The 115343-nt window shown below is 52.3% G+C and carries 108 protein-coding genes and 7 tRNA genes (1 of these 115 only partly in view); 69 read left to right on the top strand and 46 right to left on the bottom strand.

Annotated features, from left to right (window positions below; all coding sequences use genetic code 11):
* Positions 1 to 1864 carry the 5' portion of an acyl-CoA dehydrogenase FadE gene (gene fadE / locus ABNT34_RS05365; RefSeq protein ID WP_348729502.1) on the bottom strand. 599 nt of this gene lie to the left of the window's left edge, so only the first 1864 of its 2463 coding nucleotides appear in the window; it begins with the start codon at positions 1862 to 1864; its stop codon lies off the left edge, out of view.
* A gap of 225 nt (positions 1865 to 2089) precedes the next feature.
* Between fadE and ABNT34_RS05360 the strand changes: the two genes are divergently transcribed.
* Positions 2090 to 2863 carry a class II glutamine amidotransferase gene (locus ABNT34_RS05360; RefSeq protein ID WP_348729500.1) on the top strand — a complete coding sequence of 258 codons (774 nt, stop codon included), beginning with the start codon at positions 2090 to 2092 and terminating at the stop codon, positions 2861 to 2863.
* A gap of 24 nt (positions 2864 to 2887) precedes the next feature.
* Here ABNT34_RS05360 and ABNT34_RS05355 read toward each other — a convergent pair whose 3' ends face one another.
* The 8 genes from ABNT34_RS05355 to ABNT34_RS05320 all read right to left on the bottom strand — a co-directional run bounded on the left by ABNT34_RS05355 (position 2888) and on the right by ABNT34_RS05320 (position 9455).
* Entirely contained in the window at positions 2888 to 3646 is a 759-nt protein-coding gene (locus ABNT34_RS05355; RefSeq protein ID WP_348729498.1) for a DUF3108 domain-containing protein, read from the bottom strand.
* Complete coding sequence (purN, locus tag ABNT34_RS05350) at positions 3633 to 4277, bottom strand: phosphoribosylglycinamide formyltransferase (RefSeq protein WP_348729496.1); 645 nt, start codon at positions 4275 to 4277, stop codon at positions 3633 to 3635. Before purN ends, ABNT34_RS05355 begins: the two co-directional genes overlap by 14 nt.
* 2 nt (positions 4278 to 4279) lie before the next feature.
* Positions 4280 to 5332, bottom strand: a complete 1053-nt coding sequence (gene purM / locus ABNT34_RS05345; RefSeq protein ID WP_348729494.1) for a phosphoribosylformylglycinamidine cyclo-ligase — start codon at positions 5330 to 5332, stop codon at positions 4280 to 4282.
* A gap of 129 nt (positions 5333 to 5461) precedes the next feature.
* The gene (locus ABNT34_RS05340) at positions 5462 to 5869 is read right to left on the bottom strand and encodes a hypothetical protein (protein WP_348729492.1); all 408 of its coding nucleotides are present in this window, start codon (positions 5867 to 5869) and stop codon (positions 5462 to 5464) included.
* 1 nt (position 5870) lies between these two features.
* Entirely contained in the window at positions 5871 to 6773 is a 903-nt protein-coding gene (locus ABNT34_RS05335; RefSeq protein WP_348729490.1) for a LysR family transcriptional regulator, read from the bottom strand.
* Positions 6774 to 6789: 16 nt separating this feature from the next.
* Positions 6790 to 7755, bottom strand: a complete 966-nt coding sequence (cmoB, locus tag ABNT34_RS05330; protein ID WP_348729488.1) for a tRNA 5-methoxyuridine(34)/uridine 5-oxyacetic acid(34) synthase CmoB — start codon at positions 7753 to 7755, stop codon at positions 6790 to 6792.
* Positions 7742 to 8512, bottom strand: a complete 771-nt coding sequence (gene cmoA, locus ABNT34_RS05325; protein WP_348729486.1) for a carboxy-S-adenosyl-L-methionine synthase CmoA — start codon at positions 8510 to 8512, stop codon at positions 7742 to 7744. Before cmoA ends, cmoB begins: the two co-directional genes overlap by 14 nt.
* Before the next feature lie 79 nt (positions 8513 to 8591).
* Complete coding sequence (locus ABNT34_RS05320) at positions 8592 to 9455, bottom strand: DUF72 domain-containing protein (RefSeq protein ID WP_348729485.1); 864 nt, start codon at positions 9453 to 9455, stop codon at positions 8592 to 8594.
* Between the two features lie 45 nt (positions 9456 to 9500).
* Here ABNT34_RS05320 and ABNT34_RS05315 point away from each other — a divergent pair, with 45 nt between their 5' ends.
* The 24 genes from ABNT34_RS05315 (at position 9501) to rlmC (ending at position 32467) form a co-directional block, all read left to right on the top strand.
* Positions 9501 to 12314 carry a transporter substrate-binding domain-containing protein gene (locus ABNT34_RS05315; protein WP_348729483.1) on the top strand — a complete coding sequence of 938 codons (2814 nt, stop codon included), beginning with the start codon at positions 9501 to 9503 and terminating at the stop codon, positions 12312 to 12314.
* 172 nt (positions 12315 to 12486) lie between these two features.
* Complete coding sequence (gene aspS, locus ABNT34_RS05310) at positions 12487 to 14268, top strand: aspartate--tRNA ligase (RefSeq protein ID WP_348729481.1); 1782 nt, start codon at positions 12487 to 12489, stop codon at positions 14266 to 14268.
* A 146-nt stretch (positions 14269 to 14414) separates the two neighbouring features.
* Positions 14415 to 15158 carry a YebC/PmpR family DNA-binding transcriptional regulator gene (locus ABNT34_RS05305; protein WP_348729479.1) on the top strand — a complete coding sequence of 248 codons (744 nt, stop codon included), beginning with the start codon at positions 14415 to 14417 and terminating at the stop codon, positions 15156 to 15158.
* Positions 15158 to 15682: a crossover junction endodeoxyribonuclease RuvC gene (ruvC, locus tag ABNT34_RS05300; protein WP_348729477.1), complete on the top strand. Its 525-nt coding sequence runs from the start codon at positions 15158 to 15160 to the stop codon at positions 15680 to 15682. The genes ABNT34_RS05305 and ruvC overlap by 1 nt, the downstream gene beginning before the upstream one ends.
* A gap of 36 nt (positions 15683 to 15718) precedes the next feature.
* Complete coding sequence (ruvA, locus tag ABNT34_RS05295) at positions 15719 to 16342, top strand: Holliday junction branch migration protein RuvA (RefSeq protein ID WP_348729475.1); 624 nt, start codon at positions 15719 to 15721, stop codon at positions 16340 to 16342.
* 16 nt (positions 16343 to 16358) lie between these two features.
* A complete protein-coding gene (ruvB, locus tag ABNT34_RS05290) occupies positions 16359 to 17372 on the top strand; it encodes a Holliday junction branch migration DNA helicase RuvB (protein WP_348729473.1) in 1014 nt (337 codons plus the stop codon).
* A 686-nt stretch (positions 17373 to 18058) separates the two neighbouring features.
* Complete coding sequence (gene tolQ, locus ABNT34_RS05285; protein WP_348729471.1) at positions 18059 to 18745, top strand: protein TolQ; 687 nt, start codon at positions 18059 to 18061, stop codon at positions 18743 to 18745.
* Positions 18745 to 19176: a protein TolR gene (gene tolR, locus ABNT34_RS05280; protein ID WP_348729470.1), complete on the top strand. Its 432-nt coding sequence runs from the start codon at positions 18745 to 18747 to the stop codon at positions 19174 to 19176. The genes tolQ and tolR overlap by 1 nt, the downstream gene beginning before the upstream one ends.
* 1 nt (position 19177) lies before the next feature.
* Entirely contained in the window at positions 19178 to 20125 is a 948-nt protein-coding gene (gene tolA, locus ABNT34_RS05275) for a cell envelope integrity protein TolA (RefSeq protein WP_348729468.1), read from the top strand.
* A gap of 44 nt (positions 20126 to 20169) precedes the next feature.
* On the top strand, positions 20170 to 21498 hold the full coding sequence (gene tolB, locus ABNT34_RS05270; RefSeq protein WP_348729466.1) for a Tol-Pal system beta propeller repeat protein TolB: 1329 nt from the start codon (positions 20170 to 20172) through the stop codon (positions 21496 to 21498).
* A 42-nt stretch (positions 21499 to 21540) separates the two neighbouring features.
* Positions 21541 to 22047, top strand: a complete 507-nt coding sequence (gene pal / locus ABNT34_RS05265) for a peptidoglycan-associated lipoprotein Pal (RefSeq protein ID WP_348729464.1) — start codon at positions 21541 to 21543, stop codon at positions 22045 to 22047.
* Positions 22048 to 22065: 18 nt separating this feature from the next.
* Positions 22066 to 22932 (top strand): tol-pal system protein YbgF, encoded by an 867-nt coding sequence (ybgF, locus tag ABNT34_RS05260; protein ID WP_348729462.1) that lies wholly within the window; start codon positions 22066 to 22068, stop codon positions 22930 to 22932.
* A 258-nt stretch (positions 22933 to 23190) separates the two neighbouring features.
* A tRNA-Lys gene (locus ABNT34_RS05255) sits at positions 23191 to 23266 on the top strand.
* Positions 23267 to 23289: 23 nt separating this feature from the next.
* Positions 23290 to 23365, top strand: a tRNA-Lys gene (locus ABNT34_RS05250).
* Positions 23366 to 23382: 17 nt separating this feature from the next.
* Positions 23383 to 23458 (top strand) — tRNA-Lys (locus ABNT34_RS05245).
* A 20-nt stretch (positions 23459 to 23478) separates the two neighbouring features.
* A tRNA-Lys gene (locus ABNT34_RS05240) sits at positions 23479 to 23554 on the top strand.
* Positions 23555 to 23648: 94 nt separating this feature from the next.
* On the top strand, positions 23649 to 24707 hold the full coding sequence (nadA, locus tag ABNT34_RS05235) for a quinolinate synthase NadA (RefSeq protein ID WP_348729460.1): 1059 nt from the start codon (positions 23649 to 23651) through the stop codon (positions 24705 to 24707).
* Positions 24708 to 24825: 118 nt separating this feature from the next.
* Positions 24826 to 24915 (top strand) — tRNA-Ser (locus ABNT34_RS05230).
* Between the two features lie 217 nt (positions 24916 to 25132).
* Positions 25133 to 26596, top strand: a complete 1464-nt coding sequence (locus ABNT34_RS05225) for a UbiA family prenyltransferase (RefSeq protein ID WP_348729459.1) — start codon at positions 25133 to 25135, stop codon at positions 26594 to 26596.
* A gap of 86 nt (positions 26597 to 26682) precedes the next feature.
* Complete coding sequence (locus ABNT34_RS05220) at positions 26683 to 27906, top strand: FAD-binding oxidoreductase (protein WP_348729457.1); 1224 nt, start codon at positions 26683 to 26685, stop codon at positions 27904 to 27906.
* A complete protein-coding gene (locus tag ABNT34_RS05215; RefSeq protein ID WP_348729456.1) occupies positions 27903 to 28643 on the top strand; it encodes an SDR family oxidoreductase in 741 nt (246 codons plus the stop codon). The genes ABNT34_RS05220 and ABNT34_RS05215 overlap by 4 nt, the downstream gene beginning before the upstream one ends.
* 23 nt (positions 28644 to 28666) lie before the next feature.
* Positions 28667 to 29605 carry a lysylphosphatidylglycerol synthase transmembrane domain-containing protein gene (locus tag ABNT34_RS05210; RefSeq protein WP_348729722.1) on the top strand — a complete coding sequence of 313 codons (939 nt, stop codon included), beginning with the start codon at positions 28667 to 28669 and terminating at the stop codon, positions 29603 to 29605.
* 57 nt (positions 29606 to 29662) lie between these two features.
* Entirely contained in the window at positions 29663 to 31246 is a 1584-nt protein-coding gene (locus ABNT34_RS05205; RefSeq protein WP_348729454.1) for a hypothetical protein, read from the top strand.
* Positions 31247 to 31273: 27 nt separating this feature from the next.
* A complete protein-coding gene (gene rlmC / locus ABNT34_RS05200; RefSeq protein WP_348729453.1) occupies positions 31274 to 32467 on the top strand; it encodes a 23S rRNA (uracil(747)-C(5))-methyltransferase RlmC in 1194 nt (397 codons plus the stop codon).
* 6 nt (positions 32468 to 32473) lie between these two features.
* On the opposite strand, the gene ABNT34_RS05195 is transcribed toward rlmC, so the two are convergent.
* Positions 32474 to 33001, bottom strand: coding sequence for a histidine phosphatase family protein (locus ABNT34_RS05195; RefSeq protein WP_348729451.1), 528 nt, complete (start codon positions 32999 to 33001; stop codon positions 32474 to 32476).
* 94 nt (positions 33002 to 33095) lie between these two features.
* Between ABNT34_RS05195 and ABNT34_RS05190 the strand changes: the two genes are divergently transcribed.
* The 6 genes from ABNT34_RS05190 to ABNT34_RS05165 all read left to right on the top strand — a co-directional run bounded on the left by ABNT34_RS05190 (position 33096) and on the right by ABNT34_RS05165 (position 37584).
* Entirely contained in the window at positions 33096 to 33794 is a 699-nt protein-coding gene (locus tag ABNT34_RS05190; RefSeq protein WP_348729449.1) for an energy transducer TonB, read from the top strand.
* Positions 33795 to 33858: 64 nt separating this feature from the next.
* A complete protein-coding gene (locus ABNT34_RS05185; protein WP_348729447.1) occupies positions 33859 to 34473 on the top strand; it encodes a sigma-70 family RNA polymerase sigma factor in 615 nt (204 codons plus the stop codon).
* On the top strand, positions 34460 to 35176 hold the full coding sequence (locus ABNT34_RS05180) for a hypothetical protein (RefSeq protein WP_348729445.1): 717 nt from the start codon (positions 34460 to 34462) through the stop codon (positions 35174 to 35176). The genes ABNT34_RS05185 and ABNT34_RS05180 overlap by 14 nt, the downstream gene beginning before the upstream one ends.
* Before the next feature lie 78 nt (positions 35177 to 35254).
* Positions 35255 to 35797, top strand: a complete 543-nt coding sequence (locus ABNT34_RS05175; RefSeq protein WP_348729443.1) for a YgjP-like metallopeptidase domain-containing protein — start codon at positions 35255 to 35257, stop codon at positions 35795 to 35797.
* Entirely contained in the window at positions 35784 to 36242 is a 459-nt protein-coding gene (locus ABNT34_RS05170; RefSeq protein ID WP_348729441.1) for a gamma-glutamylcyclotransferase family protein, read from the top strand. Before ABNT34_RS05175 ends, ABNT34_RS05170 begins: the two co-directional genes overlap by 14 nt.
* A gap of 70 nt (positions 36243 to 36312) precedes the next feature.
* Positions 36313 to 37584 carry a serine hydrolase domain-containing protein gene (locus ABNT34_RS05165; protein WP_348729439.1) on the top strand — a complete coding sequence of 424 codons (1272 nt, stop codon included), beginning with the start codon at positions 36313 to 36315 and terminating at the stop codon, positions 37582 to 37584.
* Between the two features lie 80 nt (positions 37585 to 37664).
* Here the strand turns inward: ABNT34_RS05165 and rlmA are convergent, their stop codons facing one another.
* The 5 genes from rlmA to ABNT34_RS05140 form a co-directional block, all read right to left on the bottom strand.
* The gene (gene rlmA / locus ABNT34_RS05160) at positions 37665 to 38465 is read right to left on the bottom strand and encodes a 23S rRNA (guanine(745)-N(1))-methyltransferase (protein ID WP_348729437.1); all 801 of its coding nucleotides are present in this window, start codon (positions 38463 to 38465) and stop codon (positions 37665 to 37667) included.
* Between the two features lie 61 nt (positions 38466 to 38526).
* Positions 38527 to 39012, bottom strand: a complete 486-nt coding sequence (locus ABNT34_RS05155; RefSeq protein WP_348729435.1) for an SRPBCC domain-containing protein — start codon at positions 39010 to 39012, stop codon at positions 38527 to 38529.
* A 124-nt stretch (positions 39013 to 39136) separates the two neighbouring features.
* Entirely contained in the window at positions 39137 to 39529 is a 393-nt protein-coding gene (locus ABNT34_RS05150) for a VOC family protein (RefSeq protein ID WP_348729434.1), read from the bottom strand.
* 18 nt (positions 39530 to 39547) lie between these two features.
* On the bottom strand, positions 39548 to 40183 hold the full coding sequence (locus tag ABNT34_RS05145; RefSeq protein WP_348729432.1) for a response regulator transcription factor: 636 nt from the start codon (positions 40181 to 40183) through the stop codon (positions 39548 to 39550).
* On the bottom strand, positions 40180 to 41409 hold the full coding sequence (locus ABNT34_RS05140) for a sensor histidine kinase (protein ID WP_348729430.1): 1230 nt from the start codon (positions 41407 to 41409) through the stop codon (positions 40180 to 40182). Before ABNT34_RS05140 ends, ABNT34_RS05145 begins: the two co-directional genes overlap by 4 nt.
* 173 nt (positions 41410 to 41582) lie before the next feature.
* Here ABNT34_RS05140 and ABNT34_RS05135 point away from each other — a divergent pair, with 173 nt between their 5' ends.
* From ABNT34_RS05135 to ABNT34_RS05120, 4 genes are all read left to right on the top strand, one after another.
* Positions 41583 to 42332, top strand: a complete 750-nt coding sequence (locus ABNT34_RS05135) for a hypothetical protein (RefSeq protein ID WP_348729428.1) — start codon at positions 41583 to 41585, stop codon at positions 42330 to 42332.
* 37 nt (positions 42333 to 42369) lie between these two features.
* Entirely contained in the window at positions 42370 to 42696 is a 327-nt protein-coding gene (locus ABNT34_RS05130; protein WP_348729427.1) for a DUF440 family protein, read from the top strand.
* Complete coding sequence (locus tag ABNT34_RS05125) at positions 42697 to 43338, top strand: HutD family protein (RefSeq protein WP_348729425.1); 642 nt, start codon at positions 42697 to 42699, stop codon at positions 43336 to 43338. It begins immediately after the preceding gene.
* Positions 43339 to 43636: 298 nt separating this feature from the next.
* The gene (locus tag ABNT34_RS05120) at positions 43637 to 44704 is read left to right on the top strand and encodes a dienelactone hydrolase family protein (protein ID WP_348729423.1); all 1068 of its coding nucleotides are present in this window, start codon (positions 43637 to 43639) and stop codon (positions 44702 to 44704) included.
* Here the strand turns inward: ABNT34_RS05120 and ABNT34_RS05115 are convergent.
* A complete protein-coding gene (locus ABNT34_RS05115) occupies positions 44674 to 45474 on the bottom strand; it encodes a S1/P1 nuclease (RefSeq protein WP_348729421.1) in 801 nt (266 codons plus the stop codon). The genes ABNT34_RS05120 and ABNT34_RS05115 overlap by 31 nt on opposite strands.
* Positions 45474 to 46310, bottom strand: a complete 837-nt coding sequence (rlmJ, locus tag ABNT34_RS05110; protein WP_348729419.1) for a 23S rRNA (adenine(2030)-N(6))-methyltransferase RlmJ — start codon at positions 46308 to 46310, stop codon at positions 45474 to 45476. The genes ABNT34_RS05115 and rlmJ overlap by 1 nt, the downstream gene beginning before the upstream one ends.
* Between rlmJ and ABNT34_RS05105 the strand changes: the two genes are divergently transcribed.
* Both ABNT34_RS05105 and ABNT34_RS05100 read left to right on the top strand, forming a co-directional pair.
* Positions 46284 to 47402 carry a tRNA/rRNA methyltransferase gene (locus ABNT34_RS05105; RefSeq protein ID WP_348729418.1) on the top strand — a complete coding sequence of 373 codons (1119 nt, stop codon included), beginning with the start codon at positions 46284 to 46286 and terminating at the stop codon, positions 47400 to 47402. The genes rlmJ and ABNT34_RS05105 overlap by 27 nt on opposite strands.
* A 142-nt stretch (positions 47403 to 47544) precedes the next feature.
* On the top strand, positions 47545 to 48072 hold the full coding sequence (locus ABNT34_RS05100) for a GAF domain-containing protein (protein WP_348729416.1): 528 nt from the start codon (positions 47545 to 47547) through the stop codon (positions 48070 to 48072).
* 79 nt (positions 48073 to 48151) lie between these two features.
* Here the strand turns inward: ABNT34_RS05100 and ABNT34_RS05095 are convergent, their stop codons facing one another.
* From ABNT34_RS05095 to ABNT34_RS05085, 3 genes are all read right to left on the bottom strand, one after another.
* Positions 48152 to 48919: a DUF4097 family beta strand repeat-containing protein gene (locus ABNT34_RS05095; RefSeq protein WP_348729414.1), complete on the bottom strand. Its 768-nt coding sequence runs from the start codon at positions 48917 to 48919 to the stop codon at positions 48152 to 48154.
* Between the two features lie 220 nt (positions 48920 to 49139).
* Positions 49140 to 49772, bottom strand: coding sequence for a lytic transglycosylase domain-containing protein (locus tag ABNT34_RS05090; RefSeq protein WP_348729412.1), 633 nt, complete (start codon positions 49770 to 49772; stop codon positions 49140 to 49142).
* 5 nt (positions 49773 to 49777) lie between these two features.
* Positions 49778 to 50347 (bottom strand): YkvA family protein, encoded by a 570-nt coding sequence (locus tag ABNT34_RS05085; protein ID WP_348729410.1) that lies wholly within the window; start codon positions 50345 to 50347, stop codon positions 49778 to 49780.
* Between the two features lie 179 nt (positions 50348 to 50526).
* Between ABNT34_RS05085 and ABNT34_RS05080 the strand changes: the two genes are divergently transcribed.
* On the top strand, positions 50527 to 51201 hold the full coding sequence (locus ABNT34_RS05080; protein WP_348729408.1) for a M24 family metallopeptidase: 675 nt from the start codon (positions 50527 to 50529) through the stop codon (positions 51199 to 51201).
* On the opposite strand, the gene ABNT34_RS05075 is transcribed toward ABNT34_RS05080, so the two are convergent.
* Positions 51198 to 52760, bottom strand: a complete 1563-nt coding sequence (locus ABNT34_RS05075; RefSeq protein ID WP_348729406.1) for a hypothetical protein — start codon at positions 52758 to 52760, stop codon at positions 51198 to 51200. The genes ABNT34_RS05080 and ABNT34_RS05075 overlap by 4 nt on opposite strands.
* 366 nt (positions 52761 to 53126) lie before the next feature.
* Between ABNT34_RS05075 and ahpC the strand changes: the two genes are divergently transcribed.
* Together ahpC and ahpF are read left to right on the top strand one after the other, a co-directional pair.
* Positions 53127 to 53690, top strand: coding sequence for an alkyl hydroperoxide reductase subunit C (ahpC, locus tag ABNT34_RS05070; RefSeq protein ID WP_348729404.1), 564 nt, complete (start codon positions 53127 to 53129; stop codon positions 53688 to 53690).
* 236 nt (positions 53691 to 53926) lie between these two features.
* Positions 53927 to 55471, top strand: coding sequence for an alkyl hydroperoxide reductase subunit F (gene ahpF / locus ABNT34_RS05065; protein WP_348729402.1), 1545 nt, complete (start codon positions 53927 to 53929; stop codon positions 55469 to 55471).
* Between the two features lie 398 nt (positions 55472 to 55869).
* Here ahpF and ABNT34_RS05060 read toward each other — a convergent pair whose 3' ends face one another.
* Positions 55870 to 56934: an MBL fold metallo-hydrolase gene (locus ABNT34_RS05060; protein WP_348729400.1), complete on the bottom strand. Its 1065-nt coding sequence runs from the start codon at positions 56932 to 56934 to the stop codon at positions 55870 to 55872.
* A 161-nt stretch (positions 56935 to 57095) separates the two neighbouring features.
* On the opposite strand from ABNT34_RS05060, the gene ABNT34_RS05055 reads away from it, so the two are divergent.
* Positions 57096 to 57698 (top strand): TetR/AcrR family transcriptional regulator, encoded by a 603-nt coding sequence (locus tag ABNT34_RS05055; RefSeq protein ID WP_348729398.1) that lies wholly within the window; start codon positions 57096 to 57098, stop codon positions 57696 to 57698.
* A 9-nt stretch (positions 57699 to 57707) separates the two neighbouring features.
* On the opposite strand, the gene ABNT34_RS05050 is transcribed toward ABNT34_RS05055, so the two are convergent.
* The 11 genes from ABNT34_RS05050 to hisG form a co-directional block, all read right to left on the bottom strand.
* Positions 57708 to 59609, bottom strand: coding sequence for a hypothetical protein (locus ABNT34_RS05050; protein ID WP_348729396.1), 1902 nt, complete (start codon positions 59607 to 59609; stop codon positions 57708 to 57710).
* Complete coding sequence (locus ABNT34_RS05045; protein WP_348729394.1) at positions 59602 to 61470, bottom strand: hypothetical protein; 1869 nt, start codon at positions 61468 to 61470, stop codon at positions 59602 to 59604. The genes ABNT34_RS05050 and ABNT34_RS05045 overlap by 8 nt, the downstream gene beginning before the upstream one ends.
* Before the next feature lie 75 nt (positions 61471 to 61545).
* Entirely contained in the window at positions 61546 to 62160 is a 615-nt protein-coding gene (locus tag ABNT34_RS05040) for a PH domain-containing protein (protein WP_348729392.1), read from the bottom strand.
* 209 nt (positions 62161 to 62369) lie between these two features.
* Positions 62370 to 63014, bottom strand: coding sequence for a bifunctional phosphoribosyl-AMP cyclohydrolase/phosphoribosyl-ATP diphosphatase HisIE (hisIE, locus tag ABNT34_RS05035; RefSeq protein WP_348729390.1), 645 nt, complete (start codon positions 63012 to 63014; stop codon positions 62370 to 62372).
* Entirely contained in the window at positions 63011 to 63784 is a 774-nt protein-coding gene (gene hisF, locus ABNT34_RS05030; protein ID WP_348729388.1) for an imidazole glycerol phosphate synthase subunit HisF, read from the bottom strand. Before hisF ends, hisIE begins: the two co-directional genes overlap by 4 nt.
* On the bottom strand, positions 63766 to 64518 hold the full coding sequence (locus tag ABNT34_RS05025; protein ID WP_348729386.1) for a 1-(5-phosphoribosyl)-5-[(5-phosphoribosylamino)methylideneamino] imidazole-4-carboxamide isomerase: 753 nt from the start codon (positions 64516 to 64518) through the stop codon (positions 63766 to 63768). The genes hisF and ABNT34_RS05025 overlap by 19 nt, the downstream gene beginning before the upstream one ends.
* Before the next feature lie 14 nt (positions 64519 to 64532).
* A complete protein-coding gene (gene hisH, locus ABNT34_RS05020) occupies positions 64533 to 65171 on the bottom strand; it encodes an imidazole glycerol phosphate synthase subunit HisH (protein WP_348729384.1) in 639 nt (212 codons plus the stop codon).
* A 2-nt stretch (positions 65172 to 65173) separates the two neighbouring features.
* Entirely contained in the window at positions 65174 to 66244 is a 1071-nt protein-coding gene (gene hisB, locus ABNT34_RS05015; RefSeq protein WP_348729383.1) for a bifunctional histidinol-phosphatase/imidazoleglycerol-phosphate dehydratase HisB, read from the bottom strand.
* The gene (gene hisC, locus ABNT34_RS05010; protein WP_348729381.1) at positions 66244 to 67353 is read right to left on the bottom strand and encodes a histidinol-phosphate transaminase; all 1110 of its coding nucleotides are present in this window, start codon (positions 67351 to 67353) and stop codon (positions 66244 to 66246) included. The genes hisB and hisC overlap by 1 nt, the downstream gene beginning before the upstream one ends.
* 12 nt (positions 67354 to 67365) lie before the next feature.
* Positions 67366 to 68730: a histidinol dehydrogenase gene (hisD, locus tag ABNT34_RS05005; protein ID WP_348729379.1), complete on the bottom strand. Its 1365-nt coding sequence runs from the start codon at positions 68728 to 68730 to the stop codon at positions 67366 to 67368.
* Between the two features lie 3 nt (positions 68731 to 68733).
* Positions 68734 to 69642, bottom strand: coding sequence for an ATP phosphoribosyltransferase (gene hisG / locus ABNT34_RS05000; RefSeq protein ID WP_348729378.1), 909 nt, complete (start codon positions 69640 to 69642; stop codon positions 68734 to 68736).
* 525 nt (positions 69643 to 70167) lie between these two features.
* On the opposite strand from hisG, the gene ABNT34_RS04995 reads away from it, so the two are divergent.
* The 7 genes from ABNT34_RS04995 (at position 70168) to ABNT34_RS04965 (ending at position 75734) form a co-directional block, all read left to right on the top strand.
* Positions 70168 to 70479, top strand: a complete 312-nt coding sequence (locus ABNT34_RS04995; protein ID WP_348729376.1) for a hypothetical protein — start codon at positions 70168 to 70170, stop codon at positions 70477 to 70479.
* Between the two features lie 149 nt (positions 70480 to 70628).
* Entirely contained in the window at positions 70629 to 72575 is a 1947-nt protein-coding gene (locus tag ABNT34_RS04990) for an ATP-dependent DNA helicase (protein ID WP_348729374.1), read from the top strand.
* Between the two features lie 12 nt (positions 72576 to 72587).
* The gene (gene tsaB, locus ABNT34_RS04985) at positions 72588 to 73283 is read left to right on the top strand and encodes a tRNA (adenosine(37)-N6)-threonylcarbamoyltransferase complex dimerization subunit type 1 TsaB (RefSeq protein ID WP_348729373.1); all 696 of its coding nucleotides are present in this window, start codon (positions 72588 to 72590) and stop codon (positions 73281 to 73283) included.
* 172 nt (positions 73284 to 73455) lie between these two features.
* Positions 73456 to 73770 (top strand): hypothetical protein, encoded by a 315-nt coding sequence (locus ABNT34_RS04980; protein WP_348729371.1) that lies wholly within the window; start codon positions 73456 to 73458, stop codon positions 73768 to 73770.
* 121 nt (positions 73771 to 73891) lie between these two features.
* A complete protein-coding gene (locus ABNT34_RS04975) occupies positions 73892 to 74674 on the top strand; it encodes an SDR family NAD(P)-dependent oxidoreductase (RefSeq protein WP_348729369.1) in 783 nt (260 codons plus the stop codon).
* Positions 74671 to 75198: a DUF2878 family protein gene (locus ABNT34_RS04970; protein WP_348729367.1), complete on the top strand. Its 528-nt coding sequence runs from the start codon at positions 74671 to 74673 to the stop codon at positions 75196 to 75198. Before ABNT34_RS04975 ends, ABNT34_RS04970 begins: the two co-directional genes overlap by 4 nt.
* On the top strand, positions 75198 to 75734 hold the full coding sequence (locus ABNT34_RS04965) for a chalcone isomerase family protein (RefSeq protein WP_348729365.1): 537 nt from the start codon (positions 75198 to 75200) through the stop codon (positions 75732 to 75734). Before ABNT34_RS04970 ends, ABNT34_RS04965 begins: the two co-directional genes overlap by 1 nt.
* 35 nt (positions 75735 to 75769) lie before the next feature.
* Here the strand turns inward: ABNT34_RS04965 and ABNT34_RS04960 are convergent, their stop codons facing one another.
* Entirely contained in the window at positions 75770 to 77128 is a 1359-nt protein-coding gene (locus tag ABNT34_RS04960) for an alkaline phosphatase (RefSeq protein WP_348729363.1), read from the bottom strand.
* 380 nt (positions 77129 to 77508) lie between these two features.
* Here ABNT34_RS04960 and ABNT34_RS04955 point away from each other — a divergent pair, with 380 nt between their 5' ends.
* The 6 genes from ABNT34_RS04955 (at position 77509) to ABNT34_RS04930 (ending at position 84440) form a co-directional block, all read left to right on the top strand.
* The gene (locus ABNT34_RS04955; RefSeq protein WP_348729361.1) at positions 77509 to 78102 is read left to right on the top strand and encodes a Slp family lipoprotein; all 594 of its coding nucleotides are present in this window, start codon (positions 77509 to 77511) and stop codon (positions 78100 to 78102) included.
* Positions 78071 to 78925, top strand: a complete 855-nt coding sequence (locus ABNT34_RS04950) for a methyltransferase (protein WP_348729359.1) — start codon at positions 78071 to 78073, stop codon at positions 78923 to 78925. The genes ABNT34_RS04955 and ABNT34_RS04950 overlap by 32 nt, the downstream gene beginning before the upstream one ends.
* 87 nt (positions 78926 to 79012) lie before the next feature.
* Complete coding sequence (locus ABNT34_RS04945; protein ID WP_348729357.1) at positions 79013 to 79807, top strand: alpha/beta hydrolase; 795 nt, start codon at positions 79013 to 79015, stop codon at positions 79805 to 79807.
* A gap of 197 nt (positions 79808 to 80004) precedes the next feature.
* The gene (fadD, locus tag ABNT34_RS04940; protein WP_348729355.1) at positions 80005 to 81657 is read left to right on the top strand and encodes a long-chain-fatty-acid--CoA ligase FadD; all 1653 of its coding nucleotides are present in this window, start codon (positions 80005 to 80007) and stop codon (positions 81655 to 81657) included.
* Between the two features lie 111 nt (positions 81658 to 81768).
* The gene (gene rnd / locus ABNT34_RS04935; protein WP_348729353.1) at positions 81769 to 82914 is read left to right on the top strand and encodes a ribonuclease D; all 1146 of its coding nucleotides are present in this window, start codon (positions 81769 to 81771) and stop codon (positions 82912 to 82914) included.
* Between the two features lie 164 nt (positions 82915 to 83078).
* Complete coding sequence (locus tag ABNT34_RS04930) at positions 83079 to 84440, top strand: DUF4397 domain-containing protein (protein ID WP_348729351.1); 1362 nt, start codon at positions 83079 to 83081, stop codon at positions 84438 to 84440.
* 65 nt (positions 84441 to 84505) lie between these two features.
* Here ABNT34_RS04930 and minE read toward each other — a convergent pair whose 3' ends face one another.
* From minE to minC, 3 genes are read right to left on the bottom strand one after another with little or no spacing between them, the layout of a single operon-like run.
* Positions 84506 to 84769 (bottom strand): cell division topological specificity factor MinE, encoded by a 264-nt coding sequence (gene minE, locus ABNT34_RS04925; RefSeq protein WP_031571909.1) that lies wholly within the window; start codon positions 84767 to 84769, stop codon positions 84506 to 84508.
* Positions 84770 to 84771: 2 nt separating this feature from the next.
* Complete coding sequence (gene minD, locus ABNT34_RS04920) at positions 84772 to 85581, bottom strand: septum site-determining protein MinD (protein WP_348729349.1); 810 nt, start codon at positions 85579 to 85581, stop codon at positions 84772 to 84774.
* Between the two features lie 12 nt (positions 85582 to 85593).
* The gene (gene minC / locus ABNT34_RS04915) at positions 85594 to 86304 is read right to left on the bottom strand and encodes a septum site-determining protein MinC (protein ID WP_348729347.1); all 711 of its coding nucleotides are present in this window, start codon (positions 86302 to 86304) and stop codon (positions 85594 to 85596) included.
* Positions 86305 to 86472: 168 nt separating this feature from the next.
* On the opposite strand from minC, the gene ABNT34_RS04910 reads away from it, so the two are divergent.
* From ABNT34_RS04910 to ABNT34_RS04890, 5 genes are read left to right on the top strand one after another with little or no spacing between them, the layout of a single operon-like run.
* Positions 86473 to 86757 carry a YcgL domain-containing protein gene (locus ABNT34_RS04910; RefSeq protein WP_348729345.1) on the top strand — a complete coding sequence of 95 codons (285 nt, stop codon included), beginning with the start codon at positions 86473 to 86475 and terminating at the stop codon, positions 86755 to 86757.
* A gap of 34 nt (positions 86758 to 86791) precedes the next feature.
* Positions 86792 to 87964, top strand: coding sequence for a lytic murein transglycosylase (locus ABNT34_RS04905; protein WP_348729720.1), 1173 nt, complete (start codon positions 86792 to 86794; stop codon positions 87962 to 87964).
* A gap of 10 nt (positions 87965 to 87974) precedes the next feature.
* Entirely contained in the window at positions 87975 to 88670 is a 696-nt protein-coding gene (locus ABNT34_RS04900) for a fumarylacetoacetate hydrolase family protein (protein WP_348729343.1), read from the top strand.
* Positions 88667 to 89167 (top strand): YcgN family cysteine cluster protein, encoded by a 501-nt coding sequence (locus tag ABNT34_RS04895; protein ID WP_348729341.1) that lies wholly within the window; start codon positions 88667 to 88669, stop codon positions 89165 to 89167. The genes ABNT34_RS04900 and ABNT34_RS04895 overlap by 4 nt, the downstream gene beginning before the upstream one ends.
* A gap of 27 nt (positions 89168 to 89194) precedes the next feature.
* A complete protein-coding gene (locus ABNT34_RS04890) occupies positions 89195 to 89839 on the top strand; it encodes a mechanosensitive ion channel domain-containing protein (protein WP_348729339.1) in 645 nt (214 codons plus the stop codon).
* Between the two features lie 90 nt (positions 89840 to 89929).
* Here ABNT34_RS04890 and ABNT34_RS04885 read toward each other — a convergent pair whose 3' ends face one another.
* Positions 89930 to 90889: an L-threonylcarbamoyladenylate synthase gene (locus ABNT34_RS04885; RefSeq protein WP_348729337.1), complete on the bottom strand. Its 960-nt coding sequence runs from the start codon at positions 90887 to 90889 to the stop codon at positions 89930 to 89932.
* Positions 90890 to 91024: 135 nt separating this feature from the next.
* Complete coding sequence (gene cysZ / locus ABNT34_RS04880; RefSeq protein ID WP_348729718.1) at positions 91025 to 91774, bottom strand: sulfate transporter CysZ; 750 nt, start codon at positions 91772 to 91774, stop codon at positions 91025 to 91027.
* 103 nt (positions 91775 to 91877) lie between these two features.
* Here cysZ and smc point away from each other — a divergent pair, with 103 nt between their 5' ends.
* The 6 genes from smc to ABNT34_RS04850 all read left to right on the top strand — a co-directional run bounded on the left by smc (position 91878) and on the right by ABNT34_RS04850 (position 104330).
* Positions 91878 to 95333 (top strand): chromosome segregation protein SMC, encoded by a 3456-nt coding sequence (gene smc, locus ABNT34_RS04875; protein WP_348729335.1) that lies wholly within the window; start codon positions 91878 to 91880, stop codon positions 95331 to 95333.
* Positions 95334 to 95355: 22 nt separating this feature from the next.
* Entirely contained in the window at positions 95356 to 96168 is an 813-nt protein-coding gene (gene zipA, locus ABNT34_RS04870; protein WP_348729333.1) for a cell division protein ZipA, read from the top strand.
* A 293-nt stretch (positions 96169 to 96461) separates the two neighbouring features.
* Entirely contained in the window at positions 96462 to 97979 is a 1518-nt protein-coding gene (locus tag ABNT34_RS04865) for a M20/M25/M40 family metallo-hydrolase (RefSeq protein WP_348729331.1), read from the top strand.
* A 435-nt stretch (positions 97980 to 98414) separates the two neighbouring features.
* A complete protein-coding gene (locus tag ABNT34_RS04860; RefSeq protein ID WP_348729329.1) occupies positions 98415 to 101642 on the top strand; it encodes a TonB-dependent receptor in 3228 nt (1075 codons plus the stop codon).
* 157 nt (positions 101643 to 101799) lie between these two features.
* On the top strand, positions 101800 to 103827 hold the full coding sequence (gene ligA / locus ABNT34_RS04855; RefSeq protein ID WP_348729327.1) for an NAD-dependent DNA ligase LigA: 2028 nt from the start codon (positions 101800 to 101802) through the stop codon (positions 103825 to 103827).
* On the top strand, positions 103827 to 104330 hold the full coding sequence (locus ABNT34_RS04850; protein ID WP_348729325.1) for a DUF2919 family protein: 504 nt from the start codon (positions 103827 to 103829) through the stop codon (positions 104328 to 104330). Before ligA ends, ABNT34_RS04850 begins: the two co-directional genes overlap by 1 nt.
* Positions 104331 to 104369: 39 nt before the next feature.
* Here ABNT34_RS04850 and ABNT34_RS04845 read toward each other — a convergent pair whose 3' ends face one another.
* Positions 104370 to 105989: a response regulator gene (locus tag ABNT34_RS04845; protein WP_348729323.1), complete on the bottom strand. Its 1620-nt coding sequence runs from the start codon at positions 105987 to 105989 to the stop codon at positions 104370 to 104372.
* Positions 105990 to 106175: 186 nt separating this feature from the next.
* Here ABNT34_RS04845 and ABNT34_RS04840 point away from each other — a divergent pair, with 186 nt between their 5' ends.
* Positions 106176 to 106874: a hypothetical protein gene (locus ABNT34_RS04840; protein WP_348729321.1), complete on the top strand. Its 699-nt coding sequence runs from the start codon at positions 106176 to 106178 to the stop codon at positions 106872 to 106874.
* A 126-nt stretch (positions 106875 to 107000) separates the two neighbouring features.
* Here the strand turns inward: ABNT34_RS04840 and ABNT34_RS04835 are convergent.
* Positions 107001 to 107076, bottom strand: a tRNA-Val gene (locus tag ABNT34_RS04835).
* A gap of 24 nt (positions 107077 to 107100) precedes the next feature.
* Positions 107101 to 107176, bottom strand: a tRNA-Val gene (locus tag ABNT34_RS04830).
* Between the two features lie 251 nt (positions 107177 to 107427).
* On the opposite strand from ABNT34_RS04830, the gene gltX reads away from it, so the two are divergent.
* From gltX to ABNT34_RS04815, 3 genes are all read left to right on the top strand, one after another.
* Positions 107428 to 108840, top strand: coding sequence for a glutamate--tRNA ligase (gene gltX, locus ABNT34_RS04825; RefSeq protein WP_348729319.1), 1413 nt, complete (start codon positions 107428 to 107430; stop codon positions 108838 to 108840).
* Between the two features lie 106 nt (positions 108841 to 108946).
* Positions 108947 to 109858 (top strand): DUF481 domain-containing protein, encoded by a 912-nt coding sequence (locus tag ABNT34_RS04820; RefSeq protein WP_348729317.1) that lies wholly within the window; start codon positions 108947 to 108949, stop codon positions 109856 to 109858.
* Entirely contained in the window at positions 109858 to 110394 is a 537-nt protein-coding gene (locus ABNT34_RS04815) for a hypothetical protein (protein ID WP_348729316.1), read from the top strand. The genes ABNT34_RS04820 and ABNT34_RS04815 overlap by 1 nt, the downstream gene beginning before the upstream one ends.
* Positions 110395 to 110460: 66 nt before the next feature.
* Here ABNT34_RS04815 and serA read toward each other — a convergent pair whose 3' ends face one another.
* From serA to ABNT34_RS04795, 4 genes are all read right to left on the bottom strand, one after another.
* Positions 110461 to 111687 carry a phosphoglycerate dehydrogenase gene (gene serA, locus ABNT34_RS04810; protein ID WP_348729314.1) on the bottom strand — a complete coding sequence of 409 codons (1227 nt, stop codon included), beginning with the start codon at positions 111685 to 111687 and terminating at the stop codon, positions 110461 to 110463.
* Between the two features lie 62 nt (positions 111688 to 111749).
* Complete coding sequence (rpiA, locus tag ABNT34_RS04805; protein ID WP_348729716.1) at positions 111750 to 112406, bottom strand: ribose-5-phosphate isomerase RpiA; 657 nt, start codon at positions 112404 to 112406, stop codon at positions 111750 to 111752.
* 193 nt (positions 112407 to 112599) lie between these two features.
* Entirely contained in the window at positions 112600 to 113679 is a 1080-nt protein-coding gene (locus ABNT34_RS04800; RefSeq protein WP_348729312.1) for a calcium/sodium antiporter, read from the bottom strand.
* 189 nt (positions 113680 to 113868) lie between these two features.
* Positions 113869 to 115227, bottom strand: a complete 1359-nt coding sequence (locus ABNT34_RS04795) for a hypothetical protein (RefSeq protein ID WP_348729310.1) — start codon at positions 115225 to 115227, stop codon at positions 113869 to 113871.
* Between the last annotated feature and the right edge of the window lie 116 nt (positions 115228 to 115343).

Below are 115343 nucleotides of genomic sequence, written 5' to 3'. Positions count from 1 at the left end.
TACTTAAGATGTCGCCAAGACGCGCGGAGATGCGCTCACGGCGTTTTAAATCACCGCCCAGCGTCGCCATTGCTATATCTGACATCAACGCCAGGGCGGAGCTGAACCGGTTCATTTGTTTGTAGTACTTCGCCGTTTCGTCCTGCACCGGGGCATGGCTGAAAGCACTGTTGGTCAGAGACAGCCAGAAAGTACGGAAGAAGTTACTGATACTAAAACCGATATGGCCAAATAGTGCCCGATCAAAGGCAGTGACTGCTGCGCGTTCATCATCGAGCTGTGCCGCCTGCAGTTCGGCCAGTACATAAGGATGGCAACGGATTGCACCCTGACCGTAGATGATCATGTTGCGGGTCAGGATGTTCGCACCTTCGACCGTGATGGCAACTGGCGCACCCTGATAACCACGGGCTAAGTAGTTGTTTGGCCCCATACAGATGCCTTTACCGCCGTGTACATCCATCGCATCGATGATGGCCTGCCGCATCCGCTCGGTCATATGGTATTTGGTGATAGCCGAAATCACCGATGGTTTTTCACCAAGGTCGATAGAACCTACCGACATCGTGGTGGAAGCATCGGCCATATAAGCATAACCGCCGATGCGCGCCATGATTTCTTCCACACCTTCCATTTTACCAATCGGCAATTTGAACTGGCGGCGAATGCGGGCATAAGCGCCGGTGGCCAGTGCCACCGACTTGATGCCGCCGGTACTGTTGGATGGCAGGGTAATAGCACGACCGACCGACAAACATTCAACCAACATGCGCCAGCCCTGGCCGGCCATTGATGGACCACCGATGATGTAGTCGAGTGGCACAAACACATCCTGACCCTGAGTCGGACCATTCTGGAACGGTACGTTCAGCGGGAAGTGGCGACGACCAATTTTCACGCCAGGTGTGGTGACCGGGATCAGCGCACAGGTGATGCCTAAATCTTCTTTATCACCGAGTAAATTGTCCGGGTCCTGCAGTTTAAACGCCAGGCCCAATACAGTCGCAATAGGTGCCAGTGTGATATAGCGTTTATTCCAGGTCAGGCGCATACCAACGATTTCTTTGCCTTCCCATTCGCCTTTACAGACCACGCCGTAATCCGGAATAGCACCGGCGTCAGAGCCGGCTTCTGGCGAGGTCAGCGCAAAACAAGGTACTTCTAAACCTTTGGCCAGCCGCGGCAGGTAATAATCCTGTTGCTCTTTGGTGCCATAGTGCTGCAGCAATTCGCCGGGGCCTAACGAGTTTGGCACACCCACAGTGCTCGACAGCACCATGCTTTTGCTGGTCAGTTTCTGCAATACACAAGATTGTGCGTACGCTGAGAACTCCAGGCCGCCATATTGTTTTTTGATGATCATGGCGAAGAAGCCTTGATCTTTTAAGTAGTTATAGACTTCTGGTGATAAGTCAGTGCGTTCGTGCGTGACATGCCAGTCGTCGACCATCTTCAGTACAGTTTCAACCGGACCATCGAGGAAGGCTTGTTCTTCTGCACTTAACCGTGGTTTCGGGAAATTATGTAATTTGTGCCAGTCCGGATTACCGCGGAACAGGTCGCCTTCCCACCAGGTGGTGCCGGCATCAATGGCTTCTTTTTCAGTGCTGGACATTTCCGGCATAATTTTGCGGTACAGCTTCAGCAGCGGTTTGGTGATGTGTTGCTGACGAATACTGGCGATATTCAGCGGCAGCGCGACAGCGGCAAACAGGATCCAGCCAATCAGACCGACAGTGCCAAAGAAGCTGCCAAGTACTAACAAACCGCCAATGGCTGCGGTAAACAAAGTCAGGCTGGCTCTGTGGTAGGCGAGGATGCCGACCAACACCAGTAATAAAACGATAAATACGAGTAATTCCATCTTGTTCTCCTGATAAGAGGTCTGACCACTAACTGCGATAGGGTATAAGCCTTACCGCCAAGATGCAAGCAGTTCCTGAGTCACCACCTAGGGATCAGCCCAAGTGTAGCTGAACAACTGTACAGTTTTGTGGATAGTACTTTGGTTATGCAGTAGAACCATTTGGCACTGTTCAGAGCGGTAACACGCTGATAGTCTGACCGGACTTGGTTTTGGAACTCTGTTATGTGTGAATTGTTAGGCATGTCGGCCAATGTACCGACCGATATTTGTTTTAGTTTTAAAGGCCTGCGGGAACGCGGTGGCAACACCGGACCACACAAAGACGGCTGGGGCATTGCTTTTTATCAAGGCAAAGGCGTGTCGACTTTTAAAGATGCCGCGGCCAGCCACCATTCCCGTGTGGCAGAACTCATCACCGACTACCCGATCAAAAGTAACGTGGTTGTAGCCCATGTACGGCAAGCAAACCGGGGCCGGGTAGCGCTGGAGAACACCCATCCTTTTACCCGTGAATTGTGGGGACGTTACTGGACTTACGCGCACAACGGCCAGCTCAGTGATTATAAACAGTTAACATGTGGCCAGTTTCAGCCAGTCGGCACCACCGACAGTGAGCGGGCTTTTTGTTTTATTTTGTCAGCACTGGCAGAAAAATATCCGCAAGGGCCAAAAAGCCGGCCGCAGCTGTTTGCTTATGTGAAAAAGCTCTGTGATGGCCTGCGTCAGCAAGGCGTGTTTAATTTATTGCTGTCTGATGGCGATTATCTGTTTTGTTATTGCAGCACCAAGCTGCATCACATCACGCGCCGCGCGCCTTTTGGCCTGGCGCGGTTGTCCGATGTGGATGTCGATATCGATTTTGCCCGCGAAACCACCGAGCGTGATGTCGTGACTATTGTGGCTACTATGCCGCTGACCTGTAACGAAGCCTGGCAGCCGATGGCTGTAGGCGACGCGATGTTGTGGAAGGCTGGCGAGATGGTGCGCCGGTTTTAGCCGGTGCACCTGTAATTTCTGCCTTTAGTTAAACTGATAACTTTGCAGCTGGACGTCAAATTGTTCGACTTTGTCTTCTGCCTGCCACAGCTTCACCAATAAATAATCCAGCTCAGGCGCCACCCAGGCCACGACCTGTTTATCCAGATCTTTGCCGACGCGCTCGACCCGAATGGTTTTCAGCTTACCGGCCGGCAGCGACAATAGTTCTTCACCTGTGACTTTGTACTGATAACTGCGTGGATCGCCGTGCCGGGTCAGCACATCAAAACTGAAATCAGTTTTACCGGCTGCCAGTTCCAGTACCAGCTGGCTGTGGTAACTCAGCTGATCGAGCCATTGTTTATCCCATTCCAGCGGTTTCGCGGCTTTTTCTTTGCCGGTTAACAGCTCTTGTTTAGTCCAGTCCAGATTCAGCTCATAGTGCCGGCCCGGGCCTGTGCCCCAACGTTTTAACTGATAAAAAAATGGTTGCAGATGGCCGTCTTTGAGCACAAAGCGCGAGCGCTCGTGGCGTTCGTCTTTGAAAATCAACCAGCTGATTTTACTTTTATAACCGAGTTCATAACCCTGGCCCCAGGGTTTTAAATAACGTTCTGCTTCGCCATGGACTTTACCAGAGCGTAGTACCTGATATTTAGCACTGAATGGCTTGAGTCCGGCGGGAGTTTGACTGATTGCTGCCGCAGGGGCCGTCGCAGCGGTCTGTTGCGCCTGTGCCGGACAAAGCAGGCTCAGGCAAAAAAATGACGCCAGAAGGCGCCATTGTTTATTCATCATCATCGGCATATCCGTGTGGTGAAAGAATGTGGCCGTCTAACAATGCCTTATCAGCTTGTTGTTGTAAACGGTCCTGGCAAAACCAACGCACGACTAAAGGGTAAATGCGGTGTTCCTGTTCATGCACACGGGCGGCCACTGCTGCCGCGTCATCTTCCGGGAATACCGGTACTTTGGCCTGCAACACTACAGGGCCGCCGTCCAGTTCGGCTGTGACAAAATGCACACTGCAGCCATGCACAGTATCGCCGGCCTCAATCGCACGCTGGTGGGTGTTCAGCCCCTGATATTTAGGGAGCAGCGACGGATGGATATTCAGCAGCCGGCCACTGTAATGCGCGACAAATTCTGGCGTCAGAATGCGCATAAAACCGGCCAGCACTACCAAATCCGGTTGATGCCGGTCAATCAGCTGGCACAGCGCTGCGTCATAACTGGCGCGGTCTGCATATTGTTTATGGTCCAGTACCAGCGCCGGTACCCCGGCGTCTGATGCCCGTGTCAGGCCAAACACATCAGCTTTATTGCTGATGACGGCGCTGACACGACCGGCAATAAAGCCGGCCTTGCAGGCATCCAGAATGGCTTGCAGATTCGAGCCGCTGCCCGAAATGAGCACAACGATGGATTTCATCGTTATGCGTTCACACCAGGGATCACCACTTGGGCATCACCGCTGACCGCAGATTGGATTTCGCCAATGTGCCAGGCTTTTTCGCCAGCTTGTTGCAGCAGTTCCAGTGCTTTGCTGAGGTTGTCCTGGCTGACAACGACAATCATGCCCACACCACAGTTAAAGGTGCGGTACATTTCGTAGCGGGTCACGTTGCCTTGCTGTTGTAACCAGTCGAAAATGGCTGGCCACTGATAGCTTTGCTCGTTCACCACGGCTTTGGTGTGCTCTGGTAATACCCGAGGGATGTTTTCCCAGAAACCACCGCCGGTGATATGACACAGTGCGTGCACCGGCAGTTGCTTGATTAAATTCAGCAGGTTTTTCACGTAGATGCGGGTTGGCGCTAACAGATGATCAGCCAGAGTTTTTTCGCCTAATAAAGTATCTGGCGACTGACCACTGACTTCGAGAATTTTGCGTACCAGCGAGAAACCGTTGGAGTGTGGGCCAGAAGAGGCAAGTGCGATCAGCTGATCACCAGGCTTCACCAGACTGCCGTCGATAATGTCGGCTTTTTCCACCACACCGACACAGAAACCGGCGATGTCATAGTCGTCACCGTGATACATGCCCGGCATTTCAGCGGTTTCACCGCCCACCAGCGCACAACCAGACAGTTCACAACCGCGGGCAATGCCTTCAACAACAGTGGCTGCAGTATCAACATTCAGCTTGCCGGTAGCGTAATAATCGAGGAAAAACAGCGGCTCGGCGCCTTGCACTACGATGTCGTTGACACACATTGCCACCAGGTCGATACCGACGCTGTCGTGACGGCCCAAATCCATCGCCAGACGCAGTTTAGTACCAACACCGTCGGTGCCTGAGACTAATACCGGTTCTTTATAACCGGCCGGAATTTGACACATAGCGCCAAAACCACCGAGGCCACCAATCACTTCTTTGCGGGTAGTGCGTTTCACCGCACCTTTGATACGATCAACCAGTGCTTCACCGGCATCAATATCGACCCCTGCGTCTTTGTAACTTAATGAAGTTTTTTGCTCGCTCACGGTTATCCTCGATGGCTTTGAGTTAAAAAGGGGATAAAAAAACGCGCGCATTTTACCTTGTTTGCCGGCAAGACAAAAGGTTTAATCAGCGCGCGGTCACACAGGACTGAGCAGTCGGGCGTCCGGCCCTTATTGCATGGCGTTACTGATCGCCTGTGAAATATATTCTTTGACGCTCAGATCCGGATTTTTGGTCACTTTGTGATACACCAGTGACGCCAGCGGAAATTCTTTGTTGTTGTAGTTCAGACTGACATAAGGCGCTGATTCATCCGCCGTCTGATGGACCCATTCGCCACCAACCACGCTGATAAACACCTGACCTAAATAAGCGCCGAAGATGTTGCACAAGGCAAACATGTGGGCGTCTGACATCCGTTGTTTTTGTTGCTGGTGGAAAATGCTGCTAAGCAGTACATCGACCAGTGGCAGCGATTCCAGCGTTAAATCCAGTTCGACCTGATGTTCATCCCGGGCGTAAGAGACAGCATCCTTCGCACTTTGTTGCATCAGTTCAGTCAGTTCAGTATTGAGCATATTATGTTCCTGCTTTGCCATGAGCGGCGAGGATGATCTGGCGCAGTTGCCGGCCACCCGGGCCTAATTTGTCTTCTTTGGGGATCACCAGCGACAATGGAATTTGCCGTTCGGTGCTTTGCCTGAGTTGCAACCGGACCAGGCTGCCATCCTGTATGGCTTGCTGCACAATAAATTCGGGTAACCAGCAAAACCCGAGGCCACGTTGCAAAATGGTCATGGCTTCATAGAAGTTACCGACAGTCCAGCGCTGTTCGGCTTTGAGCCAGCCAGCATTTTCTGCCGGTTTTTGTCCGGTATCGCGGATCACGATTTGCAGATGTTGAGTCAGCTCATCGGCATCGAGCGCTGCGATGGTTGTCAGTGGATGGTCCGGCGCGCAGACCAGCACCATTTGCGTGATACACAGCGGTTCACTTAAGTAGCCACGCGGCACTATCGGTGTGGCGGCGATGACTAAATCGGCTTTGGCTTCGAGGATCATTTCGGCGCTGCCGGTGATCACTGTGTCGATAATCTGAATGCGGCTGCCGCGGCTCTGCGGATAAAACTGCGACAAGGCCTGATACAGTTTGTCGCGTGGATAGATAATTTCGACGGCCAGGCGCAGCTCCGGCTCCCAACCCATATCGATATTCGCAGCCAATAATTCCAGATCTTCAATTTGCTGGGTCAGCAGGCGGGAGCGGCGCAGCATCACTTCACCGGCTGGCGTTAAAAACGCTTTGCGGCCAATCACCTGCAGCAGTTCCACGCCAAGTTGATTTTGCAACTTCGCCACGGCGTGGTTCAGACTGGACTGGCTTTTATTCAGTAATTCGGCCGCCTGTGCGTAGCCGCCTGCGTCCACCACTGCCTGCAGGATCCGCCATTGTTCCAGCGTCGATTTAGGGCGGTAGCGCATAAATTTCCTCTTGGGATCAGGCAGTTGCCACAATCACCGCACGCAGCGGTGCCGGGTAACCTTCAATGGTCTTACTATGATCAGTCGGGTCGAGAAAATCAACCAGACTTTCATTTTGCATCCACTCAGTGGCGCGCTGTTCTTCCAGACTGGTCTGATTCAGGTCGACGACGCGGACATCAGTAAATCCGATGCGCTGCAGCCACAGTTCCAACGCGGCGGTGCTTGGAATAAACCAGACATTGCGCATTTTGGCGTAGCGGTCAGTCGGCACCAGCACGGTCTGGGCATCACCGGGCACCACCAGCGTTTCCAGCACCAATTGGCCGCCGGGCCGGAGCTGGTTTTTCAGCTGCTGTAAAAAATCCAGTGGCGAACGGCGGTGGTATAGCACACCCATTGAAAATACCGTATCAAAGCTTTTCAGCTCAGGCATGTCATCGATGCCGATCGGCAGTAAATGCACGGCAGGGTCGGGATGGAAATGTTTAATCGCCTGAAACTGGCAGAAAAACAACTGGCTGGGGTCGATGCCCACTACCAGTTCAGCGCCGGCACCGCGCATGCGCCACAGGTGATAACCACTGCCACAGCCAACATCGAGCACAGTGCGATGCTGCAGCGGTGCCAGATGCGGCAGCACCCGGTCCCATTTCCAGTCGCTGCGCCACTCGGTATCAATCTGCAGGCCGTGAATATCAAACGGGCCTTTACGCCACGGCATCAGTTGTTTGAGCAGTACTTCCAGACGCTGACGGGCACCGTCGGATAATTCATCGGCTGCGCCTATCGCCACGGCGCTTTGCAGGTTGACCTGCGTAGTTTGCGTCTTGGGCAAGTGCTCCAGCACCTTTTTCCATTGCTTAAAATCGCCATGCAGCGCTTCTTTATACCAATGGCTGAGCTGTGCTGGCAGCACGTTGAGCCAGGGCGCCAGCTTGGTTTTGGCGACCAGTGCGTAAAAATCATTAAACCACTGCATCTGCGGCTCCTTGCTGTATGGCGACGCCTTGTTTGACCGCCACCATCGAACAGAAATTAAAACACTGGAACCACACGGTCGCGCTGGCAAAACCCGCCGCACTGAATCTTTGTTGATGCTGGGCTATGGTGTCGGGCTTCATCACGTTTTCCAGCGCTGTGCGTTTTTGGCTGATCTCCAGTTCGGAATAGCCGTTGGCCCGTTTAAAATCATGATGCAAATCAATCAGTAATTCGTGCGTCAGTGCATCTTCAAAGATGACTTTTTCTGACAGAATAAAAATCCCACCGGGTTTAAGCCCTTGATAAATGCGCGCCACTAAAGCGTCGCGGTCGGCTTTGGGCAAAAACTGCAGGGTAAAATTGCTGACCACCATCGCTGCATTGTTGATGGCTAATTCGCGGATATCACCGAGTTGTACTTCCAACGGGACTTCACTGCGAAACGCCTGCAAATGCAGCCGGCAGCGCTCGACCATCGCCGGGCTGTTGTCGACTGCGATGACACGGCTTTGGCTGTCGCTGAGCTGACGCCGCATCGCCAGGCTGGCCGCGCCGAGCGAGCAACCTAAATCGTAGTAATTGCTGTGGTTTTGCTGATAACGCTGCGTCAGTTTGCCAATGGTCTGAATGATGGTCTGATAACCGGGTACTGAACGCTGGATCATATCGGGGAAGACTTCAACGACATCGGCGTCGAAGCAGAAATCCTGCACCTGAGCCAAAGGCTCGGCATAAATTGCATCTTTTTGCGTCATGGGCTGCATCACAAAGCGGGATTAAGACTGGCTGAAACAGCGTGCATAGTAGCAAAAACTCCCCGGCTTGGGCAGGCTTTCAGAACAGCGTGTTTTGCGATGGGGCTAAATCGGCTGGCCAGGGTTCTAGCACCGGATGTGAAACACCAGTCAGCGCAGCCAGCTCGCTAGCAAATTGCCGGGCCAATAAAGGTGCGCTTTGGTTATCTTCGGTGTGAAAAAACGCGTAAGGGGTCAGGCCTTCGCCCAGCCACTGCGCCATTTTTTTAAGCCATGGCTGATAAAAGGGCCGGTTGGCGGCCAGATCTGACACGCCAACAAATCGAAACATCGGGTTTGGCCCCAGTGCGCAGACATGCACCGGCAACCTGGGTTTTTTCTGTTGTGCATCTTGTAAGGCTGCGGTGACGGGCGGCTGTGCAAATAAAGCGCGGCTGTCCAGAATGACCCGTTCACAGCCAGTTTGCCGCAATAATTGATGCAGTTGCTGTTCCGCCGGACCTTTATTAAAAAGGGCCGGATGGCGGACTTCTACTGCGACCGGACTAAACTGGCGCAGCTGCTGTAACAAGCCAGTAAAATCAGCATCTGCGGTGACCAAATACTGGCCGCTCAGCTGCAAATGGCACAGGCCAATCTGTGGCTGCAGCGGTGCCATTAAGGCCTGCCACCGGCTTAGTGCGTCCAGGCGATCCACGCCACGTAATTGATGACTGATCAGTTTCGGGATTTTCAGCGTGAAGCGGAAATGGGCTGCCGCCTGGCTTTGCCAGCGCAAAACAGTCGCCGGTGACGGGTCGGCATAGAAAGTGGTATTGCCTTCTACTGCATTGAAATATCTGCTGTATTGGGCTAAAAAGTCAGAAGGGCTGCTGCGGTCATCAAACAGACTGCCACGCCAGTGTTCATGTGCCCACATCGGGCAACCAAGATAATACATCATAATAAGTCTGGTCTGACCGACAGCACCTGATGAGAGTACATTTTGTTGAAGCATATCATATTGCTGTTTTGTGTTTTGTTCAGCGGCTGGCTGCATGCCGCGTCCGACGATCGGGCTCTGCAATCTGGTCGACTGATTGTCGGGACTAACGCTGACATTTACCCCTATGTTTACCTGGATAATCAGCAACAACCTGTTGGGCTGGTGGTCGATTTATGGACGCAGCTGGCGAAAAGTGCTGGCTTAAGCCTAGACTTGCAGATCCTGGACCGGACTGAATTGGCCCGTGCGCTGGAACAGGGCCAAATCGATGTGATTGCCGGCCTCAATCGTAGCGCAGAACGGGAACAGCAGTATTTACTGGGGCCGACCCTGGTGGACGTGTACAGCAACGTCTTTGTGCACCGTGATTTAAATAACGTCAATCAACTGGCACAGCTCAAGCCTTATATCGTCGGTTCCCTGCGTCAGTCTGCCAACGGCACGGCACTGGCACAAGCGGTGCCGGGGGCAACTATGCGCGAATTTGCCTTACAGGACAGCCTGTACGACGCGGCTTTGCAGGGTGAAATAAAAGCCTTTACCGCACAGGACAGGTTAAGCCCGCGTTACGCCCGTTATAAAGAGTTACAGGAACAGTTCCCACTGTTTCGCAAATTACCGCTACAGAAAATGGAATTAACTTATGCCGTTCAACATGACCGGCCTGAGTTAGCAGCGCATCTGCGTCGGGCATTTACCGCGTTGCCAAGCGGTTTTACCGAAAAGCTGGAGCGGCGCTGGCTCAGTGGTATCAGTGACGAAAACACTGTGCTGGTCGCGATGGCGGAAGGCAATCCACCGCTGATGAATGTTACGCCAAATGGTTTGCCGCAAGGCTTGTTGGTTGATTTGTGGCAGTTGTGGTCTGAACAAACTGGTATTCCGATCGCGATGGTGCCTGAGACGACCACACAGGGATTAAAAACGTTACGCCAGGGCCGGGTCGATGCTCACATGGGCTATCCGGTCGGTACTGAAACACCTGCCGACGTGCGGCCGGTCTGGCCCGTGTATCGCCTGATGTCATCTTTTTACTACGGCAACGGTAAGCAGTTGACAGCATTGCAGCAAGTAAAGCAGCCAGTCGGCGTCTTTGCGGCAGCTTCTTACCTTGAGAAACTACAGCAGGATTTCCCGGCGTTGCAAATCCGCCGTTTTGAAAAACTGGAAGAAATGCTGCGTGCTTTTGAGCGCAACGAAATCGCCGGATTTTTTATCTCCGATTTAGTGATGCAACATCGGGTGTTGCAAACCAATGCTAATGCCTATCAAAAACTGGAACAACCGCGTTACCAGACCGAATTACAGGTACTGGTGGCTGAAGACGCCAGCAAATTGGCGGGGCAGTTGAAGCAGGGCTTTCAGGCCATCACACAGGACCAGTTGGAAGCGATTGAAAAACGCTGGCTGACAAGGCCCGAGACCGGTTATTACAACAGTTTTCGCCAGCAGGTGCCGCTCAACGGAGAAACCCAACAATGGTTAAAAGACCATCACGTCATCCGGGTTGGTGTGATGGCCAATTGGCCGCCGATGGAGTTTGTCGACGCGGATGGCTCTTTTAAAGGGGTAACGCAGGACATTCTGACTAAGCTCAATCAGCGCTTGGGGGTAGAACTTACGGCGGTGCCATACACCGACTGGCTGCAGCTGGTCGATGATTTTCTGGCGAACAAACTCGACATGGTTGCCAACATGGCCGACACCGAAGAACGAAAACAACAGGCAGATTTCAGTCTGAATTTCTGGCCTTCGCAGTGGGCCGTGTTAAGTCTCGGCCAGACGGCTGCAATCAGTTCGATGCGTGCGCTGAGCGGCAGTACAGTGGCAGTCGAAAAAGACTACGATATCAATCTGTTACTCGAGCAACAGTTCCCGGATATCAAGTTAGTGCCGACTTCACATTACAACGAAAGTCTGGAGCTGTTGCAGCAGGGCCGCGTCAACTTTGCCATTGATACGCTGATGGTCGCCGGCGGGACTTTGCGCAAACCGGAATACAGTAATCTGCGCATGCATTTGCCACCGGACATGCCAGTTACCCCTTCATTGTTCGCTGTGCGCAAAGACTATCCGTTGCTGTTGCAGGCGATTGATCAGGGCTTACGCACTTTGTCCGAAGCAGATCGCGCTGAGATCCGCAATCGCTGGTTCCTGCTCGATGTTGACCCTGGCCTGGCGCAGGACCGGATTTATACTCTGGTGCTGCAGATTGTCGGTGCGGGTTTGCTGTTGTTTGCAGTGGTGTTTTTCTGGAATATGTCGCTGCGCCGCGAAGTCGGGCTGCGACGTGAAATGGAACAGAAAATGCGTTTTATGGCCACACATGACGACCTGACCCAGCTGGCTAACCGCGCGCTGTTGCAGGAACGCCTGGAACAAGCCGTGATGCAACATGCCCGGCATCAGGAAAAACTGGCGCTGCTGTTTATCGATTTAGATGGTTTTAAAGCGGTTAATGATAATCATGGCCACCATGTCGGCGATGAGTTACTGACCCGTGTTGCGGCTATGCTGAAGCACTGTGTGCGCAAAAGTGACACAGTGGCACGGTTTGGTGGCGATGAATTTGTGGTGTTGTTAACCGGGCTGCTCGATCGCGATGACGCGGCGCTGGTCGCGGAAAAAATCCTGATGCAATTGGCGCAGCCGGTACAATTGTCGGTTTGCCAGGCCAAAATCGGCGCCAGTATTGGCATCGGTATGTACCCGGATGATGGTACAGAACCACAAAGTCTGCTCAAGGCGGCCGATGGCCTGATGTATCTGGCAAAACAACAAGGGAAAGGCCAATACCGCTTTAGCCGTGATGCTTAAAATCAACGGTTCTGGCCGCAGCAGAAGTCAGCACGACGTCAGCACGACGAGCGCAGTCACGCAATTCTGCGATGTTCGCTGCTTGGGGCCGTGACATTAGCAGTCATTTCTATATAATTGGCGCTCATTTTTCCGCTGTCATTTCAGCTCGGCCGGTTTAAAGGATAAGTTCATGCGTAGCCATTATTGCGGTGCCTTGAGTGCACAACACGTAGGTCAACAGGTTTCATTGTGTGGTTGGGTCAATCGTCGCCGCGATTTAGGCGGGTTGATTTTTGTTGATTTACGCGACCGCGAAGGCTTAGTGCAGGTGTTCTTCGATCCGGATTTAACCGACCTTTTTGCTCAGGCCGCTGAATTACGCGCCGAATTTTGCGTGAAAATCGAAGGTTCAGTGCGGGCTCGCCCAGATTCACAAGTGAATGCCGACATGGCAACAGGCGCAGTAGAAGTGTATGCATCCAGTCTGACTATCCTGAACAAATCACCGGCGCTGCCACTGGATTTTAATCAGAACAACTCAGAAGAACAGCGTCTGAAATATCGTTATCTGGACCTGCGTCGTCCGCTGATGAGCGACCGGCTGAAATTCCGCGCCAAAGTCACCAGCTTTGTGCGTAACTTCATGGACAGCCACGGTTTCATGGATATCGAAACCCCGATCCTGACCAAAGCCACGCCAGAAGGTGCGCGTGATTATCTGGTGCCAAGCCGCACGCACAAAGGTCAGTTCTTCGCATTACCACAATCGCCGCAGTTGTTTAAACAACTGCTGATGATGGCTGGCATGGACCGTTATTATCAGATCGTCAAATGTTTCCGTGACGAAGATTTACGTGCTGACCGTCAGCCGGAATTTACCCAAATCGATATCGAAACCAGCTTTATGACGGCAGTTGAAGTGCGTGCTGTCACTGAAAAAATGGCGCGTCAGCTGTTTAATGAAATGCTGCAGGTTGACCTCGGTGAATTCCCGCAAATGACCTACAACGAAGCCATGCGCTTGTATGGTTCAGACAAGCCAGACCTGCGTAACCCGATGTCGTTTGTCGACATCGCTGATTTAGTCAAAGACGTTGAATTTAAAGTGTTCTCTGCACCTGCGAACGACCCGAAAGGCCGGGTGGTTGCGTTGAAAGTGCCTGGTGCTGCAGAAAAAGTGTCACGCAAAGACATTGACGGTTACACCGCTTTTGTCGGCATCTATGGTGCCAAAGGTCTGGCCTGGCTGAAAGTTAACGACATCAATGCCGGCGCCGACGGCATCCAGTCGCCGGTGGCGAAGTTCCTGAGCCCAGAAATTATCACGGAAATCCTGCGCCGTACTGGCGCTCAGAATGGCGACCTGATTTTCTTTGGTGCCGACCGCTATAAAGTCGTATGTGAAGCCATGGGCGCGCTGCGGCTGAAACTCGGTGAAGAACTGGGCCTGACTGTGCCGGGCTGGCGTCCACTGTGGGTCATCGACTTCCCGATGTTTGAAGAAAATGATGATGGCAGCTTCTCTGCTGTGCATCACCCATTTACTTCGCCATTGGATACCGATGCGTTCCTGAATACGCCAATGGCTGAGTTGGATTTAGGCAATTTATTGTCAAATGCCTACGATATGGTGTTAAACGGCACCGAATTAGGCGGTGGTTCCGTGCGGATCCATACCGCGGATGTACAGGCCAAAGTATTCCAGCTGCTGGGTATCAGCGATGAAGAAGCGGCGGAGAAATTTGGCTTCCTGTTAGAAGCGCTGCGTTACGGTGCTCCACCACATGCCGGTCTGGCGTTTGGTCTGGACCGTCTGGTGATGCTGATGACAGGCGCAACGTCCATCCGTGATGTGATGGCGTTCCCGAAAACTGCAACTGCTGCCTGCCCGCTGACCGATGCGCCAGGGTTTGCTAATCCACAGCAGCTGGCTGAGCTCAGTGTGCAGGTTGTGATTAAAGAACAGAAATAATTGTCGGCAGGCCCCGCCTGCTGCAACTGACAGCAACAGCGGCGACATCAGTCGCCGTTTTTTCTCGCGATGAGTTGCTCATCCACTCGTCAACTGACATGAACGGGTAGTGCAGTTTCGCTGCCGTTCGAACCATGGAGTACATGATGGCCGGACATAGTAAATGGGCCAATATGAAGCACCGCAAGGCGCGTCAGGATGCCAAAAAAGTCAAAATCTTCACCAAACTGATCCGCGAGCTGACCGTGGCCGCCAAACAAGGCCCGGATCCGGATGGTAATCCGCGTTTACGCACCGCCATTGCCAAAGCTTTAGTCAACAACTTATCGCGTGATGTGATTGACCGCGCGGTGAAACGCGGCGCCGGTGACAGTGACGGCGAAAACTTCGAAGAACTGGTGTATGAAGGTTATGGCCCGAATGGCGTGGCGATTATCGTCGAAACCCTGACCGATAATCACAAACGTACTGTGCAGGATGTGCGTAGCGCCTTCACCAAATATGGTGGCAATCTTGGCACCAACGGCTCTGTTTCCTATTTATTCAGCCGTCAGGGCATGCTGAATTTCGCACCGGGCGTCAGTGAAGATCAATTAATGGAACTGGCGCTGGATGCGGGTGCCGACGATGTGGTGATGCACGAAGACGGCTCTGCCGAAGTGCTGACGACGCCGGAAGCTTTTGTCGATGTGAAAGAAGCACTGGAGCGGAGCGGTTTGACGGCCGAACATGCAGAAGTCAGTCTGGTGCCGTCGACCAAAGCCGAAATCGGTGCTGACACTGTGGTTAAATTCTTTAAGTTGATTGATATGCTTGAAGATTTCGATGACGTACAAAACGTCTACCACAATGCGGAGATCGCCGACGATGTGCTGGCGCTGGTGGAATAGTGCAGATTATTCTCGGCATTGACCCTGGCAGCCGGCTGACTGGCTATGGCGTGATCCGCCAACAGGGCAGTAAATTCGAATATATCGCCAGTGGTTGTATCCGCATGACGCTGACCGAGATGCCGGACCGCCTGAAGCAGATTTTTGACGGCGTCAGCCAGATTATTCAGCAGACTCAGCCGACCGTCTTTGCTATTGAACAGGTGTTTATGGCGCGTAATCCCGATTCTGCGTTAAAGCTTGGGCAGGCGCGTGGCGCCGCGATAGTGGCGGCCAAGTTCGCCGGCCTGGATGTTTACGAATACTCAGCACGACAAGTAAAACAATCAGTGGTGGGCACCGGTGCGGCGGCAAAAGAGCAGGTACAGCATATGGTGAAATCGCTGCTGAAATTACCGGCAAACCCGCAGGCTGACGCCGCCGACGCCCTTGCCGTAGCCCTCTGCCATGGGCATACTCAGCAAAGTTTATTGCATCTGGCCGGGCAGGCCAGCAAAACAGTGCGGGGCCGTTTGCGCCGCTAGTTTGTTCCGCAGTTTTAGTTCTTCAGGCAGGTATTCATGATTGGGCGTTTACGCGGTGTGGTGCTGGAAAAACAAGCGCCGGAAATTCTGCTGGAAGTCGGTGGTGTTGGCTATGAAGTACAGTTGCCACTGACCAGTTTTTATAGTTTACCGGCCACTGGTCAGGAAGCCATTATTTATACCCATTTTGTCGTGCGCGAAGACGCGCAGCTGTTATACGGCTTCAGTTCAGTTGCCGAGCGTAGTTTGTTTCGCCAGCTGATTAAAGCCAACGGCATAGGCCCAAAAATGGCGCTGACCATTTTGTCAGGCCTGACGGCCAGTCAGTTTGTCCGTTGTGTCCAGGCCAACGACATCAGTACCTTAGTCAAACTACCCGGCGTCGGTAAAAAAACTGCCGAGCGTTTGTTGGTTGAGATGCGTGACCGCTTAAAAGACTGGGGTTTAAATATTGATACGCCGGTGACCGACCATTTGGTGCTTGGCGATGACGAGGTACAGCAGTTTGCCTTGCAGGACAGTCCGGAGCAGGACGCCATCGGTGCATTGCTGAGCCTAGGTTATAGTCAGTCACAAGCCGCTGCAGCGGTGAAAAAAGTGTTTAAAGCGGAACTCAGCAGTGAGCAGTTGATTAAAGCCGCATTAAAATCAATGATTTAACGAGAAGGTCGGTACCATGATTGAAGCTGATCGCTTAGTGGCCCCCACAGCCCGTATTGAAGAGGAAGTGATTGATCGGGCTATCCGGCCGAAATCACTTGCTGACTATACAGGGCAGGACCATGTGCGTGCCCAGATGGCGATTTTTATTGAAGCGGCCCGCGGCAGGGGAGAGCCACTCGATCACTTGTTAATCTTCGGTCCGCCGGGGCTGGGCAAAACCACGTTGGCGATGATTGTTGCCAATGAAATGGGCGTCAACATCAAACAGACCTCAGGCCCGGTGCTGGAAAAAGCCGGCGATTTGGCGGCGCTGCTGACCAATCTCGAACCGAACGATGTGCTGTTTATTGATGAGATCCACCGCTTAAGCCCGGTGGTTGAAGAGATCCTGTATCCGGCGATGGAAGATTATCAGCTGGATATCATGATTGGTGAAGGCCCGGCCGCCCGGTCAATTAAACTGGATCTACCACCATTTACGCTGGTAGGCGCCACCACCCGAGCCGGGGCACTGACATCGCCGCTGCGCGATCGCTTTGGCATCGTACAGCGCCTCGAATTTTATAAAACCGAAGAATTGGCCACTATTGTGCAGCGTTCGGCAGATTTCTTAAACCTGCCGCTGGATCTGGCCGCTGCCACTGAGATTGCCCGCCGTTCGCGCGGTACGCCACGTATTGCAAACCGTCTGCTACGCCGGGTACGCGACTTTGCACAGGTTAAATCGCAGGGCAAAGTAGATGTTGAAATCGCCAATCAGGCCTTGCTGATGGTGGATGTCGATGCTCAGGGCTTTGATTACATGGATCGCAAGTTAATCCTGGCGATTATTGAGAAATTTATGGGCGGCCCGGTGGGGCTGGATAATTTAGCTGCGGCTATCGGTGAAGAAAAAGAAACGATTGAAGATGTCATAGAGCCTTATTTGATTCAGCAAGGTTTTATTCAGCGTACGCCACGCGGGCGAATCGCGTCGCAACATGCTTATCGTCACTTTGGCTTTGATCTGCCGCAATCGCTACCCTGAGCCCGCAGCGGTATGCGATAACACGGCCTGCTACAGCATCTCCGGGCATGTAGCAGTGTTGGCATGGCCGATATTTGTTGTTATTTAGGCAAAAAAAAACCCGCTCAGGGAGCGGGCAATGCAACAAGTTGAAGTAAGACTTCAAAAAATCCAGGGAACATGTTGAGCAACCCGGTCTCTGTCTCCAGACACCCAATCGCTCTGTGATCTTCACTACAATTCAAAACCCTCGGTCTGAATCGTTGCGCTAGTGCAGAACACGCTGCGCATTCTAGGGATTTAGAATATTTACTTCAAACGAGAAAAATTACCGCAATTGATTATTTAAACTAATGCGAATATTCATGCATTATTCATGAATATTAAATTGTAATGTTCTAAATTCATATTTGGCGGCATCTGCAGAAGTTGTTGAAATTGGTCTTACCAATCGTGCCATTAAAAAAAATACTGCTGCGTTTGGCGCGGGTAATCCGCATTTCATCGTTAATCTGCTTCTGTTCATCGCGAATTCAGGAACTTACGGCAAAGCTGGCCTGACTTATTGTTGAATTAACCGACAAAGGCTGTGAAGTTCTGAATTTTTTTTACAAATGCCGAGCAGGTGCTGTTGAGTTAAACACGGGTGTCCAATATCATAGCGCCCAAATTTATAGCCATTTTCAGATGTTCAGAGGTGTTTTCCGGTGGCAGGTCAGCTTTCAGTCCTAAGTCTTATTCTCGAAGCCAGTATTGTGGTCAAAATTGTCATGTTGATCCTGATGTCTGCTTCTATCGTGTCTTGGGCCATGATCATCCAGCGCAATAAAGCTCTGAGTCAGGCGCTCGATGAGAGCCGCAAATTTGAAGACCGCTTCTGGTCTGGTATTGATTTATCCAAGCTTTACAACGAAGTCAGCGCCCGCGCCAACGTCTCTGGCATGGAAGCATTATTTAAAGCTGGCTTTAAAGAATTTGCTCGTCTGCATAAAACTTCTGCGCGCTCACCAGCGGCTGTAATGGAAGGCACGCAACGGGCCATGCGCGTCGGTTTATCCCGTGAAGTTGAGCGCCTGGAAGCACATTTACCGTTTTTAGCGACAGTCGGTTCTATCAGCCCTTATATCGGGCTGTTTGGAACTGTCTGGGGCATCATGAACGCTTTTATGGCGTTAGGTGCAGTGCAGCAAGCTACACTGGCGATGGTTGCACCACCGATTGCCGAAGCCCTGATCGCAACGGCGATTGGTCTGTTTGCCGCCATTCCTGCGGTTATTGCCTACAACAAATTCTCCCATAGTGTTGAGCAGCTGGAAAATTCATACGCCAACTTTGTTGAAGAGTTTTCCAACATCCTGCACCGTCAGGCCGTCAGCAGCGGAGACAATCACTAATGTACGTTCGGAAGAAACGCCGGATGGTGGCGGAAATAAACGTAGTCCCTTACATCGATGTTATGTTGGTACTGATGGTTATTTTTATGGTGACGACGCCAATTATCACGCAAGGCGTGAAGGTTGAACTGCCGAAGTCGAAAGCCGAACCTATCGAACAGATGAAAGACAATAAAACCCCAATCGTCGCAACAGTAGACGAAGCAGGTTTGTATTATTTCGAAAAAGACAGTGTGCAGAAAGGGCCATTTAACGCCGAAGCTTTGCAGGCTGAAGTGATGAGTACTCTGACCATCGAGCCCGGTACTCAGGTTATTATCAAAGCGGACGGCCGGGTTGATTACAACTCAGTGATCCATCTACTTAATATGTTAAAGGAAGCTGGCGCCCCTGCTGTCGGATTGATGACTGAAGACGTGGAGTCTAAGTAAGATGGATCCGGCGTTTAAAAAGGCGCTGCAGATATCAGCGTCTCTGCATCTGGCATTGTTGTTAGCGCTTTTTGTCAATTTCAGTTTTTTTGATAAAAACGAAGTGATAGTGGTGCCGTTGTATTCGGCCTCCAATGCGCCTTTGCAGGCCAGCATGGTGGAAAATCCGAATCTGAAAGAGGCTGATAAGCCAACCCGCAAAAAGCCAGAACCCAAACCTGAACCACCAAAGCCTGAACCGAAGCCTGAGGAGCCGGAAGAGGATCCGCAGGAAGAGTTACAAAAGCTTGAAGAAGAGCGAAAAGTTCAGGAACAAAAAGAGATTCAGGTAAAGAAGAAACAAGAAGAGGCTAAAAAGAAAAAACAAGAAGCAGATCTGGCATTAAAGAAGAAAAAAGAAAAAGAGAAGCTGGATAAGCAGAAAAAAGAAGAAGAACGTAAAAAAGCCGAAGCTGAAAAGAAAAAGAAAGAAGAATTAGCCAAGAAAAAGAAAGAAGAAGAGCTGAAAAAGAAAAAAGATGCTGAAGCCAAGAAAAAAGCGGAAGCATTGAAGAAGAAAAAGGCTGAAGACAAAAAGCGCAAGCAAGAATTAGATAAAGCAGCGGAAGAAATGATGCTGGAGGATGAACTGGCAGAAGAAGCGGACGAAGCCCGCCGTGCCGCCCGTCAGGGGCAACTGCTGACAGAGAAACAACGTTATGTTGCAATGATTGTCGAACGTGTCCGTCAGAGCTGGTTCACCGACGATACGATGAACGGCAAAGAGTGCGTGATCGAGCTGAAACTGGCCAGTAACGGTTTTGTAACCAGCTTGAATGTTGTAGGCGGTGACGCTGGTGTTTGTAATGCCGCGGTCAATGCAATTAACCGGGTTGGTCGTTTCCCGATGCCGGAAGATCCTGATTTAAATCAGGAGTTCCGTGAATTGAAATTACCGTTTAAGAAATAACACAGAGACGAGACTATATGAATTTCAGATGGATAACGAAGTCCATGATTGCTGCTGCGGCATTCATCGCCAGCTGTGCTCAGGCTTCATTGGAAATTATTATTACCGAAGGTGTCGACAGCGCCCGCCCTGTGGCTATTGTACCTTTTGCTTTTGTTGGTGCGACTAAACCCAATCAGGATATCGGTCAAATAGTGTCCGCTGATCTGATGCGCAGTGGCAAATTTAATCCGATCAATGCAATGCGGATGCCGCAGCAGCCTCAAAACAGCAGCCAGTTTAATGCGGCAGTCTGGGATCGGACCGGGGTAGAAGCTGTGGTGATGGGCACCATTAAAGAAGTAGGCATGGACCGTTACAGCATCAGCTATGAGCTGGTGGACGTGGTCAAAGCCAAAGGTGGAGTCGGTCAGCCAATGATGAATGCTGCCGGACGTATTGTCGGTGGTACTAATCATATTCTGCATGCCAGCGAAATTACTATCACCGGAAAACAGTTCCGCCAATATGCCCATCGCATGAGTGATGTTATTTATGAAAAACTGACCGGAGAGCGTGGCGCTTTCTCAACAAAAATTGCCTACGTGTTGGTGCGCGATCGTCAGGAATATCGTTACCAGTTAGTTGTTGCCGACTACGATGGTGAAAATGAGCAGGTTTTATTGCGGGCCAAAGAACCGTTGATGTCGCCAAACTGGTCGCCAGATGGCACTAAATTGGCTTATGTGACATTTGAACGTAAACAATCTCAGATCTATATTCAGGATGTTTATACTGCCCGTCGCAGTATTCTGACATCGTTTAAAGGCATCAATGGTTCTCCGGTGTGGTCACCTGATGGTCGAAAAATGGCGATGACTCTGTCAAAAGACGGCAATTCAGAGATTTACGTGATGGACATCGCGACAAAAGCACTGACTAAAGTTGCTGCGCACCGTGCAATTGATGTAGAACCTACATGGGCACCAGATGGCAAAAGTATTTTATTTTCTTCAGAACGTGGTGGACGGCCGCAACTTTATTCTGTAGAACTGGCTTCAAATCAGGTTACTCGCGTAACTTTTGAGGGTGAAATGAACCTGGCAGGCAAATATACGCCAAATGGTCAAGCAATAGTTATGGTAAACCGGACAAACGGTCAGTATAATATCGCCCGCATGGATAGAACTACAAAGTTTATGCAAGTGCTGACACGGACTTACCTGGACGAGTCACCGAGCATTGCGCCAAATGGCTCAATGATTATCTATAGTACTTTGCATGGTAGTAATACCCAAGTACTGGCACTGGTGTCCATGGATGGTCGCTTTAAAGCAAGGCTGCCAGCTACCAACGGTCGGGTTAAATCGCCGGCTTGGTCGCCGTTTTTATAAAATACAAAAATTTGGTTAAATCGTAATACTAAGGACAACATCATGAACTTAAATAAAGTTTTAAAAGGTTTGTTAGTTGCTGTGCCAGTGCTGACTTTAGCTGCATGTAGCTCTAACAATGAAACTGACGCTGGCGATGCAAACGCAAACGCTAACCAGGCAGTAGTTGCAGATCAAGGTCTGAGCGATGCTGAACAACTGCGTCAGCAGTTAGAAGCTCTGCGTCAGCAAAACACAATCTACTTCGACTTCGACAAGTCTGACATCCGTTCTGAATTCGCTTCAGTTCTGGACGCGCACGCTGCTTTCCTGCGCGCTCGCACTACTATCTCTGTAACTATCGAAGGTCACACTGATGCACGTGGTACTCCAGAGTACAACATCGCACTGGGCGAGCGTCGTGGTCAATCAGTTCAGAAATACCTGGAAAACCTGGGTGTTGCTGCTGGTCAGATGTCAGTAGTGAGCTACGGTGAAGAGAAACCAGTTGACGCTGGCAACACCGAAGAGTCATTCGCTAAAAACCGTCGCGCTGTTCTGGTTTACTAATTTAAGTTGTGAGTTTGCATGACCGTTAAGAAGTCGCTTGTAACTGCATTAACACTGGTCGCGTCTGCTGTGGCCGCAGATCCTGCTCCGGTAGCAGATCTGAGTCGCAGTAGTAGCCAGGGTATTTCTACTCAGACAACTGCACGCAGTGGTTCTGTTTCAGAGCGGCTCGCCGCGCTGGAACGAGTAGTGGATGCTCGGGCTGCCGCACAACTAGAAATGCAGCAACAACTTGAGACTCTGTTAACAGAAGTCAGTGAGTTACGTGGCACGACGGAAGAGCACTCCTACAAATTAGAACAGATATTACAGCAACAGCGGGATATCTATCAGGAAATTGACCGCCGGCTCGGTGGTGCAGCAGCAGGCGCTGTGTCTACTCAGACAACAGCGCCGGCGCAGCAAGAAGCCGTAGTGCCAGCGGGCAATCCTGCAGCCGTTGTAGCAGCCGATGAGGCTGCTGCAGCGGAATCTGCAGCACCGACTCCACAGGTTGCTGCGACTGGTCAGCTCAATGAAGCGCAAGCTTATGAGCAGGCTATCAATTATGTCGTGAAAGACCGCAACTACGCGGCTGCTATCCCGGCATTTGAAGATTTCATTAAGAACTATCCAAATTCTGAATACACTTCAACCTCGCATTATTGGTTGGGGCAGTTGTATTATCAGAAAAACGAATTCGCAAAAGCCAAAACGCATTATGAGCGTGTGGTCAAACAGTTCCCGAACTCGAGTAAAGTTCCTGACGCATTGTTAAAGCTGGGTTTAGTTGCTGACAAGCAGAATGATGCTGCGGCAGCGAAAAAATACTATAACCAGCTGATAAAAAGCTTTCCAAAATCCAAGGCTGCGGCTACCGCAAAAGCCAAACTTGAATCCCGATAAAACCGCGTTTACGCGGTTTTTTCTTATTTGCATTCTGTTCTGAATCCAATTCTAAGCTCCAGGCTTGGTTTGACCGGCCTTATTTTGGGTTTGGGTTTGTACTTAGTTCAAAACATTCAATAAAGTACTTTACGACAGAATCAGTTACTTCTTCGCCATAGTGCCGTTCTTTTAAGCAGTCAGTAGGCTAAAACGATGTTTTTGCCAGATTTTGGTTGCACTGTGCGTGTAAATAAGTAAGATATGCGTCCGCGAGAGGGGTCATTAGCTCAGCTGGTAGAGCAGCGGACTTTTAATCCGTTGGTCGATGGTTCGAATCCATCATGACCCACCACCTTTCGCCGTTTTGTCTGAATTGGGTCATTAGCTCAGCTGGTAGAGCAGCGGACTTTTAATCCGTTGGTCGATGGTTCGAATCCATCATGACCCACCAGTTCAGACGCTCAGATTGGGTCATTAGCTCAGCTGGTAGAGCAGCGGACTTTTAATCCGTTGGTCGATGGTTCGAATCCATCATGACCCACCAATCTGACATTCCTCTTTTGAGGGTCATTAGCTCAGCTGGTAGAGCAGCGGACTTTTAATCCGTTGGTCGATGGTTCGAATCCATCATGACCCACCAATCCCCGAATATCTCAATAGCTTTGTCAGGTTGTGTCTCTCAGCCGTAAAGCTGTGTATAATACGCCACCTTTTTCAGCCCGGAGTTTATCCGCATGAATCAAGCGCTGCATTTTAACGAACTTGACTTCGTCTTCCCGAAAAAGCCTGTGCCACTGTCGTCCGATGACAAACAAGCGTACAAGAGCCGGATTAAAGCCTTATTACAGCAAAAAGATGCTGTCTTAGTCGCGCACTATTACACAGACCCTGAAATCCAGGCCTTAGCCGAAGAGACTGGTGGCTGCGTGTCCGATTCATTGGAGATGGCGCGGTTTGGTAACGCCCACCCGGCGAAAACGCTGATAGTGGCAGGCGTGAAATTCATGGGCGAAACCGCCAAAATCCTCAATCCGGAAAAAACTGTCCTGATGCCAACGCTTGAAGCGACCTGTTCACTGGACCTGGGTTGTCCGGCAGACGCCTTTTCGGCGTTTTGTGATGAGCATCCGGACCGCGTAGTAGTGGTGTATGCCAATACCTCTGCTGCGGTAAAAGCCCGCGCGGATTGGGTGGTCACTTCGTCAATTGCTTTAGATGTAGTGGAACATCTGGACAGCGAAGGCAAAAAGATTCTGTGGGGGCCGGACCGGCATTTAGGCGCTTATGTGCAGAAGCAAACCGGCGCTGACATGATCTTATGGCAAGGTGCCTGTATCGTACATGACGAGTTCAAAGCCAAAGCTTTGGTTGAGCTGAAAAAACAGCATCCGCAAGCCGCTGTGCTGGTGCACCCAGAGTCGCCGGCCAGTGTGGTCGACCTTGCAGATGCGGTTGGCTCGACCAGCCAGCTGATCAAAGCCAGCCAAACGCTGCCAAATGACACTTTTATCGTCGCCACCGACCGCGGTATCTTTTATAAGATGCAGCAGGCGATGCCGGACAAGACCTTTATCGAAGCCCCGACCGGCGGTAACGGCGCCACTTGTCGTAGCTGTGCACATTGCCCATGGATGGCGATGAATGGCCTGCAGGCGATTGAAGCGGCGCTGACAGACGCGCAAGGCCACGAAATTTTTGTCGATGCGGCATTACGTGAGCAGGCCCTGGTGCCACTGAACCGGATGCTTGGTTTTGCCAAGAACAATAAGGTCGCAGTCAAAGGCAATGCCTGAAGAATCAAAGCGCTGCGAAACTGCTGAAAATTACAGCGAATAACGGCGCTTCGGTATTTTCCAGTTGCCAAGGCAACAGAATTTACCTAGTATGTCGGCGCTTGCTAAGGCAAGTCCCGGAGAGATGGCTGAGTGGCTGAAGGCGCACGCCTGGAAAGTGTGTTTAGGTTAACCCCTAACGAGGGTTCGAATCCCTCTCTCTCCGCCATATTCAGCGAAAAGCCCCGCATTAAACCGCGGGGCTTTTTTGTTTTGGCATGATACGCCTGTAATGCGGGCTCTTACGATTTGGACAGCATTGCTCACCTGACACACATGTGTTTGTAGCTGCAGGGTTAAATGAGTTGATGCGGTGTTTGCATTGACAGAAACAGGTTGAGCATTGAAAGTGTTCAATGAAGAAGCTCTGAATGGATTAGACCTAAATGTCAGAAGAATTAACAGGTTGCCTCGGAGATCATCCAGATAGGAGTATCCCTCTTGTGGTTGATCTCGATGGCACTTTGTTGCGATCAGATCTTTTAATTGAGACCGGCTTTTTATGGCTGCGCCAGCAGCCTTTACAGTTTCCGAAACTGGCATTGTGGTTAGCACAGGGGAAAGCGGTATTAAAACAACATCTGGCTGATTCGGTCACACCCGAGGTGACTGAACTTCCTTATGACATCGCGGTTTTGCAGTTTATTCGTGAGCAACGTGCCACTGGTCGTCAAATAATTCTTGCAACAGCATCCCATCAAACGCTGGCTGACAAAATAGCAGTTCATCTTGGAATCTTTGATGAAACATTGGCCACTAACGCGCAGCAGAATCTGTCCGGTGAAACCAAGCTAAAAGTCCTTGTCCAGCGTTTTGGCGAGCGTGGTTTTGACTATATGGGGAACTCGTTGGACGATTTAGTAGTGTTTTCTGGCGCACGTTATGCCTATGTGGTCAACGCATCTGCGACTGTGCGGAAACAAGCAAAACTGCTCGGCAATGTTGCTGCCGTGATGGGACAAGTCGAAGCGGGAGCTGCTGATTGGTGTCAGGCGCTGCGTGTACATCAATGGGTGAAAAATCTGCTGATTTTTGTGCCTCTCTTAGCGGCCCACCGAGCTCATGATTGGCCTTTGCTGTTTACTGCATTGCTCGTCTTTATCTGTTTTAGTCTTTGCGCTTCAAGCGTCTATCTGTTAAACGATCTGTTCGATTTGCCTGACGATCGTCATCATCCGCTAAAGAAACACCGGCCGATCCCTAGTGGACGCGTGTCGTTGCATTCGGCCGTGCTGCTTTGCCCTCTGCTGTTGGTGACGGCGTTTGGGTTGGCATTTGGGTTGCTACCGGCTGTCGCCGTATTAGGGCTTGCCGCATATTACCTGCTGACTTTGTGTTATTCATTGTGGTTAAAGCGATTGGTGATTCTCGACGTCGTCACGCTTGCTGCTCTATATACCAGCCGCCTGATGGTTGGAGCCGTTGCATTGGGTATTGCCCTGTCGTTCTGGCTATTGGCATTTTCCATGTTTATGTTTCTGAGTTTGGCATTGGTTAAACGTTATGCGGAACTGCTGCAGGTCCGGGCAACCCGCCGTAGTCTGAAAGCGCGTGGACGCGGCTATTTTGCGGACGACTTGCATATGATAGCCACATTGGGTGCATCATCTGGTTACATGACCGTGCTGGTTATGGCGTTGTATGTCAATGACAGCCATATTACTCAACTGTATCAGCGGCCTGAATGGATTTGGCTCGCCTGTCCGATCTTATTGATTTGGATTAGCCGGGTTTGGATGCTCGCACATCGCGGGCAAATGAACGAAGACCCAGTTATATTCGCCTTGCACGACAAAGCCAGCCTCTTGATGGCGCTACTGATGGCGGCTGTATTTTGGATGGCAACATGACTGCTCAGTTACTCAGTTGGGGGCTGTATCCTCCTTGTCCACAGCAGGCGCATTCCGTGCATTGGCGTGATCAGCTTTTATGCTCAATGTCTTTCCTACATAACAAGCATGACACTTATCTGCCATTTGGTTTAGGCCGCAGTTATGGTGACAGTTGTCTCGCCCAAAGTGGGCAGGTAATTCAGCTAAGCGGCATGGACAGGTTCATCAGTGCCGACTGGTCACAAGGAATTTTGCAGGCAGAGGCCGGTGTAACGCTGGCGCAGATCCTCAGTGTGGCAATCCCGCATGGCTGGTTTTTGCCGGTGACTCCCGGTACACGTTTTGTCACCTTAGCCGGAGCGATTGCCAACGATGTACACGGCAAAAATCACCACAGGGTCGGTACTTTTGGTCGTTTTGTCCGAAGTCTGGAGCTGTGTCGCAGCGACGGGAGTGTGTCACAGTTATCGGCGGCACAGCACCCAGAACTTTTTAGCGCGACTATTGGTGGCCTGGGGTTGACTGGAGTCATTAGCCGGGCTGAATTGCAGTTGCAGCGCATTGCCGGTACAGATTTACAGGTACGCACTGAAAGATTTGGTCATTTACAGGATTTTTTTTCACTGTCAGCCTTCTCTGAACGCCAACATGAATTCTGTGTTGCTTGGATTGATTGCACGGCCAGAGACAATCAATTAGGTCGCGGAGTGATGTACTCCGCAGATTTTGCACCGCAAAGTGGTCTGAAGATTGCTGCGGCTGGTCAGGTAAAACTGCCATTCACGCCACCGGTCTCGCTGGTCAATTCCTTGTCATTAAAGTTATTTAACGAGTTGTACTGGCGAAAAACGCCTGTTGTTGCGCATATGGCCGTCCAAAGTTATCAGCATTTTTTTTATCCGCTGGATGGTATCCTGAATTGGAACAGGCTTTATGGCCGCGGCGGTTTTCAGCAGTATCAGGCTGTGGTTCCGCAACATTGTGCTTCAGATGCAATCCACGACATGCTTGCCATCATTGCTGCGACAGGCACGGGCTCAGCGTTGGCGGTACTCAAACGCTGCGGCGATATTGTTTCACCGGGAATTTTATCATTTCCTTGCGCCGGAACTACATTGGCGCTGGATTTCCCACAAAACGACGCCACTGCTGCACTGTTTCAACAGTTGGATGCTGTAGTTCGAGCTGCCGGTGGCCGGCTTTATCCGGCGAAAGATGCTCATATGAGTGCCGACGATTTTCAACGAGGCTACCCAAACTGGGGGGGCGTCGAGAAATGGCGAGATCCGGCATTAATGTCCCGTTTTTGGCATAGAGTGACTCAATGAAAACAATTTTAGTGATTGGAGCGACATCTGCGATCGCCTGTGCCTGTGCCCGCATTTGGGCAGAGCGTGGCGCACAATTAATTCTGGTCGCGCGGAATTTCAAACGGCTTGAAGTACTCGCCGCTGATTTGTCTGTGCGCGGTGCGGCAAAGGTTGATTGTGTGCAATTGGATTTGGATGATTTGGACCGGCACGAGCTTGTTCTGAACCGCATCTTTGCGGATCATCCTGCGATTGACGTCAGTTTGATAGCTGTCGGTATGTTACCCGAACAACAAGCCTGTAGTCGGGATGCGTCGCTTGCTGTACAACAATTCCGGACGAACGCAGTGAGTGTCATAGCACTACTGACGTCTTTGGTACCGCATCTGAGCCTACAGGGAAAGGGCGCTATTGGTGTGATCACGTCTGTCGCAGGAGATCGGGGGCGACCATCGAATTTCTATTACGGCAGCGCAAAAGCTGCTTTGTCTGTGTTTTGTGCCGGTTTAGGTGCCTCTTTATTTAAACAAGGACTGACGGTGACTGACATCCGGCCTGGGTTTGTCGCAACTCCGATGACCGCAGGGCTTTTGTTACCGAGAAAATTGGTCAGTCGACCAGAGCAGGTTGCCGCGGATATAGTGCGTGCTGTTGAGCGCGGGCAGTCGGTTTGTTATACGCCTGGGTATTGGCGTGCCATCATGTGGGTGATTCGTCAAATCCCGGATGTCATTTTTAAACGGCTGAAGCTGTGATTCCAATAAAAGATGCTGTGCAAATCCCACCATGGGTGACGGGGCGCCCCTATAAGGCGGTTTTACTGTCGACATTGTTGGCTGCAGCTGCATATCTGGTAACTGTGCTCTGGAGTGGCTGGTCTGAAGTCCGGCAGGCTGCTATTGCGATCGGCTTTACTGGTATTGTCATGGCTTTGTTGTTGTCGTTATTTAATTACGGGCTACGGTTTATCCGCTGGCAAATATATCTGCATGCCCTCGGGTCTCCGGTCAGTATATGGCTCAGCTTAAGGATTTATCTGGCTGGATTTGCGCTCACTACTACTCCCGGCAAAGCAGGCGAGTTGCTGCGTAGTTTATTATTGCAGCGCCATTTGGTGCCGTTACAACATAGTGTTTCAGCTTTTTTCAGCGAACGTTTGTCTGATTTGTTGGCCGTCACAGGTTTGGCATTTCTGGGATTCTGGCTGTATCCAGAGACACAGTTTTTCATCGGCGCCGCCGCCTTGCTATTGCTGATGTTGTACTGGCTTATTCTACGCGGCGGGCTGATTTGTTGGTGTAGTCAACGGCTGAAATCCTGGTCGCGCATCCATCAACTGACGAATCATTTGCTGCAACTGTTAGCGCAAGTGCAACGTTGTCATACGGTTGTATTGATGACAATCGCGACTTGTTTAAGCCTGATCGCGTGGGGGGCAGAGGCCTACGCATTTCATCTGATCCTGCAAGCACTCGGTTATCAGATTCCATTGGCGATCGCTGTTTTTATCTACGCAATTTCGATGCTGGCCGGTGCTCTGAGTTTTATGCCGGGTGGGTTAGGTGGCGCCGAAGCTATGATGATTGCATTGCTGATGTGGCAGGACGTTGCCGCCGGACCTGCTGTTGCCGCAACAGTGGTGATCCGACTGGCCACCTTGTGGTTTGCTGTATTGCTTGGCCTACTAGCCTTGTTGAATTTGAAGGTCTCCCGCTAAGACTAAATCATTTTAAAATACTCGCCGTTGGGGTTGAGCTGTGCTGAGAAATTGTGAATGGATACCAAAGTAGTAACCGAAAATAAAGTCTGGTACCGGCCTGTAGAGCTGGTTTGCATCGTCATTGTCATTCTGTTAGTGAGCATGCTGAAATTTGCCGACGTAAAAAGCCGGGCTATGCTGGAGCATGATGAAGGTATTACTTTATTAGGCGTCACTGGTCATCAGGGAGAATTTACCCGTCTGACCGAAACAAATCTATTGGATCAATGGCAGGAAGCCAGTGCATGGCAGCATTATGTTAGTGTGTCGCCTGATGTACCGCTGCGGCAAATTCAGCATGATTTGAATCTGCATGATATCCATCCCCCGATGTATTTCTGGGCATTGAGTGTTTTCCTGCAACAGTATGGCCAGTTTGACCGGCTAGCATATCTGTTGAACGGAGTGTTTGCACTCGCTGCTATGTTGATGTTCTACCTGTTACTGCGCCTGCAGTTCGCCAGGTTTCCGGCACTATGCTTGTTCGCTGCCTTGGCTTTTACTCCGGCACTAGCAGGTCCTTATGCGGTGTTAAGGCAATATGAGTTGATGTTATGTTGCGGCACCGGTTGTCTTTTGATGCTAAGCCATCTTGTCTCGGCTCAAGCCGCGCCTGCGAGGTTGAGCGTATTTGCTAGCCTCGGTTTTATCCTGTTTGCGTATTTTGGACTGATGACGCACGCCCAGTTTGTGCTGGTCTTGGCCGGGCTTTGTACTGCAGTCGTATTCCTGCCAGTTCTATGGCGGATAAAATTTTTAGCCCTTGGCGCGGCTGCATTAGCTGCGTTGTTGTTTGTTATCAGTAATCCGGAATTCTTCCATACGCTGGAACGATTGCAGGTACAGCGGCAGGATGCGAGTGTTTTTGAATTTTTACGTCGGTTGATGTTAGTCGTGGATGGGCTGGACGAACTGGTAGGACTTTTACCTGTGACCTCCGCGTTACTGTTTGCAGGGCTGATGCTGTGGGCAATTTGGCAGTGCAGTCTGAGCTTCTCCGGGAAGAAGGCCGAAGCGTTTAGCAACATACTTCCGTTGTTTTGGCTTTACAGCGCTGTTCTGGTGATTGGATTGCTCCTGTTACAGTACTTGAGTATGAATTCTCCGCGTCATGCGATGGGTGGACGTTATTTTCTGCCATTGCTGCCATTTTTTATCTTATTGGTCGCATTGTGGCTGATGCTGCGGCGATGGTTACAATATGCCTGGTTGCCGGCTGTTTTGCTGTTCTCAGCCTCAGCGAATTTATTGGCAGTTGAAATGCAAGACAGAGCTGGCAAAGAGCAGCAAATCGCTAAAGCCATGCAGCAGGCCAAGACTGTGCTGATCAATAATCCAACCCGTGGTGTACTGGGGCCCATGTTACCAATCCTGCCACATGGCGGTCAGGTGGCTGTGATGAGTTCACAAGTGCGGCCGGCTAAAATGCTGGCTCTCAGTGATCGGTTGCAGTCTGGAGATATCCTGTGGTTGCAGCCGGGGCATCAGGTCAGTGCGGACCAGTGTGCGGATCAACTGGAGCTGTTGCAACACCGGTTGATACTGCGTGAAATTGGCGAAAAATCAGGTGTTTATTTGGTTCTGCGGCGAATTGAGTGACCGGAACTGAATAAATTGTGAGCTTGCTTGTCGCAACAGAATGTCATACGTGCCGGCGGTGCTTTTGCTAAAATCGCCGGATTAAACTTCGGCTGGATCCATAATTTGTACTGTAAAGCCTTTGCCAGCGGCAAATGTGGGTCTTGCCCGCATATCCATCAACCTTATCAGCAGCAGCTTGCGCGCAAGCAAGCGCAATTGCAGCAGATTTTCCCGCAGCTGGCTTTGGCAGCGCCGCAAGAGAGCGCGATCGCAGAATTTCGCAATAAAGCCAAAATGGTGGTGATGGGGACCAGTCAGGACCCTGTGCTGGGTATTCTCAATGGCGAAGAGCCTGTGGAACTGACTAGCTGCCAGCTGTATCCGGCGGGCTTTCAGAGCGCTTTTAACCATCTGATTGAATTTATCCGGCTGGTGCGGCTCGAGCCTTATCAGCTGGAGAGCCGGCGCGGTGAACTGAAGTTTATCTTATTAAGTTACAGCGAACTGGATGGCTGGTTGCTGCGTTTTGTTTTGCGCTCACAACATCATCTGGCCGCTATCCGCAAATATTTGCCGGCACTGCAGCAACAATGGCCTGAACTGGCTGTCGTGACGGTCAATTTACAGCCGGAACATAAAGCCATTCTCGAGGGCGAACAGGAGTTTGTCCTGACCAGCCAAAATATGCTGCGTCAACAATTAAATGACGTGGTGCTTTATCTGCAGCCACAGAGCTTTTTTCAGACTAACACCGCGGTTGCCGCAGCTTTATATCAGACGGCGCGAGACTGGACCGCCTCATTGCAGCCAACGCGGATCTGGGACTTATTCTGTGGTGTCGGTGGTTTTGCCTTGCATCTGGCTAAACCCGGTGTACAGGTGACCGGTATTGAAATTTCGGCGCCGGCTATCGATTGTGCCAGCCGGGCAGCGCAGGAGCGTGCAGTCCAGATAGATTTTCGCGCGCTGGACGCCAGTGCCTTTGCTGACGCGGCACAGCAAGCGCCGGATTTACTGGTCGTCAACCCGCCGCGCCGGGGCTTAGGGGCGGCGCTTTGCCAACGTATTGATGCGTTAAAACCTAAAGCGCTGTTGTATTCAAGCTGTAATCCGGCGACGCTGGCGCGCGACCTGCAACATTTATCCGCCTATCAGCCGCAACGCGCCCAACTGTTTGATATGTTCCCGCATACCGAGCACGCGGAAGTCTTGGTCCTGTTGCAACGCAGCGGTAGCTAACAGACTCTACCGCTTACACTCCGCCGGTTGTGGCAGTTGCAGGATTTGCAGCGACCACTGCACACCGGCCCGGCTCAGCTGATAAACCCGGCCATAATCTTGTTCTCCCAAATCCGGCGCTGGCAGCTTGCTGAGTAATGTTGCCAATTGCGGCGTGGTATTGCTGTGGCCGACCACCAGCGCGTTTTCGCCAGTGCTTTGCAGCACTTTGGCCAGCGCGGGTAAATCTTTTGCGTCGTATTGCTGCAGCTGACGACCTTCTTTGAGACTGGCGGCGGCTGTTTGTTTGGTCCGCTGATAACCACTGTGATACAGCTGACGTAACGGCACATCCTGCAATAAAGTTGCTAATGCGGCCGCTTGTGCCTGACCGCAGGCAGAAAGCACAGGATCTATACTGCTGTCGGCTTTTGCGGCGTGCCGCACTAAATACAGCTGTTGTATGTCTGCCGCCTGCACTGCTGTTGCACAACAAGCCCCAAACAACCAGCCTGTTGCGATTTTTGTCGTGGCATGAAAAATTTTGTGCGCCATGGTCACCCCTTTTTTGTTTTTGCTGCGTCCAATGTCTGACAGCGGTGCAATAAACACCGCATCGTGCAAATTTGTAGTTCTGTGGAGACGCATCATGACAAGCATTTCATTTTCCGACAATCTGCAACCGGGTGACGGGCTGCTGAGCGTGCAGCAACAGCCAAAAACTTTAAACTGGCTGGCAACGCTGGGGCGAAATCTGACGATGGTGGCTGCTGCCGCACTGATAAGCTTTGCAGTGTTTCAGCTGATGGCGCAGCTGGTGCAATCGACCGCGCCTGTCACAGCTAAGGTCGCTACAGTGTTTGATGTCACACCGCAAGCACCGCGGGAAGAATCTGCGACAAGAAAAATAGTGCGGGAAATGCCACCACCGCCGCAGCCGCAACTGGCGCCAAAACTGGCTGCTCCAACATCTGGCGAGCCAGGCGATTTGCTGGATGTGCTGCCTGATGCCGGGCGGCCGGTCATCGAATTGACAGGCCCAACTATGGAAACGCCGGCCGGCACTGATAAAACGGCCACACCGCTGGTGCGGATTGAACCTAAGTATCCGCCGACAGCGGCCAGAGATGGAGTGAATGGCTGGGTACAGCTGCGTTTCAATGTCGCGTCAGACGGCCGGGGCACGGATGTGCGGGTGCTGGCAGCAGAACCCAGACGGGTGTTTGAGCAGGAAGCCATCCGTGCGCTGAAGAACTGGAAATATCAGCCAAAACTTGAAAATGGCCGTGCTGTTGCGCAAAGTGACCTGGAAGTGCAACTGGACTTCAGGCTGGATCAGCAAGGTTAATTTGCGTCTGGTTCATGTGATGATCGGGTTGCCAGACGCTGCATGAAGCAGCAGGGGAGGCAGTATGGGATGGAAATGGATAGGGCGACTGGCTTCTGTCAGCCGGCTGCAACTGGCAGGGCAGATGCAGGCAGAAAGTCGGCTGTTGCTGCTGCAATATCAACAGCAGCCGGATCCTGCGTTGTTACAGCAATTGTTTTTGCGTTATGCCGATGCGTTGTACCATTTTTTACTGCAACAAAGTGATGCAGAGCTGGCGCAGGATTTAAGCCAGCAGGCCTGGATCCAATTGATGCTGCACGCCGGCAGCTATCAGGGCCAAAGTTCGGTCAAAACCTGGCTGTTCAGTATTGGTCGTAATTTACTGATTGATGAATGGCGCCGCCAACGCCCGCACGCCGCACAAGAGTTGCTGGATGAACTGCCCGATCCGGCGGCAAAACCTTTGCAGCAATTGCTGGCTGCTGAACAGTCAGCCAACTTAGATCTGGCGATCCAGCGTTTGCCACTATTGCAACGCGAAGCTTTATTGCTGCAACTGGAAGATTTTTCGCTGGCACAAATCAGTGAAATTAACGCTGCCGGTGTGGAAACAATAAAAACCCGGCTCAGATATGCGCGAAATCAATTGCAGCTCTGGTTAACGAGTGCTGCGGAGCAGACTTATGAACACCGATAAATCAGCCAGCACCATGCCAGCAACTGAGACTCATCCGGCAAACTCAGACGGCAAAGACACGGCACCACAACTTGATCAGGCGCTGCGGCAATGGCATCAGTACAGCAGGCAGCAACATCGGTTGGATAAAGCGCAGCGACAGGCATTGCAGCAGCTGGTGTTGCGGGAAAAGCCAGCAGGGCGCAGCGGGCATTGGCAGCGCGGTATGCGACAAGTGGTGGCGCTGGCGGCCTGTATTTTAGTGCTGGTGGTCTGGTTAACGCCGCCTGAGCTGATGTATCAGATTGAACAGAAGCAACAGGGTTTATATACTATTCAAATTCATCAGCTGGCGCCTGCGGCGGCAGAGCAGAGCACGGCAGACACACCGACCCGTGCCCAGCAACGTCAACAACAGTATCAGCTGGTGTATCAGGATTATCTGCATAGTCAGCAAGAGAGTCAGCAACAGAGTCAGCAACAGGTCGCCCGTTCAGTGGCCGTGTGGCGCGAGGCTACGGCGGATGGCTGGCAATTACAGAGTTGTGATCACTTGCAGTTGCAGGTTCATACCGATTTGCTCGCGGCGCTTAAACAGCAACAAGCCGATCAGCAGCAATGGCAGAAGCTGGAGCAAAGCCGGTTTTTATTGCTGACAATCGGCGCGCAGGGGCAAATTCTGGCACTGAAGCCTGGTATCGAAGCACCGCACTGTGCGATTTAACTCCGGCCAATGCCCAGCCAGGCTTGGTCGCCTGCGGTGCTTTCGGTACAATAACGTTTTTGGCAACTGCAGTTGCACTTGCAGGCATTAAGAGGCAATGCGCCGGTGGATTTACCTTATTTACGCCAGTATCCGGAATCCATTCAGCAACAGGTCCGCGCGCTGGTGCAGGCTGGGACGCTGGGCAGCACCTTAAAAAAACGTTATCCGGACAGCCGCCACGACATTCAGTCCGATGCGCGTTTGTATGACTACACCATGGCGCTGAAGCAGCAGTTTATGCGCAGCTCCGCACCTATCAGCAAAATTTGCTTTGACCCGAAGATCCATATCGTCAATAACGCGCTGGGCCTGCACAGTCAGGTCAGCCGGGTGCAGGGCAAGGCGCTGAAAAGTAAAAATGAAATTCGCGTAGCCAGCCTGTTAAAAAACCTGCCATTGCCGCTGCTCCACATGATAGTGGTGCATGAATTAGCGCATTTGCGGGAAAAAGATCATAACAAGGCGTTTTATCAATTGTGTCAGCATATGGAACCCCAGTATCATCAGCTGGAACTGGACCTGCGGTTGTTTCTGACCTGGCAGGACCTGGCTGGAGGAGCAGCGGATGCAGACCACTGAGCATATTTTTGTCTACGGTTTATTAATGTTTCCGGAGATTGTCGAAGCGATCACCGGGCAGCGTTATCAGATGCAGGATGCCGTGTTGGCGGATCATCAGCGCCGTGGTCTCAGCCAAAGCCCGCTCGACGCGCCGGTACCGGTCCTGACCGAAGCGCCGGGCCTTGTTCAGCAGGGAAAACTGCTGGTGGACGTCGGGCCGGAAGCGGTCCGTGCTCTGGATTTTTTTGAAGAAATCGATTCCGGTCATTATGTGAAAAAAGCCGTGCGGGTACAGGCCGCGGGGCAGTGGTATTCAGCATTCTGTTATGCGATCGGCCCGGCCTTAACGCCTTATATTTCCGGCGACTGGCAACCGGAGCTGGTCAGTGAGGCGCAAAAAGCGCGTTTTATTCAGCAAGTGATCCCGCAGATGTTACAGGCATTGGCTGCGACAAAATCCTGATTTTGTTGTGACTTTGCTCTCCGGCAGGCCTGAGCTGCCCAGCTGTGACCGCGGGACAGGATATTTGTCTATGTGGAAATTTACTGCAGTCGCAGGCCTGTTATTGTGGGCGGGCTCTGTGCTGGCAGCCCCTTCTGTCGATGAGTTCGCCAATCAGTTTCATCGCGAATTTCAGCAAAAAATGGCGAAAAACCGGGTGCCCGGTGCTGTCTACGTCATAGTAAAAAATGACCGGATTGTCCGGGTCGGCGCTTATGGTGTGCGCTCGGTGGGCAGTAAAACGCCGGTTGATGCCAACACTATTTTCCGCTTAGCTTCAGTGTCAAAAACCTTTGCAGCAGGCCTCGCAGCTCAGGTTGAACATGAAGGCAGGTTCGACTGGAACGACCGCGTCACGCGTTATGTGCCGGGCTTGCAGTTTCGCAGTCAGGCGATGACGGCGCAGCTGAAAGTGGAACATTTACTCGGCCAGAATGCCGGCTTAGTCGACAACGCCTTTGACGAGCTGATTGAAGCCGGTCAGACACCAGCGCAAATCCTGCCGAAATTCCAGAACATCAACCCACGTTGTGTGCCGGGACGCTGTTATGGTTATCAGAACGTGTTGTTCAGCCAGATTGAAACTGTGCTGCTGAAAACCACCGGCCAACCTTATGAAAAGCTATTGGACCAACGTATTTTTAAACCGCTGCAGATGCATACTGCCAGTGTTGGTTATGCCGGCTTTCTCGCCAGTAAAAACCGTGCCATGCCGCATATCGGCACCCGCAAAGGTTGGGCCGAAACTAAAGTGGTGCCGACTTATTACCGCGTAAATCCGGCGGCCGGCGTCAATGCCAGCGCTATGGATATGGGTAAATGGCTGATAGCCCGGCTCGGGCACAGGCCGCAGGTGTTATCGGCGGCGGTACTGAAAGATCTGCAGACGCCAAGAGTCAAAACTGCAGATAATCTGCAGGGGCGCACTTATGGGCCTTATGTCAGCACGGCGCATTATGGGTTGGGCCTGCGGATCTATCAGTTTGGCAATAATACTGTGTATCACCATGGCGGCCTGGTGCGTGGTTATCGTACTGATATGTCGTATTCGCCGGACGCCGGTTTAGGCGTCGCGGTGCTGGTAAATGCTCAGACCAATGCTGTGGCGGAACTTGGCAGTTATTTCTGGCATCAGATGCTGGATACGCCGGCGCAGGCTGTGCCGGTACCGGCAAAAAGAGCCAGCAAAAAGCCGGTTAAAAAGCTGACGAAAAAGACACAAAAAACACCGGTAAAGAAAAAACCAGTGCCGAAAAAGCTAACTCAGAAAAAACCAGTGGCAAAAACCACCCCTCACAGATAAATCTTGCAGGCGCCGGCAAATTCCTCTGGAAGACGGCGCCTGATTGCTGTGTTGTCAGCTTGAATGTCACGCCACCGCAGTTAGTCTTTCTGATACAAATCGAGATAAAAATCTAATTGAATGGCCGGCAGTTGCTGACACAAAACCTCCCGCATGGCGGCGTTCAGTTTGTAAGCCAATGGCGTCATTTCAATCAGCTGCAGCATGGTTGCGGCATCAGGTGCCTGCCATAACGATTGCAGACGTTGGCGCTGTATATGACTGAAACCCGTTTCTGCTTTGATGCTGTCCGGGTGCAGCCGCACTGTGGCGTAAGCCTGTTGTTTGAATTGTCGCAGATGTTCCGGTGCCGGGCTGACTGTCAGCAGATAACCGCCGGGCCGCAGCACCCGTGCCATCTCGCCGGCGTCAGACGGCGCATAGATCCGCAGTAATCCGGCAAAAACAGCGTCAGCAAATGGCAGGGCATAACTGCTGGCGACACAACAATGCAGGTTTTGATAACGTTTGCTGGCATATCTTACTGCGGTTTTAGAAATATCCAGACCATAGACCTGAACCCCGTTCAGGGCTGACGCGACTCTGGCACTGTAATAGCCTTCGCCACAACCAAGGTCCAATAAAGCATCTGTACTTTGCAGCACGCCAGCCAGCTGCTGATTAATAGCGTCTGATAAAAACTGATAATGACCGGCATCTAAAAAAGCCCGGCGCGCCTGGATCATCTCGGCGTTATCGCCCGGATCCAGCGACTTCTTGTGTTGCACCGGCAGTAAATTGACATAACCTTCCCGCGCGATATCAAACTGATGACCATTTGTACACCGCCAGGCGTTGGTCTGCAGACTTAATACTTCACGGCAAAGCGGGCAACGATACATCAGAACTCCGGGACTGGCGGCTAAAGGCGGCGATTATAACCAAGCGGTCAATTTGCCGCACTTAATTCAGGATCTCACCGGGCTGATATTCCAGGTCATTCAGTTCGGCCATCAGGCTGGCAAAAATATGCGTCCAGCCTTCAATTAATTGCTGACGACACAATGCCCATTGCGCTGAGGTCTGGTGGCTCAGCACCAGTTCGCAGCCAAGCGGATGTGGCTGGAATTGTAACTGCACCATGTCTGGTTCACCGAGACCAGGCTGTGTGCAGCTGGCCGTCGCGCTGGTGCTGCAACTGAACAGCAGCAGGTGCGGGCGCAGCATTTGATGATATTCGGCGGTATGGACCCAATGGCGTCCGTCTGATTGCTCAATGACCCGAAACTGCTGGTTTGGTGTGAACTCCAGCTGCAGATGGTGCATCCGGCCTTGTGGCGTGGCAAACATCCAGCGGCCGGCCCGATGCTCAGCCAGCCAGTGGTCAAATACTTTTGTTGGGGGCTGACGAAATAAATGACGTACCTGAATTAGTTCCGACTCAACCATCACACCACTCCTTGTTGGATGCCTGTTGTTGGATGCCTGTACCGGTAGATATCTACCGGCTTAAACAGTGTAGGAGCAGGAATATGACTAACCCAAGTCAGCTGGATGATTTGTCAGAAAAATATCAGGTATTTTTTCGTTCGATTAAATCCCACAGGTTGCCATAGAGGTCGGCAAACACGACGACTGTGCCGTAAGGTTCATAGCGCGGCGCTTCCTGAAACTGCACTCCAGTGGCAGCCATGCGTTGGTAATCGCGTTCAAAATCATCGGTTTGTAAAAACAACCAAACCCGCCCGGCGCCCTGACGGCCAATCATGGCCTGTTGCTCCGCATCACTGGCGCGCGCCAGCAACAGTGCCGAACCACTGTCGCCTTGCGGTGCGACGACGACCCAGCGTTTTTTCCCTTGTGGTGTGTCTTCTATCAGCCGAAAGCCTAACTTGTTGCAGTAAAAAGCAATGGCCTCGTCGTAGTCGCGCACGAGCAGGCTGACGAGGGCAAGTTGTTGTTGCATGATGATTTTTCCCAGAATTTAGTGGAGTAAGCCCAGATCTATAGCTTTCAGTACCGCCTTGGTTCTGTCGCGCACGCCGAGTTTACTTAAAATGGCCGAGACCTGATTTTTTACCGTGCCTTCGGATTTAAACACTGAGGCGGCGATCTCGCGGTTGCTGAAACCGGCCGCCAGTAAGCGCAGTACTTCCAGCTCTTTTGGCGACAGCGTTTCAGTATCTTGCGGCGTGGCCGCACCCTGACGGGCCTGCAGGATACGGTCGGTCAGCGCCGGTTGCAACAGCGAGCCACCGGCGGCAACAGTGCGGATCGCCTGCAGCAGCACATCCAGCGCGACATCTTTGAGCAGATAACCACGGGCACCGGCCAGCATCGCCGTCAGTACCTGCTGATGATCATCAAAAGTGGTCAGCATCAGTACCGGTACGCGCAGTCCGGCCTGCTGCAGTAAATGCAGCGCATCAATGCCACTGACCTGCGGCATGCGGATATCCATCAGCAGCAGGTCTGGCTGAAATTGTTGCACCAGCGTGACGACTTCGCTGCCATCACCGGCCTGAGCTACGACTTCGATCTCGGCGTCAAGCTGCAGTAAGCTGATAATGCCCTGGCGGACTAAGGTTTGGTCGTCGATAACAATCAGCCGGATACTCATGACGCTACCGCCGGCAATTCAATATCAATCTGCAGCTGGTGCTCGGGATTAGACAGCAGCAAACGACCGCCGGCCTGTTCAATGCGTTCGCGCATGCCGGTCAGGCCATTGCCCTCCATCAGCGGCCATTGCGGAAGCTGGCCATTGTCGCGATAGCGGTAACAGAGCTGGTCCCGGTGTTGCCACAATTGTAATTCGGCCTTGTTGGCGCCACTGTGGCGCACTGTGTTGGTGATGGCTTCCTGGCTGACCCGAAATAGCAGGGCGGTAGATAAGGGGTCTGCCGGTAAACCGGGCGGGATCTGCAGGTCCAGCTGCAGCTGCGGCACATTCTGCGCCAGCGCTTTGAGCTGCGGCGCCAGTTGTGGCGACGCCGGTTCGCGTAGTTGTGACACGGTGTGACGAATTTCTTGCAGCAGTTGTTTCGCCAGCTCATGGCAATGCTGAATGTGCCCGGTCAGTGCCTGTTGTGCGGTGTCATTGGTAGTACCGGCTGCGCTTAGCTGACTGCTTTGGTAGCCGGCGACCTGCAGCTGAATGACTAAAGCGGTCAGGTGATGACCCAGACTGTCATGTAAATCGCGGGCAATGCGCAGCCGTTCCGCATCCGCAGCTTGGGTCGCCAGTTGTGACTGGGCGGCTAATAACGCCTGATGGGTGTGGGCTAAGGCCTCCCTGGCGAGCTTTTCTTCCCGCGCTTTACTCATCGCAAACATGGCAAAAAACTGAAAAGTGCCGCAGACCAGAATCATCAGGCCTTCACCAAGCCGTAAACCATCCAGCGCCTGCATAATCAGCACCGGCAATAAGGCCGGCAGGATCATCAGATACAACCAGCGTGCCGGTACAAACCAGGGCAGCAGACAGCACCACAACACACCAAGACCGGCGGCAAAGCCATTCGGCGCCAGCACTGCGGTTGTTGTCAGCGCGGCCCACATCGTGACCAGTGCAACCCAGGGCGTGGAATGTTCTTCGCAGGACTGACAATAAAAAAACAAACCGATAAACAACAATAAACTGGCTGCGCACAACAGGCTGAGCGGATGCCAGTTGCCATACAGCTGCATGGCCGTGCTTTGCTGGATATAAGCAAACACCAGCCAGCTCAGCACTGCCGCCAGGTTTTCTTTGTGCAGCCAGCGCGCCGGATGCACGCTGGCCGGCGTTGGCGTTGGCGTTGGCGTTGGCGTTGGCGTTGGCAGGGGAGCCGCGGAGTCAGTCATCAGTCTTTTTTGCTCAGGTCGGGTCTTCAGAGGTCTTGCAGTATGCGCGAGGCTTGCCTGTGCCAGCAATAGGCCAGAAGTCATAGTGCCGAAAGTGACTTCTGGCACTGTGCCGGCTCGCGCAAAGGCCGCATGCTGGTTTCAGTTGAAATCAGAGCGCCCGGAGGCTTTTCATGCAAATGTTGCATCAGTTTTTATTAGTTTTACATGTGGTTTGTGGCGCATTGGCCTTGTGTGTGTTTTGGGGGCCGATGCTGGCAAAAAAAGGCAGTCCCTGGCATGTGCGCAGCGGTCACTGGTACAGCACGCTGATGTATCTGATTTGCGGCGCCGGTATTTTGATGTGCGCGCTGGTGCTGTCGGCACCGCTGGTGGTCAAGGCCGCCGATTTGCGTGTTGGTCAGGACCCGCAGCTGTTTGCTGAGCGGGTGCGGCTGATGTCTGGGTTTTTACTGTTGCTGTGTTTGCTGGCGCTGATGAATCTACGCCAGGGTTTATTGGCTTTGCAGGCCGGGCCACAGCGTCTTGCGCTCAAACATTGGTCGCATCGGGCTTTAGTGCTAATCACCTTTGGCTACGCTATCTGGACTTTATGGCAGGCCGTACCACGCCAGTTTGTATTGGGACAAATTTTCGGCGCTATTGCGCTCTTTAGCAGCATCGGGTGTCTGCGGTACATCCATAGAGCCAGTGTGGAAAAATCGACCGTACTGAAAGAACATATCGGCAATATGCTGGCCTCAGGTATCGCCATCTTTACCGCCTTTTTTGCCTTCGGTGGCCGCAAAGTGCTGGATTTCAGCCCGGAGCTGCAACTGGTCAGCTGGGTATTACCTTCAGTGTTGGGCATTGCCGCAACCTTCTGGTACAACAAACGTTATGTAAAAGCCCGTGTGGGCCTCAAGACGGCAGCGGCGCGCTGAGATATACTGCGGGCCTCTAAATTTACGGGGACTTGTGATGTCAGACAGCTTAGAACTTTGGTCGATGGACGAACTTTGTGACCATGCGTTTGCGATTTTTGAAGAACTGGCCAGTGAGAATCTGAGTGCTGAGGACTACGCGCTGTATCAGCAACATTATGAAAGCCGGGCTTATGTGGATTTAGTGCCGGCCGGCGAAGACTGGCTGGAACTGATTGGCGCTGAGCTTGACCCTGAGTTACATCTCGAAGCGTTGATTGGCCTTAGCGGCAGCGATGGCGCCGCTGATCTGGTGTTAGCGCGTATTTTGCTCAGCCGGGAAAAACACGATGCGCTGTGCCATGCCCAATGGCGTGGGCAGTAAATGGTTAATCTGACTGCTAACGCTAAGCCAGCCTGCGCTCAGGTTATTCCAGCGTCTGAGCAGCTGGTGACGCAGTGGGCTGGTGGCGAAACCCGGCAACTGGCGATTGCGCCGGCCGGTGCAACCGTCGCCGCCCGGGATTTTCACTGGCGTTTCAGCACTGCGACAGTCCTGCAATCAGGCCCTTTTACCACCTTCGATGGTTACCAGCGATATCTGGCAATCCGCAGTGGTGCGGGTCTTGAGCTCAGAGTGACTGCGCCAGGTGCACCACAACATCGGATGCAGCTTTGCAGTGTGCAGCATCAGGCTGGTTTTGCCGGTGCTGCGTCAACGGAAGCAACACTGCTCGATGGCCCTGTGCGTGACATTAATTTAATGTTGTCGGCTGGCCTGCAAGGTGGGCTGCGGGCGCTGCGCATGCAGGCAAATCAACCTGCGTTTTTACAGACAGTCGCCAGCGGCTGGTGGCTGATTTATGCCGATGGGTTGAGTCAAGGCCAGCAAATCCAAATACAAAGTGGCGCACAGCAGTATTCGTTGGCATGCGGTGATGTGTTGGTGTTGCCAGAAGACAGCTGCACTTTATTGGCTGCAGCTGATTGCGATCTGGTGGCTGCCTGGATTGCTGCCACCCGATAAAGCCGGTTGGATTTTGTTGGCGAAAACATAATCTGTCTATCGGTGGTAAAATTTACTGGTGTTCAAAAGCAGTTTTTGGCAAGCTCAGCTTTATCTGAGTTCTGACAATGCTGGCATCATGCTGCACAACACGTTACACAAGACGCTACACAAGACGCTACACAACACGCTGCTTTTTTGTGATTTGACTGTCTCCCGCATTTTTTTCTCGCCTCGTCAATATTGGCTGCTGCTGTGGTTGATAGCGGTGCTGTCTGCTTTCACGCCGGTTCAAGCCAATAGCACGGTGAATGCTGAATTGAAATCCAGTTCTGCAGCACTACTGGCGCCTGATTTGCGCTTGCCTGCGCCGTCTGCAAGCGCTGTCGCGCCTAAAGCGGGTAATTTTGCGCTTTGGCAGCAACAGGCGAAAAATCTGCTCAATGATGCCTTGTTACTGCCGCCGGCAGACCCGGCCTTGATCGCTGCCGCAACACGGCTCAATCCTGCCGGCAATACGAACTTTGAACAGTGGCGCTTGCTGCTCTGGCAGCCGCTGGACCTGTATCTGTATAAGCCAGCCAAGTTGCGTCAGGGCGCAATCAACGCGGTGATTCTGCTGCATGACCATGGTGCCGAATTTCGCATCGGCAAAGACAAATGGTTACCACCCGGGCTAAGCGGCCAGCCTGAATTGGTAAGCGGGTGGCAACAAAAATATTTTGATGGTGTGGCTATCGCTGAACTGTTGCGGGCACAAGGGTATCTGGTGTTGCTGGCGGATGCACCTGGGTTTGGCGCGCGCGGACCTATTCAGTATGCCGAGCAGCAACAGCTGGCGGCCAATTTACAGGCGCAGGGGGTGAGTCTTGCCGGCCTGATGGCGCGGGAAGATGAAGCTGCGGCGGCCTTCTTAGCCCGCCAACCCGGCGTGACGGGCATAGCTGCTGTTGGCTTTTCAATGGGAGGATTTCGCGCCTGGCAGTTGGCGGCTTTGTCCGCCGATGTGAATGCCGCAGTCAGTGTCAGCTGGTTTAACAGTCTGCAGTTTTTGCGTGAACCGAATAATAATTTCAGCCGCGGTCAGACCGCTTTTTACATGATCCACCCAGGGCTTTACCGGCAGTTGGATTTGCCCGATATCGCCGCGCTGGCAGCGCCTAAACCGCTGTTATTGCTACACGGCGAACAGGACCCTTTGATGCCGCCGGCGCAGGTGAATATGGCGTTTCAACAGCTGAAAAGCCACTACCAGCACTGTGGTGTCACAGCGCCGGAATTAGTGATAGCAAAGGGACAAGGCCATCGCTTTGGCGATGGCTTACAGCAACAGATGCTGCACTGGCTAGCGCAGCTTCAGTTGCCGGCGGCGGGTTGCAGCAATTGATCCAGCTGCCAGGCTAAGCGCACTGCAGCCTGTAGCAGACGAGTTTCAATCAGCGGGCCGTCACGGTCCAGTTCCGGCTGACTGAACAACATACCAGGCTTATAGCCCTGATAAACCCGACGGGTTTGCGTCAGCGATTGCTGCGCCCACACCAGCGGCTGTCCGCTTTGCCACTGCCGGACTGTGCCCTGCGGCAGCGCCGCCAGTTTGCCGGCAGCCAATTGCTGATTGTCGGCATAACCGAGACTTTTCAGCATCGCCGTGTCCCAGATACCATGCAGATTGGACGGTTTACCAAAATAATAAACCGCCGTTTTATTGCCGCCCAAATCGTCGGCATAACTGACATGCAGTGGCTGGTGCAGGTCGGCGATAAAATGACTGTAAAACAACAAAGCCTCGGCGCGCTGCCGACTTTGTCCGGGTTGTTTTAACAGCGCCGCATAGTGTTTAAGCGCGCTGAATAAACAGCCGTTGGCGGCGCAGTCTGCTGGTTTTACCTGCGATTGCCGGCGCGCGACATTCAGATAGTGGAAGGGGGTCGTGAACTGATAAACCGGCTCGCGCCGCGCGTCGTCCGGCCAGACACAACCCTGAGCAAAGGTCTGTGCAGGCCCAAGCACAAGCAGCTGGTCAATTTGGTGGCGGGTGCCCGGTTTTACCAGCTGATAGGCCAGACTGCACACTTGCTGATGGCCGATGCTGCCAAAGGCCAGCGCTTTGGCCGGTAGCCACAACAACATCAGTCCAATCAAAAGCCGCAAACGCATTATTCCTCCACCAGCTGGCGGACTGTCCATTGCACCGAAGGCCCCAGCAAGGGGGCTAACTCGCTCAGTGCATCTTTCATTTCAGCGGCGAGGGTGTAGGGCGGGTTGATCACCAGCATACCGCTGCCGGTCATGCCAAAACCGCTGCTGTCTGGTAGTGGGCATAGTTCAATCCGCAATTGATTGCGGATGCCGGTGCCGACAATCGCATCAATCACCGCTTCAATACTGGCGCGTTCAATCACCGGATACCAGATGGCAAAAGTACCTTGCGGAAAGCGCTGCACGCCTTGTTGCAAGCCTTTAACCAGATCCTGATATTCGGTTTTCAGCTCATAAGGCGGGTCAATCAACACCAGGCCGCGTTTATGCAATGGCGGTAACATAGCGCGCAGACCAGCATAAGCGTCCATTTTTTCAATGCGGCAATGCCGGCGGCCCTGGAACTGGGTTTGTAATAACGGAAAATCCGCCGGATGCAATTCGGTCGCCTGAATACTGTCGCCGTCGCGCAACATCAGCCGCGCAATGCCGGGCGAGCCGGGATAAAACTGCAGCTGACCATCCGGATTCAGCTCACGCACCAGATCCAGATAAGTTTGTAATGCCGGGCTACTGGCCTGATAGCCAAACAACTTGCCAATGCCGGTCTGATATTCACCGGTTTTTTGCGCCTGTGCACTGTCGAGGCTATATAAACCCGCACCAGCGTGGGTGTCGTGATAGCAAAATGGCTTATCTTTTTTCTTTAAATACATCAGGATAGCGACTTCTACCAGATGTTTGATCACATCGGCATGATTGCCGGCATGAAAACTGTGACGGTAACTGAGCATAAATATTCCGAAACGGCGCAAACTGCGCGTCAGCTTACTGCAGCCGGGCACAAACTCAAGTCTTTCTTCGATACTGCGCGGTTTTGCGGTAAACTGCAGGCAATTCCGGGCCACAGGCCCGTCAGTGACAGGACCGACATCGTGGCATATCCGCCGAAAAAACCAGCTTCCTCCGCCCGCCAGCCGCGCTCACGTGACGGCGAGCCGTCGTTATTAGAAAAACCGTGGAAAGGCAAAGGCTCAGCAACCGCAGCAAAAGCCGCTAAGCCGCGCGCGGAAAAGCCGCAGCAAACTTCAGCCCCGCATCAAAGCCCGCCACGTCAGAACCAGCCAATGTCAGCGACGCAACTGAAACAACAAGGCCAACAGGAAAGCCGGGTCTTAGGTGAAAACGCCTGCCGGGTTTGTTTCAGCCAAAGACCAGACGCCGTGATCAAAATGTATCTGCATGCCGATTATGCGCCGCGCTTTGCCGATGTGATGAAGTATCTGGCAGCAAACAAACGGGCTTATCATATTGTTGATAATGCCGAACTGGAAAAAATCAGCGGCAGTCAGCATCACGGTGGTGTGATCCTGGTGGTGAAAAAACGCGAGTCGATGTCGATCGCCAGTTATCTGACGTTACATCGCAAAAAAACACAGGATTGTTTATTGGCGCTTGATGGCGTTGGCAATCCGCATAACCTCGGCGCCATCGCCCGCAGCTGTGCGCATTTTGGTGTCAGCGGTATTATTTTGAACGCGCCGGAAGCGCTGCAATCCGGCGCTGCCGCGCGCACTGCTGAAGGCGGATTAGAATTTGTTGAAGCGCTGCAAACTGACCATCTGCCGCTGGCATTAAAGCTGTGCAAAGAGGCCGGTTATACCTTAATTACCACTTCGAGCCATGCCGGAGTGTCTTTGTATCAAAGTAAGCTGCCGAAAAAAGTCGTAGTGGTATTTGGTGAAGAAATGCAGGGCGTGTCCAAAGCCGTCGCCAACAGCGCTGAAATTGCTTTGCAAATCCCCGGCACCGGCAAAGTAGAATCGCTCAATGTCAGCGTAGCGGCAAGCCTGATTCTCGGCGAATGGTATCGCCAGCAGCAATAAGTTCAGCCGATTGACGTCTGCGCAGACGCTGCGATATTGCTGCGACCATAATGCGATAGTGTCGCCTGACAATTGCGTTATCCAGGGCTATAACTGAAACAACTCCGCTGAACGGCAGCGGAGCTTGTCTGCAGGAGACTTTATGCTCGACCAAACAGCGCTGTTACTGCTGATTAAGGCGTTTAAAGATCAACAAATCACGGCGGAAGCTTTTTACCGCCAGCTGACTGAAACCATCACCAAACAATTGCATTGCTCCCGTGCCAGTTTGTGGCTGTATTCGGACTCGCTGCTCAGCGAAATTATTGCCGTGGATTTATACGACAGTAATGAGAATGCGCACTATCAGGGCATTGCGCTGCATGAAGATGATTTTGCGCCTTATTTTGAAGCCATGCGCGTTGACGGTGGCATTAATGCGGCTGATGCCGCGAATCATCCGGCAACGTCTTGTTTCAACGAAGCTTATTTTGAACCCAATGACATTATGTCGCTGCTCGATGTCGGCATTCGCTATAACGGCCAGTTGGTTGGTGTATTTTGTTGTGAACAGGTGGGCAGCATGATGCAGTGGAATGCCAGTCAAATCGCGTTTCTGGAGCAGGCCGGCAAACTTATCACTTTTGCCCTGAAGCCTCTGCTACAGGAAAAGTTCGCCGCGTTATTTTGACGGGTGTTTTGAAGGGTATTCTGGCGGAAAACAAAACGGGGCTCTGGCCCCGTTCTGCTGTAGATGTTGTCGCTGCGAATTATTCGCGTTGTTTATCATCCGGTACCGAGATCCGGCCTGAGATCTGCTGATAACTCAGTTCACCTGAACCGTCATCTTCGACATCCAAACCACCGGCCTGGGCCACCCGGATATCACCGGAGCCATCTTCAACTTTGACCGTGCCTTGTACCTGGCTGATGTCCGCATCGCCTGAACCGTCGGTCAGGGTCAGATCACCAGCCACCTGCACGACACGGATATCGCCGGAACCGTCGTCAATACTGACATTGCCGCTGGCGCCGGACAGCGCCAAATTACCAGATCCGTCTTCAATACTGACCTTACGGCCGCCGGTCACATGCAGATCGCCCGAGCCATCCGTAATCAGCAGATCGCCAGTTAACTGCTCAATACGGGTATCACCGGAGCCATCTTCCAGTTTCAGCGCAAACCGCTCGGGTACCCTTACTACTAAATCCACGTATGCGTTATTTACATAACCAAAAGAAACGTTTTCTTTGTTGCGGGCAATCAGCACGGCGGCGTCGCCTTTGGCTTCGAGCGTCAATTCCAGCTGGCTGATGTCGTCGTAACGGATGCGCGCTTCCACCTCAATTTGTTCGCGGCCTTTTTCACCAATGATCTGCAGATCACCGGCTTCGGTCTCGGCGACCAGTTGTTGCAGGCTGTTGGCATTGAGTTGTAATTGACGGCTTTGCACATTGGCGGGTTCGTCGGCACCGACATGGATCACACAGGCATTTAACAGGGTAAGCGAACAAATAATAGGTACTATTTTTTTCATGATGCGTCCTTATGAGTGAATGTGCTGGCAAGTAAGCAAAGCCAATGCCAAAAAAATATTGAACAAAATCAGCTATGTAAAAGCGCCGTATTGTAAAGCTCTGCAACATTTCACTAATTGTTAGTCAAATCCGAGATGCACAGTAACGGCTGATACACAGATAGTCGGCATTGGCTTTTAATTGGTTTAAAAGCAAATCAACAAAATATGAGTGGGCGGATCAGAGCGTGGCGGATTGTTGCTGGTAACGGCGTAACAGAATATCGACCCGTTGCAGATAGGCTTTGGTCTCGGCATAGGGGGGGATACCGCCATGCCGGCTGACGGCACCAGGACCAGCATTATAGGCGGCCAGTGCCAGTCGCCTGTTGCCGTTAAACTGTTGCAGTAAACTGGCCAGATAAGCAGCGCCGGCCTGAATGTTCTGCTGTGGCAACCAGACATTACCGACACCAAGCTCTTTGGCCGTCTCCGGCATCAGCTGCATCAACCCCTGCGCACCGGCTTTCGAACGGGCTTTAGGGTTAAAACCGGACTCTGCATGGATCACGGCACGGATCAGGCTGGGTTCAAGCTGATATTGCTGTGCTGCGGTCAGAATTTCCCGGTGGTAATGCTGTAAAAACAGCGGTGTGGTATTGAAATTAATAGCCGAGCGGACACCACAGGCAAAGCAGTCATAGCGCAGTACTTTAAACGGGCTGTCAGCGGGCGGTTTATCGCTGAAGGCGATCACGCCATTTTGCTGGGTGTACTGGTAAACCTTAACCTGCCCGCCGTAGAGCGGCGGGCAGAGCAAAACCAATAAGCAGGCCAGTGTGCCTGCTGTTTTTGCTGTTGGTTTTGCGGCCATCCGGCTTAGCGACGGAACGAGAACACTGAGCGGAAACCGCCACCGCCAGCACTGCTGCGCTTTTCTGTGCGGCGGCGACGCAGCCAGGAATGTAATTCCTGTTTCTTCGTTTCCAGCCAGTCAGCTTTGCTGGTCTGTGCTTCTGCGCCACGACGTTCAATTTCGTTACGGCGGAAAGTACAGAATTCACTGTAAGCTTCAAAATCATCGGCCAGTGACTGAACCACCAGTTCGATCATGATGGCGTCATCGAGGAAACCGAGCACTGGTAAATGGTCGGCAATTAAATCTTCAGGTTTACTGAAATAAGCCAGTGCTGATAACACATCTAACTTTTCTTCTTCAGTCAGATCCCAGTCCTGATCTTCAACCATCGCGACCAGCGTTTCGAGCTGTTTTAAGCGGATTGCGACAAATTCTGGTACCTGATTCTGCACTTCGCCTGCCAATGCTTTGGCGGCGTTCAGGATCTCCTCGCTGCTATGATGACTGACAACCCGTTCAGTTTTTTGCATCAATTGGCGGAAGTAATCTAAATCCTGCTCTTGCAGGTCAAAGCTGATGGTCAAAGCCATGTTCGTTCCCTTGTAATTTTTAGTCAGAGTTACAGTATAGAAAGCAGTCTTCGCAGCGACAAGCAAAGTCCTGACAGCTGATTATGGCGCTAAAAATTACATCATTTCAACAAAATAAATACGCAGGCAGTCTTGGTACAGGTTAAGCTGCACAAAGCAAAGTTCTGTAAGGGTTTAATATGGAAAATCAACAGCTTGAACAACAGCCGACACAACGGGTTGGCGCCGGTTTTTCCCTGACAGCGATGCAACAGGCGCAACTGATTGCACTGGACTGTCTGCAGCAGATTGCCGCAAGGCTGCAGCCCGGCATCAGTGAAGCTGACGCCATTGCCATCGCAAACACAGTGCTGCAACAGGCGGGCGCAGAACAACACTGGCATCCGCCCATCATCCGCTTTGGTTACAACACGGCGAAAATTTACAGTGAACCCTCAGCGCCAGACAGCCGCTTAGGCGCCAACGATATCTTTTTTATCGATTTAGGCCCGGTCTTTGCCGGCCATGAAGCGGATGTTGGTGCGACGTTTTGCCTCGGCGAAAACCCGGTGCAGCAGCAAGTGCAGCAAGCGGTGCATCAGGTGTTTGATTTGGTGGCCGCACATTGGCGGGCGACCGGCTGCTCAGGCGCTGCTTTATATCAGGTGGCGGCGGATGCGGCTGCCGTCCATGGCATGGTGCTGAATCACCAAATCAAAGGCCACAGAGTCGGGGACTTTCCGCACAAACTCTATGCGTCCGGTCAGCTCGGTGGCTGCGAAGGGGAGGTCCGTAGCGGCATCTGGGTGCTGGAGATCCAGTTGCTTGATCCGGTCAGCGGCTACGGCGGTTTTGTTGAACAAGTGCTGTTTTAGCCGCTGGTTTTTTGTTCCTGTGGCAAATTAACACCGCGAAAACGCTGGATGCCGAGCTGCTGCATCAAGGTATACAGCTGCTGGCGTAACGCCGGATTTTGCGGGTCATAGCGACAGGCACGGCGCAGCGCTTTGGCTGCACTGAGCAATTCCTGTTGTTGCAGATAACGGCTGGCTATCTGCTGATAAGCCAGGGTTTTGTCCGCTGCGCTGGCAAATACCAGATCAAAAGCGTGCTGATGCAGGCAGCCGCTGAAAACTCGATGGCAGTTGTCCAGCATCTGCTGCAGCTGGTTGTCGGCATAAAACAGCAGGTCGAACGCGGTCTGCTGTTGTTTCAGGCTGCTATAAACCAAAGCGGCATGGCATAACACGCTGACTGGTTGTTTGGCCCAGTCGGTCTGACGCAGCTGGTCCTGCAGCAATTGCAACGCGCTGTCGGCGCCTTGGGTAAATTGGCGTAGATGTACGTCCAGCAGCGTGACAGAAACACTGAACTCCACAGCAGCCTTATCCTGCCGGACTTGTTGCAATAAAGCCTCTACCTGGTTTTGACACTCGGCTTGCTGCTCTGCAGCGCTATGTTGCAAGCGCCAGATCGCAGCCCGGGTTTGGGCAATGCTGAGCTGCACATATAATTCACCACGCACCGCCAGCCGGCGTTTTCGTTCGATAAATTCCTGCGCGCGCTCTACATCACCGGCCAGAAAATACACCAGATGTACCAGCCGGACCAGATTACACGACATGCCGGCAGCCGGAATTTTATTGGCAACCTGCAAAGCGGTCGGGTAATCCCGTTCCTGCAGTGCCAGGTAAATTTGCCACAGTTCACGTCTTTGGGCATAACGGGCCAGTTCTTCTGAACCGTCCTGCAAAAACGTCTGGCAGGCCGACAGGTCGCCGCGCTCATACCGAACCCGATATAGCGCCCACAGTGCCCAGCCTTGCTGTTCGGCGATGGGGGCTTTGAGCAGCGGGATCACTGCATCAAATTTGTGTAAATCCAATAGCAGCTGGACCCGCAGGCGCTGCAGGACAGGCTCAAGCCCGGGTGGTAGTGGTTGGCTTTGCGTGTGCAACAACAGTTTTAATGCATCGGCATAACGGCCAAGCCCGGCCAGCGTCAGCAGTGGCCGTAAGAACGGACCAAGCATCACTTGTTGTTTCAGCTCCTGATCTAATGTGACTTTATTAAAGGGCCGTTCCAGATAACTGATTTGATGGTAGGGGTATTCGATGGCGTATTGCGCGCGCTCATTTTGTTGCGCCATCAGTACCAGCCGTGTGCGATTGGGCAGGATACCGTGTAGCACCAGCCAGTCGACAATTTCGCCGCCGGTCATTTGTGTGTCCACGGCATAATCGAGAAAAACGATGTCGGCGTTGACCGGCGTTTCCCGCGCCATTAAATCGTCGATTTGCCGGGCGGTTTCGATTTTCTTGATCCCCAGATTCAACAGCATTTGTTTAAACAAATGCAACAAATCAGGGTCTGCTTCAATCAGCAACACCTGTAATTCGAACAATTTACTGAGGTCGAGTTTAAATTGGGTCATGGGCCTGCAAAATGGGTTGACTGCCGGAAATCTGGCGCTTAATCAAGATGTAACATTCAAGCAGCTTAGTCGCCAGTCCCCGATGTTGCAAAGTATCCGCAGAACAGGCCCGTTGGTCGTATTCAGCGATTTTTTGCAAAAAAATCTATTGTGTTCTGTCACTTGCGACCCCATCTCTGCTTCAGCAGTTCAGTTTGCCGGCTTTATGTTGCGGTGGGACAAAAAATAGGTTTTTAATCGATAAAATGAATTAAATGAATTCATTTTATTCGTTATACGCAATTGTCCTACTACACTACTATGCTTGCAACGCCACAGCTTTTGTAGATAAAGCATTCACATTAACCACAACATGGAGAACGACAAATGTCGATTATCAACAGCAAAATCAAGCCATTCAGTGCTCAGGCTTTCCATCAGGGTAAATTCGTTTCTGTATCTGATCAGGACCTGATCGGCAAATGGTCTGTGGTTTGTTTCTACCCAGCCGACTTCACTTTCGTGTGCCCGACTGAATTAGGCGATCTGGCTGATTTCTATCCAAAATTCCAGGAAATCGGTGTGGAAGTGTACTCAGTGTCTACTGACACGCATTTCACGCACAAAGCCTGGCATGACGCTTCTGAAACTATCAAGAAAATCAACTACCCAATGGTGGCTGACCCAACAGGTGCTATCACCCGTAACTTTGATGTGATGATCGAAGAAGAAGGTCTGGCCCTGCGCGGTACTTTCGTGATTAACCCGGAAGGTATCGTTAAAGTTGCTGAGATCCACGACCTGGGTATCGGCCGTTCTGCAGCAGAGCTGTTCCGCAAAGTTCAGGCTGCTCAGTACGTAGCAAACCACGATGGCGAAGTATGCCCAGCGAAGTGGACTCCGGGTGAAAAAACTCTGGCTCCGTCACTGGACCTGGTTGGCAAAATCTAATCCGGCCACACTGATGTATTGAAGAAAACAGCCGGACTTTGTCCGGCTGTTTTGTTTTTGTCATTACACAAAATCGTTTTTGAATATCAATCGATAAAACAAATCAAATGAATCCGTTTAATTCGTTTTATGGGATTGATTGTTTTGACTAAGATAGCTTTATCAAACAGAAACCCAGTTGCCGGTCAGCTAAAACACGGGCAACACCCAGCTTTCGCCATGAAGAGGAACTCAGCATGTTAGACAACAATTTAAAAGCAGCATTAAAAGGTTACCTGCAAAATCTGAAGACGCCGGTGGAGCTGGCGCTGGCAGCAGACCAAAGCGAAAAAGGTTTAGAGTTAAAAGCACTGGTGGATGATATCGCCAGCTTGTCTGACTTGATTGTCGTGACGCAAAACCAAAACGCCAGCCGCGTACCTTCCATGCAGGTGCGGTCGCAGGCCAAAGGCACTGTAATGACTTTCGCCGGTGTGCCAATGGGCCATGAATTTACTTCGCTGGTGCTGGCTTTATTACACTCTGGCGGCCACACCATTAAAGAAGAAGCGGCGGTACTGGAGCAAATTGCGGCTCTGCCAGATGCACTGAATTTTGAAATTTACGTGTCGCTGAGCTGCCAGACCTGTCCGGAAGTGGTACAGGCGCTGAATTTACTGGCGGCCGTAAACCCAAATATCACCACGACAATGATCGATGGCGCCGTATTCCCGCAGGAAGTGGCCGATCGCAACATCATGGCAGTACCGACTGTGTACTTAAACGGCGAGCAGTTCTCGCAAGGCGCTATTAGTCTTGGCAATATCCTGAACAAAGTGGATGCATCTGCAGCGACGCGTCAGGCCGAAGCGCTGGCGAAAAAAGATAATTTTGACGTGCTGGTGGTTGGCGGTGGCCCGGCAGGCTCGGCGGCGGCGATTTACGCAGCGCGCAAAGGCCTCAATACCGGTGTGGTCGCGGAACGTTTTGGTGGCCAGGTCGCTGATACTGTTGGTATCGAGAACTTTATTTCGGTGAAAGAAACCGAAGGACCAAAGCTGGTGGCGAATTTAGAAGCGCATGTCCGTCAGTACGAAGTCGACATTATGCACAGCCAAAAAGCGGTGAAGTTGTCACAAAACGAATTGTTTGAACTGGAACTGGCCAACGGTGCGGTATTAAAAGCCAAAACCGTGATCCTGTCGACCGGTGCGCGCTGGAGAGAGATGAATGTGCCAGGCGAAAAAGAATACCGCGGTCGTGGCGTGGCTTATTGCCCGCACTGTGACGGCCCGTTGTTTAAAGGCAAACGCGTCGCAGTCATTGGTGGTGGTAACTCCGGTATTGAAGCGGCGATTGACCTGGCCGGTATCGTCGAGCACGTCACAGTACTGGAATTTGACAGCAAACTGCGTGCTGATGCCGTTCTGGTGAAAAAAGCCCAGTCGATGGGCAATATCGACATCATTTTGAACGCGCAAAGCACCGAAGTGCTGGGCGATGGCAACAAAGTCACCGGCATCAACTACACCGACCGCGTCAGCGGCGAAGCCAAACATGTGGCTTTAGCTGGCATCTTCGTGCAAATCGGTTTAGTGCCAAACACGGAATGGCTGCGCGGCACGCTGGAATTGACCAATCGCGGTGAAATCATCGTCGACAGCCATGGCCAGACGTCCATGAAAGGGGTGTTTGCTGCCGGTGATGCGACCAATACGCCGTTTAAGCAAATCATCATTGCGATGGGTTCTGGTGCGACTGCATCTTTGGGTGCCTTCGATTACCTGATCCGTAACTCTTAAGTTGCCAGTACTTAAGTTGCCACCACTTTAGTTGTAAGCACTATCAGCAGCCAGTGTCATTGCTGGCTGCTGAGTTCCCTGCCACCGCAGCATCGCTGCGGTTTTTTTTATGTACAGGATGTACGGTACACGGAAAATGCAGGAGCAATTTTCCGTGATGTACTTGACGGACGGTACACCGAAAATGCAGGAGCAATTTTCGGTGATTCGCGCCATCCATGGCGCTCACCTTTCAGGCCAACGCTTTGCGTTGTTAAAAATTGCTCCGGGCAATTTTTTTATGTCCATGGATGGGCGGTACAGTGAAACCGGGATCTCAATAGGCCAAAAGTTTGGCCTGTTGCCGGTTGAACGCCATTCCCTCTGGGAACGGCGAAAATGCAGGGGCAATTGTCGGCTTAAGCCGGGATCTGCAAATGGATCTGCTCAGTCACCTGTGCCGGCATCAACTCTCGCCACCAGGCGTGGTGCAGAGCAGGGGCGAAGTTCAACTGCGATAAATCAACTGGTGCACCAAACACCGGCGTCACCAGTTGTGCCTGATAGGCCTCAGCGGCAATCGCTAACCGTTCCAGTGGTTCGTACCAGGCGTGCATGGCGAGGTCAAAACTGCTGTTGTGAACGGGCACCAGATAAGCGGCTTGTAAATCCAGATGGGCGCGCAGGCTTTGCTCTGGTTGCATATGGATGTCGGCCCAGAGTTCGTCGTAAGCACCTGTTTCAATCATCGCTACATCTATCGGGCCAAAACGGCGGCCGATTTCGGCAAAACCACTGAAATAGCCACTGTCACCACTGAAAAACAGCCGCTTCTGGCTGGATTCAATGACAAAAGACGCCCACAACGTTTGGTTTTTGTCATTTAAACCCCGGCCAGAGAAATGCTGTGCTGGCGTGGCATGTACGGTTAAACCGGCAAATGTTGTGTGTTGCCACCAGTCCAGCACTGTGATCATCTCGCTTGGCACACCAAAACGACGCAAATGCGCGTCGACGCCAAGCGGCACAATAAATCGTTTGGTTTTAGGAATTAACGCGCGGACCGCCTGTTTATCCAGATGATCATAATGATCGTGTGAGATCAACACGGCGCTCAGTTGCGGTAAATCATCCAGTTGCAGCGGCAGGGCATGAAAGCGTTTTGGCCCGAGCCACTGCAGTGGTGACGCGCGTTTGCTGAACACCGGGTCCAGTAGCAGATATTCGCCATCGAGACGCAGCAGCACAGAGCTGTGGCTGATTTTCAGCAACATGTCATGGCTGCCGGATAAATCCGCCGCTTGCACCGGAATGGTCTGGCGCGGTGTTTTGTCGGCGACTTTTTGCGTCAGATAGCGCCAGATAATTTGGCCTAGTGCGGCACTGCCATCTTGTGTCTGAGCTGTATTGCGAAATTTGCGGCGCGCTGGTTTTGCTGCAGCGTCAAGACGGGAAAAAACACAAGCTTTATTAGCGATACTCATCAGAGGCTCCTGCTGCTGGCGGTTTAGCATTAAAAGTAAACTACACGGTGTAGTTTAGTGTTAAAATAGCAAAAGTAAACTGCTTAGTGTAATATTTTCTGCAATAGTGTCAGGCGGTAGCCAGTTGCAGTTGTGGTAATAGCGTTGAAAAGAGGGGCGTGATGGAACCTGTAGGTCGTTCAGCACAAAAACGTCAGGCGGTAATAAATGCTGCTTTGGCTGAATTTAAAGACAAAGGTTTTGTCGGGGCCAGCATGGACGCCATTGCCGAGCGCGCACAAGTGTCCAAACGCACTGTGTATAACCACTTTGCCAGTAAAGAGCTGTTGTTTAACGAAGTGACCGGCTCGTTCTGGGTGCAAACCAAACAAGCGGCCAGCTTACAGTTTGATGCCAGTCGCCCGGTGCAGGAGCAGTTACTGCAAATCGCCCGCTCGGTTTGGACTGTGTACCAAAGTGACACGCTGATTGAACAGGCACGAATTGTATTGGCTGAACTGATCCGTCAACCGGAACTGGTGGAGCAGGCCTTAGCGCAGGTTAATGATCAGGAATGTGGTTTGCTGCCGTTTTTACATCAGGCGGTGGCGGCCGGTGTTTTACAAATCCCGGATATCAAAATCGCTGAAACCCAGTTCTGGGGCCTGATGAAAAGCTTCGCTTTCTGGCCGGCGGTATTCCGTTTTCACGATTATTCGGCTCAGGCCGAACAAGTTTTGCACAGCAATGTGCAGATGTTTGTCCGCCAGTATTTGCCTAGCTGAAACTAGTGTTCAGGGCTCCAGACTCAGCATTGGGTTTGGCGTGATTGATGTCAGGTCCGGTAATTTAAACTGGACTTGCAGTTGTTGAAATAATGCCGGCCGGTATTGTTGCAGCCGCTTCAGTCGCGCCAGATGCGACGGTTCCAGAGACTCGGTTTCCTGCAGAATATAAAACAGCGCCGGGTGCAGTTGTTGCTGCATGTAACTGGCATCCAAAGCCAAATCCAGCGCATCCGGACCTAACGGGTTCTGCTGCAGCGGCACTTTGGCGTTAATCAATAAACTCACGGCTTCTGCGCTCTCGGTAAACGCCAGCGGGTATAAATTACGGCCCTTGGTATCAGTGATACTCAAGTCAAAACCGTTTTGCTGTAACTCCTGCCAGTGTTTGCTACCTTCATAATTGATTATGTGTTCTAGCTGACTGACCGCCAGGCCATTTGGCCAGTGTTTGGCCCATTTGGGCTGCATCGACAATGCAAGCAGTAAAGCCGCAGCTTGCTCCGGGTCCGGATTGTTATTGATGACTTTTACAAATTCGGCTTCGGTGCCGGGCACTTCAAACTGCGCTAACAGTTCGATATCCTGCTGTTGCCAGTAAAACGCCAATAACGCTGGGTCGAGCTGATGCAACAGCTGCGGCAATTCGCCAGCGCTGTGTTGTTGCGTCAGCTGGTCCATTTGGCGAACAACTTCGCTTTCCGGCCACAAACCTTGGGCGGTCAGCTCAGCATCCTGCCCGGCCTGGCAGGCTGCTTTGATCTGTTGCTGCTGTTGCTCCAGTTGTTGATATTGTTTGAGTAACGAAGAAAGCGGTTCAGGCGCGGACAGGCTTTGTAGTGGTAATAGCTGCTGGGCTTGGGCGAGGTTGATCAGATCTTCGTCATAGCTGATGTAACGTTCATTAATACCAAACACCTGCAGAAAAGGCCGGCCGTTTTTCGCGGTGTGTAATTCGCCATGCAGCGGATAGCCGAGCTGTTGCAGGAACTGAATCGTTGCTTGTTGATGGCGCTTGTGCTCAATATCGCTCCAGTCCTTTCGACCCAAGGAACTACTAAAAGCAAGATCCATGGCACTGAATAAACCGTCTTTGCGGCTTGGCAATATTTGATAGCGGGCGAGCAGTGGCAGCAGGTCGTCCCTGAAATGAAAAACCGCCATATCCGCCAGATTCAGCATATTGTGCCGGCTATGCAGCGCATCGGTTTGTTGCAGCAGTTGTTCGACTTGACGGGCATTTATCGCGCCAGAAAACAACGTGCTGTAATCCCTCGGTAAAAAACGTAAACCGGCTATCGCTTTGTCAAATTGCTGTTGATGCAGGGCTATTGCCAGCAAGATGGTTTTGGGCTGGAAATTATACAACCGCCCTGTAGGTTCCAGATAAGTAAGTTCGATTTCAGGTGCGCTGCGCAGATAATCAATTTTCTCCGCTGGAGCAAACCGTCTTAATCCCGCAAAAAAATCACTGTATGCTTTTTGCGGAAACACGTTTTCAATCAAACTGCCTTCATAGCGACTGAGCGCATCGAACAATTCAAATTGCAGTTCAGCCTGGCGCGGGCTCAGCGCTTTGTCTTGCGCCGGGCGGTCGCGCAGCATCAGTAATAACTGCTCAGGACTGTCGCCTTGTTGCAGCCGCTGATACAAATACTGGCGAATGGCTTCACGCTTAGGTGTGTCCATCCAATCTTGGTCTGGCAACACTAGCTGGCAAACCGGCGTTGTTTTGGCTACGGTCGTGTCCGATTGAGCTGTGGTTGACGCAGTGGTAGCGGGCTGCGCGACGCCTGTGTCGACAGCTGTGACCTGCTGTTTTGGATTTGCTGGTTGGTTCACTGGTAACAGCCAGTACAGCCCGACGCCGCCACAAAGCAGTGCCAGCAGCAACCAGCCGCGGCTATTCACTAGCCACCACCGCCAGTACCGGATTGGCGTCATAGCGGCTGAGATCATCCAGCCAGGCCAGTAGCTCTGACTCTTTGGCAAGCGCCAGCTGCAGCGCCGTATAAACCTCAGGCTGATACTGCTGTAACCGGCGCAGCCGGCTTAAATGAGAAGCTTCCGGCTTGGCCATTCTCTGCATAATTTCCAGCAGTGCCGGATGCAGCTTTTTATCGCGATAGCTGATGTCCAGCGCCAAATCCAATGCATCCGGGCCAACGCTTGGCTGGTCGACGGCAACGTTTTCCTCTAACAACAAAGCGACCGCATCTGGTCCGGCGGCAAAGGCCTGCGGATATAAATTGCGACCATGAATGTCTTGCAGATGCAGCGTAAAGCCGTGTTTGAGCAATTCACGCCAGAAAGTGACGGTATTAGGTTTGCTTTGCAAATAACTCAGGTATTCAACGTCTTGTGGCTGCCAATACAGCGCCAGTGCCGGCTCTTGCTGCAAATATTTCAAGGCTCTGCTGGCCCGGATTGGATGTCCGGCGCCTTGAAGGCGTTCGATCACCCGTTCACGGCCTGTCTGATTCAGCGTTGGAACTATCAGGTCTTTTTTCGGTGTTGGCCACAGGCGATCCACTAATGCCGGGTCTTGTTGATGTAAAGCTGTTGCAGCCGCATTGGGTGAAATCTGGACTTTCATTGCGTTTTGAAGTGCCGTTCTGATTTGGGCATCTGTCCATAAACCTTCTGCTTGCCGTGCACTATCACGCATTTGCTGACAGTGCTGCTGGGCTTGTTCAAATTGCTGTTCTTCATCTTGCAGCGGCTGTACCTGTGCGGCGAATTCGGCTGGCACCGCAGCCGTGGTGACAGGCTCCAATTGCTGCTCATTTGCTAAAGCTATACGCGCCGGATCTGTGATGATCTGTCTGAAGTTGTCGCGCTGAGTTCTGGGGCCGTAGTTCCAGATGGAATTGACCGCTAATGCCGGAACGCCATCCTGTTGTGTCAGTGAACCATGCAGCACGTAACCGCGTTGCTGCAGGTAGCGGATGGTTTGCGTACGATCGGCTTTTTGCGTTGATGTTGCCGTTGATTTGGGCTCAGACCAATCTAAGGCGGTAAAAGCTAAATCCATTGCACTATATTGGCCACGGACTTCAGTTGGATTGATATCGTAACTGGCCAACAGAGGCAATAGATCGGCGCGGAAATACATGACGGCGATATCCGCCAGATTCATGCCTTCCATGCGAAATTCGGCTGGCGCTTTGGTTTTTTGCAGCAGTAGTGCAAGCTGCGCCTTTCCCATATGGCGTAGAGCGATAGCGTAATCAGAGCCGCTTAGTTCAACGCCATCCAGTGCCTTGGTCAGTAGCACCATATCGTCCGCCACAGCGGACAGCAGCATTGATTTCAATGAGAATGTCGACGCCATGCCATCTGGCGCAATCAGCGTTGCATTAAACAACGCTGAATTTCTGATTTGTGAAACAGCAGTTGCCGGGTCACTCAGTGCTTGCTGCAGCTGCTCCAGTTTAAGGCGGTGCTCTGAGATTAGTTGTGGATTTTTTGCCTGATTGGTCAACAGTTTGCGCTGTGCCAGTGCTAAATCTGGCAGATACTGTGCCGGTAAAGCACGTAGCAACTCAGTATAGGGTACCTCATCCTGCAACTGTTGCTGCAAATACAGCTGCAGTTGTTGCCGGAGCGGGGCGCGGCGCTGTTCAAACGCGTTGATATCGGGAAGCTGACATTGCGCAGTCACAGTGGGCGTGGTCACGGGTTGATCAGAATGCTCAGTGGCTATGTCCGCAGTTGAAACCATTTCAGGCTGTTTGGCCAGCGGCAAAGGCCTGGCAGCATCAGTTGTCATGCTGTTATCAGACCAAAACCACCAACAGAGCGCCGCGATCGCGGCGACTGTAAACAGTACGGAGCGCCAGTTCATTTAATTGCGGATAAAAGTTTCAAACACACTGCTGTAGTCTTTGCGATAAGCCTGTGACATCGCGTCGCTTAAGGTGTCGTGATAAAAACCATAGAGTTCACGGGCCTGATTGGCGATATTGCTGCCTTCACCACCCTGACGGGCCAGAGAATTCACCACGTGCGACAGGCTCTTTTCCACCGTTTGCAAATCCCGTTGCTCGGCTTCCATCAGCAAACTGATTTCGGTCAGGGCTTTGTAGATGTCTTTCAGTTGTTCGATATGTTCTTTATGCACGTCGATGGAAAAATCGGTGCTGTGAATACGGAATTTCAGTTCGACGTCGAGATCGATAGTGCCGGCGGTTTCCAGCAATACATTGCGGATGTCGGCATTGATATATTCGTAGCGCTTCAGCAGGCGTTTTTTACTGAGCGCGGTATTGCCATCCAGATGCAGTAAAGCGAAGTTAGTGAAACAATATTCATCAGTTTTGCTTTTGATTAAAAAGAAGATTTTTTCGCCGGTTTCATGCTTGATGTAATCGTCGGCTTCAACTTTGTTGTAGTTCTCCGGGCTGATAACCCGGCCGATATCACTTAATCCCAATGCTTCTGAGGCAATTTTACCAAACATAACTTGTTCCTTGTCTTTGATATGGAAACGAGAACTGAGATTCAGAGCTTACCAAGGGCTTGGTCAAGCTGCAATATACAAAATGTTAACAATGATGCCAGGCTGTGGGAACGTCGGGCGCAGGAGTCAGAGCTGTAGTCCGAAAGACAAAAGTCGACAGAAGAAACAATTCGAGGCAGCCGCTTACAAGCCGGCTGCCTCGTCTTGGATCACTGCTGATGCCGGGCTTTTAATACATCAATGACATCATTGAGCTGCAAGTCCTGTGAGCGTAGCAGGACCAGCAGGTGAAAGATTAAATCGGCGGCTTCGTTTTTCAGCTCTTCACGATCGCCGGCCATCGCCGCTAAAGCGGATTCCACGCCTTCTTCACCGACTTTTTGTGCGATGCGTTTAACGCCGCGGGCAAACAGGCTGGCGGTGTAGCTGGATTTTGGATCTGCATGCTGGCGACTGGCGATCACATTTTCCAAATCAGTTAAAAAACTCAAGGCTGGTGCGTTACGCTGCGCATCATGCCAGCAGGTTTCGGTACCAACATGGCAGGTTGGCCCGTCTGGTAACGCCAAAGCGAGCAGACTGTCGCGGTCGCAGTCGGCGCTCAAGCTTTGCAGCTGTAAAAAATGGCCTGAGCTTTCGCCTTTGGTCCAGAGCCGGTTTTTACTGCGGCTGAAAAAGGTCACCCGACCGGTCTGCAACGTTACTGTCAGCGCTTCGCTGTTGGCAAAACCCTGCATCAGCACTTTGCCGGAGACGGCGTGCTGCACTATTAATGGCAGTAAACCGTCGGCCGGCCATTTTAATTGTTCCAGCTGATCGGGCAGCGGCGCATTCGTGTTTAACACAAAACTCATGGCCGGATCTCCACATTGGCAGCAATTAAGGCTGCTTTTAAATCAGGGATGGCAATAATGCCTTTGTGAAATACCGACGCGGCGAGGGCGCCGTCGACGTCGGCATCGCGAAACACGTCGATAAAATGCTGTACAGCACCGGCGCCGCCCGAGGCAATCAACGGCACCTGGCAATACTGGCGCACTAAAGATAACTGCGCCAAATCATAGCCTTGGCGCACACCGTCCTGATTCATGCAGTTCAGCACGATTTCACCGGCGCCGCGGCGTTGCACTTCTTCCACCCAGTCCAGTAATAACCAGCGGGTTTTCTGGCTGCGCGTTTCATCGCCGGTGTATTGGTAGACCTGATATTGGCCGGTGGTGGCATCAAAATAACTGTCGATCCCGACCACTACACATTGCTGGCCAAAGGCGGCGTTGAGTTCACTGATGAGTTCCGGCCGCGCCAGCGCCGGGCTATTAACCGAAATTTTGTCGGCGCCCAGTTCGAGAATTTTACCGGCATCTGCCACCGATTTAATGCCACCGGCGACACAAAACGGGATATCGATGACTTCGGCAATTTTACGCACCCAGCTTTTATCGACGACACGGCCGTCGCTGGAGGCGGTGATATCATAAAACACCAGCTCGTCGGCACCTTCTTCGGCGTAACGGGCGGCGAGCGGGACTATGTCCCCAATGATTTCATGATTGCGAAATTGCACGCCTTTAACCACGACGCCATCACGCACATCCAGACAAGGAATTAACCGTTTTGCCAGCATGCGATCGCCTCCTCAATGGTGAATTTGCCTTCCAGCAGCGCACGGCCGAGGATCACGCCGGCGACCGGTGATGCTTGGCCAGCTTGCGCACGCAAACTGCGGATATGGTCTAGGTTGCCAACACCACCGGACGCCTGCCAGGCGATGCTGGGATACTTCGCCGCAAGTTCCTGATAAAGAGCAACATTCGGCCCCTGTAAGGTGCCATCGCGGCTGATGTCAGTACAAAGCACATGGCGGGCGCCTGCGTCCAGCATGCCGTCGAGCACCTGTTCCAGCGTGATACCTGAGGCTTTGATCCAGCCGTGGCTCGGCAGGGTTTTTTCGCCTTGTTCGTTAATCGACACATCAAGTGCTAAAACAATATGTTCGCCGCCGTATTGCCTGAGCCATTGTTGCACCAGCGCACTTTCACGGATGGCCAGTGAGCCAATCACCACCCGGCTGGCACCTGCTTCTAATAGAGTGACTAAATCGGCTTCGCTACGCACACCGCCGCCGACCTGCACTGGCAGCGGGCTTTGTTGCATCAGTTCACGCAGCAATGCGGTCTGGCGCTTGCTGGCATCTTTGGCGCCGGATAAATCCACCAGATGTAACACGCCGGCGCCGGCAGCGGCGTAGCGGTCGCGCAGTTCAAATGGCGTTTGGCTGTAGTGGGTGGTCTGGTCATAACTGCCCTGATACAGGCGCACGGTCTGACCATCAATTAAGTCTATTGCCGGAATAATCATGGTTGTTCCTGTACTCAGTCTGGCGCGCGCAGCGTTTGCGCGTCCAGCTGTAAGAAATTCTGCAAAAGGCGGGCGCCGACTTTGCCAGAGCGCTCCGGGTGAAACTGCATGCCAAGGAAATTGCGCCGGCCAATCACGGCGGCAAAAAGGCTACCGTAGTCACAGCCGGCGAGCATGTAACTTGACGGTTGCACTGCAAAGCTATGCACAAAATAAACGTAATCGGCTGCTGTGATGCCCTGCAGCAACGGGTGCGTTGGGCTTTCTACCTGCAGCGTATTCCAGCCCATATGCGGCAGACGCAGGCCTTTGGCTTCGAGCGGTGCGACCTGACCCGGAATTAACCCGAGGCAAGTGACATCGCCTTCAGCCGAGTGTTCGGTGAGTAGCTGCATGCCCAGACAAATACCGAGCACCGGTTGCGTCAGTTGCTGCAAAGTAATGCGCAGGCCTTTGGCGTCGATATTGGCCATCGCCTGTTTTGCCGTGCCTACACCGGGAATAATCACTTTGTCTGCGGCGCGGATCATCGCCGGATCGGCGCTGATCTGCACCTCGGCGCCGAGGCGCTGCAGCGCGCAAAGCACCGAGGTGATATTGGCGCAGCCGGTATCGACAATCACCAGCCGAGAAATAGTTGCTTGCTCAGTCATCTTCAGAGCACACCTTTACTGCTTGGCAGCGCATCGCCGGATTTTAAAATGGCCTGACCCAAAGCCCGGCCAAAGGCTTTAAATAAACCTTCCACCATGTGATGCGTATTGCCTGGACTTACCGACAAATGCAGCGTCATCAGCATGGCATCACAGAGGCTTCTGAAAAAGTGTTCGACCATTTCCAGATTCAGCTCACCGACTTTGCCGGCACCAAGCGCAGCGTCAAATTTCAGCAGTGGCCGGCCCGATAAATCCAGCACCGCTTCAGCGCGGCATTCATCCATCGGCAGCACAAACCCAAAGCGGTTGATACCGCGTTTGTCGCCGATGGCTTGTTTCAGCGCCTGACCAAGCGCCAAAGCGGCGTCTTCCACGCTGTGGTGGTCGTCGATGTGCAAATCGCCGGTTACAGAAAGCTGCAACGAAAAACCGCCGTGGGTGGCAATCTGGTCGAGCATATGGTCAAAAAAGCCAATGCCGGTGCTGATTTGATTGCCGCCTTTGCGGTCCAAATCCAGTTGCACGCTGATATCGGTTTCCCGTGTGGTACGGCGCACTGAACCGATGCGACCGCGGCTTAACAGCTGGCGGGTGATCTCGGCCCAACCCAAGGTCGCGCGGTCATAACGAAATGACGGTAAGCCCATGTTTTCTGCCAGCTGCACGTCGGTCAGACGGTCACCGATGACATAAGAGCGGGTAAAATCGATGCGGCCTTGCTGCAGGTAATCTTTGACCAGACCGAGTTTTGGTTTGCGGCAGCTGCAGTTGTCGCGCTCAAAGTGCGGGCAAATCAGCACGTCGTCAAAGCGGATACCTTGTGATTCTAACAGCTGCATCATTTTTGCGTGCGGCGCATCAAAAGTCGGGCGCGGGAAGCTGTCGGTACCGAGGCCATCCTGATTGGTCACCATGACCAGACGGAAACCGGCGTCCTGTAATTTCAACAGGGCTGGTACCAGACCCGGCTCGTACGCCAGTTTTTCTAAGGAATCCAGCTGCTTATCAATTGGTGGTTCTTCCACCATAGTGCCGTCACGGTCGATAAATAAAATAGGCTGTCCGGCCATTATTGTTCCCCTGAACTGCGAATATTAGTTGCTTGCTGCGTACAAAAAGTGCTGATTGCCTGTTGCAGTAAGGCCATTTCCGCCTGGCTGCCTATCGACACCCGCACAACTTGACTGCAACCTAAGCGCTCCAAACCAAGTTGGCTGGATTGATTGCGGATCAAAATTCCTTGCGAAGCGATACCGCTAACCCAGGCAGCGGCATCGTCTACTCCAAGCAACACATAGTTGGCATTGGAGTTAAACACCCGGCGTACCTGCGGTAAGCTGCCGGCAAAACGGCAAAAAGCCGCGCGAAGCTCGTTGATGGTTTGGACGCTTTGGCGCATCCGTTGCTGGCCATCAGCAGACAAGGCTTGAGTTGCAATCTCAGCAACAGGTGCAGCGATAGGATAGGGCGCAATCATTTTTTTCAGTGCACCAATGACTTCTGGGCTTGCCAGTGTAAAACCACAGCGCAAACCGGCCAGTGCAAAGGCTTTGGATAAAGTGCGCAGGACCACTAAATTCGGGTACTGCGCCAATAAATCCACGGTGGACGCTGCTGGCACAAATTCGATATAGGCTTCGTCGACGACCACCAAAGCTTTGTTGCGATAGAATTCCAGCAGCTCGATGATTTGCTGACGTGGGATTAAATCACCGGTTGGATTATTCGGGCTACAGATAAACACCAGTTTCGTCTGCTGGCTTTGTTTGATGGCCGGCAGGTCGAGTGTCAGTTCGGCGGTGAGCGGCACCACAGTGCGGCCAACCTGATTACTTTGCGCACTGATGGCGTACATGCCATAAGTCGGCGGGCAAATGACGATGTTATCCAGGCCCGGTTCGCAGAAGCTGCGAATAAGCAGCTCAATGCCTTCGTCGGCACCACGACTCACCAGTACTTGTTCCGGTACGAGGCCAGCATAGCTGGCGTACGCGGCGATTAATGCCGGTGGCTGGCAATCCGGATAACGGTTAAAACTGCCAGTTAACTGATATTCCGGCGCTAACGCGTTTTCGTTAGCGTTCAGCCAGACCGAACCACCCGACATCGACAATCGCGCTGAGGCGTACGGCACCAGCGCTTTAACGCTGTCACGGGCTAAATTACTGATACTGCTCATTGTTTCGCTCACTTACTCACTCTCTTGCGGAATTGGGGTGAATTCGTCTTGTTGTTGCAGTTTTTTGCTCAGGCTTTTTAGCCGCAAACTGACGGCATTGGCGTGGGCGTTTAAGCTCTCGGCGGTCGCCAGTGTGACGATGGCCGGCCCAATCGCCTGCAAGCCTTTACTGCTCAGCGTTTGCACCGTGTAGCGCCGGTAAAAATCGAGCAGCGACAAACTGCTGTGATTACGGCTGTAGCCATAAGTTGGCAACACATGGTTGGTGCCGCTGGCGTAATCACCAGCTGATTCCGGCGTCCAGGGACCAACAAAAATGCTGGCGGCATTTTTCAGCTGCGGCAGTAACTTATCGTCTTGTGCGGTCTGGATAATCAAGTGTTCAGGCGCGTATTGGTTTGAAACCAAAGCGGCCTGCGCTAAATCTTCCACCAGAATAAACCGGCTGTGATCCAGCGCTTTTTTCGCAATGATGGCTCGCGGTAATATCATCAGCTGGTCTTCCAGCTTCGCCATCGTAGCTTTTAACAGTTTTTCACTGGGGCTTATCAGCACCACTTGCGAATCCATGCCGTGCTCGGCTTGTGATAACAAATCGGCGGCAACAAAGGTCGGGTCTGCGGTTTCATCAGCGATCACCAGCACCTCTGACGGGCCGGCCGGCATATCAATCGCCGCGCCTTGGGCGTCGCGCGCTACTTGTTGTTTGGCTTCGGTGACAAAACGATTGCCCGGGCCAAAAATTTTGTCGACTTTGGCGATAGTGGCTGTGCCATAGGCCAGCGCCGCAATGGCCTGAGCGCCACCGATAGTGTAAATCTCACGGATGCCACAGAGCTGGGCGGCATAAACAATTTCAGGCGCGATATCAGACGCCAGTGGCGCACCCGGCGGGGTCACCAGCACCACACGCCGGCAACCGGCTAATTGCGCTGGCACACCCAGCATCAGCACTGTGGATGGCAGTGGCGCACTGCCACCGGGGATGTATAAACCAACAGCATCCAGCGCGGCATATTTCAGCTCACAGACCACACCAGGCGTAGTTTCGACCACCAAATCCTGTGGTTTTTGCGCTGCGTGGAATTTGCGGATATTGCTGTAGGCCAGCTCAATGGCGGCACGGCGTTCATCACTAAGCTTGCCGAGCAACAATTGTTGCTGCACCAGGCTGAGCTCCAGCTGGTTGTTGTCGATGCTGTCGAACTTTTGGCTGTAAAACTTCAGTGCTTTGTCGCCGGTGTTACGCACCGCTTTGATAATGCCGGCGACTTGCTCCGGCAGTTCTTCGGCATTTTTTAGTTTGGGCCGGCTCAACACACGGTCTTTGCCGGCATCGTCCAGTTCGGCCCAACGGCTGATACGGATCTCGAGCATGATTTACTCCATCATTTTTTCGATCGGTAACACCAGTATAGAACTGGCGCCCAAAGCCTTGAGCTGTTCCATCGTTTCCCAGAATAAAGTTTCGCTGCTGACCACGTGCAACGCCACTAAGTCTTCATTGCCGGCCAGTGGTAATAAAGTTGGATTTTCGGCGCCGGGCAACAGCGCGATGACATCGGCGAGGCGGGCGCGTGGCGCGTGTAGCATGATGTATTTGCTTTCATTGGCCTGCATCACACCCTGGATACGTGGCATTAATTTTTTGATGAGTTTCAGCTGTTTGTCGTCGGTCAGGTCGCGGCGCTGAATAAGCACAGCTTTGGAGCGGTAAATCACTTCGACTTCTTTTAAGCCATTGGCTTCAAGCGTGGCGCCGGTGGAGACTAAGTCACAAATGGCGTCAGCAAGGCCGGCGCGGGGGGCCACTTCGACCGAGCCTTTTAAATTGACGATGCGGCAATTCACACCATTTTGTTTCAGGTAACGGTTCAGCAAACGCGGGTAAGTGGTCGCGATAGTGCGACCTTGTAAATCCTGAATCGACTGGTAGTTTTCTTCCTGCGGTACGGCAATCGACAGGCGGCAACCACCAAAATCCAGCCGGGCTAATACGGTGTAGTCATAGCTTTCGTTGTCGAGCTGGCGCTGCAGAGACATTTCTTCCAGCACGTTTTCACCAACAATGCCCAAATCGCAGACGCCATCCATCACCAGACCTGGAATGTCGTCGTCACGCACCCGCAGTAAATCGATGTCCATATTCTCGACATGCGCAATCAGCCGTTGTTCGCGCAGATTGATTTTCAGACCGCAGCTGGTCAGCAGGGCCTGGGTGTCCTGTGACAGACGACCGGATTTTTGCATGGCGATACGCAGTTTTTTGCTTTCGATTAACGCGGACATCGGTATTTCCTCTGATTTAAACTCTAAAAACAACAACCCCGGATCTCTCCGGGGCTGTTGTTGAACACTGTGCACACCGGAGCTATCAGTCATAGCCACCGGCCTCTCAGGCGTGGCTAGGAGAGCGGATGATGATGATGGTGCAATGTGGTCATGAATAACATAGTGTAAAAATTCCGGCGGCAGACGCTGTGGTCTGGTGGCGTTTGGTTGTATACAACTTAAAGCTTTTTTTTTGCAGCTGCAAGTATGCAATGCAGAACAATAACGCCGTTTTACAACCATTGATTTCATGTAATCTATTGATAATAAATGATTTGTGTATTTTTTAGTGATATTAAACTGATAAAAACTTTATTTTTGTGGTCAAAGTGAAATGGTGGATACGATTAAAAAATAATCAAGATGTATAGTTTTGTTGATGTGGCCGGAATTCGGCTCCGGCAGGTTTAGTCGGGCTGCAAACGGCCGATAGCAGCAGTAGCAGCCGGTTTTTCCGCTGTGTTTTTCTGACGAGGAACTTTTATGGACGCGATTTTTCCTTATCTGGTGCGCCGCACGCCGGCAGCAGAGCCGTCGCAGCGGTTGATTGAACCTGTGACGAAATACACCCGCTTCAGTCCGGACGAACATGGCCATCATCACGAAATCTGGCAATACCGCATCAGCGAACGTCACGAGCAATCGCGGCAGCAACAACACCCGCAACAGCAATCAGAGCAACAGCCGCAGCAAACGGCGCCGGACGAACCGCAGTATTTACCCACCAGCCACGCGGTTACACCGGAAGATGAGCAACATGCCGATGCCGATGGTCACCTGGATATTTATGTTTAAACGGGTACCTCACAGCGAAGTGTTTGGACCCCATCCACCGCCTTTGGCATAATGCCGCTTTTCCGTAAACCCCGGAGTTTGTTTGTTCACTGCCTTGTTGTTGCCAACTATTGCCTGTGCGCTGACGCATCCGGTTCGCGGAGCTGCTGATGCAGGCTGAAGTCAAAGCGGCCTTCGGCCCGGGTGGCGCGCTGGAGAAAGCCATCAGCGGCTTTCGTTCGCGCGGGGCGCAGCTCGAAATGGCCAGTGCGGTCTGCGACAGCATTCGCGATGGTAAGGCTTTAGTCGTCGAAGCGGGTACCGGAACTGGTAAAACCTATGCTTATTTAGTGCCTGCACTACTCAGCGGTAAAAAAGTCATTTTGTCGACCGGCACCAAAAACCTGCAGGAACAGCTGTATTTACGCGATTTACCACGTATTCAGTCCGCCCTGGCGCAACCGGTTGCAACCGCGTTATTAAAAGGCCGCAGTAATTATTTGTGTACCTTCCGCCTGACCCAGCATTATCAGCATGTGCCGGTGCAGGACGCTGCGCTGATTCAGGATTTAAGCCTGATTAAAAAATGGTCAAATGAGACCCAAAGCGGGGATATCGGCGAACTGACTTATATCGCCGAAGACTCCAAAGCGCTGCCTTATGTCACCAGCACCACCGACAATTGCCTCGGTAAAGATTGTCCGGATTATGAAGAGTGTTATTTACTCAAAGCGCGCAAAAAGGCGATGAATGCCGATTTGGTCGTGGTGAACCATCATTTGTTTTTCGCCGACATGGCATTAAAAGACACAGGTTTTGGCGAATTGCTGCCGAGCATGGATGTGGTGATTTTCGACGAAGCGCACCAAATTCCCGATATCGCCAGCGATTATTTTGGTGAAACGTTTTCCAGTTCAGTGCTCTTGGATTTGTGTCGTGATATTGAAATCGCCTGTAAAACCGAGCTGCGCGACCATCCGCAGCTGGCGAAAACGGCGGAAAAGCTGGCCAGCCTGACCAAAGACTGGCGTCTGCTGTTGCCGGAAGATCCGCAAAAAGGCAACTGGCGCGATTTGTTCCAGAAGGCTGAACAAAAAGTGGCGTTAAGCCGCATCAGCGACGTGATGCAGATGTTGTATCAGGTACTCAAAGGCAGCCTCGGCCGCTCGGATTTAGTCGACAGCTGTTATGAACGGCTGGCGTTGCTGCGCAACCGGCTGGAAAAATTGCTGGATGTCGATAAAACCGGTATCAGTTTCTGGTTTGATACCAGTAAACGCCATATCAGCCTGCATTACACGCCGTTGTCGATTGCTGATAAGTTTCAGGAACTGGTGTTTGCCCAGCCGCGCTGCTGGGTCTTTACCTCGGCAACTTTGTCGGTCGACGGCGGTTTTGACCATTTCACCCGCCAGATGGGTTTAGGCGCGGCGCGAACGCTGCAGCTCGATAGCCCCTTTGATTATCCGAATCAGGCGATGTTACTGGTGCCGCGTTATTTGCCAGAGCCGACCGATGCCAAAATGGCGCAGGCGTTGTTGCAGCTGGCGGTGCCTCTGATTGAAGCCAATGAAGGCCGTTGTTTTTTCCTGTTTACCAGTCATCGTATGCTGCAATGGATGGCGCAGCAGCTGCCGGACTATATTCGCCTGCCTGTCTTGGTGCAGGGCAGTACCAGCAAACGGGTATTGCTGGAGCAGTTTGTTCAGCTCAAACACGCGGTGTTGCTCGGTACCGGTTCGTTCTGGGAAGGCGTGGATGTGCGCGGCGACACTTTAAGTCTAGTGATTATCGACAAATTACCCTTTGCCTCGCCGGATGAACCACTGCTGCAGGCGCGCAGTGAAGATGCGCGGCTGGCCGGGCAAGACCCTTTTGCCGTGGTGCAGTTGCCGCAGGCCGTCATTACGCTCAAACAAGGTGTTGGCCGGCTGATTCGTGACGTGTCCGACCGTGGTGTGCTGGTGATTGCCGACAACCGGCTGGTCAGCCGGCCTTATGGCGAAGTATTTTTAAAATCGCTGCCGCCGATGCGCCGCAGCCGCAGCCCACAGGCTGCAATCGAATTTTTAACGGCGATCCATGCGAAAAGTGGATCTGAACCGTCCAAAGCATAACAGGAGCTTGATGTGAAATTACTGGCGCTGGATACCTCCACCGAAGCCTGTTCTGTGGCGCTGCAATATGATGGGCTACAGCTGACACTGGACGAAGTGTGTCCGCAGCAACACAGCAAACGCATTCTGCCGATGGTGCAGCAGCTGCTAGCAGAGTCAGGTCTGAGTCTGACTCAGCTCGACGGCATTGTGTTCGGCCGCGGGCCTGGTAGTTTTACCGGCGTGCGGATTGGCGTTGGCGTGACCCAAGGCCTGGCCTTTGGTGCGGATTTGCCGGTGTTTGGCGTCTCGACTTTGCAGGCGATGGCACAAGCTGCTGTGCGCTTGCATCAGGCTAAGCAAGTGATTGCGGCCATTGATGCCCGCATGGCGGAAGTCTATCTGGCGCTTTACCAGCAAGACACCGATGGCCTGATGCAACCGGTTTGTGACGAGCTGGCGCGCAAGCCGGCGGATTTACCGGCGCTAAGCCTTAGTGGCGACATCTGGGCAGTTGGTACCGGCCTTGTCACTTATCGCGACGATTTTTTGCACTGGGCTTCCGGCACACAGCTTTTGATCAGCGAACAAGTGTTGCTGCCTTCGGCGCAGGATATGCTGACGCTGGCGCTGCCAGCCTGGCAGCAACAATTGTTTGTGGCGGCAGAGCTGGCTGAGCCAGTGTATGTGCGCGATGAAGTCACCTGGCAAAAACTGCCAGGGCGCTAAGCTGGTTTGCTGTTGCTAAAACGAAAAAAAAGCGGCAATTTCTTGCCGCATTTTTTCGTGCTGTAAGCCTTATCGGACAAGGCCTGCAGCCATTTTTACTGAAGGCTTGGCAACGAATATTTTCTGGTTATAATGCCAGATAATAGTGTTTGTTTTTCAGCCGGAATTTTTTATGTCAGTGACGTTCAGTCAGGATCTTAACCGCACCAATGGCCTGCGTCAGGTCAATGGCGGCGTGGGTCCGCGCGCACTGAAAGACGCCACCCAAAGTCCTTCGCAAAGTCCGCAAAACGCCACGCCGCAAGGGCAGGGTGTTAAAAGTTCGGCTGAAGTGATGGCGCTGCTCGACACAGAGCAATTGAATCGCGCCAGCTATGACACACCAGACCAACGTCAGCAAAAAGCCATCTCTGCGTATCAGTCGTTTGCCAGTCAGGATAAACGCGAGCAACTGCAGCAAATGTTTGCGGTTGATGTTTACGCCTGAGCCGGCCTGCCGGTTGATTTTATTTTTCCTGTGATCTCCACTTTAGCTTTTTAGCACCTGCATCAATCCAACTGAGTCTGTCTGTCGTAACTGATCTCAACTATCACTGACGAGATTTGTTATGCAGGCGCAGTCTGTTTGTTTAATTACCGGCGCAAGTTCTGGCCTTGGCCGGGCGCTGGCGTTGCAGTTTGCCCGCAGTGGCTGGCAGGTCGTCGCTTTGGCTCGCAGTCAGGTGTTGCTGGAACAGCTGCGACTTGAACATGACGCCATAGATATTCTGCCGGTCGATCTAACCGACAGCGCACAGCTGAGTGCTGCGACAGCAGAGTTATCGGCCCGTTATGGCCGGCTCGATCAGATCATTCTGAACGCCGGCACCTGTGAATATGTCGATGCCGAAGATTTAAATCTTGCTGCGTTCGAACGCACATTTAACCTCAATGTGCTGGCCGTGGTGGCTTGTACCAAAGCCTGGTTACCCTTGTTGCAGCGCAGCAGCACCCCGCGCCTTGCCATTGTCAGCAGTCTGGCGCACCTGTTTCCGTTTGGTCGGGCTGAAGCTTATGGTGCCAGTAAAGCTGCAATTAGCTATTTCACTGATAGTCTGCGCGTCGATTTGGCCCACACACCCATTCAAGTCTGTCTGGTTGAACCGGGGTTTGTCGACACGCCGCTGACGCAAAAAAATGATTTCCCGATGCCGTTTTTACTGAGCAGTGCTGATGCCGCCCGTCGTATTTACCGGGCGCTCGCGCTCGGCAGCGTGCGCCTGCAGTTTCCTCGCCGGCTGACCTGGAGCCTGAAGCTGTTGAATTTGCTGCCATATCGGCTCCGGCAACAGCTGGCGGCGCGGATGGCGCGTCAGGCGCAAACTAATGCACGCGCGGGGTCTCCATCATGAACGGCGTTTTGCAGCCATGGTTCAGGCCGGAACAACCGGGCTGGCGCCAGTTGCTGCTGTTTAAAGCCGGTTGGTTTGGTCTGGTGCTGCAGCCGGTTTACAGCACAGCTGTGGTGCTGTTGTTGCTGGTTTGGTGGTTGTGGCAGCTCAAACCCGCGCAGCGTCTGACGGTATTCACGCTGTGGGGCTCGGGGCTGCTGCTCGATACGCTGCTGCTGGCTGGCGGTGTATTTCAGTTTGATTCAGTCTGGCTGCCAGTTTGGCTGGTGCTGCTGTGGGGCTGGTTCAGTCTGTTCTGGTTGCTGGTGTTTTCGCCGTTTCTACAGCGCTCACTGGGCGTGGCGTTATTTGGATTGATTGGCGGCCCTATGGCCTACTGGGGCGGTGCACAGCTTAGTCATAGTTTACAGATCATGGCAGAGACTGAGTTCTGGCTGATTCTGGCGCCCGCCTGGGCAACCTTGTTGTTGTGGGCGCGCCACGCCGAGCTGTGGTGGTGGCAACGGCTTAAAGGAGATATTTGATGCGCATATTTAGATTCGTCGCGGCGGGCGTGCTGAGCGCTTTGCTGGCTTTAGCATCGCAGGCGAATGAAGCTTCGCGACATAATGCACTCAAAACGGTCGGTGAAGGTCAGTTCAGTTATCTGTTCTGGGATCTGTATCAGGCGCGACTGGCTACCAGCGACGGACAATTTGTGAGCTACCAGCAGAACAAACCACTGTTGCTGGAGCTGACTTATCAACGTGACATCAGCAAAGCTGATTTTGTCGAAGCGACACTGGATCAATGGAAAGCACAACAAGGCCGCCTGCAACAACGCCATCAAGACTGGGCTGCGCAGCTCGACAAGCTGTGGCGCGACGTGAAAAAAGGCGACCGGCTGGCCTGCTTATTACGTGCCGACGGCTTGGTGGAGTTTAGTTTTAACGGCCAGCCGCTTGGTCTGGTCGAAGATCAGGCCTTCGGGGCAGAATTTCTGGATATCTGGCTCGGGGAAAAAACCACTGCGCCCAAGCTGCGCGTTGCATTGCTCGGACAAAACAAAAACGGCAGCTGAGGCTGCCGTTTTTATAATTTGTCTGCAGGTTACTACTATTTTTTCTCAATAAAATTCAGCAATTTACTGGCAATGGCTGTGTTGTCCTGGAAGCCGGCAAATTGTTGTGCGTCTTTGCCATAGGCCAGCACCGGCACGTCGATAGCGGTATGGGCGCCGCTGGTCCAGCCGGTGTTGGAGTATTTATCGACGAGCTTTTTCGCTTGTTTGGCTAAAGGCTCCAGTAAATCCGCTTCAGCTTCCAACACATCGACTTCTTTGCTCCAGTCTTTGTTTGCATAAACTGGCGCCAGTTGGTTGATTTGCTGGCTGAGAGTCTGCCATTCGCTGTCAGTTAATTTCAGCCCGGTTTGGGCCAGCCAAACTTGTTTTTGCTCGGCCGCTTTGGCTTTGACCAGTGATTTGGCCAGCACCGGGCCTGTTTGTTTCACCGCTTTAATCACATCACGGTTCCAGGCGTAAATACCGTTAGCGCCCAGTGATAAACCGCCGGTTTCATGGTCGGCGGTGATCACTAACAAGGTATCCGGATTGGCGTCGACAAAGGCTTTGGCTGCTTTGATGGCATTGCCGAAATCATGCATTTCTGCCATCGCACAGGCGACATCGTTGGCATGCCCACACCAGTCAATCTGACTGCCTTCGATCATCACGACAAAGCCTTTGTCTGAGCTATTCAGCAACTTCAGCGCTTTTTCCGTCATCTGCACCAGCGGTTGTTGCACCGGATTGTCCAGCGTGCTTGGGAAACCGACCGGGGCTAATAACGCCAGCGCAGGTAATGATTTGATGTTGTTAAAGTCCTGCCAGCTGTTGGCATATTGATAACCGGCTTGTTTGAACTGTTTGGCGAGGTTGCGATCTTTACGCTCAAAATAGCTGGTGCCGCCGCCAAACATTAAATCTGCGACAAATTTGCCATCGACTTTATTATCAAAATAGTCGTTGGCAATTTCGTCATAGGCTTTGCGGGTTTTGTTGTGGGCAATAAAAGCCGCCGGTGTGGCGTGGTTGATTTGTGCTGTGGCGACAACGCCGGTTAATTTGCCCTGATGTTTGGCAATTTCGAGCATAGTGGTCAGTTTGTTGTGGTCGTGGTCAACGGAAATAGCGCCGTTGTAGCTTTTATGCCGGGTCGACAGCGCGGTCGCGCCGGCGGCAGAATCGGTGACAATAGTGTCGTCATCCGGATAAGTGGTGGCAACACCAACCCACAGTTCGTCAAAAATGGTGGCTTCAACAGCTTTGGTCGCCGGGTCGTCCATGTAATAGCGGTATGCAGACAAATACGCCGGGCCCATGCCGTCGCCAATCATATAAATGATGTTTTTTGGAGCCGCCATTGCAGAAGCAGGCAACAGAGCGGCCAGCACCGCCAGAGAAGTTTTTGTCATATCAGTCCGCCAGAAGTTGGGAGATTAGTAGCAGCAATTGCTGAAGCAGCGCTATTGTAGGGGCGCAGCAACGGTTCAGACAACAACTGCGATTAGTGTGAGCTTGCCTGCGGCAGATGACAAATTCATGACCCGGAAGAACTTTATCGCCGCTCTTGCGTGCGGCAAGGGTCTGACTTATTGTGCTATGACAAAAATATTTGCTGCAGTGCAACTTTGCCGGCGGTGCTTTGGTCGAATTCAAGCCGGTTCCTGCAAATGGTCCACAATTTAAGGGCGAAATGTTTGCAAAAGCGGCAATAGAGGTGCTCAGCGCGCACTGAGCAGTGGTCGTAGTGTACTGCAGCATGTTGCAGTGTCTTCACAGGTTCTGACGTCGTATGAAACTTATCCCGATCCTATTCAGTTCATTGCTCGTGCTGGGGGGCTGTGCCAGTTACCCGGAACCAGTGCGGGTGGCCGACGAAACCACCCTGGTCAGTTTTCCGGCCACAGTAAAAGCCGGTCTGACCCAAGGCCCGGCGCGCTGGAGCGGTGTTATCGCTAAAGTGCAAAACAACAGCCAGAACACCCGGCTTGAAATCGTTTATTTCCCCAGCGGCACGCACGGCCGGCCTTTGACCGATAAAGAAACGGAAGGCCGTTTTGTCGCTTACGCCAAAGGCTTTTTGGACCCAGTGGTGTACCAACCCGGCAAACAAGTCACAGTGCTCGGTCAACTCGGCCCGTTTGAAGCCGGTAAAGTCGACCAATTTCAATATAGTTACCCGGTGATCCAGGCGTCAGCGGTGTATTTATGGCCGAAACAACAGGAAACTACCCGGGTCGAAGTTGAACCCTGGCCGTTGTGGCGTGGACCTTATCCGTATTGGGGCTATGGCCCGGCTATGCGGATCAGAACAACAATTCCAACAGGTGCAACTCCAACACAAGGCCCGGCAGATGTACAACAGCCCAGTTCGCAACAGCGTTAAATCAGTTTTATTTGTGTTGTGCTGTGCAGTAGCACAGGCCAAAGCGGCAGTGCCGGCTGGCTTACAGCAGTGGATCGACGCCCCCCAACGCAGCACTGAGAATAAAGCGCGAGATCAATACCGTCATCCGGCGGAAACGCTGGGCTTTTTCGGCTTGCAGCCGGAAATGAAAGTACTGGAAATATGGCCGGCGCGTGGCTGGTACACCGAAATTCTGGCGCCTTATCTCAAAGAGCGTGGCGAACTGACCATCGCTAATTTCCGCCAGAACGATGGCACGCTCGAAGATGATAAAAAAATCTTCTGGGCCAAGCTGTCGGCGCGGCTCGACGCTGACATCAGGAAAAATCCGCAGCATTTTGGCACCGTGAAATCACTGGAATTTGACCCGCCCGCCATGATGCAGCTGGGGCAGGTCAATTATTACGACATGGTACTGAGTTTTCGTAATTCGCATGTCTGGAATGAAGCAGGTTATCTGCTTGATGTGTACCGTGCTTTGTTTGATGCGTTAAAACCGGGTGGCACTTTGGGACTGGTTGAACACCGCTCCAGCCGGTTGTCGGAGATTTCCAGCCGGGCCGGCGAAGGCTATCTCGATGAATATTATGTAATTTCTGTCGCGCAGCAAGCTGGTTTTGTGCTGGCAGAGCGTTCTGAAATTAATGCTAATCCGCTCGATACTAAAAACTATCCCAAAGGGGTTTATGCACTGCCACCGACGCTGGCGATGGGCGAGCAAAATAAAGCGCGTTATCTGGCGATTGGCGAAAGCGACCGGATGACGCTGCGTTTTATTAAACCTGTACCAACGGCCCAGTAGCGCAAATTGGCTTTGACTGCGCCTGTTGCTGTTGAATTTAAGCTGCCATCTGGCCTGACATTGGCTGGGTGGTGCGCTGCTCCCCAGTTGGAGTTTTCGTCGCAACCGGTGTTGTGTCTGCACGGCTGGCTGGATAATGCCAACTCGTTTTTGCCGCTCGCAACTGCATTGCCAGAACTACCACTGTTGGCACTGGATTTGGCCGGGCATGGCCACAGCAGCCATCGCAGCGCCGACGCCCATTATTATCTTTTTGATTATGTGGCAGATATTGCGACTTTATGCCGGCAGCAGGGTTGGCAACAGCTGATTATTATCGGCCACTCGATGGGCGGTATGGTGGCGACAGTATTGGCCGCGAGTTTCCCGGAGTTGGTCAGCAGGCTGGTGTTGATAGACAGTTTAGGCCTGATGACCACAGCTGCGACTGACACCACAACGCAGCTGCGTAAAGCAGTCATTTCCCGGCTGCAGAGCCATCAGAAAATAAAACCGCAATATGCCACGCTGATTGAAGCGGCATCGGCGCGACAGCAACAAAGTGACTTTGATTTGGCCACAGCCCAGCTGCTGACTGAACGTGGTTGTGAACCGACTGCGGCCGGCTTTAGCTGGCGTGCCGATGTGAAATTACGCGAAGTGTCGGCATTTCGCTTGTCCGAGGCACAGGCGCATGCGGTGATCCGCAATCTGCAATGTCCGGTATTGGCATTAATGTCGGCGCAAAGCCCGGCTGAGATCCGCGTCGCGACACAGCAATTTCAGGCCGATTATCCGCAGCTTGAGCTGGTGCAGTGTCCTGGCGGTCATCATTTGCATATGACTGATGCCGATTTTTGCGCCAATCAGATCCGGCGGTTTTTGTCCGCACAGCAGGTATAAATCGAATTATCAGCTGTGCAGATTGTCGACAATGCACAGACTGTCGGCGCATTGTATATCAGAAAAATTTGTGGGATGATTGAGGATTAGAGTAAAAACTCAGAAGTCGCTGCCGGATGTAAATATGCTGCTGATTATTTGCATAACCCGGTGAACGTACCTATAAAAACAAATAGAAAAATGACGAGGAGACGAAGGTGGAGAAAGTCTGGTTAAAGCGTTACCCGCCTGGCGTACCGGCAGAAATTGATGCCGATCACTACAGTTCGTTAGTGGATATCTTTGAACAATCCATTGCCACTTATGCTGACCGTATTGCTTATATCAATATGGGCAAATCCATCAGCTATCGTGAATTGGATCAGCATAGTCAGGCCTTTGCCGCTTACCTGCAAAAATTGGGGCTGAAAAAAGGTGATGCCGTCGCCATTATGATGCCGAACCTGCTGCAGTACCCGGTGGCTCTATTAGGGGTTTTGCGCGCTGGTTGTACCGTTGTCAACGTCAACCCTTTGTATACGCCGCGTGAGTTACAGCACCAGCTGAATGACTCACAGGCCAAAGCCATCGTCATTGTTGAGAATTTTGCTCACACATTGGCAGACATTCGGGCCAATGTGAAACTCGACCACATCATTCTGACCAAAATGGGCGATATGCTGGGCCTGCTCAAAGGCAGCATCGTCAATTTAGTCGTCAAACACGTTAAAAAGATGATCCCGGCCTATCAGTTACCCGGCGCTATCCATTACAAGCAACTGATGGCAGAAGCGCAGGGGCTGACTTACCACAAACCGGAAGTGGTGGGTGAAGATCTGGCGTTCCTGCAATACACCGGCGGCACTACCGGCGTGTCCAAAGGCGCCATGCTGACGCACCGTAATATGGTGGCGAACCTGGAACAGGTGGCTGGTTGTATCGGACCAATTTTAAATCCGGGCAAAGAGTTTATTGTCACGGCGTTACCGCTGTATCACATCTTTGCGCTGACCGCGAACTGCCTGACATTTATGAAATATGGCGGTACTAATCTGCTCATTACCAACCCGCGTGATATGCCCAATTTTGTCAAAGAGCTGAGTAAATATCCGTTCACGGCTATTACCGGCGTCAATACGTTATTTAACGGTTTGCTGAATTGCCCGGGTTTTGCTGAGCTTGATTTCAGCAAGCTGAAATTGTCGTTAGGCGGCGGCATGGCAGTGCAAAAGCCGGTCGCCGAGCGTTGGCAGAAAGTGACAAAAACCCGTTTAGTTGAAGGTTATGGTTTGACCGAATGTGCGCCACTGGTCACCGTCAGCCCATTTGATTTAGATGGTTTTAACGGCAGTATTGGTTTGCCGGCACCTTCTACCCACATCAAGCTGATTGATGACAACGGTGCGGAAGTCGCGCCGGGCGAAGCCGGTGAAATGCTGGTACAAGGCCCGCAGGTGATGCGTGGTTATCTGAACCGTCCGGATGAGACAGATAAAGTGCTGAAAGACGGCTGGCTCTACACCGGCGACATCGCACGAATGGATGAACAAGGCTTCTTTTATATCGTCGACCGGAAAAAAGACATGATCCTGGTGTCGGGCTTTAACGTCTATCCAAACGAAATCGAAGAAGTCGTGGCGATGAACGAAAAAGTGCTGGAAGTGGCTGCTGTTGGCGTGCCCAACGAAGCCACCGGCGAAGCAGTAAAGATTTTTGTCGTGAAAAAAGACCAAAGTTTGACCGATCAGGAATTGATCGCGCACTGCAAAGAACGTTTAACAGGTTATAAAGTACCGAAGCTGGTAGAATTCCGCACAGAGTTGCCCAAAACCAACGTGGGTAAAATCTTACGCCGGGAATTAAAAGGCTGATTATCAGCTGAAAAAAACCGCCGTCAGGCGGTTTTTTTTTGCAACAATGCATGAGTTTCTGCATTGATGATGTGCTATCGATGATGTGCTGTAGTATAGAAGGATTAAACCATGAATTATCAGATGCTGATTGAGGATGCTGCCTTAGCGGCTTATTGCAGCAAGGCCGCGCAAGCCCCTTATCTGGCGCTTGATACTGAGTTTATCCGCACCAATACCTTATTGCCGAAACTCGGCCTCATCCAGCTCAACGACGGCAGCAGTGTCGTGTTGGTCGACCCTTTATGCATCAAAGACTGGCAGCCACTGATTGCGTTATTGGCCAATCCGGCAGTGCTGAAGCTGGTGCATTCCTGTACTGAAGATTTAGAAGCGCTGGCCTCGGTCGGCATCGAACAAATCACGCCGCTGCTGGATACCCAACTTGCAGCGGAAATCATCGGTTGGGGCGGCAGTATGGGTTATGCCCGGCTGGTTGAGCAGATGCTGGGCGTCGTGGTCGACAAAACCGAATCCCGCACCGACTGGTTGGCCCGGCCATTGGCCGAGACACAGTTACAGTACGCCGCCAACGATGTGGTGTATTTACTGCAGCTCACTCCGGCCTTGTTGGCCGCGTTACCCAGTGCGCGCGCCCGTGACATTCTGTTGGCAGAAGGCCAGTCGCTGATTGAGCGGCGCCAGCGTCAGATGCCGGCTGCGCTTAAGTATCTGGAACTGAAAAACAGCTGGCAGTTTGGCCCGCGTGAGCTTGCTATCCTGCGCACTTTTTGTGCCTGGCGCAGCCAGTATGCTGAAGAAAAAGACTTAGCTTTATCGCTGGTGATTAAAGACGCGGTGTTATACGAGCTGGCACGGCGTAAGCCACAAAGCATGGAAGCGTTAAGCCAGATTGAAGGTATGCAGGGCAGGGAACTGCGCCGCCACGGCCAGCTCTGGTTGCAGTTTATCCGTGAAGCCAAAGCATTGGCGCCGGTAGAGCTGCCGCAGACTTTTTATCATCTGGATAGTTTTCCCGGCTACAAGCAGGTGCAGCAGCAACTCAGTGATGCGATTAAAGCCGCAGCGACCGCAGCTGCAATTCCGGCAGAGATTTTGTCGGTGAAACGTCAGCTTAATGAATATCTGAACTGGTGCTGGCGCGTGACCGAGGAAGAACGCCAGTTATTGTCATTGCCGGAGTTTTTAGGCGGCTGGCGGCGCGAGATTTTATTGCCTTATCTGCCGGTGCCGCCGCAAGTGCAAGCGCTGATTTAGCATCTGCTGATCCTGGTAAAAAGCGCTGCGTATACGCGGCGTTTTTTATTTTGGTTCAGCGCATTTTTTTGGCTAAACCCTTCATTAAATTGCATGAATTTTGTTGATCTTAAGTTGGTTGCCCAAGCGTAAGCAGGTTGGTTTTCACCACAGAGGATTCAAACATGCAATGGAAAAACTCTTTAACTGTGTTGGCTTTGGGCGCGGTACTGGGTCTTAGCGGTTGCGGTAGCAGCGACAACGATGATGCTACCCCGGTTGTTGTTACGCCGACAGTCAGCCTGAAACTGGTGCATGCTGCAATAGACGCGCCCGCAGTCAATGCCACCTCAGGCGATGCTTTTAACGTTAGCAATATTGCCTTTGGCAAAGCCAGCAGCGCGGTCAAAGTGCCGGCGACAGGTCTTGGCCTTGCGGTCAGTGCGATTTTGCCGGATAACAGCACCACGCCAGTGTTAACCCCGTCGTTAACCTTTATGGCCGGTCAGACTTATAGTGCTTATGCGGTGGGAAAAGTCGCCGATGGCAGCCTCAGTGCTTTGTTAGTCAATGCGCCGGACAACGCGCCAAGCGCCGGAAATGCCCTGTTGCAGGTGGTGCATGCTGCTGCCGGTGCGCCCACTGTGGATGTGCATCTGACCGCACCGACCGCCACGCTGAGCAGCAGCACAGTGACCGCCACTTTGCCATTTAAACAGTTCACCGGCGCAGTCTCTGTGCCAGCGGGGGATTATCGCATCCGCATTACGCCAGCCGGTGTGCCAGCCACTGTCGTGTTTGATTCCGGCACTGTCGCTATTCCGGCCGGCGCCAACTTACAAGTCGCTGCTATTGATAGCCGCTTCGCTGGCCCATCACCGGTGTCGTTATTGACCGTCGACCCAAGCGGCGCGACCGCTGATATCAAAGACATCAACAGCACCTCTGCCGTGCGGGTGGTGCATGCGGTTGCTGATGCGCCGGCGGTGGATGTGCTGCTCAATAACAGCAAAGCTATCACTGCGCTGAAGTTCCCTGATTTCACCAGCTATGCACAGCTGAAACCGGGTAATTACAACGTCAAAGTCGCCGCCAATGCCGACAACTCCGTGGTGGTGATTAACGCTGATTTGAACCTGGCGGCGGGGAACTTCGCTACTGTACTGGCAACCGGCTCTTTAGCGGCGAATAGCATCAAACCCTGGGTGTTAGCAGACACACCGCGTCGCGTCGCCACTGCCGCCCAAGTGCGGATAGCGCATGCGTCTACTGTGGCCGGCAAGGTCGATATTTATGTCACAGCGAGCCGCGACATCAGCAGCAGTACCCCAGCCTTTAAAGACGTGCCTTTTATGGCGGAGACTGGTTATGTCAGTTTAAAACCGGGCAGTTATGTGGTGACCGTCACACCAACCGGCAGTAAAACGGCAGCAATAGGGCCGGTCCAGCTGGAACTTTCGGGCAATAAAATTTATACCGCTGTGGCACGGGATGGCATCGCCGGTGCTGCGCCCGGGCTGATTCTGCTGGATGATTTTAATCTTTAAGCAGGATTTGCCTGCGCAAAAACAAAGGGCAGCCAAAGCTGCCCTTTTGTATGTTCCAACACCGGTTAACCGCGTTTATCTTCCGGGAAAGTGACGTTTAATTCCAGCACAGACAGTTCGTCCGAGCTCTTCTCCAACGTCACCGACACCTGGTCATCAGCGATATCGACGTATTTGCGGATCACTTCCAGAATGTCGCGTTCCAGCTGCGGTAAATAATCCGGGCTGGTGCGGCGGCGACGTTCGTGCGCCACGATGATCTGCAGCCGCTCTTTCGCGGTAGAAGCTGTGTTTTTCTTTGAGGAACGGAAATAATCGAGTAACGACATGATTAACCTCCGAAGATCCGTTTCAGCAGACCTTTTTTCTCCACGTTCAGGAAGCGGAACGCGACGTCTTCACCTAACAAACGGGACACTGTGTCTAAGTAAGCCTTACCGGCGTCGCTGTCAGCATCGAGGATCACCGGCTGGCCAGAGTTCGATGCATTCAGCACTGCCTGAGATTCCGGGATCACGCCTAATAATTTGATAGCCAGAATGTCATTGACGTCATCGACGCTTAACATCTCGCCTTTTTGCACGCGCTCCGGGTTGTAACGTGTCAGCAATAAATGTTCTTTGATACCCGGCAGGCCTTGCTCGGCGCGACGGGATTTGCTGGATAACATGCCGAGGATACGGTCTGAATCGCGCACTGAAGACACTTCAGGGTTGGTCACGACAATGGCTTCATCGGCGAAGTACAGTGCCATCATGGCACCGGATTCGATACCGGCTGGTGAGTCACAGATAATAAAATCGAATTCATCAGACAGTTCATTCAGCACGCGCTCGACGCCTTCTTTGTGCAGTGCGTCTTTGTCGCGGGTTTGTGAGGCCGGCAGAATAAACAGATTTTCTAAACGTTTGTCTTTAATCAGCGCCTGTTTCAGGTTGGCTTCACCGTTGATCACGTTAACGAAATCAAAAACAACGCGACGTTCACAGCCCATAATCAGGTCCAGATTACGTAAGCCGATATCAAAATCGACGATGACGGTTTTGTGACCTTTCAGAGCCAGGCCAGTACCAATCGCCGCGCTGGTTGTGGTTTTACCGACACCGCCTTTACCTGATGTCACCACTATAATTTTTGCCATAGCACAAAGTCCTTAGAATAAATCTGCCAACATTAACTGTCCGTCCTGCAAGCCAATACAGACTGGTTTGCCCCAGTAGTCGCCTTGCAGGGTATCGCTTAACCAATAGTTACCGGCAATCGAGATTAACTCGGGTTGCATATTGTAACAATAAATCTTTTTCGAGGCGTCGCCGCCGGCGCCGGCAATGGCTTTGCCACGTAGCGCACCATAAATATGAATATTGCCATCGGCGATGACTTCCGCGCCGGCACCGACAGTGCCGCGGATGATTAAATCGGCGCCTTTAACATAAATCTGCTGCCCGGAGCGGATATTGCCGTCGATGGTTTTGTTGTCTGCATTGATGACCGTTGGTGCAGCCGGTGCAGTAGGGGCCGCAGGCGCTGCCGGTTTGGCCGGCTCGGCGGTTTTACCGGCCTTCGGTGGCTGCAGTGCGGCAAGACCAGCGGCATGCGCTGCTTTTTTTAAGCTGGCGTCGGCGCCACAAACACCGACTAGCACCAGCTGTAAATCGATGAACAGCTGCTTGATGCCTGCAAAGTCAGGCGTTTGTGTGCAATTTTCGACACTGATGACCACAGGTGCCTGAGTAAAAAAGCCGGGCGCTTGTGCCAGTTTATTGCTGAGTTCCTGTCGCAGCGTGGCGACAGAAAAATCCTGACAATACAACACGGATAAAGGAAACAAACTGCCTTTGAGTTCGATGCTTGGTTCAGACATAACAGCCATGTGCAAAAAAGTTGAAAAAGGGTGGTCCGCGCCAATTTCGTCAAACGCCGGAGCGACGTTTTTCCGGTTTTACCCGCCGGGCATCGGTTCGCAGATTTAGCGCTTCATGGTATAGTCTGCGCCTTTGTTAGGCAAGTTACCCGGAACAGAATTTCTGCCATGCTGAGCGCAATTTATAAGAGCCCGAAAAAACCTGAGACTTACCTGTATGTGCTGCGCCGGGACGATTTCAGTCAGGTGCCACCGGCTTTACTCGCCACTTTTGGCTCCCCGCAGCTGGTGACTGTACTGGATTTGACCAGCCGCGCCACATTAGCAGGCGCCGACCTTGTCAAAGTGCGGCAAATGCTGACCGATCACGGTTATTACCTGCAGTTGCCACCGCCACCGGAAGACTTGTTAAAGGAACATAAGAACTGGCTGGACAGTCAGAACCACCAGTGATGTTGTTTTAGAAAAGGATTAGTTGTTGAACAGAATGATTCTTATAGCGCTGTTGGCCGGTGCGATCACCGCTTGCAGCCACGCGGGCACCAGTCAGCGCAGCGACATCGTTGCAAATAAACCCGCCGCCAACCAGCCTGCGGCAATTAAAGCTGGCGAAGCGAAAGCAGCGACAGCCAAAACTGTTGTAGCGGCACAAAGTGCCGGGGCCGAGAAAAACGCCGCCGGTTTTCAGTTGTATGTCAAAGGCCTGCGCCAGCAAGCGGAAGCAGCTGGTTATCCAAAAGCCTTGTTAGATGAAGTCTTTCCAACCCTGAAGTTTCACCACACTGTGGTCAAGGCCGACAAAGGCCAGCCCGAATTTGTCGAAACTTTAGATACTTATTTACCCAAACGCGTCAATGCCCAGCGCATCAAAATGGCGCGCGAAGCCTATCAGAAGTATCAGGGCGAACTCACGCCTATCAGTGCGCAATATGGCGTGCCGGCGCGGTTTATTGTGGCGCTGTGGGGCCTCGAAAGCGCCTTTGGCCGTATCACCGGCAATTATTCAGTGCCATCGGCTTTAGCGACTATGGCCTATGAAGGCCGGCGCGAAGAGATGTTTCGCCGCGAGTTTTTCCTGGCGCTGGATATCCTGCGTGAAGGCCATGTCAAATTTGCCAACATGAAAGGTTCCTGGGCCGGCGCTATGGGCCATACCCAGTTTATGCCGAGCGCTTTTATCAAATATGCCCAGGATGGCGACGGTGATGGTCACAAAGATATCTGGACTAACAGACGCGACGCTTTTGCGTCTATTGCCAGCTACCTGAAAACTGAAGGCTGGCATAACGGCCAGAGCTGGGGCCGGCAGGTGCGTTTACCGAAGAATTTTGATTACAGCCGGGTTATTCCCAAAGGCAGTAAAGACCGCGCGCAATGGCTAGACTGGTGGCAAGAGCGTGAATTACCGCTTAGCCAATGGCAGAAACTCGGTGTGCGTTTGGCTGATGGTTCGCCGCTGCCAAAGTCGGCGCTCAAAGCCGCAGTGGTGATGCCGGATGACAAAGACGGCCGCGCTTATCTGGCGTACCCGAATTATCAGGTACTGATGCACTGGAACCGGTCTTATTATTTTGTTAGCAGCGTTGGTTATCTGGCCGATGAAATCGCAGCGAAACCCGCGCTGAAAAAAAACGCCGCCAAAACGGCCACAGCACGGTAATGGAGTCAAAGTGAGCTATCAACATCTTGATTTTAAAGGTAATCCAGTCGCATTGCCGGTTGGTAAAGTGGTTTGTATTGGCCAGAACTACCAGGACCATATCGCCGAGATGAACAGCAAAACCGCGCCGGATGCGCTGTTTTTCTTAAAGCCAGCCACAGCGCTGCGCCATTTCAGCGCGCCGCTGAGCATTCCGCAGGACCGCGGTGCTGTGCATAACGAAACCGAAATTGCCGTGTTAATTGGCGAGCCATTAACCGCAGTGACACCGGCACAGGTGCTCGCAGCAGTCTGGGGTTACAGCCTGGCGCTGGATTTAACCTTGCGCGATGTGCAGGCGGAATTAAAGAAATTAGGCCGGCCCTGGGATATCGCCAAAGGCTTTGACGGCGCTTGTCCGGTGGCTGGTTTTGTCCCGTCGGCACAAATTGTCGACGCGCAGACACTGACCTTCAGCCTGGATGTGAACGGTGAACGGCGCCAAACCGGCGATGCCCGGCTGATGATCCGCGGTATCGCACAGATGATCAGCGAAATGTCCTATTGGTTCAGTCTGCAGCCGGGTGACATCGTATTGACTGGCACACCGGCCGGCGTCGGGCCTTTGTTAGTCGGCGACCAGTTGGCGCTGAGCTTAGATAATTATTTTTCGGTACAGAGCCAGGTGAGTCAAAGCCCGGCCCTGGCCGTACGGAGCGGCGTATGACCCTTGCAGACAAATTCTGGGAAACCAAATCCCTGATGGAGATGAGCAACGAAGAGTGGGAGGCGGTCTGTGACGGCTGTGCCAAATGTTGCCTGAATAAATTTATCGACGATGAAGACGAAGCGGCCGAAGGCCCGACTGACTTTATCCGTGAAGGTGAAACGGTGCATTTCACCAATATCGCTTGTCAGTATCTGAACAGCAATAAATGTGAATGTGACTGTTACGAGCTACGTACTGTGCTGGTACCAGACTGCGTGAAACTGACGCGGGAAAACCTGAAAGACATCTTTTTTATGCCAACCAGCTGCAGCTACCGCCGTTTGCAGGAAGGCCGCGGCTTACCCAGCTGGCATCCGCTGTTAAATGGTGGCAAAAAAAGCCTGATGCACAAAAAACAAATGTCGGTACGCAATAAAACCATTTCCGAGCGCGCAGTGCATATTAATGATTTTGAAGATCATATTGTGACCTGGCCGCTGAATGACCTGGACTAGCCGACAGAATCAAGGAGCTTAACCCAAGTGATTGACGCCAATCTGAATTGGATCACTGAAGTCAAAACGCTGACTGAGCATTACAAACCGGAAATCGCCCAGCTGATTGTTTCCGGCATTGTACTGCTGTTGTATGCGGTACTGAGCCGTCGTATCGCACCTTTTATCTACCGCACTATTGCCGCGACTATGCTAAAAGAGGAAATGAACCGCCGTGCTATGGTGGTGTTCCATATCCTGCTGTTTTTGCTGCTGGTGGTGGTGCTCAGTATCATTTGGGGCATCGACATCAAAGGCTTGCTGGTACTGGCCTCGTCCATGATCGCGGTGGTCGGTGTCGCGTTGTTCGCCGCCTGGAGTTTACTCAGTAATATCACCGCGTTTTTTATTCTGCTGGGCCAGTCTGCGTTTGCGCAGGGCCGTACTGTGAAAATTGTCGATGGCAGTAATGCCATTGAAGGCACTATTGAAGAAGTGAATTTGTTTTCGACCACGCTGCGCACTAAAGAAGGCGAGTGTGTGGTATATCCGAATAACCTGATAGTGTCGCGACCGGTGTTTGTTAAAGAACAACAACACTGCAAAACCCAGCTGGTAAAATCGGCCGAACGTTGGCACGCCAAACGAGAGTTAGCGCTAAAACAACGGCAAAAGCTGAAGTCTGTCAGTTAATAAAAAAACCGCCTTCTGGCGGTTTTTTTTATCCGCAATGTGGCAGACCTGCGAGAGGTTTAGTGGCGGTGAAATCTGGCGTCGGCTGACTTAGCTGCAGGCGCGACGCAGCCGATCATTGACGTCGTCCCACTCTAGCGTTTGTGGCGGTTGCTCCAGATAAATCTGGCGGCCCGGCAACGCGTCGGCTTCAAACAAAACCCGGTACAACAGCCGGGCGTAACCGGCTTTATCCTGCGGTAACTGGCGGCTCTGTGGCAATGCTAAGGTCGCGAATTCAGCGCTTTGATACAGACAAATTACCTCGTCAGCGCTTTGTTGTAACGCCGTCAGTAATTCATTTTTTGGGAATATTTTCAGTGGTTTACCCGGCTGGTAATGCGCTTTGACATTACCCGGCACTGCCACGTTGTGTGATTTTGGCGTACTGACCGCCACACCAAGCACTGCTTCTAGTTCGCCAGCGCTGATCGGGCCTGCGCGCAGCACTTGGGGCTTGTCCGAGGTCAAATCCAGAATGGTGGATTCGAGGCCGACACTGCAATCACCACCATCCAGCACGGCGGCAATACGGCCGTTTAACCCAGCTATCACCTGCGCGGCGCTGGTTGGGCTTAATTTTTTATACGGATTGGCGGAGGGCGCAGCAACCGCGAGGCCGGTTTGTTGCAGCAGATTCAACAACACCGGATGGGCCGGCATGCGGATACCGATACTGTCTTTACCGCCGGTAACCACCGGGCTCACCGCATCGGCTTTGTGTAATAACAGCGTCAGCGGGCCGGGCCAGAAGGCTTTGGCGAGCAGCAAAGCCTGCGGTGGAATTTCCCGCGCCCAGTCGCTGAGTTTGGTGATATCGCCGATATGCACAATCAGCGGGTGATTGGCAGGGCGGCCTTTGGCGACAAAAATTTGCGCCACGGCGTCCGGATTGCTGGCATCAGCGGCCAGGCCATAGACTGTTTCTGTTGGTACTGCGACCAGCTCACCGGCGCGTAACAATTCAGCAGCCAGTGTGGTGTCGGTCAAAGCAGATAACAGTTGGGTCATGATGGCGTCCTGAAAAAATGGCCGCGCATTATAGCGCAAACAGACTGCGCTCAGAAAGCAGAGTGACACAGACTCAGAACTTCAACTGCGACAGCCAACAAAAAGCCCGCAAATGCGGGCTTTTTGTTGGCTGAATTAGCGCCCGGCGTAATGCGCCGTTTTATAGCGGTCCACCCACATCGCCGTAGCACCACAGACTGCGATCGGCATCACCAGTAAGTTTAAAAATGGCACCATACTGCCGATGGCGACTGTCATGCCAAAGCTGTAACTGCCGGTTAAGTCACCGCGCAGTTGCTGGCGCATGGTATGAAACGGCACTTTGTGGTTGTCGTATGGATAGTCGCAGTACTGGATCGCCATCATCCAGCTGGTGAATAAAAACCACAGCAACTGACCAATTAACGGCAAAAAGAAAAACGCCAGTAAAAATACTAAAGCGCGCGGCAGGCAATACAGAAACTTGGTCCATTCGCGGCCGAGCATCCGCGGCACATCTTTCATAAAGGCGGCAAAACCCTGTTCTGGCAACGCCTGACCGGTCAGGTGCAATTCAACTTTTTCACTGAGCAGCGCATTAAAAGGCGCAGCGATAAAATTCGCCACCATGGTAAAAGCAAAGGCTAAAGACAACACCACACTCAGCACCAGCACCGGCCACAGCAAATATTCGAGGAAACTCAGCCAGTCCGGCACCCAGCCCATCAGGTGATTGACCCAGCCTTGTACTTGTTGGATCAGGTAAAAAAACGCGCCGGCAAACAGGATGAGATTAATACCCAGCGGGATCAACACATAACGCCGCAACCCTTTGGTACTGAGCAAACTGAGGCCCTGGAAAAAATAATGCATAGGAAGACTCCTGCTTGATGCCTGTTGGGCCAGAGCTTATTTGGCAATGGCTTGATCTGCAATAGTTTTGCCGTGACAGCTATACCTCATTTTGTTACAGTCTGTGAACCTTCAGAGCGGTTTTCACTCATCAGGCATGCGCCTTAAACAGATCAAACTTGCCGGTTTTAAGTCTTTTGTTGACCCGACCCTGGTGCCGTTTCCAACGGCAATGACCTGTGTGGTGGGGCCAAACGGCTGCGGTAAATCCAACGTGATCGACGCAGTGCGTTGGGTGCTGGGGGAAAGCAGCGCGAAGAACCTGCGTGGCGATGCGATGACCGACGTGATTTTTAACGGCTCAGCGCAGCGCAAGCCGGTGTCACAGGCCTCGGTCGAACTGGTGTTTGAAAATACCGCAGGCGCCTTGCAGGGCAGTCTGGCCGATCGCAGTGAAATCTCCGTCAAACGACTGGTGACCCGTGATGCGCAATCTTTGTATTTCCTCAACGGCAGCAAATGCCGCCGCCGTGATATCACTGACATCTTTTTAGGCACAGGCCTTGGCCCGCGCAGTTATGCCATCATCGAACAGGGCATGATCTCCAAACTGATTGAATCCAGGCCACAGGATTTAAGAGTATTTATCGAAGAAGCGGCCGGTATTTCTAAATACAAAGAACGCCGCCGTGAAACCGAAACCCGCATCAGCCATACCCGCGACAACCTCGACCGTTTAAGTGATGTGCGTGAGGAACTGGGTAAAAATCTCGACAAGTTACGCCGTCAGGCGGCCACTGCCGAGCGCTACAAAGAACTAAAAGCCACAGAACGCCGGTTAAAAGCCGAACTGACCACGCTGCGTTGGTACTTTTTTAACGAACAGTTGCAGCAGGCGGAGCAAGCGTTAGCGGCGCTCGAAACTGAATATCAGCAGTTTATGGCAGAAGGTTCCGGCGCGTTCCGCGCGCTGGAAAACCTGAAGCAGCAGCAACAAAACCTGCGCGACAGCTTGTTGCAGAGCCAGCAGCAGTATTATCAGCTCGGCAGCCAAATCACCGCGCTGGAACAACAACAACTGCATCAACGTAGCCGTCGTCAGCAAATTCATGATGAAAAACGTCAGCTGCAAAATGAAATTGAGCAGGCGCTGGACCTGCAAGTCGCGGAAGAGCTGCAACTGGCGGAATTAGAAAGTGCGCTGCTTGAAGGTGCACCGGCGCTCGAACTGCTCGAGCAGCAGCATGATGAATTGCAGCAGGCGTATGAAGCCGCGCAGCAGCAAGGCCATGACAGCCAACAAGCTTATCAGCAAATGCAACAACAGCTGTTTGCACTGGCGCAGCGGCAACAACAACTGCGTTTATCCACCGAGCATCTGCAGGCGCAGATAGACAGGGCGCAGCAGCAGGACGAGCGGCTGCAACAGCAGCTGCAGGTCTTAACGCCGCAGCAATTGCAGGATGAATTAGCCGCGCAACGACAACAACAGCACCAGTTGCAAAGGGAAGCTGAGGCCGCAAACTCAGCAGTTACGCGACAGGAACAGCAGCTAACAGCACTGCAGGCAGCCCTTCAGCAGCAACAACTGGCGTGCAAAACCGCTGAACTTGAGCTCAGTGCACTGACACAACAGACCACAGCGCTGACACAGCAACTGGCGCGGCTGCAGGCCGAGCAACCGCTGCTGCCCAAATTAACCATCAGCGACGGCTGGGATATTGCGGTTGCAGTGGCGCTGCAGGCGCTGAATTTTAGTGAGACCACAGACAGTTTTCCGGCGACTGCCCCTGAGCATCATTTGTTACAAAGCACTTTGACGCCGCCTGTCGCTGGCCGTGCCGAATTACCGGCTGGGCTACCGACTCTGGCTGACAAAGTGGCGCCGGACACACAAGGGCGTAAAACCATTCCGGCACAGTTCTGGCAAATTTTTTGTGTCGCTGATTACTCAGCTGCGCTAAAGCTGCAACCATCTCTGGGCGCCGGTCAGTCGCTGATAACTCCGGGTGGGCTATGGCTTGGGCCGAACTGGCTGATAGCGCCGGATGCGCAAGCGCGGCAAAATCCGCTGCAGTTGCAGCAACAGCTCAACAGCCTTGCCGAACAACAGGCACTGTTGCAATCGCAACAGCAGCACGATGTGGCTGAAATCACTCAGCTTGAAGCCGAGCTTGCCAGCGGCACTTTACAACTCAGCGCCAGCCGACAGGCGTCGGCGGAAATTCAGCAGCAGTTACACCAAAGCCAGAATCAACTGCAACAGACCCAATTTCGCCTGGAGCAGCAGCAACAGCAACAGCACGAGCTATCGGCGCAGCGCCAGCAGTTACAACACGACATCAGTCAGTGGCAGCAACAACAGGCAGAGCAACAAGCGCAGCTGGCGCTGTTAGAAGACGAAGCCACCGCGCAACAGGACACGCAGCTGCAGCTGCAACAGCAGCAGGAACAGTTTCAGCTACAACTGCGCCAGCGCCGTGAGCAGGAACAGCAGCTGAACCAGCAGCTCAGCCAGCAGCGGCTGCAACAGGTCAGTCTGGAGCGGCAGTTGGAAGCTGTCCGGCTGCATCTGGCCCGCAGCAGCACGCAGCAACAAAAGCTACGCGAGCGTCTGAGCTTGCTGACCGACCAGCTGGAACTGCTGGATGAACCGGACATCAGCGCGCAGGAAGAGCTGCAGGCACTGATTTTAAGCCGGGATGAGGCTGCAGCAACGAAATTGCAGCTCGAACAACAGCTGCAGCATATCGACGAACAAATTCGCCAGACTGAACAAGGCCAGCACGGTGCGCAGCAACAGCTGGCAGCGCGGCAAAAGCAGATGGAGCATCTGCGCCTCGATGCCGAAGGGTTTCGCGTTCGCGCCAACAACATGCTGGATTTATTGGCCGAGCAGCAGGTGGCATTAAAAGATTTGCTGCCAAGCCTGCCTGCCGATGCGCAGGAACAGGTCTGGCAAAACAATCTGGAAAAAACCACCGAAGCATTAAGCCGGCTCGGGCCTATCAACCTTGCGGCTATTGATGAATTTAATCAGCAAGATGAACGGAAAAAATATCTGGATTTACAACACGATGATTTAACTGCAGCTTTGGAAACGCTGGAGACCGCGATCAAAAAAATCGACCGCGAAACCCGGCAGAAATTTAAAGCTACTTTTGATACGGTGAATGAGGGTTTGCAGACCTTATTTCCGAAAGTGTTTGGCGGCGGCAGTGCTTATCTGGACCTGACCGACGAGGATTTATTAGAGACCGGGGTCAGTATCATGGCGCGACCCCCTGGTAAAAAAAACAGTACTATTCATTTATTATCAGGTGGAGAAAAAGCGCTTACCGCTTTATCATTGGTGTTTTCTATTTTCCGGCTCAACCCGGCGCCCTTTTGTATGCTGGATGAGGTCGATGCTCCGCTGGACGACGCCAATGTCGGGCGTTTCTGTAACTTAGTCCGGGAGATGTCAGAAAGCGTGCAGTTTATTTATATCAGTCACAACAAAATTGCGATGGAGATGGCTGCTCAGTTGATGGGGGTGACGATGCAGGAACCCGGCGTGTCACGAGTGGTTGCAGTAGATGTGGAAGATGCCGTCAAAATGGCACAAGCCTGATAACTAAAAGGTTCAAAAAACAATGGCTGAAGAATTTCGTTATGCGTTGATTGTATTAGGTGTTCTGGCAATGGCTGGTCTGGCATTGCATGGCTGGTGGTCGGCGCGCAAGGCGTCACAACAGGCGCAGAGCAGGTTTATGCCGGAAGAGAAAACTTCAGGCGAAAGCGGTGAGGGTTTTGACGAATACGGCGTCGGTAAAAAACGTAAACTGGCGCCGGGTGAAAAACCACAGCCTAAGCCTGCACCATCAGTAGCCCCACGCAGTGACCGTCTGCGTGAGCCGGCGAAAAAATTCCGTGAAGAACGCGAAAAAGTCCAGCCAGTACATGAAGAGCCGTCTTTGTCATTCAGTGCTGCTGACGACGCTGAGCCAGTGACCGAAACCGCAGCCGCGGACGAAGGCCCAAGCGAAGTGCTGATCCTATACGTGCTGGTGCCGGAAGGGCAGGACATTAACGGCGCTATGTTGTTACCAAGCCTGCTGACGCTGGGCTTTAAATACGGCGAAATGAACATTTTCCACCGTCATCTGGATAATGCCGGTTCTGGTGGCGTGTTATTCAGCCTTGCCAATATGTTTAATCCGGGCACTTTTGATTTAGAAGAAATGGACAGATTACAGACTCGTGGTCTGAGCTTGTTTATGACCCTGCCAGGGCCCGGTGAAGCATTGCAGAACTTTAATCTGATGCACAGCGCTGCCCGTAAACTGGCAGACGAGTTTGGCGGTCAGGTGCTGGATAACACCCGCAGTGTGCTGACAGTGCAAACGACCCGGCATTATGTCGAGAAAATCCGCGAGTTCCAGCGTCAGCAACTGATCCGCGGCTGATTGCCCCGCTTATAAACATTGTGAAAACCGGCCTTGTGCCGGTTTTTTTATATGCAGGGAAGGAGGGTACGGCGAAAATGCAGCAGCAACTTTTCGCCGGTTCACATGCTGCTGTTTTTTCTTTGAGGTGCGTCCGGTTCTTCTGGCGCATTTTACTTCGCACTTGTCAGGCAAATATCACAAAAATGTCACGCTGATATCCGGCAGATCTGTTCCTGCCGGCCATGGTTGTTGCGCAGTAGCTGTTATGCGACTGCAACCAGACGTCTAAATAAAAAAATCAGGAACATAACATGAAAAAAATGCCCTTATGCGGCGCGCTGACCGGCGCGCTTTTTTGTCTTGCAGCGCAGGCTGAACCGGTATGGATCAGCGTAGAACCCAATGTACTACAGGCGCTGCCAGACGTGGCGGTATTGCAGCGTCAGCCTGTCACATTTGGTGACGCAGTGCTGCAAAGTGGTCATCAGCAACCGGTGCTGGTGCAGGTCGATAGCACGGATTTAGCGACGCTGTCGGCTTATATCCATGCCGAGCAACACCGCTGCGGTGGTTACATCGCTTACGACAGCCTGGAGCAGGCCTTACAGGCGCTGACGCAGCCGCTGCTGGCCGCCAGTTTCACCGCGCCGCCGCTGACACAAGGGACTTTGGTTAATAGCCAGCTGCCGCAGTTAAATCAGGCGAATATTGCTCAATTTATCAGTGATTTAAGTCAGTTCACCAACAGATATTACACCACCAATGTCGGGGTGCAGTCAGCGGACTGGATAGCCACGCAGTGGCAAAATCTGAGCAATAGCCATAGCTGGATCAAAGTCAGCCGGATCAGTCATAGCGGTTATCCGCAGCGCTCCGTGTTATTGGAAATCACCGGCAGTGAAAAACCGGATGAAATTGTGGTGTTGGGTGGCCATCTTGATTCCATCAACAGTGGCGGCACCAGCGAAACGACCCGCGCCCCAGGCGCCGATGACGATGCATCCGGTATCGCTACACTCAGTGAAATTATCCGCGTGATGAGCAGTGCGGGCTTAAGACCGAAACGCACTATCCGGTTTTATGGTTATGCTGCGGAAGAAGTAGGACTGCGTGGCAGTAAAGACATCGCCACCGCAGCTGCCAGTTCAGCGCAGAACATTATCGCGGCGATGCAGCTGGATATGACCAACTTTAAGGGCTCAGCCGAAGATATAGTGCTGATGACCGACTACACCAACGCCAATCTGAACGGCTATCTGCAAAAATTAATCAGCACCTACCAGCCGGCGCTGCGCCACAGTACTGACGTGTGCGGTTACGGCTGCTCCGATCACGCCTCCTGGCACAATGCCGGCTTTGCCGCGTCGATGCCGTTTGAAGCGCGTTTTGCCGGTAGCAATAAAAAAATCCATACCAGCAATGACACGCTGGCCAACTCCGACCCGACTGCGTTACATGCGCTGAAATTTGCCCGCTTAGGTTTGTCTTTTGTGCTGGAGCTTGGCAATGCCGTGACCAGCACGCCGGGTGGGACTAGCGGCAGTTTTCCCAATTTGGCCGCAACGACCGGCAACTGGGTATATAAAACCATTGTGGTGCCCACCGGTCAAAGTCAACTGAATGTGGCTATGAGCGGTGGCACTGGCGATGCTGATTTATATCTGCGCTTTGGCAGCAACCCAACGACCAGCAGCTATCAATGCCGACCCTATAAAACCGGCAACAACGAAAGCTGTGTGATCAGTAGTCCCGCCGCCGGCAACTGGATAGTTGGAGTGCGGGCTTACAGCAGCTTTAGCGGCGTCAACGTCAACTGGCAAAGCAACTAAACACAGCACTGAGCTTCCATATTATAAAACTGCTGAGACCCTCAGCAGTTTTCCTTCCTGAGTGGTTATGAGTGGTTAAGTCCAATTGGTTTCTCCGTGATGTCCCCTTTGCTTTGCACTGCTGAGCAATATCGCGGGGCAGGCCGGCTACGCGGCTCAATCAGTGCATTACAAAGCAATAAATGTTACTTACTAACAAGTCTTTAGTTGGGTTTTTTGTTCCTTTAAAAGCTAAAAATCATAAATTTGCAAGTTTATCTGTTAAAAAATGTGCAATTTAAAATTTTTATGGTAAAAAGTAACAACAAGGCTTGGCATGTTTGCGCGTGCTAAACACTTTGTACAGGGAACGCAGGAAAGACCTGGAAGTGCTGATAGCAGTAACGCGGCTGCCGGGTTATATAAATTACAACAAGCACAAATGAGACTTTGACTATGCCGCAATTACACAGCAGTCACCATCAGCAGTACAGAATATCGAAGGCCAGACTGAGCCTGGCTATCTCCGCCGCTTTGTTGGGGCTGAGTCCTTTAGCAATACAAGCCCAAGATGTGGCAAAAAATGACAGCGCTGTCACGAGTAAAGAGAAAGCCAAAACAGCAACGGTCGAAGTGATCGAGATTAAAGGCATTCGTGGCAGTATTATGTCCGCACAGGATTTAAAACGCTTTGCTGATACAGTCAAAGACGTGATCACCGCCACTGATATCGGCGCATTGCCGGATAAATCCGTCACCGAAGCGCTGCAGCGCGTGCCTGGGGTGACGATTGAGCGTTTTGCCTCCTCAGATGACCCGAAACATTATGCCGACGAAGGTACCGGCGTTTTAGTGCGTGGTTTGGACCGGGTGCGCTCCGAAGTCAACGGCCGCAGTGCCTTCAGTGCCAATCCGGCAGGTGGCCTGAGTTATGAAGATTTCCCGGCTGAGTTATTAGGTTCCGTCGAAGTGATCAAAAACCAGACGGCAGATTTAATTTCCGGCGGTATTGCCGGTACTGTCAATCTGGTGACACGTAAGCCGTTTGATTCGGAAAAGCAAATGTTTGCTTTTAGTAGCAAAGCAAACTATGGCGACTACCGCGAAGAAGTCACGCCGTCATTCTCTGCGCTGTTTTCTGATCAATGGCAAACCAACAACGGCCGATTTGGTTTATTAATCGCTGCGTCGACTTCTGAATATAAAACCCGCGGTGACGGTATTGGTTTGGGCAATTTCCATTCCCGCGGCTCGGCATTTATTCCAATCCTTGATCAGTGGGGCGACCTGGTTGATGTTTCGCCAAAATCGCCACTGGATGGTCCGGCATTGCCAGGCCAACCTGCAGGGACAGTGTGGCATGTTCCGGCCGCCATTCACTTAAGCACTGCCGACAATGACCGGGAACGGACCGGCTTTACCGGTTCATTGCAATGGGCAAACGCTGACGACACTGTTGTGGCGACCCTGGAACACATTAATTCCGATGCTTCGCTGGAATGGAATGAGCGGCAAATGGGTCAGGCTGCTCAGGGTTTCAAAAGTTATATGGGCTTCTCGCAAAACTGGCGCAATGACGCTGCGAACGGCCGGCCATTGTTGTTTGAAAACGGCTTTTTAGCATCAGGGACGGCATTAGGGGTCAGTCCGGAGACGCCATTTTTCTACCGCAGCCGCTGGAATTACAACGAGAATACCGTTGACGATACTTCGTTGAATTTAAAAGTGAAAGCGACCGACCGACTGAAGCTTGAATTTGACTATCAACATATTGATTCGGAAAAAATCGTTCATAACAACAGTATGTCTGGTCAGACACGTGGTATGAGTGTGCAGGCGGTCTCGCCATATTTCCTCGATTTGCGCGGTGAGCGGCCAACCGTTGAGTTTTTAAGTAACAATATCCAGACACCGGGCTGGTCGCCACGGCCTGAGTGGAACGGGCCTGTGCCGAATCTGTTTCTCGGTACCGGTATGCAGCAGGAAGAACACAATACAGCCAAAGCGGACAGCCTGCAGGTTGACGCGACTTATGAACTGGATGGTGTATTTAACAGCGTCAGGTTTGGAGCCTATTACAGTGACAAGGATTTAACGGTACGGGATACCGCTTATGAAGGCTGGACCGCCATTGGCACCCCATGGGTGCAGGCGGACCGCAACGCTGCAGCAGCTGTAAACCGTCCAGAATTGTTTGAACGTGTTGATTTTTCAGACTATTACAACGGGCAAGTATTGATTGGCGGCGTCAATAACTTCTTGTTCCCGAAAATGGACATGGTGAAGAACTTTGCCCAGTCATTGTACCAGGGCTGTAAAGAGGGCTGGCATAACGCTACTCTGAGCAAGGCCAATAACGGCGTCTGTACTGGCACTTATGTGCCTTATAGCGACAAACCCGATCGGGTGGAAGGGCCATTTGCTGCGCATAATATCAGTTCGTCGAATGAACAACGCACCGAGTTTTATCTGCGCGGCGATTTTGAAATGCCGGAACGCGATATTCCGGTGAAGGGTAATCTGGGTCTGCGCTTTGTCAGTTATCAGCTGGAATCCACCGGTGCTTTTGTTCAGCCGACCACGGCAAAACGGGGAGACGCAGGAACGTCACTGAACACTGTGATGCAAAAGCCGGAATATAAGCAGTATTACGACCTGGCGTCCGGCAAGTCGGAGCTGAGCACCGTCGATGGTACTGATTACACCACAGTGCTGCCAAGTCTGAACCTGAGTTTTGAACTGAAAGATGATTTGGTGATGCGTGTCGGCGCATCAACGGGCTTGTATTACCCAAGCCTGGTCGATGCGCGGAACATCAGTCTGCTGGATTTAGATTACACCCGTCGTTTAAAAACACCGGGCCAGGACCAGGATGAAACCAACAACCCGGTGGTTGGGCTGGATAACATCGAAGTCACAGCGCTGGCCGGTAACCCGTATCTCGAGCCTGAAGAGTCAATCAATCTGGATTTAACCACTGAGTGGTATTTCGCCCAGGGCGGTTTCGTCAATATTGGCCTGTTCCACAAAAAACTCGATAACATTATCCGCAACCGGCAGTTTGATTTAGACGTCACCTACAATGGCGTGAAATACGACGTCTCGGCCTATGGCCCGGCCAATACCGGCTCTGGCACTATCCGTGGTGCTGAGCTGTCGTATTCCCAGTTCTACGACATGTTACCGGGCTTGTGGCGTGGTTTAGGTTTGCAGTTTAACTACACCTATATTGACCAGAGTGGCCTTGAAGATCCGAATGCAATCTCCAAAGGCACCCTTGGTTTTAAAGAGGATGGCAGCCGGGTCGACGATAACCGCAACACTTTCCGCGTTTTCAGTGGTTTACCGTTACAAGGTTATTCCGATCAAAACCTGAACATTGTTGGGATGTATGAACTGGAAGATATTTCCTTCCGCTTAGCTTACACCTGGCGTTCAGAGTATTTGTTGACCCTGCGTGAGTCGGAAGAATATGTGCCGGCTTATGCCAAGGCTTCCGGCATGCTGGACGCCAGCTTCTACTACAGCATCAATGAGAACTGGAAAGTCGGTATTGAAGGCAGCAATTTGCTCAATACCGAAACCAAAACTGAGTATCAGATGAACCAGGCCGGTGACCGGACTCAGGCGCTCAGTTTCACCACAGACCGGCGTTATGCATTAAGCGTACGCGCTGTGTTCTGATGTAAGAGCCACAGCGGACGGCCCCGGTTTGCGCCGGGGCTGTTTTTTTCGCCAGACAACACTGCACCGGCCTGTTCTTCGAGTGCTGGACCTTGCAAGCCGCCGGACAAATCCCCATGCTATAGCCCATCTATGATTGACCACAGAGCCTGGCCCGATGTCCGATTTGCAAACCCGCATTGCTACCCTGCGTCAAACGCTGAACCAGCATAGTTACCAATATTATGTGCTGGATAACCCCAGCATTCCGGATGCGGATTATGACGCTTTGTACCGCGAGTTGCAGGCAATTGAAGCGCAGCATCCTGAATTGATTACCGCCGATTCGCCGACGCAGCGGGTTGGGGCGGCGCCTCTGGATAAATTTGGTCAGGTCAGTCATCAAATTCCGATGTTGTCGTTGGATAACGCTTTTGAAGCGGCGGACTTTCAGGCGTTTTATCAGCGCATGGCCGATCGTCTTGATCAACAAATTGAATTTAGCTTTTGCGCCGAACCCAAACTCGATGGCCTGGCGGTCAGTATCCGTTATGAAAACGGGCTGCTGGTACAGGCGGCGACGCGTGGCGACGGTTTTACCGGTGAAGACATTACCAGCAATATCAAAACCATCCGGGCTATTCCGCTGAAGCTCCAGGGTGAGTATCCAGCGGTGTTGGAAGTGCGCGGCGAAGTTTTTATGCCGCTGGCTGGTTTTGACACCATGAATGAAAAAGCCAGAGCCAGTGGCGATAAAGTCTTTGCCAATCCGCGTAATGCCGCTGCCGGCAGCTTACGCCAGCTCGACCCGCGGATCACCGCCAGTCGCCCTTTAAGTTTTTATGCCTATGCGGTGGGTGCTGTGACAGATCCCTCTGCGTTATTGGACAGTAAAAGCCACTATGCGCGGCTGCAGCAATTAAAAAGCTGGGGCTTGCCGGTGTGCCCGGAGATCCGCTTGGTGACTGGCGCAGCCGCCGCCCTTGCTTATCACACCGATATTCTGGCGCGCCGCGCCGCGCTGGCGTATGAAATCGACGGCGTGGTGCTCAAAGTCGACGATTTATTGCAGCAACAGAATCTGGGTTTTGTCTCACGCGCGCCGCGCTGGGCTATTGCTTTTAAATTCCCGGCGCAGGAAAAAACCACCCGCTTACTCGATGTCGAGTTTCAGGTCGGCCGCACCGGCTCGGTCACACCAGTGGCGCGGCTGGAGCCGGTCAGTGTTGGTGGCGTGACAGTGTCCAATGCCACTTTGCACAATCAGGATGAAATAAATCGCCTGGGCATCAAAATCGGCGACAGTGTGATTATCCGCCGCGCTGGCGATGTGATCCCGCAAGTGGTCGCAGTGGTGCTGGCCGAGCGGCCAGCAGATGCCCGCGATATTTTATTTCCCACTGAGTGCCCGGTTTGTGGCAGTGCCACGGAGCGTGTTGAAGGCGAAGCCGTGACGCGTTGTAGCGGTGGGTTGTTCTGCGGGGCGCAGCGTAAAGAAGCGCTGAAGCATTTTGTCGCCCGCAAGGCGATGGATATTGAAGGATTAGGCGACAAGCTGATTGAACAGTTAGTTGATGAACAGCTGGTGCAAAGCCCGGTCGATATCTACAAGCTGGATATGCCAGCGCTGGTTGGTCTGGAGCGGATGGGGGAGAAGTCCGCGTTGAAATTACTGGCAGCCATCGAACAATCTAAACACAGTACTTTGCCGCGTTTTATTTATGCGCTTGGCATCCGCGAAGTCGGCGAGGCCACTGCACTGAACCTGGCGCAGCATTTTCGCAGTCTGGACGCTTTGCGCGCAGCGTCGCTCGAGCAGTTACTGGCGGTTGCCGATGTTGGTGCTGTCGTTGCCGGCCAAATTCTGCATTTCCTCGCCGAGCCGCATAATCAGGCGGTCATCGATGGTTTGATTGCCGTGGGCGTACAGTGGCCGGATATTGCCGAAAAAGCCCAGACGGCCCAGCCGTTGGCAGGACAAACAATGGTGCTGACCGGTACTTTAATTGCGATGGGCCGCGACGAAGCCAAAGATAAGCTGCAGCAACTGGGTGCCAAAGTGGCGGGGTCTGTGTCGGCGAAAACCAGCGCGGTGATTGCCGGTGATAACGCTGGCTCAAAGCTGGCTAAAGCCGAAGAGCTGGGCGTGGCGGTCTGGACCGAACAACAGATGCTGGATTTGTTCAAAGAGCACGGGCTTAGCTGATGAAGCAATATCCGAAGCTCCCGCTGCTGGACCAGGATGGCCTGCACCGGATCCCACTGCGCTTTTATGCACTGTTGGTGTTACTGCTTAGGCCTTATCTGTGCTGGATAGTCACTTTGGTGATGCCGGAAGCAGAGCGCAAAGCCGTGCTGAGTTTTTTTTATCCGCTTAGTGATGATTTTATCCGTGCTGTGCTGATTGCCATTCCGGCTTTGCTGGTGCTCGCTGCTGTCAGTCAGCGCGTGCCTTATGACAAAAAATTACGGCGCGGCCGGGCCAAAACATTCTGGTTTGGTCTATGGCGGCAAAGCCGCTGGTTATTACTTGGCGTCGCAGCTGTTGATCTTTATTGGACTATCAGCCACTTGCCGCCTTATGTGGCGTTGCGGGCACCAGGATTATTGTTTGTGGTGGCGGCTTTGGCGCTGAGTTGTTTGTATCTGCTGCGCAGTCAGCAACTCAGGCTGGTATTCAGTGAATGGCCGGAGGATAAAAAGGCCTGAGTGTCGCTACCTTAGCACGACAGCATTGGCGCGAACGCCTCAGACTGCCAGCTGTTTTTGTTTTAGCTGATCAAAACGGCGCTGTTGCTCCGGATTGAGTTTGCCCAGTTCAATCGCGCGTAAACAAGCTTGTTGCAGGCGGCTGCGTTTCACCGGGTCCATAGCGCCGGTCGGCGCAGTCAGCATACTTTGCAATAAGTTCAGCGCGATACCGGCGTTACGCGGTAACAAACGGAAGGCGTGTTCAAAAGCACCAAGGGCAGCTTGCCAGTTACCATGTTGATAATGCATAACGGCGATGTTATTGAGCTCGCGTGGCGCTGTGGTCAGTTCAGCGCGTTCTTGTTGCTCTTGCAGCAGATACGTTTGCAGATAAGGATCGGCGTTTTGGCTTTGACAGAATTCACCGATTTTCTCAAACCAGCGTTTAGAGGCCTGCGTCAGGCCCACTTCGTGTAAGGCTTTAGCACGGTCCAATGCATCTTCCAGGCTGGTGATATTCAGCGGCACTTCGTCCATCGTTTCGAGAATCTTCAGCGCTTTGTCTTTTTGGTCTTTCAGGTAATGCAAACGGGCCTGCAACACGGTTTGTTGCTCGTGTGTGTCCGATTGCGGGAAATTACTGCGCAGCTGATTCAGCGCTTCAGTCGCTTGTTTACTGAGCTTGTTGGTTTCGCCGTCTTCATCCATCGACACGGCAAAATCGATGCAGGCGCGCGCCATATTCAAATACAGATCCGGTTGTTCATACATCGAATGGCGGGCAAATTTCAGCAAATCACGGGCTGATTTGTACTGGCGTTCATAGTCGTGATTGAGTCGCGACAATTGCTGTAATTTTTGTTGGCGGAACAAATTCCGCGGCGCCAGCTCCACTGCCTGTTCCAGGTGAATTTGTGCCTGATCAAAACTGTGATTGCGAAACTCCAGTTCAGACTGAAACTCCAGCGCCACCAGCTTGGTATCCGTTTTGGCAGACATCCGCTCCAGCATCATGCCAACGGCATCAAAATCTTCACAGGCAAACAAGGCGCGCACCAGACCAATTTGCGCCCAGCCAAACGGCTGCACGGCCTGTACTGACTGATAAAACTGGGCGGCATCGCGAAAACGGCCGGATTGTAATAACAAATCACCTTTAAACTTCAGCAGTGTCGGGATCAATTTGGTGGACGGTGGGCTTGCCAGCAATAGGTCTAGCTCCTGCAGCGCTTTTTCTGGTCTGTTGGTGTCGAGATACTGATGCAGCGGCCGCAAATCCTGTTTGCGTTTCAGCACCCGCTCAATGCGGCTCTGTAAATCACCTATGGTGTAGGGTTTGGCTAAAAACTCGTCCGGTTGCAACTCAATCACCGAATGGACTAACGACGGATCGGTTTCGGCGCTGATAAAAATAAAACCGGTGTTATGGCTTTGCAGTTTGCGGGTTTTCAGTTCTTCATACAGCTGAAAACCATCTTTCCCCTGCTGCAGATTAAAAGACAAAATAATCAAATCAAATTGTTGTTGCTGGCATAATTGCAAAGCAGTACTGGCGCGATCAGTCAGCTGTACACTGCTGTAGCCCAGTTTTTCCAGCGCGAATTTCAGATAGTTTTGCGCCAAAGCCTGCTCATCGATCACCAGGATACGGATATCCCGGCTAAATGCCTGTTCCATCAATGCCCGTCTGTTTGTCACTGCAATTAAGCTGCTGAATCTGCCTACTATAGCAGGCGCTGAAATCGCAACAATACAAATCACAGCTTTAGGCGCAGCTTTTACAGAGTGTTTACAGTCGGTTACAGCAGCAGGGGATGGCTTTCTTTAGTCTGGTCGTCATCGTCAATCTATGGAGAACCTTTGATGTCCCCGAATCGTTTTATCCCTGTGGCTGTTTGTTCATTGCTGGCACTGGCTGGTTGTGACAATGAATTTAAACTCGGCGATAACGCTGATGTGATTAGCTACAACTTTCAGCAAGGCGCACAAAACTGGACTGCCGGGTTCAGTGATTATCCTACTAATGATGCGGCCATTTATGAGCTCGATAGCGGTATCCGCAATTTACCTACCGGCTTTCAGGGCAGTGGTTACATGCTCAGTGGCCATAACCGCAGTGACGACCTTTTTATGTTTTTAAAGCGGAAAATCAGCGGTTTATCACCATCCAGCAAATACAAAGCCCAGCTGAAAGTGACTTTCCTCAGTAATGCTGGTGCCGGGTGTATGGGGATTGGTGGTGCACCAGGTGAAGCGGTCTGGCTGAAATTCGGTTATGCCGACAAAGAACCTAAACAAGAAGGTTTCACGCTAAATGTGCCCAAAGGTGAGCAATCGCTGGACGGGACTCAGGCCAAAGTGCAGGGCGACGTTGCAGTGGCCGACGGCAAATGTGATGGCTCGGTGTACAAAGCCAAAACGTTGAAAAACGCCGAAAAAACACTGGATATCACTACGGCTGCAGATGGTTCGGTCTGGTTATTTGTTGGCACAGATTCAGGTTTTGAAGGCAAAACTACGTTGTATTACCAGAATATTGAGGTGCGTTTTACCCCGAAATAACCGTTTGATGTGGTGCTTTTGCCCGGTAGTTAGTCACGCTGCCGGGCTTTTTTATGGGCGAATGGGACTGGAGCGGGTGAGACGTAGTATCGCCTGGACAGGTTTTAACATCAATACGAGAAAATATGGTGGATGGTACTGGGATCGAACCAGTGACCCTCGCCTTGTAAGGGCGATGCTCTCCCAGCTGAGCTAACCATCCCGGGAATATCACACGACAACGTTATGGTGGATGCTACTGGGATCGAACCAGTGACCCTCGCCTTGTAAGGGCGATGCTCTCCCAGCTGAGCTAAGCATCCTTCCTAACGTTCGGCGGTCATTATAGGGACCGGGCTTTTTGTGTCAATAATATTTTTAGATATTACAGCCGGATGCTGCAAAAGTAGTCGTTTTTGTTGGCGTTGCTGACGCCTTGTCCAAAAGTTGCCGATGAAATCGCCATTGCTATATCGCTGCGACTAAGCGGCCAAACGAGCGGCAGAATGGCAGACAAAACACTGCCACATTGCTACAATAGCGCCCATTTTTCGACAGACCTTCTGGAAGCCTTATGTCTACTGTGACCCGTTTTGCCCCAAGTCCTACCGGTTACCTGCATGTCGGCGGTGCCCGTACTGCGTTGTACAGCTGGCTTTATGCCAAAAAAACCGGTGGTAAGTTCATTCTGCGCATTGAAGATACCGATCTGGAACGCTCCACTCAGGCGTCCGTCGATGCCATTATGGACGGCATGAACTGGTTAGAGCTGGACTGGGATGACGGCCCGTATTATCAGACCAAACGTTTTGATCTGTATAAAGAAGTGGTGGCGCAGCTGCTGGCCGAAGGCAAAGCATACAAATGCTTCTGCACACCGGAAGAAGTAGACGCGATGCGCGAAGCGCAAATGGCTGCTGGTGAAAAACCGAAATACAACGGCATGTGGCGTGACCGCACCGATCATCCGACTGACAAACCTTATTGCATTCGCTTTAAAAACCCGCTGGATGGTGTCGTTGTTATTGACGATATGATCAAAGGCCGCATCGAAGTCGCGAACGCAGAGCTTGATGATTTAGTCATTGCCCGCAGCGACGGCACCCCGACTTATAACCTGACCGTCGTCGTCGACGACTGGAAAATGGGCGTCACTCACGTCATTCGTGGCGACGACCATGTCAACAACACGCCGCGCCAGATGAATATCCTGGCCGCATTAGGCGCGACTTTACCGAAATACGCGCACGTGCCGATGATTCTGGGTGATGATGGCAAACGTCTGTCCAAGCGCCATGGCGCTGTTGGCGTGATGCAATACCGCGACTACGGTTTCCTGCCGGAAGCGCTGCTGAACTATCTGGTCCGCCTTGGCTGGTCACATGGCGACCAGGAGATTTTCAGCCGCGATGAGCTGGTGGAACTGTTTGATTTATCTGCCTGTAACCGCGCACCTTCGGCTTTTAATACCGAAAAACTGCTGTGGTTAAACCAGCACTATATCCGCACTTCACCGGTCGCCCATGTCGCCAAGCACCTGCAATGGCATGTCGAAGACCAGAAGCTGGATATCAGCAATGGCCCAAGCCTGGAACAGTTGATTGCGGTGCAAGGTGAGCGGGTGAAAACGCTGAAAGAAATGATCGAGGTCAGCCGTTATTTCTATGAAGATTTTAGCGCTTTTGAAGAAAACGCGGCGAAAAAGCATTTACGTCCGGTTGCCGCAGAGCCGTTAAAGGCCGTGCAGGCGCATTTAGCCGCGTTGACGGAGTGGACTGCTGAAACTGTGCATGCAGCAATCAACAGTGCTGCAGAAAGCCTGGGCCTTGGTATGGGCAAAGTCGGCATGCCACTGCGGGTTGCAGTCACCGGTGGTGGCAATTCGCCGTCGCTGGATGTGACCTTAGCGCTGATTGGCAAAGCGCGTTGTCTGGCGCGCATCGATCTGGCGCTGGCCTTTATCGCCGAGCGTGGCGAAGCGGCCTGAACCTGACTGGTTCGGTCCGGACAAAGCCAGTCAAAGACTGGCTTTGTTATTTAGGCATCGTGAGTTTTGGCAGCCGTGCTGCCGCAAGTTTTTAAAAGAGTATGTTGTGAACAAGTTTTTATCTTTGATGATTTTGACGCTGAGTATTTATGTTTCGTCCGCGGTCGCTGCAGGCAACGAGGCGGAATTTGGCAATAACGTGCAGGCGATCCCGATGGGGCAATCAGCACTGCCACAGGAAAAACTGCGCTCTGGCCAGACTTATCAGCAATTAAAGGAAAATGCCTTTTCGACTGATGCGGCGCTTGGCGGCGACAAAGTGCAGGCAATAGATCCAGACAAAGTCTGGGGCGGCGATATTGAGCTGGGCCTGGTGCTCAGCAGCGGCAATACTCAATCAACGGCTATTCGGACTAACGCCGAATTGATGCACGAACTGACTGATTTTCGGAACAAGTACCTCATTCAGACGCTGATCCAACGCAACAGTCAGTTTGATGAAGCCACCGGCGAAAAAACGCGTTATACCACGGCGCAACGGGTGAATCTGGTTGGCCAGAGTAACTACAAGTTCTATCAGAGCGAACACAGTATCTTCGGCCGGGCGGCTTATTTAAATGACCGCTTTGGTGCTTTTGAAGAGCAGGGCTCTTTGGCCGCCGGTTACGCGATGCGGGCGTATCAAAGTGGTGATGATTACCTGGATTTGGAAACCGGCCCAGGTATCGCGTACCAGCAAACCAGTGATAAAAATACCAGCAGCGGTATGATCTGGTGGGTTGCGGCCAACCTTGATTATCACTTAACCGCCAGCAACAGTTTCCGCCAGGCGTTGGAATGGTCAGTGTCACTCGACGGTAAAAACTCCAGCTGGCAAAGCCGCTCCAGCCTGACGTCGCAGGTCAATGGCCGGCTGTCGATGCGGCTGAATTTCACCGTCAAATACGATTCTAACCCGGGCCAGTTCCGCCAGAAAACCGACACTGAAACGTCGGCAACCCTGGTGTATTCGTTCTGATGCGTGCTGTTGTTCTCGCCGTTGGACTGTGCTTAAGTGCCGGCGTTGCTGCCAACGAGGCTTATCATTGGTTATTGCCGGATGCCTACAAGCAGCAAGCGACCGATTCGCTGCTGAGTATCAACTTTAGAAATCCGCAGCAGGTGCTGCTGAACTTAAGTTTCCACGTTGACGACGAGTGGCGCGACGTGCCGGCAGAAACGATGCGCGATGAATTTATCGATGGTTTATTGGCTGTGCCTGGTGTTAAATCCGGCCGGCGTTTTGTGCTGAAACTACCGGCGCAGCAGCTGGGAAAACGCCAAATTCCGCCACGCGATTGGTATTGCCAGGACTGGCAGGGGCCAGGTCTTTCCAAAGGCAGCAAGCAGATTGGCCGGATTTGTGTATTTGCCGACAAGGCGCTGCGGGTGATGGTGAGCCTGAACAGTCCAAAATCGCAGGCCAAAGCGGCTGCTGAAGATTATCAGGCGGCGCTCTCGGGGTTAAGTCTGGATTGGGATGCGCTGGTGGCGCTGCGCGATAGTCAGCCATAGTCAGTTGAACATAAAAAAACCGCCGATGGCGGTTTTTTTAGCTCTATATGCCAGATACCAAAATGACTAGTGCAGCACCCGCGCTTTGAGCGTGCCTGGAATGGCTTTCAGTTCATTCAACGCCAGTTCCTGGTCGTCACTGTCGATATCAATCACCACATAACCAATTTCTGCGTTAGTTTGCAGATATTGGCCAGAAATGTTGATGCCATGACGGGCAAAAGCTTCGTTGATTTTGGTCAGCATACCCGGCTGGTTTTTGTGGATGTGCAGCAATCGTGAGCGGCCTTTGTGCTCTGGCAGAGACACTTCCGGGAAATTCACTGCAGACAAGGTTGAGCCGTTGTCAGAGTATTTCACCAGTTTACCGGCGACTTCATAGCCGATATTTTCTTGCGCTTCCTGAGTGGAACCACCGATATGCGGTGTCAGGATCACGTTGTCAAAAGCACGCAGTGGTGAGACAAATTCTTCGTCGTTGCCGGTTGGTTCCACCGGGAACACGTCAATAGCAGCGCCGGCCAGTTTTTTGCTGGCAAGAGCTGCGGCTAAGGCGTCGATGTCGACCACAGTACCGCGAGAGGCGTTAATCAGGATAGAACCGGCCTTCATCAGGTCGAGTTCTGCCTCACCAATCATGTTTTTGGTTTGTGGCGTTTCCGGCACGTGTAAAGTCACCACGTCGGAAGTTTTCAGCAAGGTTGAGAAGTCAACTTGTGTGGCATTGCCCAACACCAGCTTGTCTTCAATATCGTAAAACTGCACACGCATACCGATATTTTCCGCCATGATCGATAACTGCGTACCGATATGGCCATAACCGATGATCCCCAGCGTTTTACCGCGGGCTTCAAACGACTGATTGGCAGTTTTTTGCCATTCACCCCGATGCGCGGCGGCGTTACGCTGCGGAATGCCGCGTAACAACATGATGATTTCACCCAGCACCAGTTCTGCGACCGAGCGGGTATTGGAGAACGGCGCGTTAAACACCGGAATAGCCCGGCGCAGCGCCGCGTCTAAATCCACCTGGTTGGTACCAATACAGAAACAACCAATAGCCGCCAGCTTTTGTGCTTCTGCCAGCACGGCGTCTGTCAGCTGAGTACGGGAACGGATGCCGATAAAATGTACGTCGCGGATTTTTTCAATCAGTTCCGCTTCGTCCAATGAGGTTTTTAAATATTCAATATTGCTGTAACCCTGATTTTTAAAGGTTTGCACAGCACTTTGGTGTAAGCCTTCCAGCAACAGGATTTTGATCTTGTCTTTGGGTAACGAGTACTTTTCCATTTTCACTTCTCTTAATGTTGCAAAATTCTGGCTCGGGCTTTGGTTGTATTATTTTTTTCTTATTATTTGATCACGCGGGTGCCATCCGGGCCACCGACCAGCACCACATCTGCAGCGCGGGCGGCAAACAGGCCGTTACAGACCACGCCGGTGATTTGATTAATTTGTTGTTCGAGCGCCAGCGCGTCGATGATCTTTAAGTCATGCACGTCGAGAATGATATTGCCGTTGTCGGTTACCACAGCTTCACGCCAGACCGGGCGGCCACCGAGTTTTTGCAGTTCACGCGCCACATAGTTACGCGCCATCGGGATGACTTCAACCGGCAACGGGAACTTACCCAGCACTGCGACTTCTTTGCTGGCGTCGACAATACAGACGAATTTGTCGGCAACGGCGGCAACGATTTTCTCGCGGGTTAAGGCGGCGCCACCGCCTTTAATCATATGACGGCTTGGATTGATTTCATCGGCGCCATCGACATAGACGCTGAAGCTGTCGATGTCATTGAGGTCAAACACCTGAATGCCCAGCGCCTGCATTTTTTCAGTGCTGGCGATGGAGCTGGAGACTGCGCCTTTGATTTCAGTTTTGATACTGGCTAAGGCGTCGATAAAATGATTGACGGTAGAGCCGGTGCCAACACCCACAATACTGTGGCGGGGGACAAATACCAGTGCAGCCCAGGCGGCGCGTTTTTTCATTTCATCTTGAGTGATTGGGGTAGACATCAGACTGCTCTTTCACGTTTAGCCATACAGACGGATATTATATCGAAAGCGCGGGTCGGCAAAAGGCCAATTTTAGTTTGTGCTGATAAATTCAGTGAATAGTCGATATTTGCAGGCGCGCGGGGACCGGCAAAACAAAAACGCCGCAACAAGTGCGGCGTTTTGTGTCCATCAATCCGGATTAACCGGCGGCTTGTTGCCGGCGCTGCCGGAAATCGTTGAGCAAGGAAAAAACGACATAAACGCCAATCACCGGCACTAAGCCGTACAGGATGTAATTTGTAAGCTGTGGCAGATAATCGAGTTTCAGCGTCAGCGCCACCAGATACCAGGTGTAAGCGACATAAGCGGCCAGGAACAAGGCACCTTCAATGCGGTTTAAAATAGCGCCGGCGAAGAAGAATGGAACACATAACAGCGCAACTGCCAGCATCACCGGGATATCCAGTTGCGACATTTGCTCGCCGGCCACCAGTGGGATAGGCGACACCAGACCTGACAGCCCGAGTACACACAGAATATTAAAGATGTTACTGCCAACTACGTTACCGACCGCGATATCACGTTCACCGCGGATGGTAGCGACTATTGACGTCACCACTTCAGGTAAAGAAGTACCGGCTGCAACAATCGTCAGGCCAATCACCGCCTCGTTGACGCCCCATGCCGTAGCCAGAGCAATGGCACTTTCGACCAGCCAGCGTGCGCCTAACACCAGTAACGCCAGACCGCCAACGACAAACAACAGGTTTTGCCACATCGGATGTGGTTCTTTTAGCATGGCTTCAACTTCATCGTCGCCGCCTTCCACACCTTGCGCTTTGCCTTGTTTAAACAGGAAAAAGGTGTAGGCCAGCAAACCGGCGAATAAAATGCCGCATTCAATTTTATCCAGTTGCAGGTCACGCACCATCCACATCACCAATAAAGACACACCAACCATAATCGGTACGTCCTGACGGATCAGTTGTTTTGAAATCACCAGCGGCATAATCAGCGCGGCGACCCCTAGAATAAACAGCACGTTAAAAATGTTACTGCCGACGACGTTGGCGATCGCCAGTTCGGCCTGACCGGCATAAGCAGCTTTGACACTGACCGCCAGTTCCGGCGCGCTGGTACCAAAAGCGACCACAGTTAAACCAATCACCAGGCTCGGCACACCAAAAGCACCGGCGAGCCGGGCGGCCCCTTTGACCAGCAGGTCAGCGCCTGCCACCAACAAAATCAGGCCAAGGCCCAGCAATAACCACGTCATCATGTCGTATCTACCTGTTTGAAATGTTTAGAAACAAATGCGACCAGCCTACTGGGATAGGCGTTGAAACTCAATCAAGATTAACCTGAGCATGCCACAGCTTTGGGCGAAGTTTGCCAGCACTAAGCCGGCAGCTGTAACGAAAACGGCACCCGCAGGTGCCGTTTGAAACTTCGTTGGATCTGTCTGCTGTTATTTCGCCAGCGTCAGTTTAAATCCGCTTAAAGAGTTTTGCTCTTTTTCAGCAACTAACAGGTAGTTGCTGCCGCTGGCAAGCTTGGTCAGCTCGGTTTGAGCCAGCAAAATTTTGTTGTTGTTATTGTCCTTGTGCACGACATACATCGTAAATTCGCCGGCCGGCAAAGTGACGCTGGTTTGCGAGGCATAGTTCAGCGTCGTGACGTAATAGGGCGTGTTTTCCATGGTGTAGCCCGGTTTAACAAAATACAGACTGACCTGGTCATAGTCCGGGATGGTATTGACCGCATTAAATACAAAGTCATACACCTGTGGTGTTTTCGAGTCTGTCACCGTGATAGCGGCGGCTTTGGCGTTGGCATCCAGATAAAACACCACAGATTTCACTGCGCCCTGACTTAACGTCATCAGGCCGTTGCGCATCACTAAAGCGCCTTTGTCATCGGTCAGACTGACGCGATAATCACCGGCCACCACTTCGGTATAGGCACTTAAAGTGTCAATCGGCAGTTTGGCGATAGCAGGCGTCGCGGTTAAATCACCCAGGAATACACTGCCGGTGCCGGTGTCATTGATTGAGTTATAAATGCGGAACTGAGCGTTGCTGGTGATATCTTCCAGCGTGGTCACTGTGGTGGTGTTACCGACTAAATCAATCGCCAGTTTATTGCCGGCCGAAGGACCGGTCGCGCTACGCAACACCAGCAGATATTCGGTTTCATAACTTAAGGTCACAGCATCAGATTTAAACAACACTGTTTTGTCGCCGCCTTTGGTGACGTAAAAAATGTAGCTGCCGGTGGCGTAAGTCTGGAATTGCGTCAGGCCTTTATAGCTGGCGCTATTGACCAGCTTGGCATCAGAAAAGGCCTGATCGTCTTCTGAAATGTAAAGGTCGTAGCTGTTGCTGTTGTTGACCAAATCCAGCATGGCGACTTTGAACTGGTCGTCCAGGGTGTCATCGCGGCTGAATTTAAAACTCAGCAGTTCCGGGCTGTTAAAATCGCCGAGCATAGCTAAAAAGGTTTTTTCGCCATCGGCCAAAGTCACTTTGTCAGTACGTACTGTGGCGGTTTCGCCGCTGGCTGGCGTCCAGTTCAGTTCTAAATCATAACTGCCGCCTTCCATTGTCACCAGACTGGTGGAGTCGGCGAAGACCGCGGAACCTATGCTGATTTCATCGTCATCGGCTTCTATCAGCTGCAAAGTGGTGCTGGCGCTGTTGGCAGAGCCGTTATAAAACTGGATATAAGAATCCGGGTAAGTATCAGAACCACTATCGTCTGAACTGCCGCCGCAAGCGGTCAAAGTTAGGCTGCTGATGGCCAGCGCCAGGATACGGAATGTCGACATAACTGCTCTCTATTGACAGGAAAACCTGGGTTGAAACGCGCCAATAGGAGCAGATTTTTAAAGTTAAGTTTCTGATTTTACCGAGCTTTACCGCCCTTAATTTAAGTTTACATAAC

The organism is Rheinheimera texasensis, from assembly GCF_964031785.1.
In the GTDB taxonomy this organism is placed as follows: Bacteria; Pseudomonadota; Gammaproteobacteria; order Enterobacterales; family Alteromonadaceae; genus Pararheinheimera; species Pararheinheimera texasensis_A.
Note: the sequence above shows the minus strand (reverse complement) of the source record. Positions and strands in the feature narration are given on the sequence as shown.

Bases quoted from the DNA above. Each gene is read 5' to 3' on its own strand.
- ABNT34_RS05075 (WP_348729406.1), bottom strand. From the start codon at position 52,760: ATGACCCAATTTAAACTCGACCTCAGTAAATTGTTCGAATTACAGGTG.
- ABNT34_RS04930 (WP_348729351.1), top strand. From the start codon at position 83,079: ATGCAATGGAAAAACTCTTTAACTGTGTTGGCTTTGGGCGCGGTACTG.
- ABNT34_RS05320 (WP_348729485.1), bottom strand. From the start codon at position 9,455: ATGATGTATTATCTTGGTTGCCCGATGTGGGCACATGAACACTGGCGT.
- minE (WP_031571909.1), bottom strand. From the start codon at position 84,769: ATGTCGTTACTCGATTATTTCCGTTCCTCAAAGAAAAACACAGCTTCT.
- ABNT34_RS04860 (WP_348729329.1), top strand. From the start codon at position 98,415: ATGCCGCAATTACACAGCAGTCACCATCAGCAGTACAGAATATCGAAG.
- ABNT34_RS05215 (WP_348729456.1), top strand. From the start codon at position 27,903: ATGAAAACAATTTTAGTGATTGGAGCGACATCTGCGATCGCCTGTGCC.
- ABNT34_RS05100 (WP_348729416.1), top strand. From the start codon at position 47,545: ATGCTCGACCAAACAGCGCTGTTACTGCTGATTAAGGCGTTTAAAGAT.
- ABNT34_RS05045 (WP_348729394.1), bottom strand. From the start codon at position 61,470: ATGACAACTGATGCTGCCAGGCCTTTGCCGCTGGCCAAACAGCCTGAA.
- ABNT34_RS05180 (WP_348729445.1), top strand. From the start codon at position 34,460: ATGAACACCGATAAATCAGCCAGCACCATGCCAGCAACTGAGACTCAT.
- ahpC (WP_348729404.1), top strand. From the start codon at position 53,127: ATGTCGATTATCAACAGCAAAATCAAGCCATTCAGTGCTCAGGCTTTC.
- ahpF (WP_348729402.1), top strand. From the start codon at position 53,927: ATGTTAGACAACAATTTAAAAGCAGCATTAAAAGGTTACCTGCAAAAT.
- ABNT34_RS04905 (WP_348729720.1), top strand. From the start codon at position 86,792: ATGATTCTTATAGCGCTGTTGGCCGGTGCGATCACCGCTTGCAGCCAC.
- hisF (WP_348729388.1), bottom strand. From the start codon at position 63,784: ATGCTGGCAAAACGGTTAATTCCTTGTCTGGATGTGCGTGATGGCGTC.
- ABNT34_RS04795 (WP_348729310.1), bottom strand. From the start codon at position 115,227: ATGTCGACATTCCGTATCCTGGCGCTGGCCATCAGCAGCCTAACTTTG.
- minC (WP_348729347.1), bottom strand. From the start codon at position 86,304: ATGTCTGAACCAAGCATCGAACTCAAAGGCAGTTTGTTTCCTTTATCC.
- ybgF (WP_348729462.1), top strand. From the start codon at position 22,066: ATGACCGTTAAGAAGTCGCTTGTAACTGCATTAACACTGGTCGCGTCT.
- rlmA (WP_348729437.1), bottom strand. From the start codon at position 38,465: ATGTATCGTTGCCCGCTTTGCCGTGAAGTATTAAGTCTGCAGACCAAC.
- aspS (WP_348729481.1), top strand. From the start codon at position 12,487: ATGCGTAGCCATTATTGCGGTGCCTTGAGTGCACAACACGTAGGTCAA.
- ligA (WP_348729327.1), top strand. From the start codon at position 101,800: ATGTCCGATTTGCAAACCCGCATTGCTACCCTGCGTCAAACGCTGAAC.
- ABNT34_RS05125 (WP_348729425.1), top strand. From the start codon at position 42,697: ATGGTTAATCTGACTGCTAACGCTAAGCCAGCCTGCGCTCAGGTTATT.
- ABNT34_RS05130 (WP_348729427.1), top strand. From the start codon at position 42,370: ATGTCAGACAGCTTAGAACTTTGGTCGATGGACGAACTTTGTGACCAT.
- ABNT34_RS05205 (WP_348729454.1), top strand. From the start codon at position 29,663: ATGGATACCAAAGTAGTAACCGAAAATAAAGTCTGGTACCGGCCTGTA.
- hisG (WP_348729378.1), bottom strand. From the start codon at position 69,642: ATGTCCGCGTTAATCGAAAGCAAAAAACTGCGTATCGCCATGCAAAAA.
- ABNT34_RS04970 (WP_348729367.1), top strand. From the start codon at position 74,671: ATGAACGGCGTTTTGCAGCCATGGTTCAGGCCGGAACAACCGGGCTGG.
- ABNT34_RS05025 (WP_348729386.1), bottom strand. From the start codon at position 64,518: ATGATTATTCCGGCAATAGACTTAATTGATGGTCAGACCGTGCGCCTG.
- ABNT34_RS04815 (WP_348729316.1), top strand. From the start codon at position 109,858: ATGCGTGCTGTTGTTCTCGCCGTTGGACTGTGCTTAAGTGCCGGCGTT.
- ABNT34_RS05165 (WP_348729439.1), top strand. From the start codon at position 36,313: ATGTGGAAATTTACTGCAGTCGCAGGCCTGTTATTGTGGGCGGGCTCT.
- ruvA (WP_348729475.1), top strand. From the start codon at position 15,719: ATGATTGGGCGTTTACGCGGTGTGGTGCTGGAAAAACAAGCGCCGGAA.
- ABNT34_RS05145 (WP_348729432.1), bottom strand. From the start codon at position 40,183: ATGAGTATCCGGCTGATTGTTATCGACGACCAAACCTTAGTCCGCCAG.
- ABNT34_RS04965 (WP_348729365.1), top strand. From the start codon at position 75,198: ATGCGCATATTTAGATTCGTCGCGGCGGGCGTGCTGAGCGCTTTGCTG.
- ABNT34_RS05220 (WP_348729457.1), top strand. From the start codon at position 26,683: ATGTCTTTCCTACATAACAAGCATGACACTTATCTGCCATTTGGTTTA.
- ABNT34_RS04950 (WP_348729359.1), top strand. From the start codon at position 78,071: ATGTACAACAGCCCAGTTCGCAACAGCGTTAAATCAGTTTTATTTGTG.
- ABNT34_RS04850 (WP_348729325.1), top strand. From the start codon at position 103,827: ATGAAGCAATATCCGAAGCTCCCGCTGCTGGACCAGGATGGCCTGCAC.
- ABNT34_RS04960 (WP_348729363.1), bottom strand. From the start codon at position 77,128: ATGACAAAAACTTCTCTGGCGGTGCTGGCCGCTCTGTTGCCTGCTTCT.
- tolB (WP_348729466.1), top strand. From the start codon at position 20,170: ATGATTGCTGCTGCGGCATTCATCGCCAGCTGTGCTCAGGCTTCATTG.
- ABNT34_RS05185 (WP_348729447.1), top strand. From the start codon at position 33,859: ATGGGATGGAAATGGATAGGGCGACTGGCTTCTGTCAGCCGGCTGCAA.
- ABNT34_RS05135 (WP_348729428.1), top strand. From the start codon at position 41,583: ATGCAAATGTTGCATCAGTTTTTATTAGTTTTACATGTGGTTTGTGGC.
- rlmJ (WP_348729419.1), bottom strand. From the start codon at position 46,310: ATGCTCAGTTACCGTCACAGTTTTCATGCCGGCAATCATGCCGATGTG.
- ABNT34_RS05355 (WP_348729498.1), bottom strand. From the start codon at position 3,646: ATGATGATGAATAAACAATGGCGCCTTCTGGCGTCATTTTTTTGCCTG.
- tolA (WP_348729468.1), top strand. From the start codon at position 19,178: ATGGATCCGGCGTTTAAAAAGGCGCTGCAGATATCAGCGTCTCTGCAT.
- pal (WP_348729464.1), top strand. From the start codon at position 21,541: ATGAACTTAAATAAAGTTTTAAAAGGTTTGTTAGTTGCTGTGCCAGTG.
- hisB (WP_348729383.1), bottom strand. From the start codon at position 66,244: ATGGCCGGACAGCCTATTTTATTTATCGACCGTGACGGCACTATGGTG.
- ABNT34_RS05170 (WP_348729441.1), top strand. From the start codon at position 35,784: ATGCAGACCACTGAGCATATTTTTGTCTACGGTTTATTAATGTTTCCG.
- ABNT34_RS05140 (WP_348729430.1), bottom strand. From the start codon at position 41,409: ATGACTGACTCCGCGGCTCCCCTGCCAACGCCAACGCCAACGCCAACG.
- ABNT34_RS04885 (WP_348729337.1), bottom strand. From the start codon at position 90,889: ATGACCCAACTGTTATCTGCTTTGACCGACACCACACTGGCTGCTGAA.
- ABNT34_RS05190 (WP_348729449.1), top strand. From the start codon at position 33,096: ATGACAAGCATTTCATTTTCCGACAATCTGCAACCGGGTGACGGGCTG.
- hisH (WP_348729384.1), bottom strand. From the start codon at position 65,171: ATGACTGAGCAAGCAACTATTTCTCGGCTGGTGATTGTCGATACCGGC.
- ABNT34_RS05305 (WP_348729479.1), top strand. From the start codon at position 14,415: ATGGCCGGACATAGTAAATGGGCCAATATGAAGCACCGCAAGGCGCGT.
- hisC (WP_348729381.1), bottom strand. From the start codon at position 67,353: ATGAGCAGTATCAGTAATTTAGCCCGTGACAGCGTTAAAGCGCTGGTG.
- cmoB (WP_348729488.1), bottom strand. From the start codon at position 7,755: ATGCAGTGGTTTAATGATTTTTACGCACTGGTCGCCAAAACCAAGCTG.
- ABNT34_RS05225 (WP_348729459.1), top strand. From the start codon at position 25,133: ATGTCAGAAGAATTAACAGGTTGCCTCGGAGATCATCCAGATAGGAGT.
- ABNT34_RS04975 (WP_348729369.1), top strand. From the start codon at position 73,892: ATGCAGGCGCAGTCTGTTTGTTTAATTACCGGCGCAAGTTCTGGCCTT.
- minD (WP_348729349.1), bottom strand. From the start codon at position 85,581: ATGGCAAAAATTATAGTGGTGACATCAGGTAAAGGCGGTGTCGGTAAA.
- ABNT34_RS05105 (WP_348729418.1), top strand. From the start codon at position 46,284: ATGAAAACTGTGACGGTAACTGAGCATAAATATTCCGAAACGGCGCAA.
- ABNT34_RS05080 (WP_348729408.1), top strand. From the start codon at position 50,527: ATGGAAAATCAACAGCTTGAACAACAGCCGACACAACGGGTTGGCGCC.
- purN (WP_348729496.1), bottom strand. From the start codon at position 4,277: ATGAAATCCATCGTTGTGCTCATTTCGGGCAGCGGCTCGAATCTGCAA.
- ABNT34_RS05360 (WP_348729500.1), top strand. From the start codon at position 2,090: ATGTGTGAATTGTTAGGCATGTCGGCCAATGTACCGACCGATATTTGT.
- ABNT34_RS04840 (WP_348729321.1), top strand. From the start codon at position 106,176: ATGTCCCCGAATCGTTTTATCCCTGTGGCTGTTTGTTCATTGCTGGCA.
- ABNT34_RS05060 (WP_348729400.1), bottom strand. From the start codon at position 56,934: ATGAGTATCGCTAATAAAGCTTGTGTTTTTTCCCGTCTTGACGCTGCA.
- ABNT34_RS05055 (WP_348729398.1), top strand. From the start codon at position 57,096: ATGGAACCTGTAGGTCGTTCAGCACAAAAACGTCAGGCGGTAATAAAT.
- ABNT34_RS04845 (WP_348729323.1), bottom strand. From the start codon at position 105,989: ATGGAACAGGCATTTAGCCGGGATATCCGTATCCTGGTGATCGATGAG.
- ruvB (WP_348729473.1), top strand. From the start codon at position 16,359: ATGATTGAAGCTGATCGCTTAGTGGCCCCCACAGCCCGTATTGAAGAG.
- ABNT34_RS04955 (WP_348729361.1), top strand. From the start codon at position 77,509: ATGAAACTTATCCCGATCCTATTCAGTTCATTGCTCGTGCTGGGGGGC.
- ABNT34_RS05040 (WP_348729392.1), bottom strand. From the start codon at position 62,160: ATGTTTGGTAAAATTGCCTCAGAAGCATTGGGATTAAGTGATATCGGC.
- hisIE (WP_348729390.1), bottom strand. From the start codon at position 63,014: ATGAGTTTTGTGTTAAACACGAATGCGCCGCTGCCCGATCAGCTGGAA.
- gltX (WP_348729319.1), top strand. From the start codon at position 107,428: ATGTCTACTGTGACCCGTTTTGCCCCAAGTCCTACCGGTTACCTGCAT.
- ABNT34_RS05095 (WP_348729414.1), bottom strand. From the start codon at position 48,919: ATGAAAAAAATAGTACCTATTATTTGTTCGCTTACCCTGTTAAATGCC.
- cmoA (WP_348729486.1), bottom strand. From the start codon at position 8,512: ATGACGCAAAAAGATGCAATTTATGCCGAGCCTTTGGCTCAGGTGCAG.
- ABNT34_RS04865 (WP_348729331.1), top strand. From the start codon at position 96,462: ATGAAAAAAATGCCCTTATGCGGCGCGCTGACCGGCGCGCTTTTTTGT.
- ABNT34_RS04990 (WP_348729374.1), top strand. From the start codon at position 70,629: ATGCAGGCTGAAGTCAAAGCGGCCTTCGGCCCGGGTGGCGCGCTGGAG.
- ABNT34_RS05340 (WP_348729492.1), bottom strand. From the start codon at position 5,869: ATGCTCAATACTGAACTGACTGAACTGATGCAACAAAGTGCGAAGGAT.
- ABNT34_RS04910 (WP_348729345.1), top strand. From the start codon at position 86,473: ATGCTGAGCGCAATTTATAAGAGCCCGAAAAAACCTGAGACTTACCTG.
- hisD (WP_348729379.1), bottom strand. From the start codon at position 68,730: ATGCTCGAGATCCGTATCAGCCGTTGGGCCGAACTGGACGATGCCGGC.
- ABNT34_RS05085 (WP_348729410.1), bottom strand. From the start codon at position 50,347: ATGGCTTTGACCATCAGCTTTGACCTGCAAGAGCAGGATTTAGATTAC.
- ABNT34_RS05090 (WP_348729412.1), bottom strand. From the start codon at position 49,772: ATGGCCGCAAAACCAACAGCAAAAACAGCAGGCACACTGGCCTGCTTA.
- nadA (WP_348729460.1), top strand. From the start codon at position 23,649: ATGAATCAAGCGCTGCATTTTAACGAACTTGACTTCGTCTTCCCGAAA.
- ABNT34_RS04995 (WP_348729376.1), top strand. From the start codon at position 70,168: ATGGACGCGATTTTTCCTTATCTGGTGCGCCGCACGCCGGCAGCAGAG.
- ABNT34_RS05335 (WP_348729490.1), bottom strand. From the start codon at position 6,773: ATGCGCTACCGCCCTAAATCGACGCTGGAACAATGGCGGATCCTGCAG.
- smc (WP_348729335.1), top strand. From the start codon at position 91,878: ATGCGCCTTAAACAGATCAAACTTGCCGGTTTTAAGTCTTTTGTTGAC.
- ABNT34_RS05155 (WP_348729435.1), bottom strand. From the start codon at position 39,012: ATGGTTGAGTCGGAACTAATTCAGGTACGTCATTTATTTCGTCAGCCC.
- ABNT34_RS04895 (WP_348729341.1), top strand. From the start codon at position 88,667: ATGACCCTTGCAGACAAATTCTGGGAAACCAAATCCCTGATGGAGATG.
- ABNT34_RS05195 (WP_348729451.1), bottom strand. From the start codon at position 33,001: ATGGCGCACAAAATTTTTCATGCCACGACAAAAATCGCAACAGGCTGG.
- ABNT34_RS05115 (WP_348729421.1), bottom strand. From the start codon at position 45,474: ATGCGTTTGCGGCTTTTGATTGGACTGATGTTGTTGTGGCTACCGGCC.
- ABNT34_RS04800 (WP_348729312.1), bottom strand. From the start codon at position 113,679: ATGATGACGTGGTTATTGCTGGGCCTTGGCCTGATTTTGTTGGTGGCA.
- tolR (WP_348729470.1), top strand. From the start codon at position 18,745: ATGTACGTTCGGAAGAAACGCCGGATGGTGGCGGAAATAAACGTAGTC.
- rnd (WP_348729353.1), top strand. From the start codon at position 81,769: ATGAATTATCAGATGCTGATTGAGGATGCTGCCTTAGCGGCTTATTGC.
- serA (WP_348729314.1), bottom strand. From the start codon at position 111,687: ATGGAAAAGTACTCGTTACCCAAAGACAAGATCAAAATCCTGTTGCTG.
- ABNT34_RS05150 (WP_348729434.1), bottom strand. From the start codon at position 39,529: ATGCAACAACAACTTGCCCTCGTCAGCCTGCTCGTGCGCGACTACGAC.
- zipA (WP_348729333.1), top strand. From the start codon at position 95,356: ATGGCTGAAGAATTTCGTTATGCGTTGATTGTATTAGGTGTTCTGGCA.
- ABNT34_RS04980 (WP_348729371.1), top strand. From the start codon at position 73,456: ATGTCAGTGACGTTCAGTCAGGATCTTAACCGCACCAATGGCCTGCGT.